General features: G+C 62.2%; 98 protein-coding genes and 2 pseudogenes (2 of these 100 running past the window's edge). 44 read left to right on the top strand and 56 right to left on the bottom strand.

Annotated features, from left to right (window positions below; translation table 11 throughout):
* The 17 genes from AB7M32_RS03950 to tssA all read right to left on the bottom strand — a co-directional run.
* Positions 1–92, bottom strand: partial view of a DUF6124 family protein gene (locus tag AB7M32_RS03950; RefSeq protein WP_454249130.1) — the 5' portion only. Its footprint begins 268 nt before the window's first position; the window shows 92 of its 360 coding nt (coding positions 1–92); its start codon is at positions 90–92; the stop codon falls past the left edge of the window.
* A 535-nt stretch (positions 93–627) separates the two neighbouring features.
* Positions 628–1293, bottom strand: coding sequence for a hypothetical protein (locus AB7M32_RS03945; RefSeq protein WP_454249129.1), 666 nt, complete (start codon positions 1291–1293; stop codon positions 628–630).
* Entirely contained in the window at positions 1290–5627 is a 4338-nt protein-coding gene (locus AB7M32_RS03940; RefSeq protein WP_454249128.1) for an RHS repeat-associated core domain-containing protein, read from the bottom strand. Before AB7M32_RS03940 ends, AB7M32_RS03945 begins: the two co-directional genes overlap by 4 nt.
* Before the next feature lie 82 nt (positions 5628–5709).
* Positions 5710–5988: a hypothetical protein gene (locus AB7M32_RS03935; protein ID WP_092168349.1), complete on the bottom strand. Its 279-nt coding sequence runs from the start codon at positions 5986–5988 to the stop codon at positions 5710–5712.
* A gap of 1 nt (position 5989) precedes the next feature.
* On the bottom strand, positions 5990–10429 hold the full coding sequence (locus AB7M32_RS03930) for an RHS repeat-associated core domain-containing protein (RefSeq protein ID WP_454249127.1): 4440 nt from the start codon (positions 10427–10429) through the stop codon (positions 5990–5992).
* Positions 10430–10441: 12 nt separating this feature from the next.
* Positions 10442–10876 carry a DcrB-related protein gene (locus AB7M32_RS03925; RefSeq protein ID WP_060740012.1) on the bottom strand — a complete coding sequence of 145 codons (435 nt, stop codon included), beginning with the start codon at positions 10874–10876 and terminating at the stop codon, positions 10442–10444.
* Between the two features lie 18 nt (positions 10877–10894).
* On the bottom strand, positions 10895–12832 hold the full coding sequence (locus tag AB7M32_RS03920; RefSeq protein WP_454249126.1) for a type VI secretion system Vgr family protein: 1938 nt from the start codon (positions 12830–12832) through the stop codon (positions 10895–10897).
* A 157-nt stretch (positions 12833–12989) separates the two neighbouring features.
* Positions 12990–15680: a type VI secretion system ATPase TssH gene (gene tssH / locus AB7M32_RS03915; RefSeq protein WP_454249125.1), complete on the bottom strand. Its 2691-nt coding sequence runs from the start codon at positions 15678–15680 to the stop codon at positions 12990–12992.
* Positions 15673–16722, bottom strand: a complete 1050-nt coding sequence (gene tssG, locus AB7M32_RS03910) for a type VI secretion system baseplate subunit TssG (RefSeq protein WP_092168362.1) — start codon at positions 16720–16722, stop codon at positions 15673–15675. The genes tssH and tssG overlap by 8 nt, the downstream gene beginning before the upstream one ends.
* Positions 16686–18545: a type VI secretion system baseplate subunit TssF gene (tssF, locus tag AB7M32_RS03905; RefSeq protein ID WP_454249124.1), complete on the bottom strand. Its 1860-nt coding sequence runs from the start codon at positions 18543–18545 to the stop codon at positions 16686–16688. The genes tssG and tssF overlap by 37 nt, the downstream gene beginning before the upstream one ends.
* Positions 18542–19054 carry a type VI secretion system baseplate subunit TssE gene (gene tssE, locus AB7M32_RS03900; RefSeq protein WP_058542707.1) on the bottom strand — a complete coding sequence of 171 codons (513 nt, stop codon included), beginning with the start codon at positions 19052–19054 and terminating at the stop codon, positions 18542–18544. Before tssE ends, tssF begins: the two co-directional genes overlap by 4 nt.
* Positions 19048–19497 (bottom strand): hypothetical protein, encoded by a 450-nt coding sequence (locus tag AB7M32_RS03895; protein WP_158455093.1) that lies wholly within the window; start codon positions 19495–19497, stop codon positions 19048–19050. Before AB7M32_RS03895 ends, tssE begins: the two co-directional genes overlap by 7 nt.
* Positions 19494–19952 (bottom strand): T6SS effector amidase Tae4 family protein, encoded by a 459-nt coding sequence (locus AB7M32_RS03890; protein ID WP_092473965.1) that lies wholly within the window; start codon positions 19950–19952, stop codon positions 19494–19496. Before AB7M32_RS03890 ends, AB7M32_RS03895 begins: the two co-directional genes overlap by 4 nt.
* 79 nt (positions 19953–20031) lie before the next feature.
* Complete coding sequence (locus tag AB7M32_RS03885; protein ID WP_025216165.1) at positions 20032–20520, bottom strand: Hcp family type VI secretion system effector; 489 nt, start codon at positions 20518–20520, stop codon at positions 20032–20034.
* A 227-nt stretch (positions 20521–20747) separates the two neighbouring features.
* Positions 20748–22244 carry a type VI secretion system contractile sheath large subunit gene (gene tssC, locus AB7M32_RS03880; RefSeq protein WP_072407496.1) on the bottom strand — a complete coding sequence of 499 codons (1497 nt, stop codon included), beginning with the start codon at positions 22242–22244 and terminating at the stop codon, positions 20748–20750.
* 2 nt (positions 22245–22246) lie between these two features.
* The gene (tssB, locus tag AB7M32_RS03875) at positions 22247–22753 is read right to left on the bottom strand and encodes a type VI secretion system contractile sheath small subunit (protein WP_003177230.1); all 507 of its coding nucleotides are present in this window, start codon (positions 22751–22753) and stop codon (positions 22247–22249) included.
* Positions 22754–22834: 81 nt separating this feature from the next.
* Entirely contained in the window at positions 22835–23878 is a 1044-nt protein-coding gene (gene tssA, locus AB7M32_RS03870) for a type VI secretion system protein TssA (RefSeq protein WP_454249123.1), read from the bottom strand.
* 417 nt (positions 23879–24295) lie between these two features.
* On the opposite strand from tssA, the gene tagH reads away from it, so the two are divergent.
* The 13 genes and pseudogenes from tagH to AB7M32_RS03805 all read left to right on the top strand — a co-directional run bounded on the left by tagH (position 24296) and on the right by AB7M32_RS03805 (position 43456).
* Positions 24296–25792 (top strand): type VI secretion system-associated FHA domain protein TagH, encoded by a 1497-nt coding sequence (tagH, locus tag AB7M32_RS03865; protein WP_454249122.1) that lies wholly within the window; start codon positions 24296–24298, stop codon positions 25790–25792.
* A gap of 68 nt (positions 25793–25860) precedes the next feature.
* On the top strand, positions 25861–26367 hold the full coding sequence (gene tssJ / locus AB7M32_RS03860; protein WP_307572802.1) for a type VI secretion system lipoprotein TssJ: 507 nt from the start codon (positions 25861–25863) through the stop codon (positions 26365–26367).
* 15 nt (positions 26368–26382) lie between these two features.
* Complete coding sequence (gene tssK, locus AB7M32_RS03855; protein ID WP_454249121.1) at positions 26383–27717, top strand: type VI secretion system baseplate subunit TssK; 1335 nt, start codon at positions 26383–26385, stop codon at positions 27715–27717.
* A 6-nt stretch (positions 27718–27723) separates the two neighbouring features.
* Positions 27724–29022 (top strand): DotU family type VI secretion system protein, encoded by a 1299-nt coding sequence (locus AB7M32_RS03850; protein WP_454249120.1) that lies wholly within the window; start codon positions 27724–27726, stop codon positions 29020–29022.
* Positions 29019–32519, top strand: a complete 3501-nt coding sequence (gene tssM, locus AB7M32_RS03845; protein ID WP_454249119.1) for a type VI secretion system membrane subunit TssM — start codon at positions 29019–29021, stop codon at positions 32517–32519. Before AB7M32_RS03850 ends, tssM begins: the two co-directional genes overlap by 4 nt.
* Positions 32516–33170: pseudogene (gene tagF / locus AB7M32_RS03840) on the top strand (type VI secretion system-associated protein TagF). The gene tssM and the pseudogene tagF overlap by 4 nt, the downstream one beginning before the upstream one ends.
* Positions 33171–33902 carry a PP2C family protein-serine/threonine phosphatase gene (locus tag AB7M32_RS03835; RefSeq protein ID WP_003206909.1) on the top strand — a complete coding sequence of 244 codons (732 nt, stop codon included), beginning with the start codon at positions 33171–33173 and terminating at the stop codon, positions 33900–33902.
* Entirely contained in the window at positions 33899–36997 is a 3099-nt protein-coding gene (locus AB7M32_RS03830; protein ID WP_454249118.1) for a protein kinase domain-containing protein, read from the top strand. The genes AB7M32_RS03835 and AB7M32_RS03830 overlap by 4 nt, the downstream gene beginning before the upstream one ends.
* Positions 36997–37713 (top strand): ABC transporter ATP-binding protein, encoded by a 717-nt coding sequence (locus AB7M32_RS03825; protein WP_454252096.1) that lies wholly within the window; start codon positions 36997–36999, stop codon positions 37711–37713. Before AB7M32_RS03830 ends, AB7M32_RS03825 begins: the two co-directional genes overlap by 1 nt.
* Complete coding sequence (locus AB7M32_RS03820; RefSeq protein ID WP_454249117.1) at positions 37713–38909, top strand: ABC transporter permease; 1197 nt, start codon at positions 37713–37715, stop codon at positions 38907–38909. The genes AB7M32_RS03825 and AB7M32_RS03820 overlap by 1 nt, the downstream gene beginning before the upstream one ends.
* Entirely contained in the window at positions 38902–40629 is a 1728-nt protein-coding gene (locus AB7M32_RS03815; RefSeq protein WP_454249116.1) for a formylglycine-generating enzyme family protein, read from the top strand. Before AB7M32_RS03820 ends, AB7M32_RS03815 begins: the two co-directional genes overlap by 8 nt.
* 85 nt (positions 40630–40714) lie before the next feature.
* Positions 40715–41656 (top strand): type VI secretion system-associated lipoprotein TagQ, encoded by a 942-nt coding sequence (gene tagQ / locus AB7M32_RS03810; protein WP_072407473.1) that lies wholly within the window; start codon positions 40715–40717, stop codon positions 41654–41656.
* Positions 41657–42571: 915 nt separating this feature from the next.
* Positions 42572–43456 (top strand): hypothetical protein, encoded by an 885-nt coding sequence (locus tag AB7M32_RS03805; RefSeq protein ID WP_454249115.1) that lies wholly within the window; start codon positions 42572–42574, stop codon positions 43454–43456.
* A 703-nt stretch (positions 43457–44159) separates the two neighbouring features.
* Here the strand turns inward: AB7M32_RS03805 and AB7M32_RS03800 are convergent.
* Positions 44160–44543, bottom strand: coding sequence for a DUF6124 family protein (locus AB7M32_RS03800; RefSeq protein ID WP_454249114.1), 384 nt, complete (start codon positions 44541–44543; stop codon positions 44160–44162).
* 530 nt (positions 44544–45073) lie between these two features.
* On the opposite strand from AB7M32_RS03800, the gene AB7M32_RS03795 reads away from it, so the two are divergent.
* Positions 45074–45457: a helicase gene (locus AB7M32_RS03795; protein ID WP_454249113.1), complete on the top strand. Its 384-nt coding sequence runs from the start codon at positions 45074–45076 to the stop codon at positions 45455–45457.
* A 185-nt stretch (positions 45458–45642) separates the two neighbouring features.
* On the opposite strand, the gene AB7M32_RS03790 is transcribed toward AB7M32_RS03795, so the two are convergent.
* From AB7M32_RS03790 to exbB, 6 genes are all read right to left on the bottom strand, one after another.
* On the bottom strand, positions 45643–47043 hold the full coding sequence (locus AB7M32_RS03790; RefSeq protein ID WP_454249112.1) for an HDOD domain-containing protein: 1401 nt from the start codon (positions 47041–47043) through the stop codon (positions 45643–45645).
* Between the two features lie 79 nt (positions 47044–47122).
* Positions 47123–49198: an ATP-dependent DNA helicase RecG gene (gene recG, locus AB7M32_RS03785; RefSeq protein ID WP_454249111.1), complete on the bottom strand. Its 2076-nt coding sequence runs from the start codon at positions 49196–49198 to the stop codon at positions 47123–47125.
* 9 nt (positions 49199–49207) lie between these two features.
* Positions 49208–50128, bottom strand: a complete 921-nt coding sequence (locus AB7M32_RS03780) for a hydrogen peroxide-inducible genes activator (RefSeq protein ID WP_053126577.1) — start codon at positions 50126–50128, stop codon at positions 49208–49210.
* Positions 50129–50453: 325 nt separating this feature from the next.
* Positions 50454–51212, bottom strand: a complete 759-nt coding sequence (locus AB7M32_RS03775; RefSeq protein WP_454249110.1) for a TonB family protein — start codon at positions 51210–51212, stop codon at positions 50454–50456.
* Positions 51209–51637 (bottom strand): TonB system transport protein ExbD, encoded by a 429-nt coding sequence (exbD, locus tag AB7M32_RS03770; protein WP_060740040.1) that lies wholly within the window; start codon positions 51635–51637, stop codon positions 51209–51211. Before exbD ends, AB7M32_RS03775 begins: the two co-directional genes overlap by 4 nt.
* A 6-nt stretch (positions 51638–51643) precedes the next feature.
* Complete coding sequence (exbB, locus tag AB7M32_RS03765; RefSeq protein WP_454249109.1) at positions 51644–52627, bottom strand: tonB-system energizer ExbB; 984 nt, start codon at positions 52625–52627, stop codon at positions 51644–51646.
* 187 nt (positions 52628–52814) lie between these two features.
* On the opposite strand from exbB, the gene AB7M32_RS03760 reads away from it, so the two are divergent.
* Positions 52815–53672 (top strand): SDR family oxidoreductase, encoded by an 858-nt coding sequence (locus AB7M32_RS03760; protein ID WP_072406089.1) that lies wholly within the window; start codon positions 52815–52817, stop codon positions 53670–53672.
* A gap of 122 nt (positions 53673–53794) precedes the next feature.
* Here the strand turns inward: AB7M32_RS03760 and AB7M32_RS03755 are convergent, their stop codons facing one another.
* From AB7M32_RS03755 to AB7M32_RS03730, 6 genes are all read right to left on the bottom strand, one after another.
* Positions 53795–54535, bottom strand: coding sequence for a hypothetical protein (locus AB7M32_RS03755; RefSeq protein WP_072406087.1), 741 nt, complete (start codon positions 54533–54535; stop codon positions 53795–53797).
* 55 nt (positions 54536–54590) lie between these two features.
* Positions 54591–54971 carry a RidA family protein gene (locus AB7M32_RS03750; RefSeq protein ID WP_003229509.1) on the bottom strand — a complete coding sequence of 127 codons (381 nt, stop codon included), beginning with the start codon at positions 54969–54971 and terminating at the stop codon, positions 54591–54593.
* Positions 54972–55006: 35 nt separating this feature from the next.
* Positions 55007–57112 carry a bifunctional GTP diphosphokinase/guanosine-3',5'-bis pyrophosphate 3'-pyrophosphohydrolase gene (gene spoT / locus AB7M32_RS03745; protein ID WP_053126562.1) on the bottom strand — a complete coding sequence of 702 codons (2106 nt, stop codon included), beginning with the start codon at positions 57110–57112 and terminating at the stop codon, positions 55007–55009.
* A 60-nt stretch (positions 57113–57172) separates the two neighbouring features.
* Positions 57173–57436, bottom strand: a complete 264-nt coding sequence (gene rpoZ, locus AB7M32_RS03740) for a DNA-directed RNA polymerase subunit omega (protein WP_003177259.1) — start codon at positions 57434–57436, stop codon at positions 57173–57175.
* 167 nt (positions 57437–57603) lie between these two features.
* A complete protein-coding gene (gene gmk / locus AB7M32_RS03735) occupies positions 57604–58224 on the bottom strand; it encodes a guanylate kinase (RefSeq protein ID WP_053126561.1) in 621 nt (206 codons plus the stop codon).
* Between the two features lie 12 nt (positions 58225–58236).
* The gene (locus AB7M32_RS03730) at positions 58237–59100 is read right to left on the bottom strand and encodes a YicC/YloC family endoribonuclease (RefSeq protein WP_072406085.1); all 864 of its coding nucleotides are present in this window, start codon (positions 59098–59100) and stop codon (positions 58237–58239) included.
* 275 nt (positions 59101–59375) lie between these two features.
* Here AB7M32_RS03730 and rph point away from each other — a divergent pair, with 275 nt between their 5' ends.
* Both rph and AB7M32_RS03720 read left to right on the top strand, forming a co-directional pair.
* A complete protein-coding gene (gene rph, locus AB7M32_RS03725) occupies positions 59376–60098 on the top strand; it encodes a ribonuclease PH (protein ID WP_060740056.1) in 723 nt (240 codons plus the stop codon).
* A 34-nt stretch (positions 60099–60132) separates the two neighbouring features.
* Positions 60133–60501, top strand: a complete 369-nt coding sequence (locus tag AB7M32_RS03720; protein WP_060740057.1) for a DUF4870 domain-containing protein — start codon at positions 60133–60135, stop codon at positions 60499–60501.
* 178 nt (positions 60502–60679) lie between these two features.
* Here AB7M32_RS03720 and AB7M32_RS03715 read toward each other — a convergent pair whose 3' ends face one another.
* Positions 60680–61459, bottom strand: a complete 780-nt coding sequence (locus AB7M32_RS03715; protein ID WP_013694557.1) for an exodeoxyribonuclease III — start codon at positions 61457–61459, stop codon at positions 60680–60682.
* A gap of 82 nt (positions 61460–61541) precedes the next feature.
* On the opposite strand from AB7M32_RS03715, the gene pyrE reads away from it, so the two are divergent.
* Entirely contained in the window at positions 61542–62186 is a 645-nt protein-coding gene (pyrE, locus tag AB7M32_RS03710) for an orotate phosphoribosyltransferase (RefSeq protein ID WP_072406083.1), read from the top strand.
* Between the two features lie 171 nt (positions 62187–62357).
* On the opposite strand, the gene argB is transcribed toward pyrE, so the two are convergent.
* The 4 genes and pseudogenes from argB to coaBC all read right to left on the bottom strand — a co-directional run bounded on the left by argB (position 62358) and on the right by coaBC (position 66615).
* Complete coding sequence (gene argB, locus AB7M32_RS03705; RefSeq protein WP_025216133.1) at positions 62358–63263, bottom strand: acetylglutamate kinase; 906 nt, start codon at positions 63261–63263, stop codon at positions 62358–62360.
* 27 nt (positions 63264–63290) lie between these two features.
* Positions 63291–64694 (bottom strand): annotated as a pseudogene (locus AB7M32_RS03700) (phosphomannomutase/phosphoglucomutase); the annotation flags it as partial.
* Between the two features lie 252 nt (positions 64695–64946).
* Entirely contained in the window at positions 64947–65402 is a 456-nt protein-coding gene (gene dut / locus AB7M32_RS03695; protein WP_053126549.1) for a dUTP diphosphatase, read from the bottom strand.
* A 4-nt stretch (positions 65403–65406) separates the two neighbouring features.
* Positions 65407–66615, bottom strand: a complete 1209-nt coding sequence (gene coaBC, locus AB7M32_RS03690; protein WP_003206865.1) for a bifunctional phosphopantothenoylcysteine decarboxylase/phosphopantothenate--cysteine ligase CoaBC — start codon at positions 66613–66615, stop codon at positions 65407–65409.
* A 144-nt stretch (positions 66616–66759) separates the two neighbouring features.
* On the opposite strand from coaBC, the gene radC reads away from it, so the two are divergent.
* Entirely contained in the window at positions 66760–67434 is a 675-nt protein-coding gene (radC, locus tag AB7M32_RS03685) for a RadC family protein (protein WP_454249108.1), read from the top strand.
* A 135-nt stretch (positions 67435–67569) separates the two neighbouring features.
* Here radC and AB7M32_RS03680 read toward each other — a convergent pair whose 3' ends face one another.
* On the bottom strand, positions 67570–69156 hold the full coding sequence (locus AB7M32_RS03680) for an ABC transporter substrate-binding protein (protein ID WP_454249107.1): 1587 nt from the start codon (positions 69154–69156) through the stop codon (positions 67570–67572).
* Positions 69157–69593: 437 nt separating this feature from the next.
* Here AB7M32_RS03680 and rpmB point away from each other — a divergent pair, with 437 nt between their 5' ends.
* Positions 69594–69827, top strand: a complete 234-nt coding sequence (gene rpmB / locus AB7M32_RS03675; protein WP_003177273.1) for a 50S ribosomal protein L28 — start codon at positions 69594–69596, stop codon at positions 69825–69827.
* Between the two features lie 11 nt (positions 69828–69838).
* Positions 69839–69994, top strand: coding sequence for a 50S ribosomal protein L33 (rpmG, locus tag AB7M32_RS03670; RefSeq protein WP_003177274.1), 156 nt, complete (start codon positions 69839–69841; stop codon positions 69992–69994).
* A gap of 75 nt (positions 69995–70069) precedes the next feature.
* On the opposite strand, the gene AB7M32_RS03665 is transcribed toward rpmG, so the two are convergent.
* Together AB7M32_RS03665 and AB7M32_RS03660 are read right to left on the bottom strand one after the other, a co-directional pair.
* Entirely contained in the window at positions 70070–70315 is a 246-nt protein-coding gene (locus AB7M32_RS03665; protein ID WP_454249106.1) for an I78 family peptidase inhibitor, read from the bottom strand.
* A 156-nt stretch (positions 70316–70471) separates the two neighbouring features.
* Complete coding sequence (locus tag AB7M32_RS03660) at positions 70472–70843, bottom strand: cupin domain-containing protein (protein WP_454249105.1); 372 nt, start codon at positions 70841–70843, stop codon at positions 70472–70474.
* 233 nt (positions 70844–71076) lie between these two features.
* On the opposite strand from AB7M32_RS03660, the gene AB7M32_RS03655 reads away from it, so the two are divergent.
* Together AB7M32_RS03655 and AB7M32_RS03650 are read left to right on the top strand one after the other, a co-directional pair.
* Positions 71077–72570 (top strand): aldehyde dehydrogenase, encoded by a 1494-nt coding sequence (locus tag AB7M32_RS03655; RefSeq protein WP_072406074.1) that lies wholly within the window; start codon positions 71077–71079, stop codon positions 72568–72570.
* Between the two features lie 459 nt (positions 72571–73029).
* Positions 73030–74172 (top strand): MFS transporter, encoded by a 1143-nt coding sequence (locus tag AB7M32_RS03650; RefSeq protein WP_072406072.1) that lies wholly within the window; start codon positions 73030–73032, stop codon positions 74170–74172.
* Between the two features lie 37 nt (positions 74173–74209).
* Here the strand turns inward: AB7M32_RS03650 and AB7M32_RS03645 are convergent, their stop codons facing one another.
* Together AB7M32_RS03645 and AB7M32_RS03640 are read right to left on the bottom strand one after the other, a co-directional pair.
* Positions 74210–75775, bottom strand: a complete 1566-nt coding sequence (locus AB7M32_RS03645) for a phospholipase D family protein (RefSeq protein ID WP_454249104.1) — start codon at positions 75773–75775, stop codon at positions 74210–74212.
* A gap of 61 nt (positions 75776–75836) precedes the next feature.
* Positions 75837–77270 (bottom strand): aminotransferase-like domain-containing protein, encoded by a 1434-nt coding sequence (locus AB7M32_RS03640; RefSeq protein ID WP_072406068.1) that lies wholly within the window; start codon positions 77268–77270, stop codon positions 75837–75839.
* 179 nt (positions 77271–77449) lie between these two features.
* On the opposite strand from AB7M32_RS03640, the gene AB7M32_RS03635 reads away from it, so the two are divergent.
* The gene (locus AB7M32_RS03635) at positions 77450–77695 is read left to right on the top strand and encodes a DUF1127 domain-containing protein (protein ID WP_053126531.1); all 246 of its coding nucleotides are present in this window, start codon (positions 77450–77452) and stop codon (positions 77693–77695) included.
* Between the two features lie 116 nt (positions 77696–77811).
* Here AB7M32_RS03635 and AB7M32_RS03630 read toward each other — a convergent pair whose 3' ends face one another.
* On the bottom strand, positions 77812–79125 hold the full coding sequence (locus AB7M32_RS03630) for an NAD(P)/FAD-dependent oxidoreductase (RefSeq protein ID WP_454249103.1): 1314 nt from the start codon (positions 79123–79125) through the stop codon (positions 77812–77814).
* A 145-nt stretch (positions 79126–79270) separates the two neighbouring features.
* On the opposite strand from AB7M32_RS03630, the gene AB7M32_RS03625 reads away from it, so the two are divergent.
* Positions 79271–79624, top strand: coding sequence for a YkgJ family cysteine cluster protein (locus AB7M32_RS03625; RefSeq protein WP_454249102.1), 354 nt, complete (start codon positions 79271–79273; stop codon positions 79622–79624).
* 134 nt (positions 79625–79758) lie between these two features.
* Here the strand turns inward: AB7M32_RS03625 and AB7M32_RS03620 are convergent, their stop codons facing one another.
* Positions 79759–80247 (bottom strand): Lrp/AsnC ligand binding domain-containing protein, encoded by a 489-nt coding sequence (locus tag AB7M32_RS03620; RefSeq protein ID WP_003206849.1) that lies wholly within the window; start codon positions 80245–80247, stop codon positions 79759–79761.
* Between the two features lie 156 nt (positions 80248–80403).
* Here AB7M32_RS03620 and dadA point away from each other — a divergent pair, with 156 nt between their 5' ends.
* The 6 genes from dadA (at position 80404) to AB7M32_RS03590 (ending at position 86542) form a co-directional block, all read left to right on the top strand.
* Positions 80404–81708 (top strand): D-amino acid dehydrogenase, encoded by a 1305-nt coding sequence (gene dadA / locus AB7M32_RS03615; protein ID WP_092204785.1) that lies wholly within the window; start codon positions 80404–80406, stop codon positions 81706–81708.
* A complete protein-coding gene (locus AB7M32_RS03610; protein WP_060740072.1) occupies positions 81680–82033 on the top strand; it encodes a RidA family protein in 354 nt (117 codons plus the stop codon). Before dadA ends, AB7M32_RS03610 begins: the two co-directional genes overlap by 29 nt.
* A gap of 94 nt (positions 82034–82127) precedes the next feature.
* Positions 82128–83201: an alanine racemase gene (alr, locus tag AB7M32_RS03605; protein WP_454249101.1), complete on the top strand. Its 1074-nt coding sequence runs from the start codon at positions 82128–82130 to the stop codon at positions 83199–83201.
* A gap of 128 nt (positions 83202–83329) precedes the next feature.
* Complete coding sequence (locus AB7M32_RS03600; protein ID WP_017135864.1) at positions 83330–83878, top strand: cupin domain-containing protein; 549 nt, start codon at positions 83330–83332, stop codon at positions 83876–83878.
* Between the two features lie 183 nt (positions 83879–84061).
* Entirely contained in the window at positions 84062–84475 is a 414-nt protein-coding gene (locus AB7M32_RS03595; RefSeq protein ID WP_072406052.1) for a c-type cytochrome, read from the top strand.
* A 135-nt stretch (positions 84476–84610) separates the two neighbouring features.
* Entirely contained in the window at positions 84611–86542 is a 1932-nt protein-coding gene (locus tag AB7M32_RS03590) for an acetyl-CoA hydrolase/transferase C-terminal domain-containing protein (protein WP_454249100.1), read from the top strand.
* A gap of 107 nt (positions 86543–86649) precedes the next feature.
* Here AB7M32_RS03590 and AB7M32_RS03585 read toward each other — a convergent pair whose 3' ends face one another.
* On the bottom strand, positions 86650–87222 hold the full coding sequence (locus AB7M32_RS03585) for a xanthine phosphoribosyltransferase (protein ID WP_003206836.1): 573 nt from the start codon (positions 87220–87222) through the stop codon (positions 86650–86652).
* Positions 87223–87280: 58 nt separating this feature from the next.
* Entirely contained in the window at positions 87281–89290 is a 2010-nt protein-coding gene (gene rep, locus AB7M32_RS03580; protein ID WP_025216114.1) for a DNA helicase Rep, read from the bottom strand.
* 271 nt (positions 89291–89561) lie between these two features.
* On the opposite strand from rep, the gene AB7M32_RS03575 reads away from it, so the two are divergent.
* Complete coding sequence (locus tag AB7M32_RS03575) at positions 89562–91235, top strand: putative bifunctional diguanylate cyclase/phosphodiesterase (RefSeq protein WP_454249099.1); 1674 nt, start codon at positions 89562–89564, stop codon at positions 91233–91235.
* 111 nt (positions 91236–91346) lie between these two features.
* Here the strand turns inward: AB7M32_RS03575 and AB7M32_RS03570 are convergent, their stop codons facing one another.
* Complete coding sequence (locus AB7M32_RS03570; protein ID WP_454252095.1) at positions 91347–92741, bottom strand: NorM family multidrug efflux MATE transporter; 1395 nt, start codon at positions 92739–92741, stop codon at positions 91347–91349.
* A 158-nt stretch (positions 92742–92899) separates the two neighbouring features.
* Between AB7M32_RS03570 and AB7M32_RS03565 the strand changes: the two genes are divergently transcribed.
* The 3 genes from AB7M32_RS03565 to AB7M32_RS03555 all read left to right on the top strand — a co-directional run bounded on the left by AB7M32_RS03565 (position 92900) and on the right by AB7M32_RS03555 (position 97640).
* Positions 92900–93820, top strand: a complete 921-nt coding sequence (locus AB7M32_RS03565; protein WP_072406045.1) for a LysR substrate-binding domain-containing protein — start codon at positions 92900–92902, stop codon at positions 93818–93820.
* A gap of 186 nt (positions 93821–94006) precedes the next feature.
* Positions 94007–95983: a methyl-accepting chemotaxis protein gene (locus tag AB7M32_RS03560; protein ID WP_454249098.1), complete on the top strand. Its 1977-nt coding sequence runs from the start codon at positions 94007–94009 to the stop codon at positions 95981–95983.
* 442 nt (positions 95984–96425) lie between these two features.
* Entirely contained in the window at positions 96426–97640 is a 1215-nt protein-coding gene (locus AB7M32_RS03555) for an aldose 1-epimerase family protein (protein WP_454249097.1), read from the top strand.
* A 6-nt stretch (positions 97641–97646) separates the two neighbouring features.
* Here the strand turns inward: AB7M32_RS03555 and AB7M32_RS03550 are convergent, their stop codons facing one another.
* The gene (locus AB7M32_RS03550) at positions 97647–99140 is read right to left on the bottom strand and encodes a YifB family Mg chelatase-like AAA ATPase (RefSeq protein WP_072406038.1); all 1494 of its coding nucleotides are present in this window, start codon (positions 99138–99140) and stop codon (positions 97647–97649) included.
* A 261-nt stretch (positions 99141–99401) separates the two neighbouring features.
* Between AB7M32_RS03550 and AB7M32_RS03545 the strand changes: the two genes are divergently transcribed.
* A complete protein-coding gene (locus AB7M32_RS03545; protein ID WP_454249096.1) occupies positions 99402–100679 on the top strand; it encodes a sensor histidine kinase in 1278 nt (425 codons plus the stop codon).
* 5 nt (positions 100680–100684) lie between these two features.
* Here AB7M32_RS03545 and AB7M32_RS03540 read toward each other — a convergent pair whose 3' ends face one another.
* Positions 100685–100945: an accessory factor UbiK family protein gene (locus AB7M32_RS03540; RefSeq protein ID WP_060740084.1), complete on the bottom strand. Its 261-nt coding sequence runs from the start codon at positions 100943–100945 to the stop codon at positions 100685–100687.
* Between the two features lie 415 nt (positions 100946–101360).
* Here AB7M32_RS03540 and glnK point away from each other — a divergent pair, with 415 nt between their 5' ends.
* From glnK to sutA, 4 genes are all read left to right on the top strand, one after another.
* Positions 101361–101699, top strand: a complete 339-nt coding sequence (gene glnK / locus AB7M32_RS03535) for a P-II family nitrogen regulator (protein ID WP_002555808.1) — start codon at positions 101361–101363, stop codon at positions 101697–101699.
* 33 nt (positions 101700–101732) lie between these two features.
* The gene (locus tag AB7M32_RS03530; protein ID WP_060740085.1) at positions 101733–103067 is read left to right on the top strand and encodes an ammonium transporter; all 1335 of its coding nucleotides are present in this window, start codon (positions 101733–101735) and stop codon (positions 103065–103067) included.
* A gap of 212 nt (positions 103068–103279) precedes the next feature.
* Complete coding sequence (locus AB7M32_RS03525) at positions 103280–103705, top strand: secondary thiamine-phosphate synthase enzyme YjbQ (protein WP_454249095.1); 426 nt, start codon at positions 103280–103282, stop codon at positions 103703–103705.
* 102 nt (positions 103706–103807) lie between these two features.
* Entirely contained in the window at positions 103808–104131 is a 324-nt protein-coding gene (gene sutA / locus AB7M32_RS03520; RefSeq protein WP_072406034.1) for a transcriptional regulator SutA, read from the top strand.
* Positions 104132–104738: 607 nt separating this feature from the next.
* On the opposite strand, the gene AB7M32_RS03515 is transcribed toward sutA, so the two are convergent.
* From AB7M32_RS03515 to lptM, 6 genes are read right to left on the bottom strand one after another with little or no spacing between them, the layout of a single operon-like run.
* On the bottom strand, positions 104739–105443 hold the full coding sequence (locus tag AB7M32_RS03515; protein WP_454249094.1) for an HAD family hydrolase: 705 nt from the start codon (positions 105441–105443) through the stop codon (positions 104739–104741).
* Positions 105440–106339, bottom strand: coding sequence for a tyrosine recombinase XerC (gene xerC, locus AB7M32_RS03510; protein ID WP_060740088.1), 900 nt, complete (start codon positions 106337–106339; stop codon positions 105440–105442). The genes AB7M32_RS03515 and xerC overlap by 4 nt, the downstream gene beginning before the upstream one ends.
* Positions 106340–106341: 2 nt before the next feature.
* Complete coding sequence (locus tag AB7M32_RS03505) at positions 106342–107064, bottom strand: DUF484 family protein (protein ID WP_060740089.1); 723 nt, start codon at positions 107062–107064, stop codon at positions 106342–106344.
* A gap of 13 nt (positions 107065–107077) precedes the next feature.
* A complete protein-coding gene (gene dapF, locus AB7M32_RS03500; RefSeq protein ID WP_454249093.1) occupies positions 107078–107908 on the bottom strand; it encodes a diaminopimelate epimerase in 831 nt (276 codons plus the stop codon).
* Between the two features lie 4 nt (positions 107909–107912).
* Positions 107913–109160 carry a diaminopimelate decarboxylase gene (lysA, locus tag AB7M32_RS03495; protein ID WP_092174851.1) on the bottom strand — a complete coding sequence of 416 codons (1248 nt, stop codon included), beginning with the start codon at positions 109158–109160 and terminating at the stop codon, positions 107913–107915.
* A 9-nt stretch (positions 109161–109169) separates the two neighbouring features.
* On the bottom strand, positions 109170–109340 hold the full coding sequence (lptM, locus tag AB7M32_RS03490; protein WP_072406122.1) for an LPS translocon maturation chaperone LptM: 171 nt from the start codon (positions 109338–109340) through the stop codon (positions 109170–109172).
* A gap of 185 nt (positions 109341–109525) precedes the next feature.
* Here lptM and cyaY point away from each other — a divergent pair, with 185 nt between their 5' ends.
* The 3 genes from cyaY (at position 109526) to rnk (ending at position 110797) form a co-directional block, all read left to right on the top strand.
* A complete protein-coding gene (gene cyaY / locus AB7M32_RS03485; RefSeq protein ID WP_072406120.1) occupies positions 109526–109858 on the top strand; it encodes an iron donor protein CyaY in 333 nt (110 codons plus the stop codon).
* A gap of 4 nt (positions 109859–109862) precedes the next feature.
* Positions 109863–110081: a DUF1289 domain-containing protein gene (locus AB7M32_RS03480; protein WP_454249092.1), complete on the top strand. Its 219-nt coding sequence runs from the start codon at positions 109863–109865 to the stop codon at positions 110079–110081.
* Between the two features lie 305 nt (positions 110082–110386).
* Positions 110387–110797, top strand: a complete 411-nt coding sequence (rnk, locus tag AB7M32_RS03475) for a nucleoside diphosphate kinase regulator (RefSeq protein WP_060740094.1) — start codon at positions 110387–110389, stop codon at positions 110795–110797.
* 13 nt (positions 110798–110810) lie between these two features.
* Here rnk and AB7M32_RS03470 read toward each other — a convergent pair whose 3' ends face one another.
* The 3 genes from AB7M32_RS03470 to AB7M32_RS03460 all read right to left on the bottom strand — a co-directional run bounded on the left by AB7M32_RS03470 (position 110811) and on the right by AB7M32_RS03460 (position 114590).
* On the bottom strand, positions 110811–113651 hold the full coding sequence (locus tag AB7M32_RS03470) for a class I adenylate cyclase (protein ID WP_454249091.1): 2841 nt from the start codon (positions 113649–113651) through the stop codon (positions 110811–110813).
* A gap of 169 nt (positions 113652–113820) precedes the next feature.
* Positions 113821–114069: a TIGR02647 family protein gene (locus tag AB7M32_RS03465; protein WP_060740096.1), complete on the bottom strand. Its 249-nt coding sequence runs from the start codon at positions 114067–114069 to the stop codon at positions 113821–113823.
* Positions 114070–114305: 236 nt separating this feature from the next.
* Positions 114306–114590: a hypothetical protein gene (locus tag AB7M32_RS03460; RefSeq protein WP_025216092.1), complete on the bottom strand. Its 285-nt coding sequence runs from the start codon at positions 114588–114590 to the stop codon at positions 114306–114308.
* Positions 114591–114714: 124 nt separating this feature from the next.
* On the opposite strand from AB7M32_RS03460, the gene AB7M32_RS03455 reads away from it, so the two are divergent.
* Positions 114715–115043, top strand: partial view of a glutathione S-transferase family protein gene (locus AB7M32_RS03455; RefSeq protein WP_454249090.1) — the 5' portion only. The gene runs 331 nt beyond the window's last position; only the first 329 of its 660 coding nucleotides appear in the window; it begins with the start codon at positions 114715–114717; the stop codon falls past the right edge of the window.

The raw sequence follows: 115043 nt of genomic DNA, 5'->3' as shown, positions 1-115043 counted from the left end.
CGCCTTTCTGCTTCGTCTTGTTTCTTCGTTTTGGATTTGGTGGACGCAGAGCTGCGATCTGCTTCGGGGGGATTCGGTGTTGGCTTGAACATGTGCTGATACTCCATGGTTAAGCCGCAACCTCTTCCCTACTAAAAGAAGGGTGGCGGCTGTACGCAGGTTAGTAGACCGGGGAGATCAGCATTGCCGGCGCGCCGAAGCGCCCTGCGCACAGCCACCATCAAGGACAGGTAGAAACCTGTTTGGATGGAGAGCTCGTGCATCTTACTGACACTACCTCGGGCTACTAAACCCGACCACTGATGGGCAGTGGCAGGGAAACGATAGAGGCCAGAGACAAAGCGCACAAGCGGGCGGATTCTGGCGTAGTTGTAGGCAATGGCGCAAGGATTCGTAGCTTGGTGGAAGCGCTGCGGAGGGAGAGTAAACAGGCCTTCGTAATGCCCAGGATTTGGGGCGAGGAAGCGTGCTCTCGCTCAATGGCGCAGCGGTTTTTCTGTAGGAATACGCCTGCCTTTTTGGGGCGGCTTCGCCGCCCAGCGGGAGCAATCTCTGGCCACGGGATCTGTGTTTCGGATCAGGGCCTGTGGTGTTGGCTTGATCGATATTTCGCCCTTTGAACAGCGGTCAAAGTTTGTCCAGGCTAGAAACCGTGGTGGTGTAGAAGGCCACGCCCGACTTGTCGATGACTTTTATTCTGCCGCCTTCTTCCTTGAGGTCTTTGAGGTATGGACCGAACGCTATTTCGTCGGGCGCGGTTCGCAGAATCTCTTTGTCGAGTACCGGTGTGTCTTTCCTCAAGACCTTAAGGTTCATGAGGAAGCAGTCGATGGTTAACTGGCATTCCAGGGCGCAGATATAGTCCGACCCTTTTATTTTTTTCTGCTTGAAGGTCCACTCGTTTTTATAGTGGTTGCCGCGGAACTCATCCATCGCGTTTTTCAGCAGATCGTCGGGCAAGGTGATGTGCGGGCGGCATCTCTCCAGGCCTTCCAGCAACAGTTTTATAAAGAACTCATTGAGCTCGTTTACCGATGTGCATTTTTTATAATGCTCGGTATCCAAGCTGACATTGACGATGAGCGCGCCGCTGGAGTTCACATAGGGCTCATTGACGGCTTGGCGTGTTCCGACAAAGCAGATTTTCTTGAAGTTCGGCGTTTCGAATTTTTCTGCGCTCAGGCGGCGTTCAAGAAAATTGCAAATCGAGCGGCTTTGGTCGCGAAACGGATGAATGATTTCGTCGCTGAATTCGCCCAAGTCGGGGTACAGGTAGATTTCTTTTAAGATCATGGTCTTGAATGCCTCGCTGGGTCTAGTTCCTGCCTGCGTCGATTCGCGTTTCTTCGCTCCCAGTGCTCGATTTTCCAACGAGCACCTGGGCCGGCCGGCACCTTCTTGATGACTCTGGATTCGTAACGTCCCGTGTTACCCGGTTCTTTGTTCCATTTCCTCACCTGGGTCTCGGCGCGAACGGATTTTCCGTTTGTTTTAATCTTGCCGCCACTCACGCCGGTTTTGGCGACTTTACCCGTGCGCGTGTCCACGATCTCGTAACCATGTTGCGGTTTGCGACTGGTTTTGGAGTTGCCGTGGCATGACCAGCCCCAAGGGTCTATCCAGCCGAGCGGGTTGGGGGCGTATTGATAGAGGTTGATTCCGCCCAGCAGTTCGATGGGATCGGGTGTCGTGAATCGCCCAATATCCGGGTCGTAAAAACGAAACGTGTTGTAGTGCAGGCCTGTCTCTCGGTCCAGGTACTGGCCTTGGAAGCGCAGGTTCTGTTCTTCGATGTAGTGAGGCTCACGTATTTCCTCAACGGTGTTGCCCCACACGCGGTAGCGTGCTTGCCAGACGATGTCACCCTTGGCGTCCGAGAGCTGTTCCGGTAACCCGTTCTGATCATTGTGGTAGTAGTGGATGTTTTGTTGAGCGCCGAGGCCATCCACGCGGGCGATTGGCTCGTGGCTGTCGGTGTCGTAGAGGTAAACGCTGCACTGGTTGTTTTTTTGTTCCTGAAGCAGCCGTAAACCGTCCCAGATGAAGTGCGTTTCACCCAGTGGATAACCACGACTGTCATGTTCGGCCTTGGCTGTCCGTCGACCCAGTGGGTCGTAGGTCATCCTCACGACGGTATCTTGAGAACCGTTGTGGTTATGCACCTCGATCAGACGGTGTTCGGCATCGTAGACAAAGCGTTGTATTAGATGCCCACCACTGCGCTTTTCGATCATCCGGCCAAAGGCATCGTAACGATAACGCTTGTCCTGATAGGTCAGTAATTTGTTATGCACCACCAGCCCGGCGCCGGGTTGTGGGCCATCCAGCAAGTTGGCGGCAGCGTCGTAGGCGAAGGTTTCGCTCGGGCCTTGAACGTTGTCCTGGCTGGCGAGAATGCGCCCCGTCGCATCGTAGTGCAGCAGCCGTTGACGGTCACCGCTGGGCGTCTGGTCGAGGCGACTGATCAGATTGTCATTGGGGTCGTAGTTGAATTGTTTCTGTGCCACAGGCGGCAATAACGTCGACTGGTCCGCATGGCGTTGCATGCGCGAACGCACGCGTCCGTCCCGGTCATATTCGCTACGTGTGATGAGTCGCCCTTGAGTACGAAGGACTTCACGGTGCAATCGATCACGCTCGAAATCGCTGATCAACTGTCCGTCAATGTTGAGTTGGTGCAGATGGCCGCTGCCGTAATACAACCGATTGAGTCGACGGCCGTCAGGCAGCTGCGTTTGTATCAGGCTGCCCAGCTCGTCGTAATGATGCCGTAAGCGGCCCACCGAGCTTTGCTCTTCCAGCAGTTGACCGATGGCGTCGTAGGCAAAACTCAGGGTTTGTTGGTTGCCCTGATTGTCGGTAAAGGTGACGGCAATGAGTTGGTCCACGGCATCGTAGGTGTACTCGGTTCGGCCGTCTGCGGTCATTTTTCCAATCAGCCGCCCGGCGGCATCTCGCTCAAGGTGATGAACGATGGGTTCTATTGGGCCGTTGGATACCAGCGCCATCCCCGTGCCAAAAGGGGCCGGGATGTGGGCCTCGCGAATGGCGTTATTCAGCCCGTCGTAGGCATAACGTCGGGCGCTGCCGTCTAGGTCCTGTTGCTCGATCATCCTGTCGCCGGCGTCCCAGGCGAATCGATAGCTTTCTCCGTTTTCGTTGGTTAGTGCCTGGAGACGTCCATAGGCGTCGTAGCTGAATTGAACCGACCTTCCATGGGCATCGATGCGTTGGCGAACTTGTCCGCGACCATCATGCTGATAGACGGTGGTGTGACCGGCCGCATCGATGTAACGAGTCAGTTGACCGCTGGCATCGCGCAGGTACTGCTCGACGCGGCCATCGGGCAATTGGTAACGCAGCAGGCGGCCGCGAGAGTCATGTTCATAGACCGTGCGCTCGCCAAGAGCATCCGTGATGACCTGTAGATAACCGCGGTGGTCATAGCTGAATTTTGTCGAATATCCGGAGCAGTCGATATGTTCAGCCAGCCGCCCCATGGTGTTCCAACGCAAGGTGTTGCGTTTGCCGGTGGGGTCGACAATTTCTATGATCTGACCGTGAGCGTTGTAGCGATAGCGGGTGACGAGGCCCAGAGGGTCTGTTTCGCGAATGCAATTGCCGCGGCGATTGTATTTGTATCGCCAGCTGTTACCGGCGGCGTCGGTTTCTACTAACGGTAACGACCAATGATCGAGCCATAAAACGGACTCGATGCGTCCAAGCGGATCACTGGATTGGCTGAGGTTACCGGCCTCGTCGTAGCTGTATTCATAGCGCCCGCCCTGTGGATCGGTAGCGCTGAGCAACTGGCGCTCATCGTTCCATTCGAACAGCCAGGTCTGGCCGAGGTTGTCGGTGTATTGGGTGATCTGGTGCTGGCTGTTCCACTGCCGGGTGCTGACGCGTTGCAGGCTGTCACTGATGCGGGTGATGCCGGCCTTGAGGTCATAGTCGAACTGGTAGGCGTCGCCTTCGTCGGTCCAGTGGCGGACCACGCGCCATTCCTGGTCGTCGATCAGGGCCCATTCATAGAAGCAGTGCAGGCCGGTGGGCAGCTGATGCTCGACCATCCGTTGCCCGGCGTCGTAGCGAAAGCGCCGTTGCACTTGGCCGCTGGCGTCGCGCACTTCGGCGAGGGTGTTGGCCGCGTCGTAGGCGTAGCTGACTAGCACCTCCCGCGTTTGGTCGGGGTAGAGGCGCTCGATGTGGGTGACGCGTTCGCCTGCGCGGATCAGCTCGAGGTGCACCAGGTCGAAGGTGTCTCGCAGCCGCACCAGGCGTCCGGCGTCGTCGTAGTCGAGGTGGATGCGGTTGTCGTTGCGGTCGCCCAGTTGGCTCAGGCGCAGGTGTGATGGGTTGGCTGGCGAGGGTTCGAACAAACGGTAAAGGCCGTCTTCACTTTCGATCAGCAATTGCCCGTTCACATGGCGGCGCACGGCCAGGCCTTCGCCGGCGCTGAACACCGCGCCGCCCAAGGGGATGGAGCCCATGTCGATGGGCCGGCCCTGTTCGTCGGTGTAGACCAGGGTTTCGCCGCCCTCGGGGTGGGGCTGGATTTCCACCTGCACTTCGTAGGCGACACTCCAGCCGGCGCCGAACAAACTGTCGCGGCGTTCGTCGCGGCTGTTGTAGACGCGCTGCCAGTCAATCGGCAGGATGCCGGGCAAGACGAAATCCAGGTCCTCGTCAGCGCCCAGCACCTTGGCCCCGGTGGCGGCATGCACTGGGTTCGACGAACCCATGGCGGCGTTGGCGGCCGCGTTCGCCGCGCTGCTGGCGGCCATGGACACCGCGCCGCCCACCAGCATGCACGGCAGTTTGCTGAAGAACTTGCCCTTGCCACCCTTGAGCATCAGCAGTGCGGTGACCGCCAGGCCTACGCCCGGCGTCTTGCCGCTGCGGATCTCGCGCACCACCACCGAGCCGCCGCCAATGGTTACGTTGGGCGAGATCAATCCGGCCGACACTACCGTTGCATCGCAGGTGCTGCGGTCGCCGCTGCGCACGGCGGGCTGGCCGTTGATGGTGACCTTCTCCGAACCTTCGGCCATGAACTGCGGTGGCATGGGTGGGTGCTTGGTGCAGATCACCAAGTCTTCCGGTCGGGTCTCCGTGCCGGGGGCGGGCGAGGCGACAGTGGGGCGCCACATCTGCGAGAAGAAATTCCCGGCCATGTCCAGGTAGCTGGTTTCGGCTTCTTCTTCCGGCTCGGGCATTTCCAGTTCGGTGCCGGCCGGCGCGACATGGGAAACAACCGCTCCGGCGGCGCGGGCCGAAGGGATGTTGTTGGTGAAGGTGTCCTTGGAGCCGGTGAGGATGTTGGCCTGCACCGTGGGCGGAAAGAGGGCGTTGCCGATGCCCTCGCATAAATTGCTCAGGCCTTTGTCGGCCCCGGTCTTGCTCATGGCCAGGCCGACGATGGTGCCCACGACCAGGCCCAGGACGAAGCAGCCCAGGCCGCCAGTGACCACGGTGATGCCCGTGGCCGCGACCACGGCGGCGGTCGCCAGGGCAGTGATCGCAATGTTGGCCGCCACCTCCAATACGCCGCCCAGGATGTCGGCCATCATCGAGGTGTGGTTGAGTGCATCGCCCAGGCGGGCGGCCCAGAGCGCGTCAGACATGCACGTTGCTCAGGCGGGTAGGGTGGCTGGGGAGCGTGTGTTCAAGCAGTTGGATGCCTTCCATTGCATCTGTCCTTGTGGGTTAGGGCATGCTCATCAGGGCCATTCTCAGGCGCTTGATCAGTTTCGGGGTCTTGAGGCAATCGGCCGGGCGTTTGTTACCCAGGGCGGGTACGGTCTGTTCCAGCCACCATAAGCCTTCCTTGAGCCCCCTTTTGCCGTAGAGCACCACGGCCATGTCGAGGTTGTCATCCATGGCCTTGGCCAGCGCGCGGGCGTTGTCGTCGAGGTAGTCCTCTTCGTACAACCGCACGAAATGCTGCCAATCGGCATCGCCGACGTATTCGTCTTCCAGTCCCATTTTAAAAACCTGCAAACGAAATCAAGTTGCTGCCGGTCGGGTTTCGCGCCGACGGCGCCAGGATCCCATCATAACCATTCGCCTTGGCCCAGGCGCCGATTTGATGGGTCTGGGTGTATTTGTCGCCGGTAATGCTCTTGAGGGAGACCCCCAATTGTTTGCGCACATCGGCCCGGGTCAGGTCCAGGACGTTGTTGAGCTGCACTTTCTTGCTGACCAGCACCCGTGTGGACAGGTCCACGCCCCAGTGATTGACTTCGCCCATGGCTGTCTTGCGTGAGTTGGCGCCATAGACACCGCCCAGGCCGGGGGCGGTGTAACGGTGCCTGGAGGCGACGTTCCACTTGTGCGCCGTCCAAGTCGTGCTGATCCGCCCCGGTTCTTCAAAGCGATACACCGTTCGGTTGACCTTGCGACCCTTGGGTGGCGTCGAGCATTTCATCAGCCCGAAGGGGTCGATCCAACTCACCGGGTTCGGCGCGTACTGGTAGAGGTTCAGCCCACCGGCTAAGCCGATCGGGTCCGGTGTGGTGAAGCGGCCGATGTCCGGGTCGTAGAAACGCAGGGTGTTGTAGTGCAGCCCGGTTTCGCGGTCCAGGTATTGGCCCTGGAAGCGCAGGTTCTGCTCTTCGATGTAGTACGGTTCGCGCAGCTCTTCGGCGGTGTTGCCCCACACTTGGTAACGGGCTCGCCAGAGTGTGTGGCCGTCGGCTTCCGAGAGCTGTTCGGGCAGGCCGTTGAAGTCGTTGTGGTAGTAGCGGACCTTCTGCTGATCGCCCAGGCCGTCGACCCTCGCCAGGGGTTCATGGCTGTCGTCGGCGTAGATGTAGAGGCTGGTCTGGCTGTCGCGGTGTTCCTGCAAAAGTTGCAGCGCATCCCAGGTGAAACGGGTGCGGCTGAGCAGCGTGGCGTTGCGGTCGTACTCGGCTTTTTCGATGCGTCGACCCAACGGGTCATAGGTCATTTTTACGACCGAGCCGTTATCGTTGCGCACTTCCACCAGGCGTTGTTCAGCATCGTAGCGAAAACGCTGGACGCCACGTCGGGCGCTGCGTTTTTCCACCATGCGACCGAAACCGTCATAGCGGTAGCGCTTGTCCTGATAGGTCAACAAGCGGTTATGCGCGACCTGGCCTGTGCCCAGACCGTCCAGCAGGTTGGCGGCCGGGTCATAGGCGAAGCTCTCACGCTGGCCTTGAAGGTTGTCCTGGCTGGCAAGAATGCGGCCGGTGGCGTCATAGTGCAGTAACTGGCGATGGGACGCTTCGGGCTGGCTGTCGAACCGCTCCACCCGTTGATCGCTGGCGTCATAGCCAAACAGCGATTGCGCCACAGGCTGCAGCAGCGTGGATTGACCCTGTTGCCGCCGCTGGCGGGCCCGCAGGCGGCCACTGCGGTCGTATTCGCTGCGGGTGCTCTGGCGCCCCTGGGTGCGCAACACTTCGCGGTGCAGGCGGTCGCGCTCGAAATCGCTGATGACCTGGCCGTCGAGGTTGATCTGGTGCAGGTGACCGCTGCCGTAGTGCAGGCGGTTCAGCCAACGACCGTCGGGAAGCAGCGTCTGGTTCAGGTTGCCCAGTTCGTCATAGCGATGTTCGAGGTTCCCCGCCCAGCCTTGCTCGACAATCAATTGCCCCAGGGCGTCGTAACGCAAGCCCAGGCTTTGTACTTCACCGGTCTGGCTGGTGAAGGTGATAGCGTTGACCTGGTCGAGCGCGTCATAACGGTACTCGGTGCGCCCGTCTGCGGTGACTTTTGCCACCAGTCGCCCCATCGCATCGCGCTCCAGCTCATGAATGATGGGGGCTTGGGGCGCGAGGTCCAGGTCGGTGCTGCCAGGCACCGCGAGCGCTTCCACGCGGGTGACGTTGTCCAGCGGATCGTAGGCGTAGCGCTTGAGGCTGCCGTCCAGGCTGTGTTGGGCGGTCAAGCGGTCGGCGGCGTCCCAGGCAAACCGGTAGCGCTCACCGTTTTCGTTGGTCAGGGCCAGCAGGCGCCCGTAGTTGTCGTAGCTCAGCTCCACCCGGCGACCGTGGGCGTCGGTGCGCACCTGCAGTTGACCGCTTAGGGTGTGTTGGAAAGTTGTCGTATGCCCGGCCGGATCGCTATAGCTGATCAACTGTCCGCTTGCGTCACGCTGATAGTGCTCGGTGCGCCCGTCCGGCAGTTGCTTGCTCAGCAGTCGACCCTGGTCGTCGTAGCTGAAAAGCGTCCGCTCTCCCAGTGCGTCGGTGCTGCTGAGCAACAGCCCTCGCTCGCAATAGCTCAACCGTGTGGTGTAACCGGAACAATCGGTGTGTTCGCTGAGTTGCCCAAGCGCCGTCCAGCGCATGCGCTTGCTTTTGCCGGTGGCGTCGATGACCTCCACCACTTGGCCGTGGGCGTCGTGGCGATAGCGGGTGACGTGGCCCAGCGGGTCGGTTTCGCGAATGCGATTGCCCCGCGCGTCATAGCGGTACTGCCAGGTATTTCCCGCGGCATCGGTTTCAGCCAGGGGCAGGGCCCAGTGTTCGAGCCACAGGGTTGACTCGCTGCGCCCCAGCGGGTCGCGGGTTTCGCAGAGGTTGCCCGCTTCGTCATAGCTGAACTGATGTTGTCCGCCGTTGGGATCGGTCGCCCCCAGCAACTGGCTTTCGTCGTTCCACTGGAAGGTCCAGGTGCGACCCAGCGCGTCGGTGTTTTCGGTAATCTGATATCGGGTATCCCAGCGACGGGTGCTGATGCGCTGCAAACCGTCGGTGATGCGCGTGGTCCCGGCGGCCAGGTCGTAATCGAAGGTGTAGGCGTCGCCCGCGTCGGTCCAGTGGCGAACCACGCGCCATTCCAGGTTTTCAACCAATGCCCATTCATAAAAACAGCGAAGCCCGGTAGGCAGTTGGTGTTCCACCATTCGCCGCCCGGCATCGTAGGCGTAGCGACGTTTTACCTGGTCGTTGGACTGACGGACCTGCGCCAGATCGCCCTGGCCGTCGTAGCCATAGTGCATCAGCACTTCCCGGCGTCGATCGGCATAGAGGCGGTCGATCCGGCTGACCCGTTGTGGCCAGCGCTCGTCATACGCCAGTGCGATGCGGGTCAGGTCGAAGGTGTCACGCAGTTGCGCCAGGCGTCCGTTATCGTCGTACTCCAGGTGGATACGGTTGTCGTTGCGGTCACCCAGTTGGTTCAGGCGCAGCAGCGCTGCATTGGCTGGCGTGGGTTCGAACAAGCGGTACAGCCCGTCCGCGCTCTCTATCAGCAGCTCGCCGTTGGCATGCCGGCGCACGCTGAGGCCTTCACCGGCACTGAACACGGCACCGCCCAGGGGGATCGAGCCCATGTCGATGCGTCGGCCCTGTTCGTCGCTATAGACCAGGGTTTCGCCGCCGTCTGGATGGGGCAGGATTTCGACGCGCACCTCGTAGGGCACGCTCCAACCGGCACCGAACAATCCGTCGCGGCGTTCGTCGCGGCTGTTGTAGAAGCGTTGCCAGTCGATCGGCAAGATGCCGGGCAGGACGAAGTCCATTTCCTCGACATCGCCCAACACTTTGGCCCCGGTGGCGGCGTGCACGGGGTTCGACGAGCCCATCGCGGCGTTGGCCGCGGCGCCCATCGCGCTACTGACCGCCATCGACGCCGCACCGCCGACCAACATGCAGGGCAGGTTACTGAGGAATTTACCCTTGCCGCCCTTGAGCATCAGCAGCGCCGTGACCGCCAGCCCGACGCCCGGGGTCTTGCCGCTGCGGATCTCGCGCACCACCACCGAACCGCCACCAATGGTCACGTCAGGTGAAATCAGCCCGGCTGATACCACGGTCGCATCGCAGGTGCTGCGGTCGCCACTGCGCACGGCGGGCTGACCGTTGATGGTGACTTTGTCCGAGCCTTCGGCCAGGAACTGTGGCGGCATCGGCGGGTGTTTCATGCAGGTGATCATGTCCAGCGGCTTGGGCACGGCACCGGGCGCGGGCACGGCGACGGTGGGACGCCACATCTGCGAGAAGAAATTCTCGGCCATGTCCAGGTAGCTGGGTTCGGCTTCGGGTGCTTCAAGTTCGGTGCCGGCCGGCGCGACATGGGACTCGATCGCCCCGGCGGCGCGGGCGGCAGGGATGTTGTTGGTCAAGGTGTTGGTGGAGCCGGTGAGGATGTTGGCCTGCACCGTGGGCGGGAAGAGGGCGTTGCCGATGCCCTCGCATAGGTCGCTTAGCCCCTTGTCGGCCCCGGTCTTGCTCATGGCGAGGCCGACCACGGCGCCCACCACCGCGCCGAGCAGGAAGCAACCCAAGCCGCCAGTGGCAACGGTAATGCCCGTGGCCGCGACCACGGCAGCCGTCGCCACTGCGGTGATCGCAATGTTCGCGGCCACTTCCAAGACGCCGCCGAGGATATCGGCCATCATCGAGGTGTGGTTCAGCGCGTCGCCTAGCCGAGCGGCCCAGAGTGCGTCAGACATGCAAGGTGCTCATCAAGCCAGAGCGTCGAACAGCAGCGAACCCTTGATCGTTGCCCAATGCGCCGCTTCGGCATCGCCCAGTTTCTCGGCTTTCACGTAGCTCAGGGCAAGCATTTTGCGGGTGCCGGGCAGCACCAGGGCCAACTGGAACTGGAAGACCTTTTCATTGCCCTTGTTGAACTGGCTGCGCAGTTCGATGGCTTCGACTTCCTGGTTGGCGCCTACGCGCACGGTGGCGCCCGGTTGGCAGCGCAGGTCCTGGACCTGTTTTTCCAGGCGCTTGAGCTGGTCGTCGAGGTTGCTTTGCAGGGTCTCGCCCTCGGCCAGCAAGCTGCGGCTGACGATCAAGGACGTGCCCAGTTCGGGGAACTTGAGGATGTTGATTGTCGCGTCCAGCAATTCGCTGGGCGGCAGCTGAAACTGGAATTCATTGAGGCGGTAAGTCATGGTGCGAAAATCTCGAGGTTAGCCCTTGGGTGCAGGGAACGCGGCTTGGATGTTGGCATCGATGCTGCCCTTGACGCCCTGGCCGTCCGGCGTGGCTCCGGGGCCGCCGCCGTTGTTCAGGTGCAGCACGCCGCCGGTGTTGAACTCGGCATCGCCGCTGGCGTAGAAGCTGATCTGTACGCCGGTCAGGTTGATCTGGCCGCTGGCGTTGAGCTCCAGAATGCTTTCGCCGCATACCAGGCGCAGGTTTTCGCCCACTTCAATCACGTAGCTCTGACTGATGCTGTCGGTCTTGCGCTGGCCCACCGAGAGAATGTCCTCCTGCTTGACGATGCGCAGGCGGTTGTTGCCGATGGTCACTGTTTCGTTGTGGCCGATGCTTTTGTTGCGGTCGTGCCCCACTGAATGGCTTTCATCCACCTCGACCACGATGTCCTGGTTGCGCTCGGCGTGGATGTACAGTTGCTCAGCGCCTTTCTTGTCTTCCATGCGGATTTCGTTGAAATTCGCCGGCGTGCCACCCTTGCTCGAACGGCTTTTCATGCCGCTCTGGGTGGCATTGGCGGGCAAGTCATAGGGCACGGTCTGTTCGGCGTTGTAGACGCGACCGGTGATGATCGGCCGATCCGGGTCGCCCTCGAGGAAGCTCACGATCACTTCCTGGCCGATGCGCGGGATCTGCATCGAGCCCCAGTTTTTCCCGGCCCAGGATTGCGACACGCGGATCCAGCACGAGCTGTTTTCGTTGGATTGGTCGTGACGGTCCCAGTAGAAATGCACCTTCACCCGGCCATACTGGTCGGTCCAGATTTCCTCGCCCTTGGGGCCCACCACCAAGGCGGTTTGCGGGCCTTTGACGATGGGGCGGTGAGTAATCGCCAGCGGGCGATAGCTTTGCTGGGCATCGATGCAGGTCAGGCTGCTTTCGAATTGCGCCGAAGGTGCGCCACCGCTGGTCTCGCCGCTCTCCTGGGAAATGTAATAGCGGGCGCCGACGATCAGGTATTCGCGGTTCTGGTCCTGACGGCTGAAACCCGTGAGGCTGAACAGATGCCCCGAGCCCAGGCCCCGAGCGTTACCCGATAACTCGACCTGTTCGTGCAGGGTCTGCAAGGCCTCGATGCGGGTACGGGCGTAGTGTTCACCGTCGGCGCTTTGCACGTAGGTGCCGGGGTAGTCGTACAGCGGATAGTCACCCGCGGTGTGCGGGCGGGGCATGGCCGAGCGTACGTCGATGCGTGCGCTGGGGCGTTGAAAATCGTAGTCGTTGAGCTCCAGCGAGCCGGGCTGGACTTCCTGGGCCAGGTGCCAGTCGTGGATGTGGTCACGCTCGCGCTGTTGCTCATTCTTCGGGTAGTAGGGCACCGAACCGTAGCCGGGTGCCGTGGTGTGGGCGCCATAGGCATCGGCCAGCACCAGCACATGACGACCCTGCTCATGGCGGAAGAAGTAGTAGATGCCTTCCTGCTCCATCAAGCGGCTGACGAAATCGAAACTGGTCTCGCGATACTGCACGCAGTATTCCCATTCGCGATAGGTTTGGCTCAAGGCGTCTTCGAAATCGGAAAAGCCCAGGTCGCGGAACACCTGCTTGATGATCTGCGGGATGGTGAGGTTCTGGAAAATCCGGCAATCGGAGGTGCGGGTCAGCAGCCAAAACCACGGGCGCAGGGTGGCGTGGTAGCTGGCGAACTGGCCCTGGTCGACGTTCTGGCTGCACCGGGCGACGATGCCATGGAAGTAGCGCTCGCCACCGCCATCGAGCTGCAGGCTCACGCACATGGGCTTGCCGAGCAGTTGGTTGAGGTCGATGGCGTTGTCCAGCGAGTGCAGCTGCAGCTCGTAGTTGAACAGCCGCCCCAGTTCTTCGCCGCCGCTCATGTCCTTGAGCAACAACACCTCGGGTCCCAGGGGGCTGGTGATCTTGGCCAGGCGTGAGGCTTGGTTGAATAACATCGAGTGTCTCATGCAAGTTGTAGTAACTGAAGGGACGCAAACCCCTGTGGGAGCGAGCTTGCTCGCGATGGCGTCGCTACATTCAACAGGGATGCTGAATGTCAGGACCTCATCGCGAGCAAGCTCGCTCCCACAGGGTTATCGCGGTTCCAGCAGGTCAGGCCGCGTCGCTGAAATCGTACTGCAATTCGTTGTCCACCGCGCTGATCCGCACGCCGGCCAAGGCCTTGCCTTCGAGCATGCGGGTCAGGAACTCGCGGCTCATGTCCGGCAGCAGGCTGTTGGTCAGGATGGTGTCGATCATACGCCCGCCGCTTTCGGTTTCGGTGCAACGCGAGACGATCAAATCGATCACCGCGTCGTCGTAGTCGAAGGCCACTTTGTGGGTGCTCTCCACGCGCTTCTTGATGCGGTTGAGTTGCAGGCGGGTGATGGCCTTGAGCATCTCGTCGCTGAGCGGGTAGTACGGGATCGTCACCAGGCGGCCGAGCAGCGCCGGCGGGAAAATCTCCAGCAGCGGCTGGCGCAGGGCCTTGGCGATTTCTTCCGGCTCGGGCACGTTCTGCGGGTCTTTGCAGACCTCGGCGATCAGTTCGGTGCCGGCGTTGGTGGTCAGCAGGATCAAGGTGTTCTTGAAATCGATCACCCGGCCTTCGCCGTCCTCCATCACGCCTTTGTCGAACACCTGGAAGAAGATTTCATGCACGTCGGGGTGAGCTTTTTCCACCTCGTCCAGCAGCACCACGCTGTACGGTTTGCGCCGCACGGCTTCGGTCAGCACGCCGCCTTCGCCGTAGCCGATGTAGCCCGGTGGCGCGCCCTTGAGGGTGGACACGGTGTGGGCTTCCTGGAACTCGCTCATGTTGATGGTGATGACGTTCTGCTCGCCGCCGTACATGGCTTCGGCCAGGGCCAGGGCGGTTTCGGTCTTGCCCACGCCGGAGGTGCCGGCGAGCATGAACACGCCAATCGGCTTGCTCGGGTTGTCGAGGCCGGCGCGGGAGGTCTGGATGCGCTTGGCGATCATCTGCAAGGCATGGTCCTGGCCGATGATGCGTTTTTTCAGGTGCTGGTCGAGGTTGAGCACGGTTTCCAGTTCGTTGCGGGCCATGCGGCCCACCGGGATACCGGTCCAATCGGCGACCACCGAGGCCACGGCCTGGTAATCCACCGTCGGCAGGATCAGCGGGGTTTCGCCTTGCAGGGCGGTCAGGCGCTGTTGCAGGTCCACCAGTTTCTCGCGCAGGGCGTGGCTTTCGTTGTCGGACGCTTCGCTGGCGTCTTCGCTGTCTACCACGCCGACGCGCTCGCGCAGGGTGGCGCGGGTGGCGAGCAGCTCGTCCACCAGGGTTTTCTCCTCGGCCCAGCGGCTTTCCAGCTCGGCCAGGCGCTCGCGTTCGGCGCTCAGCAGGTTTTCACTGTGGGTCTGGCGAGTGCCGATGACCACGCCAATCGCGTGCTCACGGGCGATGATTTGCAGCTCGGTTTCCAGCGCTTCGATGCGCCGACGGCTGTCGTCCACTTCGGCCGGCACGGCGTGCAGGCTGATAGCGACGCGGGCGCAGGCGGTGTCCAGCAGGCTCACGGATTTGTCCGGCAACTGGCGCGCGGGAATGTAGCGGTGGGACAGCTTGACCGAGGCTTCCAGGGCTTCGTCGAGGATCTGCACCTGGTGGTGTTTTTCCATGGTCGAGGCCACGCCGCGCATCATCAGCAGGGCTTTGTCTTCCGACGGCTCGGCCACTTGCACCACTTGGAAACGACGGGTCAGGGCCGGGTCTTTTTCGATGTGTTTCTTGTACTCGGCCCAGGTCGTGGCCGCCACGGTGCGCAAGGTGCCGCGGGCCAGGGCCGGCTTGAGCAGGTTGGCCGCGTCGCCCGTGCCGGCGGCGCCACCGGCACCCACCAGGGTGTGGGCTTCGTCGATGAACAGGATGATCGGCTTGGGCGAGGCCTGGACGTCTTCGATGACCTGGCGCAGGCGCTGTTCGAATTCGCCTTTCATGCTCGCGCCGGCCTGCAGCAGGCCCACGTCGAGGCTGCGCAGTTCCACGTCCTTGAGGGCCGGCGGCACGTCGCCAGCGACGATGCGCAGGGCAAAGCCTTCGACAACGGCGGTCTTGCCCACGCCGGCTTCACCGGTGAGGATCGGGTTGTTCTGCCGGCGGCGCATGAGGATGTCCACCAGTTGGCGGATCTCTTCGTCACGGCCGACGATGGGGTCGAGCTTGCCGCTGCGGGCCTGCTCGGTGAGGTCGACGGTGAAGCGCTTGAGGGCCTCCTGCTTGCCCATGGCGCTGGGGGCCATGGCGCCGCTGGCTTCGCCCGGTACGGCGCCGGCATTGAAGCCGTCGCTGGCGGTCAGGGCGTTTTCCGGCGAGTCGCCGACGTATTCGTCAAACCGCTCGCTCAGGGCTTCGACCTTGACCTTGTCGAACTCCGACGACAGCCCCAGCAACGCGTGGCGCAGGCTCGGCGTCTTGAGGATGCCCAGCACCAGGTAACCGGTGCGCACCTGGCTTTCGCCGAACATCAGGCTGCCGTAGACCCAGCCGCGTTCCACGGCTTCTTCGACGTGGGACGACAGGTCGGTGATCGACGTCGAACCCCGTGGCAGGCGGTCGAGGGCTTCGGTGAGGTCACGGGCCAGGCGCGCCGGCTCGATGTTGAACTGGCGGATGATGCGATGCAGGTCCGAGTCCTGCAGTTGCAGCAACTGGTGAAACCAGTGAGCCAGTTCCACATAAGGGTTACCGCGCAACTTGCAGAACACGGTGGCGGCTTCGATGGCTTTGTAGGCCACGCTGTTGAGTTTGCCGAACAACGCGGCGCGACTGATTTCACCCATGCTCATGGCTCCTTGAGGTCTGTGAGGTGTTGGCCTGTTCGGCGTAATGCCGGGCCAGTATTAAATCGTTGGCATCTGTTTCGGGGCGACCCAGCCAGGTATTGAACCCCAGGCGGAAACGACCATTGAGTTGCAGTGCCGGGACTTCGGGCTGTTCCAGGACCAGGTTCAGGTCCCAGTCCAACTCATGGCCCAGGTATTCGGCGACCCAGGCCACCAGCTCGTTGAACGGTTGGCTGCCGGGCAGCATGCCCATGTAGTCGACGAGCTTGAGTGGCCCCAGGCGAATGCGGAATTTGTGCTGGCGATCCCACACGAAGCGGCCCAGGCAGAAGTCCACGCCCAGTCGGGCGTTGACACCGACGCGGCTGCGTTCGGGCAGTTCCAGCCATTGGCCGACGTATTCTTCGATCTCCACCGGCAGGCCGAAGTACTCGCTGAGAATCGCCTTCAAACCGTCCGGGTAGCGGGTTTGCGCCGACAGGTGGCCGCTGTAGTGCAGCTTCGCCGTGTCGGGGATCAGCCCCTGATTGAGCAGGCTTGGCATGCCCCGGCCGCTGAGTGCCGCCAGGCGCGCCGACCAATAGTCATCGTCCGGGCGGTCATGGCTGACGGTCGGCCGCGCTTCGGCCCAGGCCCGGTAGAAAAGGCTGAGCAGGCGATGGTGAAACACATCGAGGAAGCGCTTGCTGGTGCTGTCGGCGTTGTTGCGCTGGCGTTCGCGTACGTATTCGGTGATGTGCAGCGGCATCGGACCGTTGGGGCCGCCGAGGCCGAAGAAGAATTGCTCCAGGCGCGCCGGCGTACCGTCGCCGCCCGGTTGCACCGAGGCGAGGGTGGCCGGGGCGAAGGTGCAGTCGGCCTGTTGCCCGAGGCGCAACGGATCATCGGCCAGGCGCAGGGAATGGCCCAGGCGCGGCAGCTCGGGGGATTCGCACTCGATGCGCCGCAACGCCTGGAAGAAGTCGTATTCCCAGGGCTCCTGGTGCATCGCCTCCAGGGTACTCACAGGGTCGGACGACGTCCGGGCTTGGCTTTCCATCGCATGATCTCGCCGCGTTCGGTGGTACGGATCACCGTCTCGGTAAAACTGTTGATCGACACGTAGCGTGCCAGGAAGCGCTCGAACACTGCACCGAGCAGGAACACCCCGGTGCCGCGAAACGCGTTTTCATCGAATTCCAGGGTGATCTCCAGGCCCCGACCGAACACGATCGGGCCGGGCATCGGCAAGCGCCGGGTGCAGGCCTTGCTGCTGACTTCCCGCAGGCCTTCGATCTGCAATTGCAGCGCCGCGTCGTTGCTGTCGCCGTACAGGCGCAGCAGTTCTCGCAGGGCGGCGGCGCCTTGGCCTTGTTCGCTCAACGACAAGTAGTTCAGCGACAACTGGCTGATCAGCCGCCAGGCCTTGGCATCGTGGGCATGACTGGCCCGTGGACGACTGGGACCTGCCACGCAACGCACGGCGCCAACCGGCGCACTGTCGGCCAGGGTGAAGTCGGTCTTGCCGTTGCCCACGCTCATGAACAGCGGCAGGTCGCGGTTGGTGCACAACGCCGTCACGCCCAGCTGGCGCAGGTCGTGGCGGTAGGGCGCTTGCTGGCTGTCCACCAGGCTGACGAAGGTTTCGCTGCCAATGTAGGTCGAGCGCGGGCCGTTGCGTCGCTGGTCGCTGGACAGCACGCGCGGTTCGCGGCGGACGGTGTAGTAGGCCAGGTCGCGGCCATAGCGGGACGGATCGCGCACGGCGTAGAACGGCAAGAACGGCTGCTCCGGCCCCGTGCCGTGGCCGGTGAGGCCGTTGAGCGAATGCACTTCGAAATCCATCGGCCGGGTGCGGTCGGCGATCACGTGGTGTTCGTTGACCCGCTCTGACAAGTGAATGCGATCCAGGCGCTTGGGGAACAGGTTGATGGCCGGGGTGCAGAACGGCAGGAATTGCGAAGCGCCGACGCTGCCTTCCAGGCTTGGATCGTGACGGTCGAACAGCACGATCAACTCCAGTTCCTGGCCGTCGCAGCGTTTGACCGCGCGGCTCAACTGGGTGAAGTCGACGAACAGGAAGCGGTGGGGCAGGGCGAAGTATTCCTGCAACAGGCGATAGCCCTGGAAGGCCCGGGACACCACCGGCAGCGCGGCGTCGGCATCGTCGAAGCCGCGTGAGCGCAACGCATCCTGGGGCAGGCGCTCCACCCAGTCGCCGCCGGGCTTGCGGGCGAACACCGCGCAGGCATTGCCCAACAGTTGTTCGTAGAGGCGGAAGGGCTGTTCGTCGGCGCCGCTCAAGTACAGCGGCAGGTTGTCCAGGGCCAGGCTGTTGAACGGCAGTTCGGCACCGGTGCGCAGTGTGATGCGCAGCCCGGCCTTGGCCTTGGGCTCGCTGGCGGCCAGGCGCCCGAGCACCACGGATGGGTTGCCGAAGTATTCAGCCTGGCTGACCTGCAACGGCCACAACGTCACCGCATGGGCGGTGCGGTACTCGCAGCAGGTCTGGGTTTCGCGACCCAGAGCGGCGCGCAGGACGGTATCGCGGGGCAGCGGGAAACCACTGCTCAGCGAGCCTTCGTCCGGGTCGGCCTGCATCTGCACCACGGTCATCGACGGTGTCGGCGCCAGGTAATGGGGGTAGGCGATTTCCAGCAGGTTGTGGGTGAAGGTCGGGTACTCGGCGTCGAGCTTGAGCTGCACCCGCGCCGTCAGGTAGGCGAAGCCTTCCAGCAGGCGCTCGACATACGGGTCGGCGCAGTCCATGCCGGACAACGTCAGCCGACTGGCGATCTTCGGGTATTCCTTGGCGAACTCCGCCGCGCTTTCGCGCACGTGGTGCAGTTCCTGGTTGTACAGCTCCAGCAGGCGCGGGTTCATGAGCGTCTCCGCTGGTCGGCGTTGACCACGCGCACATGGCCGGTTTCCAGGTCCAGGTCGGTCTGCAGCATCAGGCGCAGGGGCACCGGCTGGGCCCAGAGGTCGCCCTCGATTTCGAAACTCAAGGCGTTGTGGTTCATTTCGGCCGTCGCCCGGGCCCGCACCCGCAGGGTGTGGCGCAGGATGCGCGGTTCGAAGGTGGCAATGGCCTGGTGGATCAAGGTTTCCAGGGCCGAGACATCGACGTTCGACGCGCTGTTGCCGGCCAGCGCCGGCAGGCCGAAATTCACCACCGAGGTGCCCGCCGGGGTGTGCAGCGTGGCATCGGCGTCGAGCAATGACGTGGTGTTGAGCAGCCACGCCAGGTCACGCAGCACCGAGGCTTTCAATTGGGTCAGGGACAGCACGCGTTTGTCGGCGCTTTCCTTGGGGTTGGTCGGATCGTCGTCGGTCAACCGGTCCAATAGGGAGGGCTGGAGGCGATCGCGAGTGGCGATTTCGGTTACCAAGTGAAAAGGCCTGTGTAATTCTTCTGGTCACCTGTGCCACCCATGCAGCTGGCGTGGCGAGCGATTATCGAGGGTTCGAGTTGGCCATTGATCAGGCGTATGGCGCGGTACTCGGAGTGACATTGCGGACTGTTCTGAGCCGCGGTCGAGAAATGAAGAACAATGACGATAGGCACCTTGCCAAAGGTCTCGACATGCGATTTGCCTTGTCTGTCTACCGTGAACTGGCAGGGCCATGGCATGTCGAGTGGCATTAGCGTCTGGTCTGGTTTGCGTAGCGCGCAGCGTTGTTGGTCATCGACCAGCGTCAACTGTTGCCCGCCCATCACGACGACTTGATTCACCGCAGCGGTTGAAGTCGCCGATGAGGCTTGCTGCCCGGCACAGGCTGTCAGGCTCGAAAACAGGCAGCCAATCAATACAGCGCAACGAGCCTTGTTCATAAAAGCTCCCAGAACCAGATCGCCCTGGATCGATAGGACGGATCGTCATACCGGCTGGCGGTAAAGCCGCGGTTCCATAGATCGATATGGTCACCGGTGCGACCGTCTAAAGATTCCCCCAGTTGCTGGAAACAGTCCTTGAAGAAGATTAGGCCTCTTTTGTCCATCAGCTTGCGACGCTCTTCTGCGCCACCTCCGAGAATCGTCGGACGACCTAGATGATGCTTCCACAACCAGTTTGCCAGTGATTCAGCGCCCCGCGCATGGCCATGGGCACACTTGGGTTCGGTGTAGGTGGACTTGTTGACCTTGATGGTCAACTCGGTATTGAGTGTGATGCTCATGCGAATCGCGCACTGGTTGGCCCACGGACCATCACAGGGTTTTGCGTCGGGGTAGGTCACCAGCAGATCGGAATAGGCTTTCCACAGATTGATAAACGAAGGCTTGGCCATGACTCACACCGCGCTGTAAAGGATTGGATTCGAGCAAGCACCAAACACCCCCGGCGCGTGGCACCGGGGGTATTTTCGATTACACCTTGACGTTCTGACGGATGTTCCAGCCGAACTTGACCGGGCCGCCTTCCTTGGTGCCGTCGGCTTTCTGTGGCTGGTAGTCCACCAGCACCTTGGCGAAGTTCAGGGTGACGTTTTCAGTCAGGCGATCATCGCCGCCCGAACCGCCGGTGCTCAGGGACGTGACCAGCACTTCTTCCAGGTTGATGATCATGTACTCGACCTGGCTTTCACCGCCGGCCTTGCGCACGGTCAGCTTGACCTTGTCGATGTGCTTGCCGCTGGCGCAGTGCATCATCAGGTTCGGCGAAGCCTTGTCGACGAACTTGGTCAGCGACAGATCCTGGACGTTGACCTTGCCGGCACCACCGCCGCTGCCCACGTGCATGTTGCCGGACTGGGACATGCCCCAGCTCCAGTTCAGGACGTCGATCTCGTCCTTGTGGGCCTTGTCCATGGACTCGCCCTTGATGTCGCCGATCTTGATGAAAATATCAACAGCCATGTTTTCTCCCTGTGTGGTTTCTAACCACATTGTTTGGTTGACGCTGACCTTGCGAAATTACGGGGGCTGAACGGGGGAAGACGATCTCCAGCCTGCTGGAGATCCTCTGTGGGAGCGAGCTTGCTCGCGATGGCGGCGTCCCATCCGACATCAATGCAAGCTGATCCACCGCTATCGCGAGCAAGCTCGCTCCCACAGGGTTACCGGCCACCCGTTTCAGTAAATCCTTACGCGCCCTTGGCCGAAGGCAGTTTCGATACCAGGCGCAGCGACACGGTCAGTCCTTCGAGCTGGTAGTGCGGGCGCAGGTAGAACTTGGAGTTGTAGTACCCCGGGTTGCCTTCGACTTCTTCGACGATCACTTCGGCGGCAGCCAGTGGGTGCTGGGCCTTGGTGGTCTCGGTGGAGTGCGCCGGGTCACCGTCGACGTAGTTGAGGATCCAGTCCTGCAACCAGCGCTGCATCTCGTCCTTCTCTTTGAAGGAACCGATCTTGTCGCGCACGATGCACTTCAGGTAATGGGCGAAACGGCAGGTGGCGAACAGGTACGGCAGGCGCGCGGCCAGGTTGGCGTTGGCGGTGGCGTCCGGGTCGTCGTATTCGGCCGGTTTCTGCAACGACTGGGCGCCGATGAACGCGGCGAAGTCGGTGTTTTTCTTGTGCAGCAGCGGCATGAAACCGTTCTTCGCCAGTTCCGCTTCACGGCGGTCCGAGATGGCGATTTCGGTGGGGCACTTCATGTCCACGCCACCGTCGTCGGTCGGGAACGTGTGGGCTGGCAGGTTTTCCACTTCGCCGCCAGATTCAACGCCACGGATGCGCGAGCACCAGCCGAAGTGTTTGAACGAACGGTTGATGTTCACCGCCATCGCGTAGGCGGCGTTGGCCCAGGTGTACTTGGAGCTGTCGGCGCCGTCGGTGTTTTCTTCGAAGGCGAAGGCTTCCACCGGGTCGGTCTTGGCGCCGTAAGGCAGGCGCGCCAGGAAGCGCGGCATGGTCAGGCCGATGTAGCGCGAGTCTTCCGATTCACGCAGCGAGCGCCAGCCGGCGTATTCCGGGGTGGTGAAGATCTTGGTCAGGTCGCGTGGGTTCGACAGTTCCTGCCACGAGCCCATGCCCATCACGGTCGGCGATGCCGCGGCGATGAACGGGGAGTGCATGGCCGCGCAGACTTTCGACAGCTCGCCCAGCAGCTCGACATCCGGTGGCGACTGGTCGAAGTAGTAGTCGCCCACCAGGCAGCCGTAAGGCTCGCCGCCGAACTGGCCGTATTCTTCTTCGTACATCTTCTTGAAGATCGGGCTCTGGTCCCACGCGGTGCCCTTGAATTTCTTCAGGGTCTTGTGCAGATCGGTTTTGGAGATGTTGAGCACGCGGATCTTGAGCTGCTCATCGGTCTCGGTGTTGTTGACCAGGTAGTGCAGGCCACGCCAGGCGCTTTCCAGTTGCTGGAAGTCGGGGTGGTGGATGACCTGGTTGACCTGGGCGGTGAGCTTGGCGTCGATGGCGGCGATGATCGATTCGATCGACTTGATGGCGTCGTTGGACACCAGGTCGGTCTGCGCCAGGGCCTGCTCGGCCAGGGTGCGTACGGCCGTTTCAACGGCTTCGCGGGCGCGCTCGGTCTTGGGTTTGAATTCTTGCAGCAGCAGGGACGCGAACTCGCTGGTTTCTTGGGTTGCGCCCAGGTTCTGTGCGCCTTCGCGGGCTGTATTGTCAGTCATGATCATTGGTCCTGTGCTGGCTTCGGCGCGCTCGCCAGGGCCTGCAACAGCGCTGGGTCCTTGATCGCCTTCATGATGATTTCTTCGGCGCCGGTCTTGCCGTCCATGTAGGTCAGCAGGTTGGCCAACTGGGTGCGCGCTTCGAGCAGCTTGTTCAGCGAGTCGACCTTGCGGGCAACGGCCGCCGGGCTGAAGTCGTCCATGCTTTCGAACGTCAGGTCCAGGCTCAGGTTGCCTTCGCCGGTCAGTTCGTTAGGCACATGGAACGCCACGCGCGGCTGCATGGCCTTGAGGCGCGAGTCGAAGTTGTCGACGTCGATCTCGAGGAACTTGCGGTCGGCCACCGGGGCCAGAGGCTCGGCGGGCTTGCCGGCGAGGTCGGCCATGACGCCCATGACGAAGGGCAACTGGACCTTTTTCTCGGCGCCGTAGAGCTCGACGTCGTACTCGATCTGCACTCGAGGCGCGCGGTTGCGCGCGATGAATTTCTGAGAACTTTGCTTCGCCACGTTGCTGCTCCTGGTCGCTTGAGCGACGGTGTTGGCGTCATCGGGGGTGCCGGTGACGTGACTGCGTGATCCGCTCGCTTTTTATTCGCTGTCTGGGCCGCGCAGGTTTTCAAATTGACTCATGCCGTCGGGAATCAGGTTGCGCACAATGGCCGCGAAATCGGCGTGCACCAGATTCTTGGCCCGGTTCAACAGCACCGGCAGCGGGCTGGAGGGCTCATGACGGGTGTAGTAAGCGAGAATCCGGTCCAGGCTGCGCAGCACGTCGTCGCGGTTGTTGATGTCGCCGCTGACGGTGCTGGTGCTGTTATTGGTGTTGCGCGGTGAGCTTGTGACATTTGCATGCTCACTGGGCGCTGGGCTGTTGTCGCCGACGGGATCGGCCTGGGCGCTGTCGCCACTCTGCGGGGCGAACTGGCCGAGAATCTGCAGGGCCATCTTCAAAGGTTGCTTCAACGGGCCGAGGTCCACGCCTTGGGCGGAACCGACCTGGTCGCTGACCTGTTGCTCGATGGCTTCGGCGGCGCTGCGGGCTTCGAGCAGGGCGGCGCGGGTGATTTCCAGTTGCTCGGGATCGCTGTCGAGCAAGGCCCCGGCGAGCTGTTCGGCGCCGAGGTTTTCATCCGGGAAACTTTGCAGGCCACTGGCGTTGGCGGCGGCGCGCAGGCTGACGGCACCGAAGGTCCGCGAACGGGTCAGGATGCTTTCGCGCAGCAGGCGGAGGGTGAGATCGGACGTCAGGCCGGCGAGGGCATTGATGCGCACGGTGGGGTCGTTGTCGTCATCGGCGTCCAGGCGCGGATGCAGTTCGGCCCAGTATTGCTTGAGCAGTTCGCTGATCAGCGTCAGCACACGGGCCATGCCCGGCAGGCCTTCGAGGGCCAGGGAGCTTTGCATCAGGAAATGGGTGATGCGCAGGTCTTTGCTGCGCTGCAGCAAGTCCAGGCTCTGCTGCTGGATGCTGCGCCATTCAGGGGGTTCGGCAGGCAGGATCGAATCGCCCATGCTGCGTTCGGGTTGGCCCCGGGAGTCGCGTTCCAGGCGCAGGAAATCCGCGTCATATTCCAGATCTTCACCACACGGCGAAGTCGCGGAAACGGCGGCGAGCAGCAAAGGCACATCCACTTGGATCGATCTCCCTATCACCCGCTTGATAGAAGTCGGGCAGTTCACACGCAAGTTTCGGATGAAACTTCACATGTTCCTTGACGGTAATGGCCCTTTAGATTCTTGATGATCTTAAAGTGCCATCATGTATATTCAAGAAGTTGTGCATTTTTGGTGTAGTACTTATCGCTTGTCAAGGTAAGCTATTTCGCCTGTGTATGCCCTATGTAACAGTTGTGATGCGCTTAACAGCCTGCCCGACCTGCCGGTCGAAGCGGCAACTGACGTGGGGTTTTTGTCACGCAAGCCGGTTATGATCAGCAATCATGCTGGCAAAAAGCCGTTGTTGCGGTTGTTGGCAGGTTGCCGGCGGGTTCGTCAGGGCCAGAACCCTCTCACCCCGCCCGCGCGCGAAGTATTCAGCAAGGAGGCAAGATGCCGCTGTGTTTGACTATCACTAGTTATCACAAAATTACCCCAGGCCAGTGTTCTGAAAAGTCCATGGATCAGGGGGTGATGGCAATTGGCCGTAATTCCGATAATGACTGGGTATTACCGGACCCTGAGCGCCTGGTTTCCGGCAAACATTGCGTTATTCAATACAAGGACGGGCGTTATTATTTGACCGATAACAGCACCAATGGTGTGGAATTGGTCAAGGCCGGCGTTCGCTTGCGCAAGGGCAACAGCGAGCCCCTGCAAGACGGCGAAGTGATCCGCATTGGTGACTATGAAATCCAGGCCCGCGTCGATTTCAACCTGCCGGTCACCGACAGCAACCCGTTCGCCGAATCGCCCAGCAGTTTCGAGGCCTTGATGGGGCAGCAGAGCGCCGCCGCGCATACGCCGTCGCCGATCCAGGTGGCCTCGCCTGCGCATTTCCAGGGCGTGTCGGCCATGGACACCTTGCCGGACCTGTTCGACTTCTTGACCCCGAGCAGTGTCCCGCCGGCCACCCAGCCTGACCATGTCCCGGCCGAGCAACACAATTTCCGCCCGCCGACGCCAATTGCCCGGCCGAGCCCGCCACCCGTGGTCGAGCCGGTTATACCGCCATCTGCCTCGGTGATTCCGGACGACTGGGACCCGTTCAGCGACAAACCTGCACCGGTGGCGGTTGCCCCGCTGCCCGTGGCCCCGCCGTCGGTGCCGCTACCGCCTACGGTTGAGCCGATCGCGACACCTGTTTCGCAGCCTCCGCTCGTCGACATCTTTGCTGAAATCAGTGCACCGCCCCCGGCGCCCGTGCGTGAAGCACCGGTGACCCGCGTCGAGCCCCCGGTCGCACCTCCAGTTGCTCCAGTTGCTCCAGTTGCTCCGGCCGCCCCGGTCGAGGCCGCCCAGCCCGACTTGCTGCAAGCCTTCCTGCGCGGAGCCGGGCTGGACCAGTTGCGCCTGGACAAGGCCCAGGCCGAAGCACAGATGGAAAGCATCGGGCGCAGTTATCGGTTGATGGTCGAAGGCCTGATCGATGTGCTGCGTGCCCGCAGCAGCCTCAAGGGTGAGTTCCGCATCCAGCAGACGATGATCCAGCCGGTGGAAAACAACCCGCTGAAATTCGCCCCCAATGTCGATGAAGCCTTGCTGTTGCTGTTGCGCCACGGCAACCAGGCGTTCATGGCCCCGGACGCGGCGGTGCGTGACAGTTTCGATGACTTGCGGGCCCACCAACTGGCGGTAATGGCCGGTGTGGAAGCGGCCATCAAGCATTTGCTGGGGCGCTTCGAGCCGGCACAACTGGAAGAACGCATGGCCAAGCCAGGCGGGCTTTCGGGTATTTTCAGCGGCTCGCGGCAGGCCCAGTACTGGCAGCAATTCACCGAGCTCTACAGCAACATTTCCCGGGAAGCCCAGGAGGATTTCCAGGACCTGTTCGGTCGCGAGTTCAGTCGCGCCTACGAAGAACACAGCACACGACAGCGACGCCGTTGAGCGGCGCCGTCCTATAACAATATTGATCAGCCAACAACGGATAGCTCAAACGTCATTGAGGACGCAGGATGATTCCCAGGTTTTTACTCGCAGTCGCCACCGCGCTTCTGCTGACGGCGTGCGCCAAGGATGCGGCCAACCCCCAGCCCGAAGAAGCTGAGGCCGACACCGCCGCCGTCGAGTTGCATTTCCATGCCATTGCTGGCCTCAACCCCGGCGCCACCGGCCAGCCGGCCCCGGTCAGGGTGCGCATTTTCGAACTGAAAAATGCCGCGACCTTTGGCCGTTCCGATTATTTCGCCCTGGCCGAGCGGGCCCAGGCCACGCTGGGCGCCGACCTGATCGACCAGGACGAGGTGCTGATCCAGCCCGGCCAGCAACTGAGCCTGCAACGCGATCTCGACCCGGCCACGCGGCACATCGGAATACTGGTGGGCTATCGCGAACTGGACCAGTCGTTGTGGCGCACGGTGATGAATGTCCCGGCGCGCGAATACACCGAATACCAGATCAGCCTCGATGTGCGCGCCGTGCGCAGCGCCGTCGTCGTTCCCCCATCCAGCCCTGCCCAATAAGCAATCGGAGCCCCCATGTCCTGGAACAATCGCGTGGTCTGGTCGGAAGGCATGTTCATTGGAACGCAGCACTTCCAACAGCATGACCGTTACCTGGAAAACCTCATCGACGCACGCAGCCGCCCATTGTCGGCCGGCGCTTGGGGTTTTTCCGAATTGCTGATCGACCAGGGCCTGCTGGCCCAGGGCAAGCTGGCGATCATCTCGGCGCGGGGCCTGTTGCCGGACGGCACGCCCTTCAACATTCCCCAGGATGACCTGGCGCCGACGCCGCTGAACGTCGATGACAACCTGCGCGACGGCCTGGTGTACCTGGCCTTGCCGCTCAAGCGCGCCGGCGCCCGTGACACCGTGGACGAAGGCGAAGACCTCGGCGCCGCGCGTTATGTGAGCCAGGTGTGCGAAGTGCGCGACGACAACGCGCCGTTCGAAAACCGTGCGCCGGTGGCCCTTGGCTCCCGGGCCCTGCGGTTGTTGACCGAACAGGATGGCATCGGCGACTACGCCGCCATCGGTGTGGTGCGCATCAAGGAAAAACGTGCCGACCGTGCCTTGGTGCTCGACGACACCTACATCCCACCACTGTTGGATGTCATGGCCTCCAAACCGCTGGCGGCGTTTCGCAGCGAACTGCTGGGCCTGCTGCATCAACGCGGCGAAGCCTTGGCCGGGCGGGTGGTGGCGTCCGGTGCCGGTGGTGCCTCGGAGATTGCCGACTTCATGCTGCTGCAACTGGTCAACCGCGCCCAGCCGCTGATCCAGCACCTGAGCCAGTTGAGCCCGCTGCACCCCGAGCGTTTCTACAGCGAACTGGTGAGCCTGGCCGGGGAGTTCTCCACGTTCACCGCGTCCGGGCGACGACCGCAGCAATACCCGCCATACCAGCACGATGACCTGGCCCTCAGCTACGCGCCGGTGATGCAGGCCTTGCGCGAAGCCCTGTCGATGCTGATCGACAGCAAGGCGACGCCGATTCCGATTGTCGAGAAAGCCTACGGCATCCACGTGGCGATGCTGGCCGACAAGACCCTGCTCGACAGCGCCAGCTTCATCCTGGTGGTGCGTGCCGATGTGCCGGCCGAAACCCTGCGCAGCCGCTTCGGCCAGCAAAGCAAGGTCGGCTCGGTGGAGCACATCCGCGACCTGGTCAACCTGCAACTGCCGGGCATCGGCCTGCTGCCGTTGCCGGTGGCGCCACGGCAACTGCCGTACCACGCCGGTTCCACCTACTACGAACTCGACCGGGGCAGCGACCACTGGCAGCAGTTGAGCAACTCCGGCGGCTTTGCGTTCCACATCGCCGGCCAGTTCCCAGGGCTGAACCTGGCTTTCTGGGCGATCCGAGGATAAACCGCGATGAGCAACGACGATCGTACCCAGTTCATGCCGACGCCCGGTGGCCGTGGCGCCGATCCATTCCGCCCGGACCCTGGCCGTCCGCAGCCTGCGCCGCTGTCGATGCCGGCCGCGCCGGTCCTGACCGGCAAGGCCGAGGGCCTCAACCCGTTGGAAAGCGCCGCCGGCCCGCTGTTGGCCCTGCTGACGCGCCTGCGCAACACCATCGCCCACCCGGCGCCGGCCAGTTTGCGCGCACAACTGCTGGCCTACCTGCGCCAGTTCGAAGAGCGCGCCGAGGCCGCCGGGGTGGTGCGCAACGATGTGTTGCTGGCCCGCTACGCCTTGTGCACCGCGCTGGACGAAGCGGTATTGAGCACGCCGTGGGGCGGCACCAGTGACTGGGGCAAGCAAAGCCTGTTGATCACCGTGCACAACGAAGCCTGGGGCGGCGAGAAGGTGTTCCAGTTGCTGGAGCATTGCCTGCAAAGCCCCCGCGAGCGCCTGTACCTGCTGGAGCTGTTGTACCTGTGCATGTGCCTGGGTTTCGAGGGGCGCTACCGGGTGATGAACGACGGTCGCAGCCAACTGGAAGCGTTGCGTGAGCGCACCAGTGCGGTGATCCGCAGCGCCCGGGGCGACTACGAGCGCGAGCTGTCGCCGCACTGGCGCGGTGTCACCGTGGCCCGTGATCGACTGGCGCAATTCATGCCGCCGTGGATCGCCGTGGCCATCGGCGCGGCCTTGCTGCTGGCGCTGCTGTTCGGCCTGCGGATGAAACTGGCTTCCGATGCCGAGCCGGTGTTCAAGAACATTCACTTCCTGGGCGAAATCCCGGTGCAGACCATCGACCGCCCCGTGGTGCAGCCCAAAGTAGTCGAGCGCCCCCGTCTGGCAGGCTTTTTGGCCGATGAAATCCGGGCCAACCGGATTGCCGTGGAAGACGCCGTCGACCGCTCGGTGGTGACCATCCGCGGCGACGAACTGTTCGCCTCGGGCAGCGCCAGCATCAAGGACGATTTCCAGCCGCTGATGCTGCGCATCGCCGATGCGGTGCGCAAGGTCAAGGGCCAGGTCCTGGTCACCGGCCACAGCGACAATCGGCCGATCGCCACCCTGCGGTTCCCGTCCAACTGGGCGTTGTCCGAAGCGCGGGCCCAATCGGTGCTGCAAATTCTTTCGGCCAAGACCGGCCAGCCCGAGCGCTTCAGCGCCGAAGGCCGCAGCGACACCGAGCCGTTGGCGTCCAACGCCACCCCAGAGGGGCGTGCGCGCAATCGTCGGGTTGAAATCACAGTATTGGCGGAGGGGGTCGAGTGAAGGCGTTTTTCAGTTTTATGACCCGCTGGGTCATCCCATTGCTGGGGCTGATCGCCCTGAGCCTGATCATCTGGTTCGTCGGCCCGCTGCTCGATTGGCTGGTGCCTGAAGGCCGCCGCTGGGCCTTGATCATCCTGGTGTTCGCGGTGTGGATCGCCTACCGGGTGTTCCGCATCATCCAGGCGCGCCGTCAGGCCGCCGAAGTGATGCGCAGCCTGGCCGCGCAAACCCCGCCCGACCCCACCAGCATCGCCACCGCCGAAGAACTCGAAACCCTGCGCCAGCGCATGGACGAAGCCTTGGCCCTGCTCAAGAAAGCCAAGCTGGGTGGTGACGAGCGTCGTAACCTCTACGAGCTGCCGTGGTACGTGATCATCGGCCCGCCGGGTTCGGGCAAGACCACCGCGCTGGTCAACTCCGGGCTGCATTTCCCACTGGCCGCGCAACTGGGCGCCGGTGCCGTGCGCGGTGTCGGCGGTACGCGCAATTGCGATTGGTGGTTCACCGACCAGGCGGTCCTGCTCGACACTGCCGGGCGCTACACCACCCAGGACAGCGACGCGACCATCGACAAGGCCGCTTGGCTGGGCTTCCTGGGGCTGTTGAAAAAGCAACGGGCCCGACGCCCGATCGACGGTGCGTTCATCGCCATCAGCCTGTCCGACCTGCTGCTGGGCAGCGACGCCGAGCGCGCCGCCCATGCCGCGGCGATTCGCTTGCGGATCCAGGAGCTGTACACCCAGTTGGGCGTGCGCTTCCCGATCTATCTGATGCTGACCAAGCTCGACCTGGTGCCCGGGTTCATGGAGTATTTCGATACCCTGAGCAAGGAAGAGCGCGCCCAGGTCTGGGGCATGACCTTCGCCCTGGACGATGGCAAGAGCAACGACAGTCCGCTGGCACACCTGCAAAGCGAATTCACCGGCCTTGAGCAGCGCCTCAACGACCGTCTGGTGGAGCGCCTGCAACAAGAGCGCGACCCGGCGCGGCGCGACCTGATCTACGGCTTCCCCCAGCAGTTCGGCGCCCTGAAAGATTGCCTGCAAAGCTTCCTCGAAGGCGTGTTCAAACCCAACGCCTTCGAAGAGCGCGTGTTGCTGCGCGGTGTGTATTTCACCAGCGGCACCCAGGAAGGCAGCCCGATCGACCGCCTGATCGGCTCCATGGCCCAGAGCATGAACCTGGACCGCCAGCACCTGGCACGCCAGACCGGCACCGGGCGCAGCTATTTCATCGAAAAACTCTTCACCGCCGTGGCTTTCGCCGAGCGTGGGCTGGTGGGCGTCGACCCGAAAGTCGAGCGTCGGCGCAAGTGGATCGCCCGCGGTGTTCTGGCCTCCACGGTGGTGCTGGTGCTGGTGGTCAGCACATTGTGGTGGGTCAGCTACCGTGCCAACCAGGCCTACATCGCCCAGGTCGATCAGAAGGTCGCGCCATTGGGCCAGACCGTGCAGAACCTCAGCCCGGCGCAACGGGATGTGCTCGCGGTGTTGCCATTGCTCAACGCCGTGAAACACCTGGCCGACGACGCCCCGAGCTGGGCCGAAGGCCTGGGCCTGTACCAGGGCGACATGCTCGAAGCCGAGTCCGGCAGCGTCTACCGCAAGCTGCTGATCGCGGTGTTCGCGCCACGCCTGCTGACGCGTATCGAAGAGCAACTGCACAGCGGCGGCAATTCGGATTTTCTCTACGAAGGCTTGAAGGCCTACCTGATGCTCGCCGACACCGAGCATTACGATGCCGACTTCATCAAGGCCTGGATCGCCCTGGATTGGGACCGCAGCCTGCCGCGGGACTTGCCGGCCGAGCAGCGCCAGGCCCTGGCCGGGCATTTGCAGGCACTGTTCGAGCGACGTCCGCCCCTCGCGCGCCTGGACCAGCGCCTGGTCGAAGACCTGCGTCGCCAGTTGCAGCAATTGCCGGTGGCCCAGCGGGTCTATGACCGGATCAAGCGCCAGAAACTGCCCGAAGGCATCCCGGACTTCCGCATCAACGAAGCCGCCGGGCGTGACGCGGCGCTGGTGTTCAGTCGCAAGAGCGGCAAGCCGCTGGGCGAGCCACTGAGCGGGTTCTTCACCGTCAAGGGCTACCGCCAGGGCTTCTTGCTCACCAGCCTGAGCCAGACCGGCACCCTGGCTGAAGAGCAGTGGGTGCTGGGCCATGAACAGGCCGATCAGCAGAACGCCGCCAGCCTGGCCGCCGATGTGCGTCGCTTGTACTTCCAGGACTACCTGCGCCAATGGGACGCCTTGCTGGCCGACATCGACTTCGTGCCGATCACCAGCGTGGCCCAGGCCGCCGATGTGCTGCGGGTGATTTCCGGCCCGACTTCGCCGCTGAAAAAGCTGCTGGTGGCGGTGGCGAAGGAAACCGACCTGCAACAGGATGAACGCCTGCTGGCCGCCCAAGGTGCGCCGGTGGAAGGCGGCGTGGACAAGCTCAAGGAGCGTTTGGGCAGCTTGCTCGGCCAGGAGCAGGCGACGCCAAACGCGCCGGCGGCGAGCGATGACCCGATCACCGCGCACTTCGCCGAGCTCAACAGCATCGTCAGCAAAAGCGAAGGCGAGCCGGCGGCCATCGACGGTCTGTTGGCCGACATGAACGCTCTGTACGTGCAGGTCAGCGCCATGGTCGGGGCCAGCGGCGACGCCTTGCTTGGCGAAGCCAAGAACCAGGCCACGGCCGCGGCCACGCGGGTCAGCCTCAACGCCGAACGCCAGCCGCCGCTGGTGCAGGGCCTGGTCAAGTCGGTGGTCAACTCCACCACCAACAGCATGATGGGCGGGGTGCGCAACCAACTGAACGCCGCCTGGACCAGCGAAGTGGTGAATATCTATCGCCAGTCCCTGGCCGGGCGCTATCCGATGTCGCCGGGCAGTGCGCGGGACGCGACCCTGGATGATTTCGGTCAGTTCTTCGGGGTTGGCGGGGTGATGGACAACTACTTCCGCAAGTACCTGCAACCCTACGTCGACACCTCGACTCCGACCTGGCGCTGGCAGCCGGGCGCGGCGCAGAAGCTCGGCATCGCCCCCGGGGTGCTGCAGACCTTCCAGCGCGCGGCGACCATCCGCGATGCGTTCTTCCGTTCCGGCGGCACCCAGCCGATGGTGCGCTTCGAACTCAAGCCGGTGGCGATGGACTCGACCATCACTCAGTTCCTGCTCGACCTCGACGGCCAGCAGTTGAGCTACGACCACGGCCCGAGCCGCCCGACCGCCATGCAGTGGCCGAACCCGGGCAGCATCGGCGTGGTACGGATCTCCATCATGCCGCCGTCGTCCAGCGGGCGTTCCGGCATCACCCTGGACGGGCCGTGGGCCTGGTTCCGGCTGCTGGAGCAATCGGACCTGACCGCCGGCAACTCGCCGGATCGCTTCAACCTGCGGTTGCGGGTCGATGGTGCCAGCGCCTCTTACGAGCTGCGGGCCAACAGCGCCTTCAACCCGTTCAAGAGCCGGGTGCTCAGCGGCTTCAGCCTGCCGGAGCGGCTATGAGTACGCCGGGCTTCTACGGAAAGTTGGCCAGCCGCGGGGACTTCGTCAGCCGTGGCTTGCCCCAGGGGTTTATCGGCCCGTGGGATTCGTGGCTGGCGGCGGGTTTGCTCGCCAGCCAGAGCAGCCTCGGCGAGCGCTGGCTGGATGCTTATCTGGTCCAGCCCGCTGTGGCGCTTCATGGTCGCGCCGGGTGTGTGTGGCCCGGACGCCGCCGTCGGGGTGGTGATGCCGAGCATCGATCGGGTCGGCCGTTATTTCCCGCTGACCGTCGCGGTGCTGCTGGAGCCCGACGCTGACCCGGCCTCCGTGGTGGGCGGTGCGGACGAGTGGTTCGAGCGGGTCGAGAACCTGTTGCTGAGCACGTTGAGCGTGGAGGCCAGTTTCGAGGCGTTCAACGAACAGCTGGAAACCCTCGGTAGCCCGATGTACCTGCCGCGCACGCCGAGTAGCCGTTTCGCCAGCCTGCATCGCTTCGATGCCACCGACCCGCAGCGGCGCATGAGCGCGCTGGCCGAGGCGGCTTGCGAAGGCGTGAGCCTGTGGTGGGGCCAGGGATCGGAGCGCATTGCCCCGGGTTTGATGCGCTGCCAGGGATTGCCGGCAGCCGCTGATTTTGCGCAATTTTTGCTCGGCCAAGAAGGTGTTGTGTAGATGCGTCCAAGTGCCGGAAAAGCAATCAAGTCTGCAAGCAAGAGCCATGTCGGGATGGTCCGCCAGGTCAACGAAGACGCCTGCCTGGACCTGCCGGAAAACGGCCTCTGGGTGGTGGCCGACGGCATGGGCGGGCACGCGGCGGGCGATTACGTCAGCAGCCTGATCGTCGACAGCCTGCGCGGCATCGCCGTGGGGCGTTCGCTGGATGAGTACGTCGCGGCGCTGCAAAGCGACCTGCTACGGGTCAACGCCGCCGTGCGGGAAGAAACCGCCAACCGTGGCGTGACCATGATGGGCAGCACCGTGGTGGTACTGGCCGCCCGCGACCTGCGGGGCATGTGCCTGTGGGCCGGTGACAGCCGCCTGTATCGCCTGCGCGACGGCGTGCTCGAAGGCATCTCCCGGGACCACAGCTACGTCCAGGATCTGCAGGACAGCGGCCTGCTCAGCGAAGCCGAGGCGCGGGTGCACCCGCGGGCCAACATCGTCACCCGGGCCATTGGCGTCGAGGCGCAACTGAACCTGGCGCTGACCGAGCTGCTGCTGGTGCCTGGCGACAGCTACCTGTTGTGCAGCGACGGGCTGACCAAGACCGTCGAGGACGATGAGATCCGCGAAGTACTGAGCCACGACGAGCCCGGCGAAATCGCCAGCAGCCTGGTGTCCCTGGGCTTGATGCGCGGCGCGCCGGACAACATCACCGTGGTGGTCGTGAAGGTGCCGTCATGAGCTTGACCCTGAACATTGTCATCCCCGGCTACGACATCGAAGGGCCGATCGGCGAAGGCGCGATGGCCAGCGTGTACCTGGCGACCCAGCGTTCGCTGGAGCGCAAGGTGGCGTTGAAAGTGATGGCGGCAGCCCTGGCCGCCGACCCGACGTTCTGCGAGCGCTTTTTGCGCGAAGGCAAGACCCTGGCGCGCTTGTCGCACCCGCACACCGTCACCATTCATGACATCGGCAATGTCGGTGAGCTGTATTACATGGCGATGGAATACCTGCCCAACGGCACGCTCAAGGAACGCATCGCCGCGGGCCTGACGCCGGAACAGGGCCTGACCTACATTCGCCAGATCGCCTCGGCCCTGGGGTATGCCCACGGCTTGGGCCTGGTCCACCGCGACGTCAAGCCGGCCAACATCCTGTTCCGCGCCGACGGCACGGCGGTGCTCTCGGACTTCGGCATCGCCAAGTCCCTGGATGACCGCACCCAGTTCACCCAGGCCGGCTTTGCCGTCGGTACGCCCAGCTACATGAGCCCGGAACAGGCCCGTGGGCAAGACATCGACGGTCGCGCCGACCTGTACGCCCTGGGCGTGGTGCTTTACGAAATCCTCGTCGGCAAACTGCCGTATACCGGCAACGATGCACTGTCCACGGCCCTGGCCCACCTGACCGAACCGTTGCCGGAGTTGCCGGTGCACCACGGCCGTTACCAGGACGTGTTGCGCAAACTATTGGCGAAGGACCCGGCGGAGCGTTTCCCGGACGCGGCGGCGTTGCTGCGGGCGCTGGATAACCTGCCTGAGGAGTCGGAAGCGACGCTGATCCGGCCGTTGTCGTTGCAACTGCCGACCACGCCGCCGGTGGATGACTTGGCGGGCTTGACGCCCATGTCCATCGACATTCCCAGCGGCCCGGCTTATTCACCACCGCAGCCACAGTCGAAGCCGCAGTCCAAGCCCGTTGCGCCGCCGATAAAACCGACGGCTCAATCTTCGGTGTCGGAGCAACGCAAGGGCCCGGTGTTCGCCCTGGCCGCCGTTGCGGTCGCCGTGGCGCTGGCGTTGGGTGGCGCGGGTTATTGGTGGCTGGCCGGTGACGATGGCAAAGAGGTGAAGACGCCAGTGGCCACGACCACCTCGGTCAAGCCACCGGAAGTGAAGCCGCCGCAGGCCCCGGAAGTGCCCGCGGTCAAACCGCCTGTTGTCCCTGCAGCTCAACCGCCCGTGGCGACCGAGGCCGACGGCGGCCAGCGTCCGCTGTTGATGGCCGGCAAGAAGACCCTGTTCCAGCGTGTGCTCAGCAAGCCGGGGGCGAAACTCGCCGAGGCGCCGGGTGCGGCACCGGGCAAGGCACTGCCGGCGTTTTCGGTGTTGTACGTGTATCAGCGCAAAGACCTCGATGGCAGCGCCTGGGTACGGGTCGGCGCGGCCACCGACGGGCGCAGCGACGGCTGGTTGCCCGCCGCCCAGGTCAGCGACTGGAAGCAGAGCCTGGTGCTCAAATTCACCGAACGTTCCGGCCGTGCGCCAGTGATGTTCCTGCGTCAGCCTGGCGAAGTGGAAAAGCTCCTGGCTAACCCATCGGCCGCCAAGAACGTGTTGCTCAAGGCCCAGCAGAGCCCGCAGGACGACCAGCAAGTGCTGGCCCTTGAACCGGCCGCCAGCGCGGTGCCGCAGAGTCAGTTCTATCTGTTGCCGATCTTCGATTCCCGCGAAAGCCTCGATGAAAACGGCCAGCCGGTGCAGTTGCTGAACGTGGCGTCCATCGACCCAGGCAACACCCCCAAGGCGGCGGGCAACACGCCGATCACCACCGCCAACGCCGACGCGTTCCGCACCGCCGTGGTGCTGGTGGTGGACACCACTGTGTCGATGCAGCCCTACATCGACCAGGTGCGCGACGTGGTCCACGAACTGCAAACCCGCATCGCCGAGCGCGGCGAGTTGGACAGCGTCAGCTTCGGCATGGTGGGTTTCCGCAGCAGCATCAAGAAAACCCCGGGCCTGGAATACGTCGCCAAGACCTTGATCACCCTCGAACAGGGCCGCGACCCGCAGCGCTTCATGGAGCTGGCGCGGCAGGTCAAGGCATCGACGGTGTCGAGCCATTCGTTCAACGAAGATGCGTTCGCCGGGGTCATGGAAGCCGTCGAAGGCATGGACTGGTCCGGCTACGGTGGGCGCTTGATCCTGTTGGTCACCGACGCCGGTGCCCTGCGCAAGAACGACCCATTTGCCGCCACGCAAATGAACGAGGCCGAAGTCCGCCAGGCGGCGCTGGGCAAGCAGATCAAGATCTACGCCTTGCACCTGCTCAGCGACGCGGGCAAGAAAACCCATGCCGGCGCCCAGAGCCAGTACCGCATCCTGACCGCCGACGCCAACCCGCAGATCGGCGACCTGTACATTCCGGTGCCGGGCGCCGACGTGCGCAAGTTCGGCGAGCGGGTGGACGAGATCGGTTCGGTGTTCGCCGACCTGGTACACCAGGTGCGCAGCAACAAACCGCAAGCCGTGCCGCTGTTGAGCGCCGCGCCGAGCCTGGCCGACAAGTCGGCCGCGGTCGGCTACGCGATGCACATGGATTTCCTGGGGCGCAAATCCGCCAGCCAGGCGCCGCAACTGGTCAGCGCCTGGACCGCCGACCGCGACCTGACCAACCCGGCGCTGCCGGCGTTCCAGGTCTGCGTGATGCTGACCAAGCTGCAACTCAACGACCTGCAGCAGTCGCTGAAGCTGATCGTCGACGCGGCCCGCAAGACCCAGAGCTCGCCCAAGGATTTCTTCCAGGAAATCGCCAGCGCCAGTGCCTACATGAGCCGCGACCCGTCGGCCCTGCGCAAAGGCGGCAACCTGGCCGACGGCGGCATTCTCGGCGAGTACCTGGAAGGGCTGCCGTACCGCAGCAAGTCGCTGAACATGACCCAGGACTTGTGGCTGTCCTTGAGCGTGGCCGAGCAGGAAGATTTCATCGACGAGCTGGATTCGAAAATCCGCCTCTACGAAACCTTCCACAACGACCTCGCCAACTGGGTGCGCTTCGGCGACGCCGAGCCGGGTGATGCCTTGTACCGCGTTCCGCTGTCGACGCTGCCGTGATGCTGACCCTGAGCGCAGTGCACAAAAGCCGGGGCGCCGGCAGCCAGCGCTACAGCCTGGTGATTCCACGGCTGCAATTGCGCGGCGGTGAACAACTGGCGGTGGTGGGGCCCAGCGGTTGCGGCAAGAGTACGTTGCTGGACCTGCTGGCGCTGGTATTGGCGCCGGATCAGGCCGGGCAGTTCGACTTCACGCCCGCCGACACGCCGCTGGACATCGCCAAATTGTGGCGTGGGTCGCAACAGGGCACCTTGGCCGAGCTGCGCAGCCGTTACCTGGGTTATGTTCTGCAAACCGGCGGCCTGTTGGGCTTCCTGGATGTGCGCGGCAACATCGCGTTGTCGCGCAAATTGCTGGGCTTGAAGGATGACGCAAGCGTGACGCGCCTGGCTGGGCAGTTGGACATCGCCGATCAACTGGACAAGAAACCGGCGGACTTATCCGTCGGTCAGCGCCAGCGGGTCAGCTGTGCCCGGGCGTTGGCCCATGGGCCGCGCCTGCTGCTGGCCGATGAACCGACTGCCGCCCTCGACCCGCTGAACGCCGAGCGCGTCATGCAGTTGTTGGTGGCCCAGGCTCGCGAACACGGCGTGTGCTGTGTGGTCGCCACCCACGACGAGGCGCTGGCCCGCGCCAGCGGTTTGCAGGTGCGCCGCATCAGTTGCCGTCGCGATGCCGACGGCGGTGTCACCGCCACCCTCGGGGAGGCTTGCTGATGCGCGGCGCGCTGGTGGCTTCCCTGGCCTGGCAGGATTACCGCAACGATGCCTGGCTGTCGGCCTGCTCGGTGCTTGCTCTGGTGGCCGTGGTGGCGCCGCTGCTGGTGCTGTTCGGCCTGAAGTTCGGCCTGGTCAGCAGCCTGACCGAGCGCTTGCAGAACGATCCGGCCACTCGGGAAATCATCCCCTTGGGCGGCGGTCGCTTCAGTGCCGAATTCATCGAACAATTGGGCCAGCGTGGCGACGTGACCTTTGCCTTGCCGCGCACCCGCCAGATCGCCGCCACGGCGGATCTGAGCAGCGAGGCTTCGGCCGTTACGGTCGAGATGATTCCCACCGCGGCCAACGATCCCTTGTTCGAGCATTTGCCGGTGCCTCAAGGCTTGGATCAAGTGGTGCTCAGCCAGACCGCCGCTGAAAAGCTCGGCGCCAAGGCCGGCGATTGGGTGCAGGCCAGTTTCGGCCGGCAGGTGGCCGGTCGCAGCGAGGCGCAGCGCACCCGCGTGCAGGTGCTGCACGTGCTGCCCCTGGAAGCCTTCGCCCGGGACGGCCTGTTTGCACCGCTGGCCTTGCTGGAGGCCGCCGAAGATTACCGCGACGGCCGTGCCGTGCCCGCGTTCGGCTGGCCGGGCGATGCGGTGAGTGTGGCCGGGCAACGGGTCTACCCGGCGTTTCGTTTGTATGCCCGCAGCCTCGGCGACGTCGAGCCGCTGCGTCAGTATTTCGCCGGGCAGAACCTGCTGGTCTCGACCCAGGCCCAGACCATCGCACAAGTGCAATCGCTGAGCCGCAATCTGTCGATCGTGTTCTGGATCATCGCCGGGTTGGCCTTGACCGGCGCGTTCGCGGCGATCTTTGCCGGCGCCCTGGCGGCGGTCGAGCGTAAGCGTCGGGAGCTGTCGGTATTGCGTCTGCTGGGGGTGTCCACCGCGGCGCTGCTGTTGTTCGTGGTGCTGCAGGCGCTCTACAGCGCCACGTTTGCGGCCCTGCTGAGTGTCGGCCTGTATGGCCTGGCGCAGTCGGGCCTGAATTATTTATTTGCACAGATGCCCGGCGAATACGCCAGCCATCTGTTGGTGCGTCACTACACTTTGGCCCTGGTGGCCGTGCTCGGCGTCAGCGCCGTCGCGGCGGCTTGTGGCGGCTGGCGGGTGGCGCGCATCCAGGCGTGTGAAGGAATTCGCGATGTATAAGTTATTGGGCGCCGCCGTGGCGCTGAGCCTGGCCAGCATGGTCTGGGCAGATGAAGGCACAGACAAGCTGGACAATCCCAAGCCATTGCCCGACGACGTCAGCCTGCCGCTGCCGTGCGAAGGCCAGATGGTGTTCCGCTACGTCTACATCCTCGCCCAGGGCACTCTGGACGACCGCGAGATCAGCCTCGGTTACCCGTTCAGCGAAGGCGAGGCGGGTTACCAACAGTCGTTCATTTCCGGTTACCGGCGCGACTTCATCAACGGCCAGTTCACCCTCAAGGACCTGCCCACGGACTGGAACAAGACCATCACGCCGTTGATGCCCAAGACCGACGCCAAGACGCCGCTCAAGCCGATGCTGTACTTCATCGGCAAGTACGAGGTCACGGCCCGCCAATACGCCCAGGTCATGGCCCAGGCGCAATCGCTGGCCAGTGGCGAAGCGGCGCCGGCCTGCGAAACCCTGCAAGCCGATTTGCCCCAAGGCGTGGCGGGGCGTTTGCCCAAGGTGAAACTGTCGAAGTTCGAGGCCGAGCGCTTCTCTGCGGTATACAGTGCCTGGTTGATGAAATACCACAAGGACCTGCTGCCGGTGAGCGGTCGCGGCACCTCCGCCGAAGACGGCGGGTTGGGTTTCGTACGCTTGCCGACGGAAGTCGAATGGGAATTCGCCGCCCGCGGCGGCCAAGCCGTCAGCCGTCAGGATCTGGAAGGGCGGCTGTTTCCGCGGCGCTTGGAAGGCAGTGAAAGCGACGGGCCGCTGGCCGATTGGGCGGTGTTCAACCAGGTCGCCGGTGGCACCGGCCAGGCGGCGCGGCTGATGCCCATCGGCACCAAGCTGGCGAACCCCATCGGTCTGTTCGATGTGGTGGGCAATGCTGCCGAGATGGTTCAGGAATCCTTCCAGTTGGTGCATGCCGGTCGCCGCCAGGGCGCCTATGGCGGCTTCGTGGTCAAGGGCGGCAACTACCTGGAAGGCGAGGGCACGTTGTTCACCGGGATGCGTCGCGAGTACCCGCTGTTCGCCGCCGACGGTACCGAGCAGAGCAACGAAACCACCGGCTTCCGCGTGGCTGTCGGGGCGTTGTCGGCGCCGCGTTCGCGCTACAAGGAGTTGTTCGCCCAATGGCAGAAAGAGGGCCGCCTCGCGTCGCTGACCGACGCCATCGATGACGCTGACGACCCGACCAAACGCCTGGACAGCATCATCGCCGCCAGCGTGGATCCGCGCCTGCAAGCCGAACTGGGCCTGGTCAACGAAGAGCTCAAGCGCAACGTCTCGCTCATCGCCCAGCAGCGCGAGGAAGCGGCGGGCAACCTGATCCAGTCGTCGGCCCTGGTGGCCGAGACCGTCAACAACTACAACATTCGCCTGACCAATCTGCAGAACAGCCGGCAAGCCGCGCTGGATGCCAAGGATGAGGCCAGCGCGCAACTGTTCGCCACGGCCATCGACAACGGCCGCAGCGCGCTGGATGGCGCGGTGGCAATCTACATCGACAACCTGGCCACCGGCACGCGCTACACCGATGCCGTGATCCAGGCACAGTTCCAGCGCATCAAGGAAGAATTGGAGCGCAAACCGGTACTGGGCAAGAGCCTGGTGGCGCGTGCAACGTTATTCGTTCGTCATGTCGGGGATTATCGTCAGCAAAAACGAGCCGACCCGGCGACGATATTGAAGGAATTGCTCGCATCGAACGCTCAGCGGTCTTGAGCGTTCGTTGTCAGCGAGCTTGGAAGGGACTCAGGCGGCGATAGCGCCGCGCTGAGCTGGTCAACACTTAAACGAGAACACAACTATGCTTTTCTCCCGTAAACCATTTGCTTCGGTTTCCAAGCGTCACTTGCTGATGGTCGCTGTCGGCTTCAGCACCGTACTGACCGGCTGCGCCACGTCGCCGACCTCCAAGGTCGCCTCGAGCACCAAGGTCGAGTACTACCCGAACTGCTACGAGCCGGTGCAGCACCTGCGCTCCACCGAAGGCAACATGACCAAGTCGGTCGTCACCGGTGCCGCTGTCGGCGCTGTCGGTGGTGCACTGTTGGGCGCCCTGACTGCCGACAAGGAAGACCGTGGTCGCAACGCCGCCATCGGTGCCGCGGGCGGTGCATTGGCCGGTGGTGCCGCCGGTTACTACACCGAGCGCCAGAAGCAGATCGCCGATGACAACCAGCGCATCGCCTCCTACGCTGCCGACGTCAACAAAAGCGTCTCCGACATCGACCGCAGCACCGCTTACGCGAAGACTTCGCAGCAGTGCTACCAGAATGCGTTCAGCAAACTGGTTGCCGACCGCAAGGCCAAGACCGTCAACGACACCGAAGGCCGCAAGCGCCTGGCGGAAATCGTCGCTGGCCTGAAAGAGTCGAACGACCTGATCGTCGCGGTCAATGGCAAAGCCTCCGAAGACCTGAACAACTACACCCAGGCCTACGAGAAAGACCTGCAGCAAGTGGGTGTGCAGCGTACTGACGTGGTGACTGTGGCCACTGCTGATACCACACCGGTCGTGGCTCAGACCACCAACAAGAAAAAGAACAAGAACGTACAACCGGCCAAGAAGAAAGACCTGCCGACCGTGCCGAAAGAAGCGGTGACCACCGAGAAAACCCTGCTGACCGCCAAGGCCAAGCAGGATGAAAGCAAGCAGGTTGCCAGCGCCGGTACCACCCAGGTCAACAGCATGTGCAAGAACCCGGACCTGGGCGACTGGGCACCGGTTCCTTGCCCGAATGTTTGATTGAGTGAGGGCTGCTGATCGTTGGTCAGCAGCCAAAACCTGTGGGAGCGAGCTTGCTCGCGATAGCGTCCGTTCAGTTGGCATCCATGTCGATTGACCCGCCGCCATCGCGAGCAAGCTCGCTCCCACAGTTGTTTTGTGTTGCCGGTGATATCTGCGACACATCCAATCCCCTGTGGGAGCGGGCTTGCCCGCGAAGGCGGCCTTATCTCTTTCGGTTGTACCCCGATCCAATTGTGGGAGCGAGCTTGCTCGCGATGGCGGCCTTATCTCTTTCGGTTGTACCCCGATCCAATTGTGGGAGCGAGCTTGCTCGCGATGGCGGCCTGACAGCCGGCCAGGATGTTGTTGACTGAGTACATATCCATTGCTGCGGTAACGGCGGCTTATGGTTCCGCTCTTACAGCGGGTCACTTTTGGCAAACGCCCCAAAAGTAACCAAAAGGTCTTTGCCCCACCACTCGGCACCTCGCCTAGGCTCGGTGTGCCCTCACTCCGGCATTGCTCCGTGGGCCGCCGCGAAGGGCCATCCATGGCCCAGCGCGGCTACCTCGGCATCCATGCCGAGGTGCCCACTGCGCAATGCCTACGTTCGGCCTGCGTGGTCAACGGGGCCCCCAGATCAAAAGCCCGCCGAGGCGGCCTTATAGCCGACCTGTCTCCCCGGCCATACCCCAATCCCATTGTGGGAGCGAGCTTGCCCGCGATGGTGGTGGCCCAGTTTGCATCATTTGCCGACCGCCCGAGCCACTCCACTTTGGCATGATGCGCCGCTATCTCTGCTCCTCATCTCGATGCGCTTGGTACATACCATTTGTCCGGACTGTCAGCTCTGACAGTGGATAACTTTCTCCTTGAGTTTCAGGGTGCATGTGTGCCGTCCTGACACGGCGACTATTAAAAAGGTGAATGGATATGCAAAGGCATACGGCTGTAATCGTGTCGACTCAAACTATGTTCGCGATCGATAACATGACTTCAGGGTCTTACATCTCCCTAACTCCGCCCCTTTATGGAAAAGTCGAGCGTCCAGGGCAAGATGCTGTATATGATGTTATTCATGGTATTGGTGCGGGTAGCATAGGTGGAAGATTCTTCACGAATGTGGTCACCAATAATTATGGGATGGACTCTGGATATAATGCCCAGTCGCTGTCGCTATCGATGAAGACTGACACAATAGAGTATTCATTTCTGTTGACTAAAATCGGCAACCAAATAACTTGCGAGTCGCTGGCGAACGGAACGCTGGATCTAGCTAGTGTTCTTTATGAAGACATCGTGGGGGCGGTCTATTTGAGAGCAAGGTCCGCGCCCGATGATGACAAGGCTAAGACCATGCCTGTAGCGAAGGATGATGTCTATTCCATGGTCGAGTTTGGAAACTACGGCAGGGGATTGACTATCACGGAAAGTTCCAAATCTCTGTCCAAAACAATTCCCGATACCGAGATGTTTTCCCTGTTGCAAAATGTCGACCTGTATATTTCAGGTCCGCTCTATCAGTTGATCAATGGTGATCTAGTCAGGGTTGAGAGTCGGAGGCTGGAGGGGCAAGGTAAGTGGGGTGGCTTTTTCGCACTTTCAGGGGATAGAAATGAACTTTATCCCGATGGCACAACAGAGTTGATTGTCAATGACGGCTTCTCGGAAGGACGGGCTGTTATTGAATTCAAGCATGACTCCGTGAAAAAACTAGTCACCATAACGATCAACTCTCATACGAGTAAAGTGTGCGATATCAGAGATTTGACCGAAGTGGGGTATCCATTTCCAAATACGCTTTGCTTTGCTCTGTAATCCGTACGATGGGTCGCAATTTCTCCTGTGGAAAACAAGCTTGCAAAGGCTATACCCCGTGGAGAGGGAGCTTGCTCCCGCTCGGCTGCGCAGCAGTCGCAAAACCGGGCCCTGCGGTCCGCCTGGAGAAACGCAGGGGCCTGCTTCGCAGGCCAGCGGGAGCAAGCTCCCTCGCCACGTTGGGTTTGTGTGGAGCCGAAATTGGAGCTCGACCAAAGTCCCTGTGGAGGTGTACATATCCGTTGCTGCGGTAACGGCGGCTGGCGGTTACGCCCTTACGGCGTGTCACTTTTGGCAAACGCCCGGAATGCCGGCCCAGCCAAAAGTAACCAAAAGGTCTTTGCCCCACCACTCGGCACCTCGCCTAGGCTCGGTGTGCCCTCACTCCGGCATTGCTCCGTGGGCCCGCCGCGAAGGGCCATCCGTGGCCCAGCGCGGCTATCCCGGCATCCATGCCGGGATGCCCACTGCGCAATACCTGCGTTCGGCCAGCGTGGTCAACGGGGCCCCCAGATCAAAAGCCCGCCGAGGCGGCCTTATAGCCGACCTGGCTCTTTGGCCGTCCCCCCGATCCAATTGTGGGAGCGGGCTTGCCCGCGAAGGCGGCCTTATAGCCAGCCTATCTCTTGCGGTTGTACCCGATCCAATTGTGGGAGCGAGCCTGCTCGCGATGGCGTCGGCTCAGCCTGCATCAATGTAAGCGTTATCCCTTGGCATCAGGCGCCGCGATCTCCCTGGTTTCCAGATGATCCAACGCCCGCTCGACCAACAACTGCACCCCATCGGCCATGCGGCTGATTGCCAGGGCGATGCTGCGGCGTGAGTCATCCACATCGTCAGCCAGGTCGGCGGCGATGGTGCTGATGGACAGCAGATCTTCGGAGGCGTTGGCGAGCAGGGTTTCGGTGTCGATGTGGGGAGCGACGATGAAGAGTTGGCTTTTGTCGATTTCGGGTGGGTCAGAGGGTTTGGGTTTGAGGTAGTAATCGAGGGCGCGGGTGGCGGCGTCTTCGAGTTTTTTTTCTTCTTGCGCTTCGACGCGGGATCTGTGGCCGTTTTGCGGAGGATTCGGAGTTGCTTTGAACATGATGAAACTTCCTGGCAGTGGAGCTGGCACCCTCCGATTGCACGTCGGAAAATGGGTGGCAGCTGTACGTAGGTGTGCAAGACCGGTCCAGGAACCCGGCAGACCCGAAGGTCTCCCACGCGCAGCCGCCATAACAGTCGGCGAGCATAGAAAAATGCTCGGCGAATAGCCATAACGAATGCGTTCCTAGTTCGGACTTGCACGTCCGTGTCACCGTTTTTAGCGATGACGAACAAAGGTTAGCGGTGCCCCAGAGCCCTGCCTAGTTCACGAACAGCCCGGCGTGTTGAAGGAAATGTCCGAGGGTTGGTCAGGGGAAAGGGATCAAAAGATTGCAGCCTTCGGCAGCTCCTACAGAAACCGATGTAGGAGCTGCCGAAGGCCGCGATCTTTTGATTTTAGGTTTTGTGACTTGGCGGTCATCGTTCGCGAAAACCAGCTTATCTTCCGACAAAACGATCCAATGATGGTGTTGTGCCGAAGAATCGCTAAACTGCCAGCCATTCATCTTTCTTCACGAGGCTGTGCCCATGAAATTTCGTTTTCTGCTGTGGATGCTGGGGTTGTTGATGGGCAAGGCCAGCCGGACCAATCCGGCGTTCCAGCAGCAGTTGGGTGACAAGGAGCTGGTGTTCCAGCTGCAGACCCTGGACGGCAAGGTCGCCCGGCATTTCACCGTGAAGAACCAGCGCATCACCAGCCAGTCCGGCGTTTATCCAACCCCGGCCTTCGCCATCGCCTTCAAGGACGCCGCCTATGGCTTCGCCACAATGCAGGCCAAGAACAAGCAGTTGGCGTTCATGACAGGGATCCAGGACAAGTCGATCCAGATCAAGGGCAACCCGGCGCTGGTGATCTGGTTTCAGGGGCTGACCAAGTACTTGAAGCCGAAGAAGGCGAAAGCGAAGATCTGAGGCGCTGCGGATACTTGTGGCGAGGGGATTTATCCCCGCTGGACTGCGCAGCAGGCCCAAAAAGGTTGACTGTGTTTAGCCTGCATGACTGGGGAGGTTGGTTTTAGGGCCGCTTCGCAGCCCAGCGGGGATAAATCCCCTCGCCACAAGAGCTTCACTCACTTGCACAAGGCAGGTGAATCTATTCAGCCATGGCTGAACTGCGAAGCCAGTTCCCGCAGCAGCACTTCGGCTTCAAGCACTTTACTGACCACATCGTTGGCCTTTTCCCGAGTCAGGCCCACGCGTTCGAGCAGGGCGTCCGGGATGTCTTCATCCGGGCCGGTGCCGATGCCCCGGGCGCGCAGCAGGCGTACGGCCAGGCACACCAGGTTCGGGTAGGCGGCGTATTCGCCGTCGTAATGCGGGTCGTGCTGGAAGCGCAGGGCGGTGGCCAGTTCGTCGGGCATGTCCCAGTAGCGCATCAGCCATGAGCCGATCTGTTCGCGACTGATGCCCAGCAGGTGCTGTTCCACGTAGCTGTGGCACAGGTGCGGGTTGACCTCCAGGTGTCGGCAGATCAGCGAGAAGTGCGGTGGGAACACGTGGGCCAGCAGCAGGTAGCCGAAGTTGTGCAGCAGGCCGGACAGGTAGGTCAGGCCACCCTCGGGCCGCTGCGCGCGCGGCATGGCGCGGGTCAGGCCTTCGATGACGGCGGCGGTGTAGATCGACTGGTGCCAGTACGGCGTGGTGTGTTGCGGGTGGTCCTTAGGCAGGCTCAAGGTCTTGCCCAGGGCCAGGCCCAGTGCCAGGTTGATCACCAGGTCGAAGCCCAGTACCCGCACGATGGCGTCTTCCACTGAACGAATCTTGCCCGGCGACGCGTAGTAGGGCGAGGCGGCCCAGCTCACCACTTGCGCGGCCAGGGCCGGGTCGGTTTCCACCACGCCGGTGATGTCGTCGATGGTGGCGTCGGGGTCGACCCGCAGCTTGATGATTTTTTGCGCGGTTTCAGCCAGCGGCGGGATCTCGATGGTTTCTTCCAGCCGTTGCTGGATACGCCGGGCGGTGAACGCCTGCACAGCCTGGGTGATTTCCGCGCGGTCGTCGTGGGGGCGGTCCAGGTTGGGGGTGATGTTGCTCACGGCTTCGCCGAACGTCGCGGCGCTGGCCTTGGTGAGCATGGTCTTGAACGCTTCGCTGGTCACTTCCAGCAGCAGCCCCGGCTCGCCGGAGTTGATCAGCAGCTTCGGTTCGCGCAGCAGGCTTTCTTCATACAGGCACGGCGAGCTGGTCAGCGCCGGCAGGCCGGGCAGCAGGCTCAGGCTGTGTTTGCCGAGCATGCGCTCCAGGCGTTCGGTCGGCACTGCCGTGAGCTTGCGGCCGGTGAGTTCGGCCAGGCGATTGAGATCCAGCAGCTGGCTTTGCGGAAACAGCACCATGAGCGCGCCAACGGCATCGTGCAGCAACACCGCCTGCACTTTGCGGGCGGGGTTCAGGCCGGGTCGTTCGAGTACTTCGTCATAGCCGATGCCCAATTTCTCGAGCAACAGCCGAATAACAGACGGAGCGTGCGGGGCTTCGGGGACGAGGGCAGCTTCTGTCATGGTCTGTATCCGTTTTCCTACAAGTTGGTCAGTATAACCAGCTTGTCCTGCACGCGGGTCTGGAAAACTGAGCGCGTGCTCACACTTGGCCGTATTGCTGCCCATGACGCAGCCAGCGATCCAGCAGCGGGCTGACGTGGTCGGGCCAGCGTTCCAGCAGAGCCTGGGCGGCGTCGCGTACGGCGGGGAGCAGATCGGCGTCGCGCATCAGGTCGGCTACCTTGAATTGAAGCAGACCGGTCTGGCGTGTGCCGAGCATTTCACCGGGGCCGCGCAATTCGAGGTCTTTTTCGGCGATGACGAAACCGTCGTTGGTTTCGCGCATGATCCCCAGCCGTTGGCGGCCGATCTGCGACAGCGGCGGGTGATAGAGCAAGACGCAATGGCTGGCGGCGCTGCCCCGGCCCACTCGGCCGCGCAGCTGGTGCAACTGCGCCAGGCCCAGGCGCTCGGGGTTTTCGATGATCATCAGGCTGGCATTGGGCACGTCTACGCCCACCTCGATCACGGTGGTGGCAACCAGCAGTTGCAGGGCGCCGGCCTTGAATTCAGCCATCACCGCGGCTTTCTCGGCGGGCTTCATGCGACCGTGGATCAACCCGACCTTCAACTCGGCGAGGGCGGCGGTGAGGTCCTCGAAGGTGGTTTCGGCTGCCTGGCAGGTCAGTTCTTCCGACTCTTCGATCAACGTACACACCCAATAGGCCTGCCGACCCTCGGCACAGGCGCTGCGCACGCGTTCGATCACTTCCACCCGTCGGGTATCGGTGACCAGCACGGTATTGACCGGCGTGCGGCCGGGAGGCAGTTCGTCGAGGATCGAGGTGTCGAGGTCGGCGTAGGCGCTCATCGCCAGAGTCCGCGGGATCGGCGTGGCGGTCATGATCAATTGATGAGGGCACATCCGCCCACCGACGCCTTTCTGCCGCAGGGCCAGGCGTTGTTGCACGCCGAAGCGGTGCTGTTCGTCGATGATCACCAGGGCCAGGTTCTTGAACTGCACTTCGTCCTGGAACAGCGCATGGGTGCCGACCACCATCGGTGCGCCCTCGGCGATCTGCGCCAGGGCGGCGGTGCGGTTCTTGCCCTTGAGCTTGCCGGCCAGCCAAGCGACTTCGATGCCCAGCGGTTCGAGCCAGCGCTGGAAGGTGATGAAGTGTTGTTCGGCGAGGATTTCGGTGGGCGCCATCAACGCCACCTGGTAACCCGCCTCCAACGCCTGCAGCGCGGCGAGGGCGGCGACCACGGTCTTGCCGGCGCCCACATCGCCCTGGATCAGCCGCAGCATTGGCTCGGGCTGGCTCAGGTCGTAGGCGATTTCGTTGCCGACCCGCTGCTGGGCGCCTGTGGGGGTGAAGCCGAGGTTGGCCAGATAACGGGCCGGCAGGTCCCTGGCCTTGGGCATGGCCGGGGCGCGCAGGGAACGCAGGCTCTCGCGCAGGCGTTGCTGGGACAGTTGATGGGTCAGCAGCTCTTCGAACGCCAGGCGATGCTGGGCCCAGTGATGGCCGAGGGCGAGTTCGTCCACGTCGGCGTCGGCGGGTGGATGATGCAGGTAGCGGATCGCGTCGGCCAGCGGCGCCAAATGGTAATCCCGGGCCAGTTCCGTGGGTAGCCAGTCGGGCAGGCTGCTGGGGCCGAGCAACGTCAGGGTTTGCTGGCAGAGCTGGCGCAGGCGTTGCTGGGTCAGGCCTTCGGTGAGCGGATAGACCGGGGTCAGGGTTTCATCCACGGGTGGCGGTTCGTCGCCGGTAATGCTGCGGTATTCCGGGTGGTAGATTTCCAGCCCCGACGCCCCGGGCCTCGCCTCACCGTAGCAGCGCACGCGGGTGCCACGCTTGAGGCCTTCCTTTTGCGCATTGCTGAAGTGATAAAAGCGCAGGCTGAGCCCGCCAGTGCCGTCCTGCAGGCGCACCACCAGGCTGCGACGACGGCCCATGACCACGTCGGCGCCGCTGACGGTGCCTTCGATCACCGCGTCCTGTCCCGGACGCAGATGGCCGATCGGTACGACGCGGGTGCGGTCCTGGTAGCGCAACGGCAGGTGGAACAGCAGGTCCTGGAGGGTTTCCAGGCCGACCTTGGCCAATTTCTCGGCCATGGCTTCACCGACACCCTTGAGTGTCGTGACCGGCACCTTCGACAGCTCAGTCATGACCGCGGCTTACTTGCCAGCGGGCGGCTTGGCCACGGAGCACAGGCGGATCGAGTCGGCGAGGATTTCGATGGCCTTGGGCCGCGGGAAACTGGCGCGCCAGGCGATGGCGACGGTACGGAACGGCACGGGCGGCGTCAGCGGACGGACTTCGATCACGCCGGGGGAGTAATGGTGGCTGTCCACCGCCGACAGCGGCAGGATCGAGATGCCCAGGCCGGATGCGACCATGTGGCGAATGGTTTCCAGGGAGCTGGATTCCACCGTGGTGTGCTTGGCCCCTTCGCTGCCCTTGGTCAGGGTCGGACAGGCTTCGAGCACCTGGTCGCGGAAGCAATGGCCTTCGCCGAGCAGCAGCAGGCTCTTGTCGTTGAGCAGGGCCGCGTCGATGGTTTTTTTCTGGGTCCAGGGGTGCTCAGCCGGCATCAGGACGTAGAAGGGCTCGTCGTAGAGCGGCAGGGTCAGGACGTCGGCTTCGTTGAACGGCAGGGCGATGATGATCGCATCCAACTCGCCGTTGCGCAGCTTGTCGCGCAGCACATGGGTGAAGTTTTCTTCGATGTACAACGGCATCTGCGGGGCGACCCGGTGCAGTTGCGGAATCAGATGCGGGAACAGGTATGGGCCGACGGTGTAGATCGCGCCGACCTTCAGCGGGGCGGTCAGTTGGTTCTTGCCGGCCTGGGCCAGTTCGCGAATGCCTTGGGCCTGCTCCAGGACTTTTTGGGCCTGGGCGACGATGCCTTCGCCCACGGGGGTCAGGCGCACGGCGCTTTTGCTGCGCTCGAAAATCAGCACACCGAGTTCGTCTTCAAGTTTTTTCACGCCCACCGACAGCGTCGGCTGGCTGACGTGGCAGCGCTCGGCCGCATGGCCGAAATGCTGCTCTTGGGCGAGGGTCACGATGTAGCGTAATTCTGTGAGGGTCATGGCGAGCGTCCGTGAAGTTGCGAGCCAAGCATACCGGCTGCAATCGATAGACGCACGTTATCAGACTGGGGGCGCGGTGGGACACTGTCGAATGTCTGTGTGGCGAGGGGATTTATCTGTGGCGAGGGGATTTATCCCCGTTGGGCTGCGCAGCAGCCCCAAAAACACGACTGTCGTCGGGAAGTCAGGAAGATGAGGTCATCTATTTTTAGGGGCGCTACGCGCCCCAGCGGGGATAAATCCCCTCGCCACAGATAAAGCCCCTACCCGAATAAATCCCCACAAAAATAAGAAGCCCCTGTTACAGGGGCTTGCAAATTTGCGATCAACGCCGGCGCTTGTCGATGGAATACACAAACGGTGCCGTCAGTTCGATGGTGCCGTTGGTCAGCAGCTCCGCCGGTGGCTTGGGCAGCGGTTGGGCGCGGCGGATCATTTCCAGGGTGGCCCGGTCCAGCAACTCCGTGCCGGAACTGCCCACCAATTCGAAGGACAGCACGTTGCCGTCGGCATCCACCACGAAACGCAAGCGGTTGGTGCCTTCCTTGTTCATTTGCTGTGCCCTGGGCGGGTACTTCTTGTACTTGCCCAAGTGCGCCAGCAGCGTGCCCTGCCAATTGGCCTTGGCGGCCGTTTGCGCAGGTGACGGGCCGGGCGCCGGTTGCGCGGATTTCTCGGTCGGTGCCTGGGTCGGCTGAGTGTCGCTCGGTTTCTGCTCCGACGGCTGTTCCTTCGGCGGCTCCGGCTTTTTCTCGACCACGGGCTTGGGTTTGGGCGGTTGAGGCTTGGGCTTGGGCTTGACCGGCTTGGGCACGGCGATTTCCGGCTTCGGCGCTTCGGCAAGCTTGGGCAGCGGCAGCTCTTCGACTGGCTCGGGCGGTTGCGGCGGTGTGACGACTTTTGGCGGTGCCGGCGGTGGCGGGGCTGGCACTGGCGCCAGTTCGACCATCATCGCCTGGGGTGGCAATTCGATGGGCGCGCGCGAGGTCCAGTTCAGCGCCAGGGCGATGGCGAGCGCATGCACGGCCAATACCACCACCAGGCTACCGCTGTAACGCGTCAGCTTTTGGCGCGTCGTGATCATTTCTTGGGCGCCGTCTCGAGTCCGACCAGACCGACCTTCAGGTAGCCGGCGCTTCGCAGGGCGTCCATCACGCTCATCAGGTCGCCGTAGTCCACGCCTTTATCGGCCTGGAAGAAGATCGTCGTGTCTTTCTTGCCCTGGGTCTTGGCGTCGAGGGTCGCGCCGAGGGTGTCGGCCTTGACCTCGTCCTCACCCAGAAACAGGCGCTGGTCGGCCTTGACGCTGAGGAACACTGGTTTTTCCGGCCGCGGCGAAGGCTTGGCCGTCGACGCCGGCAGGTCGACCTTGATGTCCACGGTTGCCAGCGGGGCGGCCACCATGAAGATGATCAACAGCACCAGCATCACGTCGATGAACGGCGTGACGTTGATTTCGTGGTTCTCGGCCAGATCGTCGTCTGCGCCTTCTTTCAAATGCAGGCCCATGGCCGATTACCCCACTTTCACCATGTGCGGTTGCGAGCCACGCTCGGGCGGCAGGTGATCAAGGTCACGGCTGACCAGCAGCAGGACTTGCGCCGAAGCGTCGGAGACCTGGGCCTTGTAGCCGGCAATGGAGCGGGCGAAGACGTTGTAGATCACCACGGCTGGAATGGCCGCGACCAGGCCCAGTGCCGTTGCCAGCAGGGCTTCGGCGATGCCCGGAGCGACAACGGCGAGGTTGGTGGTCTGGGTCTTGGCGATGCCGATGAAGCTGTTCATGATGCCCCACACGGTGCCGAACAGGCCGACGAACGGCGCGGTGGAACCGATGGTGGCGAGCACGCCGGTGCCGCTGCTCATGTTGCGACCGCAGGCGGCAACCAGGCGCTCCAGGCGGAAACTCACGCGTTCCTTGATGCCTTCTTTCTCGCGGCTGTTGGCCGACAGGCGCATCTCTTCGAGTGCGTCATGCACCAGCAGGTTGGCAAGGGTGCCTTCCTTCGCGGCGGTGGCGCTGGCTTCCTTGAGGGTGGCGGCTTTTTTCAGGGCGGCGATTTCACCGCGCAAGCGACGCTTGGCCCCCAGCAGCTCGAAGCCTTTGGCGATCCAGATGGTCCAGGTGATGATCGAGGCGATGGCCAGGCCGATCATCACGATTTTCACGATGATGTCGGCGTTCTTATACATGCCCCAGGGCGACAGGTCGTGGGCCATGCCCAGGGTATTGTCGGCTTCGAGCATTTCAGGCACCTGGGCCTCGACGGCTTGGGCCGGATCGGTGGCGACTGGCGTCGCAACGGGAGCGGCCGGGTCAACAGGCGCCTGGGCCGCTGCAGGTGCGGCGGCCGGCGTCGTGGCAGGGGACGTGGCGGGCGTCTGTGCATCAGCGAGCGCGGCGGCAGGTGCCAGCAGCAGGCTGAACAGCAGGGCGGCTACCGTGCTCCAGGCACGAGGTCGGTTGGTTGGCGAAGCGGGGGATAGAGAGCGTTTCATGCTGGCCGGACCTGAGAAAAAAGAAGGTTGATGTTCTTCCAGGCCTCGTGGGGCCGAGAACAAAAGTGGCAGGCATTATTGCAAGTAATTCTTGTTAACAAAAGTAATACAGTAACTTTTTTTCTTGCACTGCTAGCCGCTCGTCCCTCTCGGAGGCTAGTCTGCGGCTTTGCCAGAGGAGTTCTTGATGTCCGCGCCTTCTGTTTTGATCGCCGGCTGCGGTGATATCGGCGGCCGCCTGGCTCGTCAGTTATTGGCCGCACATTGGCAGGTCCATGGCCTGCGGCGTACGGTTTCGAGCCTGCCGGCCGGCGTCATCGGGGTGGCGGGGGATCTGTTCAGCGAGCAGTGCCCTGCCGATTGGCCCACCGGTTCGTTGGATTACTTGGTGTACAGCGCTGCGGCCACTGACCATGACGAAGCGGGCTATCGCACGGCTTATGTCGAAGGGCTGCAGCATGTGTTGAGCTGGTTGCAGCAGCACGGACAGCGGCCCAAGCGCCTGCTGTTTGTGTCCAGCAGCAGTGTGTATGGGCAGCAAGCGGGGGAATGGGTCGATGAAACCTCACCCACCGTGGCCGGTGGTTACTCCGGCCGGCTGATGCTCGAAGCCGAACAAGTGGCCCTGGACAGTGGCATTCCCGCCAGCCGCGTGCGCTTGACCGGCATCTACGGCCCGGGTCGCGAGTGGCTGCTAAGCCAGGTGCGCCAGGGCTACAGCGTGGTGGAGGATCCGCCCCTGTATGCCAACCGCATCCATGCCGACGACGCGGCGGGCCTGCTGGCCTTTCTGCTGGAAGCCGATCGCCAGGGCAAGCCCTTGGAAGACTGCTACATCGGCGTCGACGACACGCCTGCCGCGCTGGCCGACGTGGTGGGCTGGTTGCGCGACTACCTGGGTGTCACCCAATGGGCCGAAAACGCCAGCGTCCGCCGCGCCGGCAGCAAACGCTGCAGCAACGCCCGGGCCAAGGCCCTGGGCTGGTCGCCGCGTTATCCGAGTTTTCGCGAGGGGTATGCGGCGATTCTGGAAGGGCGCTGCTGACTTCCAATCGCCTCAAAACACCTGTGGGAGCGAGCTTCCTCGCGATGAAGCCCTAACAGTCAACATCAAGGTTGGCTGTTACACCGCTATCGCGAGCAAGCTCGCTCCCACAGGGTGTTGTGCTATTGCTTTTCCAGCAGCCACTGCCGAGCACCCGGCGTGAACGAAGGCATTTCATCGGCCAATGCCGCATTCACGGTCTGGAAAATCTCCAGCTTCTTGCCGTCACGGGCAAAGATCCAGGTGTTGCCCTGGCCGTTCTGTTGCAGCCAGATGTTGTCGTTGCCGCCGCTCATCGAGGCGCAGTCGCCTGCCAGGCACAGGGCGTAACGGTCGGCGCCCGGCAGGCCGCTGACCTGGCCGTCGGGTTGGAATTGCACGGTGGCGCCCTGGCCGGGGCCGCTGGCGATGTTCCAGGTGCCGCCCAGGTAGGCGGCATACAGCGCGCGTTCGAAGCTGGCGCCGATAGGCGCGCCCTCCGGTACCTGAACTTTCGCACGGTCGAACACCTGCTGCGGCTCGTTCTCGGTGGCGGCCTGGCTCAACTGGTCGCCGTCGCGCTTGAGCTCGCTGGCGGAGCTGCCATAGAAGTCGACTTTCCAGGTGCCGTCTTCTTCGCCCAGCAACTTGCCTTCGACGTTTTCAAAACCGTTGGTATAGCGCGCCTGGCCGGCTCGGGTGTTGATGTCCCATTCCAGGTTCGGGCCATAGCCTTGCAGCGCTTCGCGCAGCGGGCCGCCTTTGGCGGCAGCGTCGATGGCCGCCTGGTTGATCCAGGTGCCGCTGATGTCACGGTCGGCAGGGTCGCTGGCGCAACCGCCCAGAAAAAGGGCGAGCAGCGAGAAAGCAAGCGCTTTGCGCATGGTGGAATCCTTTCAAGACGAAAACGGCGCAGCGGGGGAGGCTGCGCCGACCTTATTACTCGATGACCAGAATGGCATCCATCTCAACCTGCGAGCCCTTTGGCAGGGCTGCCACGCCAATGGCGGCGCGGGCAGGGTAAGGCTGGTCGAAGTACTTGCCCATGATCTCGTTGACCTTGGCGAAGTGGCTCAGGTCGGTGAGGAAGATGTTCAGCTTGACGATGTCCTTGAAGGAACCACCGGCGGCCTCGGCCACGGCCTTGAGGTTTTCGAACACCTGCACGGTCTGGGCTTCGAAGCCTTCCACCAGCTCCATGGTCTTCGGGTCCAGCGGGATCTGGCCCGACATGTACACGGTGTTGCCGGCCTTGATCGCCTGGGAATAGGTGCCGATGGCGGCTGGGGCCTTGTCGCTGGTGATAACGGTCTTGGTCATTGATGACTCCTTGTAAGGAATGGGCTATTGAGGCGCTATGCGCGCATGCGGGTGATGCGGATAACGCCGGTCAGGGCGCGCAGTTTCTTGATCACGCGGGCCAGGTGCACACGGTCGTGCACGCTGACCACCAATTGGACGACGCTGATGCGGCCATCGCGCTCGTCCATGCTGATTTTTTCGATATTGCCGTCGGCGGCGTTGACGCTGCTGGCCAGCAGCGCGATCAGGCCGCGCTGGTGCTCCAGTTCGACCCGCAGCTCGACGTTGAATTCGCCGGTGACATCCTTGGCCCAGGAGAGCTGGATGCATTTTTCCGGGTTGTGGCGGATTTCGCTGATGTTACGGCAGTTGTCCAGGTGCACCACCATCCCCTTGCCGGCGGACAGGTGGCCGACAATCGGGTCGCCCGGGATCGGCGTGCAGCACTTGGCATAGCTGAGCACCAGGCCTTCGGTGCCGCGAATCGCCAGCGGTCCTTCGGGGCTTGGCAGTTGTTCGCCTTCGCCGAGCAGGCGGCGGGCGACGACATAGGCCATGCGATTGCCCAGGCCGATGTCTTCGAGCAGGTCCTCGATCAATTCGAGGCGGTATTCGTGGAGCATCACCTGCACGCGCTCGCCCGGGATCTTGTCCAGGGAGCTGTCGAAGCCGTTCAGGACCTTGTTCAGCAGGCGTTCGCCGAGGCTGATGGATTCGGAGCGGCGTTGCAGTTTCAAGGCATGCCGGATGTGCGTACGGGCCTTGCCGGTGACCACGAAGTTGAGCCATGCCGGGTTGGGCCGTGCGCCGGGGGCGCTGACGATTTCCACCGTGGAGCCGCTTTGCAGCGGCTCGGACAACGGTGCCAGGCGACGGTTGATCCGACACGCGATGCAGCTGTTGCCGACGTCGGTGTGCACCGCGTAGGCAAAGTCCACGGCCGTGGAGCCTTTGGGCAGCTCCATGATCCGGCCTTTGGGGGTGAAGACATAGACCTCGTCCGGGAACAGGTCGATCTTCACGCTCTCGATGAATTCCAGGGAATTACCAGCGCGCTGCTGCATTTCCAGCACACCCTTGACCCACTGCCGGGCGCGGGCATGGGTGCTCTTGGGTTGTTCATCACCGCTGGATTTGTAGAGCCAATGGGCGGCGATGCCGTTGTTGGCCATCTCTTCCATTTCGCGGGTGCGGATCTGGATTTCGATCGGGACGCCGTGCATGCCGAACAACGTGGTGTGCAGCGACTGGTAGCCGTTGGCCTTGGGGATCGCGATGTAATCCTTGAAGCGCCCTGGCAACGGTTTGTACAAATTATGTACAGCACCCAGCACGCGATAGCAGGTGTCGACCTTGTCGACGATGATCCGGAACGCGTAGACGTCCATGATCTCGTTGAAGGCCCGACGCTTGCCGCGCATTTTCTTGTAGATGCCGTAGAGGTGTTTCTGCCGCCCGCTGACTTCGCCTTCGATGCCGTCGATGGCCAGGCAGTGGCTCAGGGACTCTTCGATCTTGTTGACGATTTCCTTGCGGTTGCCCCGGGCGCGCTTGACGGCCTGGTTGATCCGCGCCGAACGCATCGGGTGCATGGCCTTGAAGCCGAGGTCTTCGAACTCGATGCGGATCGCGTGCATGCCCAGGCGATTGGCGATGGGGGCGTAGATTTCCAGGGTTTCCTTGGCGATGCGCCGGCGTTTTTCGCCGGACAGCACTTCCAGGGTGCGCATGTTGTGCAGGCGGTCGGCGAGCTTGACCAGGATCACGCGGATGTCGCGGGCCATGGCCATGGCCATTTTCTGGAAGTTCTCGGCCTGGGCCTCGGCCTTGGTCTCGAAGTTCATCTGGGTCAGCTTGCTGACGCCGTCGACCAGTTCGGCCACGGTTTCGCCGAACTGCGCTTGCAGCGCTTCCTTGGCAATGCCGGTGTCTTCGATCACGTCATGCAGCATCGCCGCCATCAGGCTCTGATGGTCCATGTGCATGTCGGCAAGAATATTCGCCACGGCAAGCGGGTGCGTGACGTACGCCTCGCCGCTGCGGCGGCGTTGGCCGTCGTGGGCTTGTTCGGCGTAGAAATAGGCTCGGCGGACCAGATTGACCTGGTCCGTGCCGAGGTAGGCCGATAAGCGATCGGCGAGGGCGTCTATGCTCGGCATGATGATGACTCCTGCCGTTTGCTGTGACCCCGCGCCGTGCTACGTCGACCAGGCATAGGCTTAGACCGCCTCGTTGGACTCGTCCTCGAACGCTGCGAACAGCGGTTCGTCCTCGACGATTTCAGCGTTGGCGATGAACTCGTAGCTCATCAGGCCCTCGGCGATTTCACGCAGCGCTACCACGGTAGGCTTGTCGTTTTCCCACTGGACCAATGGCTCTTTGCCGCCGGTGGCCAGTTGACGGGCACGCTTGGTAGAGAGCATGACCAGCTCAAAGCGGTTTTCCACGTGTTCTAGGCAGTCTTCAACGGTTACGCGGGCCATGGTATTCCTCGGAGCGAATGCAATATGCGCGCTGCCCGGTTGGGCGAGCGGACTCGACAGTTTAAAAAAACACCAGCGTTTAGGGAAGCGCTGATTTTTTAACCAAACCCCTCGGCGCGCTGCGAGTACCAATGTAAAGCCGTCGCAGCGGTTTTGGGAAGGGCTGTTCAGCCCAGCAGTTCGGCCAATAATTTACCGAAACGTTGCTGCTGGCGTTTCTGCTGCAGCTGGCTGGCGCGGAAAATCGCCTTGAGATCGTCCAGCGCGTGGGCGAAATCGTCATTGATGATCAGGTAATCGTAGTCGACGTAGTGGCTCATTTCGCTGACCGCTTCACGCATCCGGCCTTCGATGATTTCGTCGCTGTCCTGGCCACGGTTGGTCAGGCGCTGGCGCAACGCCTGCTGGCTCGGTGGCAGGATGAAGATCGAACGGGCCTGGGGCATCAGCTTGCGCACCTGCTCGGCGCCTTGCCAGTCGATTTCCAGGATCAGGTCATGGCCTTCGTCGAGGGTCTGCTGCAGATAGCTTTGCGAGGTGCCGTAGAGGTTGCCGAAGACTTCGGCGCGCTCCAGGAAATCGCCGTGTTCGGCCATCTTCACGAATTCTTCGCGGTCGACGAAGTGATAGTTCACGCCGTTAACTTCGCCCGGGCGCATGGCACGGGTGGTGTGCGAGACCGAGACGCGGATCTGCGGCTCGGCGTCGATCAGGGCCTTGACCAGGCTGGTCTTGCCAGCGCCCGAGGGCGCGGAAATGATGTAGAGAGTGCCGGTGCTGTGGGTCATGTCGGGTTAGCCTTACTCAATGTTCTGCACTTGTTCGCGCATTTGTTCGATCAACACCTTGAGGTTGACCGCCGCCTGGGTGCTGCGCGGGTCGAAGGCTTTGGAGCCCAGTGTATTGGCTTCGCGGTTGAGCTCCTGCATCAGGAAGTCCAGGCGGCGACCGGCCGCACCGCCGGACTTGAGCACCCGGCGGACTTCGATGATGTGGGTGCTCAGGCGATCCAGTTCTTCGGCCACGTCGCTCTTTTGCGCGAGCATGACCATTTCCTGTTCCAGCCGCTGCGGGTCCAGCTCGGCCTTCATGTCGGCGAAGCGGTCGAGGACTTTCTGGCGCTGGGTGGCAAGCATTTGCGGGACCAGCTCACGCAGGGTGCTGACGTCTTCTTCGATGGAGGTCAGGCGCTCGTTGATCAGCCGGGCCAGCTCCGCGCCTTCACGCTCGCGACCGGCCTTGAGTTCTTGCAAGCCTTGGTTGAACAGCGCCAGCGCCTCGGCGTTCAGTGCTTGCGGGTCGCTCGCGTCACCCACCAGCACGCCGGGCCAGGCCAGGACTTCCAGCGGGTTCAGGGCGGCGGGGTTCTTGATCAGGCTGGCGACGGTTTCGGCGGCGGCGACCAATTGCGCGGCGCGCTCGCGGTCCACTTGCAGGGCTTTGCCGGTGTTTTCTTCGGTGAAACGCAGGGTGCATTCCAGCTTGCCCCGGGACAGGCCCTGGCGCAGGGCTTCGCGCACGCCGCCTTCCAGGTCGCGGAAGGACTCGGGCAGGCGCAGGTGCGGCTCCAGGTAACGGCTGTTGACCGAGCGCAGTTCCCAGCTCAGCGTGCCTTGGGCCCCGGCTTTTTCGACGCGGGCGAAGGCGGTCATGCTGTGCACCATGGAGGTTCCTCGCAATGCAGGCCGGCACGACGGTGGTCGTGGGCCTGGGATCTGTAGATAAAAGCCCGAGGGCAGCAAAGGCGCAGGATTGTAGCGCAGTGGGGCGCAAGCGCCCAAACAGCTCCGGTAACAAAGCGCCGCAGCCCGTCGGCCGGGGCTTTGAGGGTGCTCACCCGTGCCAGCTTTTTAGCGCTGCGCGACGTTTTAACTGCCCTCTGACGGTTCACGGCTCTATAATGCCAGGCAGTTTTCCGTCCTTTGTACAGGTGTTCCCTATGAAACGTCCAAGTGGTCGCGCTGCCGATCAGCTTCGCTCGATCCGCATTACCCGCAACTACACCAAACACGCCGAGGGATCTGTACTGGTCGAGTTCGGTGATACCAAGGTCATCTGCACCGTCAGCGTCGAAAACGGCGTGCCACGGTTCCTCAAGGGCCAGGGCCAGGGCTGGCTGACCGCCGAATACGGCATGCTGCCGCGTGCCACCGGCGAGCGGAACCAGCGTGAGGCCAGCCGTGGCAAGCAGGGCGGTCGTACCCTGGAAATCCAACGGCTGATCGGCCGTTCGCTGCGCGCTGCGCTGGACATGTCCAAGCTGGGCGACGTGACGCTGTATGTCGATTGCGACGTGATCCAGGCCGATGGCGGCACCCGTACGGCCTCCATCACCGGGGCCATGGTTGCGCTGGTCGATGCCTTGAAAGTGATCAAGAAGCGCGGCGGCCTCAAGGGCGGCGACCCGCTCAAGCAAATGATCGCCGCTGTGTCCGTGGGCATGTACCAAGGCGAGCCGGTGCTGGACCTGGACTACCTCGAAGACTCCGCCGCCGAGACCGACCTGAACGTGGTCATGACCAGCGCCGGCGGTTTCATCGAAGTCCAGGGTACCGCCGAAGGCGCGCCGTTCCAGCCGGAAGATTTGAACGCTATGCTGGAGTTGGCGAAGAAAGGCATGAACGAGATCTTCGAATTGCAAAAGGCCGCGTTGGCCGACTGATCGATTCCCGCTTCAAGACAACAAGGAGAGCGTCATGAGTGATGAGCAAATCCTGCTGCCCCAGCCGAGCAAAGAGGCGCGTCAATGGGCGATGTTTTGTCACCTGTCCGCCTTGTTGGGGATCTGGATTCCGTTTGGCACGCTGATCGGGCCGTTGGTGCTTTGGCAGCTCAAGCGTGAATCCGACCCGTTCATCGATGCCCAGGGCAAGGAAGCGCTGAACTTCCAGATCACCGTGGCGATTGCTTCGGCCATCTGTCTGCTGCTGATGATCGTGGTGATTGGCTTCTTCCTGTTCGGCCTGGTGGCCATTGGTGCACTGGTGCTGACCATCATTGGCGGCGTGAAGGCGAATGAAGGGCAGCCGTATCGGTATCCATTTACCTGGCGGTTGGTCAAATAACGATCAGCTAGCGCCTTTCCCTGTGGGAGCGAGCTTGCTCGCGATGGCGATGTGTCATTCGGCATTGATGTTGACTGATTCACCGCCATCGCGAGCAAGCTCGCTCCCACAGTTGATTTTCAGTGGCCACAAAAAAACCGACATCTCTGTCGGTTTTTTTGTGGCTGCGAAACGACACTCAGATCGTCAGCGTCCAGTCGTAATCCACGATCAACGGCGCATGCTGCGAGAACCGTGGCTGGCGCGGCAGGCGGGCGCTGCGTACGAAGCGGCGCAGGCCGGGCGTCAGTAGCTGATAATCAAAACGCCAGCCGAGGTTGAGCATCTCGGCCTGTTCATTGTCTGGCCACCAACTGTACTGATCGCCCTCACGGCTGACTTCGCGCAGGGCATCGACATAACCCATGTTGCCAATGATCTCGTCCATCCAGGCCCGTTCCGGCGCCAGGAAACCTGGGGATTGTTGGCTGTCGCGCCAGTTCTTGATATCCAGCTTCTGTTGCGCCACGTACAGCGAGCCACAATAAATGTACTCGCGACGTTTGCGTCGCTGTTTATCCAGATAACGGGCGAAGTCGTCCATTAACTTGAATTTCTGATTCAAATCTTCATCGCCGTTCTGCCCCGAAGGGAGCAGTAAGGTCGCGATGCTGACCTTGTCGAAATCGGCTTGCAGGTAGCGCCCGTAGCGGTCCGCCGTCTCGAAACCGAGACCGTTGATGACAGCCTTCGGTTGCAGCCGCGAGTACAAAGCCACGCCACCCTGGGCGGGGACTTCGGCATCGCAGGCATAAAGGAAGTAACCATCCAGTTGGAAGGCTGCATCGTCCAGTTCAAAGGCGGAGGCGCGGGTGTCCTGCAGGCAGATGACGTCGGCATTCTGTGCTTGCAGCCAACTGAGCAAACCACGCTCCACTGCAGCCTGAATACCATTGACGTTCACACTGATGATCCGCATAAATGGCCCCAAAAATCACGTGCGTGTATGATACACGGCGTGTACCTATTTAGCTAAATCCGTGGTATTTGGGGCTTTTTTCATGCAGGCGTATCAGCGCGATTTCATTCGTTTTGCCATCGATCGCGGCGTTTTGCGCTTCGGTGAGTTCACCCTCAAGTCCGGTCGCACCAGCCCGTACTTCTTCAATGCGGGCCTGTTCAACAGCGGAACCGCCCTGGCGCAGTTGGGGCGGTTCTACGCGGCAGCCATCGTCGAGAGCGGCATTCCGTTCGACGTGCTGTTCGGCCCGGCCTACAAAGGCATCCCGCTGGCCGCCACCACTGCGGTCGCCTTGGCCGAGCACCACGACCGCGACCTGCCCTGGTGCTTCAACCGCAAGGAAGCCAAGGCCCACGGCGAAGGCGGCAGCCTGGTCGGCGCGCCGCTGACCGGCGATGTATTGATCATCGACGACGTGATCACCGCCGGCACCGCCATTCGCGAAGTGATGCAGATCATCGCTTCCCAGGAAGGCGCCAAGGCAGCCGGCGTGCTGATCGCCCTGAACCGTCAGGAGCGCGGCAACGGTGAGTTGTCGGCGATCCAGGAAGTGGAGCGCGACTTTGGCATTCCGGTGATCAGCATCGTGTCGCTGAACCAGGTGCTGGAGTTTTTGGCCGACGACCCGCAGCTCAAGCAGCATTTGCCGGCGGTTGAGGCTTATCGCGCGCAGTTTGGTGTCTAAAAGGCTTGCGCCAAGCCTTGTGGGAGCGAGCTTGCTCGCGATAGCGGCTTATCATTCAGCATTCTATTGACTGACCCACCGCTATCGCGAGCAAGCTCGCTCCCACAGTCGTCAGACAAAAAAAGACCCCGCTCAACCAAGTTGAGCGGGGTCTTTTTTTACCGGTATCGCTTAAGGACGCTTGCGATTACTGATCAACGTACCCACACCCGTATCGGTGAAGATCTCCAGCAGAATCGCGTTCGGTACCCGGCCGTCGATGATCAGCGAGCTGCCGACGCCGCCCTGTACCGCTTCCAGCGCGCAACGAATCTTCGGCAGCATGCCGCCGTAGATGGTGCCATCGGCGATCAGGTCGTCGACCTGCTGGGTCGACAACCCGGTCAGGACCTTGCCGGTCTTGTCCATCAGGCCGGCGATGTTGGTCAGCAGCATCAGCTTTTCAGCTTTCAGTGCTTCGGCCACCTTGCCGGCCACCAAGTCGGCGTTGATGTTGTACGACTCGCCGTTGGCGCCCACGCCGATGGGCGCGATCACCGGGATGAAGTCGCCCTTGACCAGCAGGTTCAGCAGGTCGGTGTTGATGCCGACCACTTCGCCCACGTGACCAATGTCGATGATTTCCGGCTGGGTCATCTCCGGCGTCTGACGGGTGACGGTGAGTTTCTTCGCCCGGATCAGCTCGGCGTCCTTGCCCGTCAGGCCAATGGCGCTGCCGCCATGGCGGTTGATCAGGTTGACGATGTCCTTGTTGACCTGGCCGCCGAGGACCATTTCCACCACATCCATGGTCTGCGCGTCAGTCACGCGCATACCATCGATGAAGTGACTCTCGATCGACAGGCGCTTGAGCAGATCGCCGATTTGCGGGCCGCCGCCGTGGACCACCACCGGGTTGATGCCCACGGCCTTCATCAGCACGATGTCGCGGGCGAAGCCGGTTTTCAGCTCCTCGCTTTCCATCGCGTTGCCGCCGTATTTGATCACCAGGGTCTTGCCGACGTAGCGTCGGATATAAGGCAACGCTTCGGACAGGACCTTGGCGGTGTTGGCGGCGGCTTCGCGTTCGAGGGTCATTCAGGGCTCCGGTAGTGCTTCAAAAAATCAAAACGGTAGTTGGAGATCAGGTGCAACACGTTTGAGTTGGGTGTGGAACACGTCCTTGATGCGCTGCAGTTCGGCCTCGTTGTCGGCCTCGAAACGCAGCACCAGCACCGGCGTGGTATTGGACGCGCGGACCAGGCCCCAGCCTTGTGGGTAGTCGACCCGTACACCGTCGATGGTGGTCAGTTCGGCGCCTTCGCCCCACTGGGCGTCGTGCAGTGCATCAATGATGCTGAATTTGCTCTCTTCGGTCACATGGATATTGATTTCCGGCGTAGAAATATCGTTCGGGAAGGTTGCGAACAGTTCTTCGGCCGTGGATTTTTCCTTGCTGAGGATCTCCAGCAGGCGCGCGGCGCTGTAGATACCGTCGTCGAAACCGAACCAGCGCTCCTTGAAGAAGATGTGGCCACTCATTTCACCGGCCAGCAGGGCGCCGCTCTGTTTCATTTTCTTCTTGATCAACGAATGACCGGTTTTCCACATCAGCGGGCGACCGCCATATTCCTTGATCAGCGGGACCAGGCGACGGGTGCACTTAACGTCGAAGATGATTTCGGCATTCGGATTGCGCGCCACCACGTCACGAGCGAACAGCATCAACAGGCGGTCCGGGAATACCACGCTGCCGGTATTGGTTACCACGCCCACGCGGTCGCCGTCGCCGTCGAAGGCCAGGCCCAGGTCGGCGTTGGTTTCCTTTACCTTGGCGATCAGGTCTTGCAGGTTTTCCAGTTTGCCCGGGTCCGGGTGGTGGTTGGGGAAGTTGCCGTCCACGTCGCAGAACAGTGAGATGACTTCGCAGTTCAGGGCTTCGATCAGTTGCGGAGCGATCACGCCGGCCGCGCCGTTGCCGCAGTCGACCACCACTTTCAGGCGTCGGGCGAGCTTCACGTCCTTGACGATCTCGTCGTTGTAGCGCTCGAGGATGTCAACCTTGGTCACGCTGCCCTGGCCGCTGCTCAGGTCGTTGGTCTTGAGGCGGGTGTGCAGGGCCTGGATCTGCTCGTTGGCGAGGGTGTCGCCAGCGATGACGATCTTGAAGCCGTTGTAGTTCGACGGGTTGTGGCTGCCGGTGAGCATGACCCCGGACTTGCCGGCCAGCACGTTGGCGGCGTAGTACAGCGCGGGCGTTGGCACCAGGCCCACGTCACTGACGTGGCAGCCGCTGTCGGCAACGCCTTTGATCAATTGTTCGACCAGCTCGGGGCCCGACAAGCGGCCGTCGCGACCGACGCACACGTTCGGTTCACCCTGGGCCAGGCTTTGGGAGCCAATGGCGCGACCGATCCAGTAGGCGGTTTCGGCGGTGAGGGTTTCCGGTACCACACCACGGATGTCGTAGGCGCGGAAGATGCTATCAGGGAAGATCGGGGCGATTGCGGCTGGGGTGTTCATGGGCGGGGCGCTCTATCAGGAAAGTGACTGGACAGGCCGACACTGGGCGTCGGCAGGCTCAAGCTGAAGGGTATGACGGCGTTTTTGACAGAGAGTTCGTGGTGGGAAATTGCCATGAGACAGCGTTACCCCGGTCTTCCTCGCCTAATACATTGATTCCGGATGGGAAACCTAGCAGAAAGCCATTGCGCATTTTTTGTCCTGAAACAGAAGCTTAATAAACGGGCCGGGCAGGACGCCCGGCCTGGAACCCCACGGTCAATGGCTACCGGAATGCCCGAAACCACCGGCGCCGCGCTGGCTCTCGTCGAATTCCTCGACCAGTTCGAAGTGGGCCTGGACCACCGGCACCAGTACCAACTGAGCGATGCGCTCGCCCACGGCAATGTTGAAAGCCGTTTGGCCGCGGTTCCAGCACGACACCATCAATTCGCCCTGGTAGTCGGAATCGATCAGGCCCACCAGGTTGCCCAGCACGATGCCGTGCTTGTGGCCCAAGCCCGAGCGCGGCAGGATCAGCGCGGCCAGTCCCGGGTCGCCGATATACACCGACAGACCGGTAGGAATCAGCAGGGTCTGGCCTGGTTCCAGAATCGTGTCCTGCTTGAGCATCGCCCGCAGGTCGAGGCCGGCGGAGCCCGGTGTGGCGTATTGCGGCAGCGGGAATTCGCTACCGATGCGTGGGTCGAGGATCTTGGCTTGTAGGGCGTGCATGACATTAAACCTGGTTCAGACGTTCGGCGATAAAAGTGATCAGCTGACGGGCAATCTTGCTCTTGCTGGTCTGGGCGAAAAGCGTGGCGTGCAACTGGCGGTCGATCACGCTGCAGGCGTTTTCTTCGCTGTTGAAGCCGATGCTCGGATTGGCGACGTCGTTGGCGACGATCAAGTCCAGATTCTTGTCCTTGAGTTTGCGCGCGGCGTAATCGAGCAGGTGTTCGGTCTCGGCGGCGAAGCCGACACTGAACGGACGGTCGGGGCGGGTGGCGATGCTGGCCAGGATGTCGGGGTTGCGCACCATTTGCAGTAGCAGGCCGTCACCGCTTGTAGGGTCTTTCTTCAATTTTTGCGGGGCAACGACTTCGGGGCGGTAGTCCGCTACCGCCGCCGAGGCGATGAATAGGTCGCAGGGGATGGCGGCTTCGCAGGCCGCGAGCATGTCCCGGGCGCTAACCACGTCGATGCGGGTGACCCGATCCGGGGTCGGCAGGTGCACGGGGCCGGTGATCAGCGTCACCCGGGCGCCAGCCTCCACTGCCGCTTCGGCCAGGGCGAAACCCATTTTCCCGGAGCTGTGGTTGGTGATGTAGCGCACCGGGTCGATGTTTTCCTGGGTCGGCCCGGCGGTGATCAGCACGTGCTTGCCTGTCAGGGCCTGACGCTGGAAGCAGTCGGCGGCGCACTGGGCCAAGTCCGTGGCTTCGAGCATGCGCCCCATGCCGACATCGCCGCAGGCCTGGCTGCCGGAGGCTGGGCCGAAGACTTTCAGGGCGCGGCTTTCCAGCAATTGCAGGTTGGCCTGGGTGGCCGGGTCGCGCCACATGGCCTGGTTCATGGCGGGTGCGACGGCGACCACGGCGTCGGTGGCGAGCACCAGGGTGGTCAACAGGTCGTCGGCAATGCCTTGGGCCAGGCGGGCGATCAGGTCAGCCGTGGCCGGGGCGATCAGCACCAGGTCGGCCCACTTGGCCAGTTCGATATGGCCCATGGCGGCTTCGGCCGCCGGGTCGAGCAAGTCCAGGTGGACCGGGTGTCCGGACAGGGCTTGCATGGTCAGCGGGGTAATGAACTCGCTGCCGCCACGGGTCATGACGACCCGTACTTCCGCGCCCTGGTCGATGAGTCGGCGAACCAGCTCGGCGCTCTTGTAGGCGGCAATGCCGCCGCCGACGCCCAGAACGATGCGTTTCCGATACAGCCGCTGCATAGGCCTGCCTTTCGATTTCAGTGGTCAGTGCAAGGCGAACCCCTTGGCAGCAGTTGCCAGGGTGCAAATCGCCTGCAAAAAAGATGGGCTACGATATCACAGCGACCGCTACGGAACAGCGGCGCCCACAATCAGGGAGATGCCATGAGTATTCGCGATTGGCCTGCGGCCGAGCGGCCGCGGGAGAGGTTACTGGCGCTGGGGGCGGGGAGTCTTTCGGACGCCGAGCTGCTGGCGATTTTTTTACGCACCGGCGTGTCCGGCAAAAGCGCGGTGGATCTGGCGCGACAACTGTTGATTCAATTTGGCAGCCTGCGCGCGCTGCTTGAAGCGGATCAGATCACATTCAGTAATCACGTGGGGCTCGGGCCGGCGAAGTTCGCCCAACTGCAGGCGGCTCAGGAAATGAGTCGGCGGCATTTGGCTGAGCGGGCGCGGGAAAAGACCATGCTGGAAAGCCCGTTCGCGGTTCGTGAATACCTGAAGTCGATGTTGCGTCATGAACCCCACGAGGTGTTCGGTTGCCTGTTTCTCAACTCCAAGCATCAGGTACTGACCTTCGAGGCGCTGTTCCGCGGTTCTATCGACAGCGCCAGTGTCCATCCCCGGCAGGTGGTCAAGCGCGCGCTGGCCCACAACGCCGCTGCGTTGATCCTGTGCCACAACCATCCCTCCGGCAACACCGAGCCCAGCCAGGCCGACCGGGTGCTCACCGAGCGGCTCCAGGAGGCCCTGGAGCTGATCGACGTGCGGGTGCTCGACCATTTCATTGTTGGCGATGGGGAGCCGCTGTCGATGGCGGAGTATGGGTGGATGTAGGCGCGATCTGACGATACGAGGCCTTTTGTGGGAGCGAGCTTGCTCGCGATAGCGGTTGGTCAGTCAACATCGATGTTATCTGACTCGCCGCCATCGCGAGCAAGCTCGCTCCCACAGGGTTTGCTGTGGCCGGGGTTACTTGAGGCTGACCTTGGAGTAATCCTGCCGCCCAAACGGACTCACCGCATAACCCTGCACATCCTTGCGGGTCAGTGCGAAGGCGGTGGGGTGCGCCAGGGGTAGCCACAGCGCCTGCTGCTGGATCTGGGCCTGCGCCTGCTCGTAGAGCTTGGCACGCACGCCTTGTTCGCTGGTGGTTTTGCCGGCGCTGATCAGTTTGTCCAGGTCCGGGTTGCAGTAGCGGGCGAAGTTGGTGCCGGACTTGAGCGCCGCGCAGGAAAACTGCGGTGTGAGGAAGTTGTCCGGGTCGCCGTTGTCGCCGGCCCAGCCCATGAACAGCAGGTCATGTTCGCCGGCCTTGGCGCGGCGGATCAGTTCGCCCCATTCGATCACGCGGATTTCCGCCTGGATGCCGATCTGCGCCAGGTCGGATTGCAGTAGCTGTGCGCCAACGCTGGGGTTGGGGTTGAGCAGGCTGCCGGAAGGGCGGGTCCAGATGGTGGTCTGGAAGCCTTCCTTCAAGCCGGCCTTGGCCAGCAGATCGCGGGCCTTCGCCGGGTCGTGGGCGTAGCCGGGCAGGCTTTTGGCGTAGCTCCAGGTGTTGGGCGGGTAGGGGCCGTTGGCGGCTTCGGCGGTGCCTTCGAAGACGGTCTTGAGGTAGCTGGCTTTGTCGAAGGCCAGATTGATGGCTTGTCGCACCTCTGGCTTGTCCAGTGGTGGATGCTGGCTGTTGATCGCCACGAACGCGGTCATGAAGGCCTCGGTCTGGGCCACGCTCAAGGTCGATTCCTGGCGGGCGGCCTGCACGTCCAGCGGCTTGGGCGACAGGGCGATCTGGCATTCGTTGCGGCGCAGTTTCTGCAGGCGCACATTGGCATCCGGCGTGATGGCGAAGACCAGCGGGTCCACTTTGGGCTTGCCACCGAAATAGGCGTCGTTGGCCTTGTAGCGGATCGAGGCGTCCTTCTGGAACCGGCTGAAGATGAACGGGCCGGTGCCGATCGGCTGGTTGTTGAGTTTTTCCGGCGTGCCGGCCTGCATCAGTTGATCGGCGTATTCGGCCGAATAGATGGAGGCAAAGCCCATGCTCAACGTTGCCAGGAAGGTCGAGTCGGCGTGATCGAGGGTGAAACGCACGGTCAGCGGGTCCAGGGCGTCGATTTTCTTGATCAGCGCCGGCAACTGCATGGACTGGGCGTGGGGAAAGCCGCTTTGCGCAACCTTGTGCCATGGGTTCGCCGGGTCGAGCATGCGCTCGAAGCTGAACTTCACGTCCTCGGCGGTCAGGTCGCGGCGCGGCGTGAAGTAATCGGTGTGATGGAATTTGATCTGTGGCCGCAGCTTGAACACGTAGGTCAGGCCATCGGTAGAGACTTCCCAGCGCTCGGCCAGGCTGGGGACCACTTTGCCGCTGGCGGTATCGAAATCCACCAAGCGGTTCATCAGCACGTCGGCGGAGGCGTTGGTGGTGGTCAGGGAGTTGTACTGGACGACATCGAACCCTTCCGGGCTGGCTTCGGTACAGACGCTCAGGGCGGCGGCCCAGGCCGGCGGGGTGATCAGCAGAGGGGCGAGCAACAACGGTAGGGCAGCGAGGCGCATGGTCGGTTTCCTGTGCAAGTCGAAGGCCCATCTGCGAGTGCAGTCTGGAAAAGGCCTACCCTAGTGGGCTCGCTGCCAAATGACTATCCCCTTTTTGCATTTTCCGGCACTCTGCGGCGACGGTATGGGTGGCCGAAACCTGGCGCACGTGAAAAAAACCTGTATGCAGCGACGAGCGGTCAGGGGCCGTGCCAGCCTCTGCCCCAGCCGTCCGGGGCGGTGAGCCGAGGTTTCTCCAGAAAGACAAATCACATCGACTGTTGTTGCTCTGTGGTCTTTCTGGTATAAAGCAGCGCTCTTTTCTAGGGGCCCGGTTCCTTCACTGTAGGTGTAGCCGGTAAGACCCTTAAAGAAACGCGGCGCCTGGCGCCAAATGACTGAGAGATTAAGCGGCCAACCCATGCCGGGTTGGGCATGTGGTTTTAGAGGGCTGAGGCATGTCGAGAGTCTGTCAAGTTACCGGTAAGGGTCCGGTGACTGGGAATAACATTTCCCACGCAAACAACAAAACCCGTCGTCGTTTCCTGCCGAACCTGCAGCATCACCGCTTCTGGGTTGAAGAAGAGAAACGTTTTGTGCGTCTGCGCGTATCTGCCAAGGGCATGCGTATCATCGACAAGCGTGGCATCAGTGTCGTGCTGGCCGAACTTCGTCGCGATGGCAAGGTTTAAGGGAGCTAATCATGCGTGAATTGATTCGTTTGATCTCGAGCGCCGGTACTGGTCACTTCTACACTACCGACAAGAACAAGCGTACTACCCCGGACAAAATCGAGATCAAGAAATATGATCCGGTTGTTCGCAAGCACGTGATCTACAAGGAAGGCAAAATCAAGTAATTGATTTTTCCCTCTTACGAAAAAGGCCCGTATCGCGAGATACGGGCCTTTTTTGTTGCGTTTGGGGTTTGTGGATCAACCGCATTTAATGCCGACGATAATCCCGTCGGCATCAGTTACAAGATTGATGCGTCGCGGGCTCAGATCGTAGGTTATAGGGTGCCTTGGGCCTGCGGGGCGAACCTGGGCCCCGTTAGCCAGGGCGCGAACCTCTTCACGCAGCTCGGGGGTATATTTTTGGCCAATGGTGTACTGGGCGATAGCGATATCGCACTGATCGTGGGGCATCGGCACGACAACGGTGTCGTTTTGATTAGGCATTTTTAGCTTCCTTGCTGAGATTTAAAAAGTTAAGGCACTCACTGGTCGAGTTGGTCGCGCATCCAGCGCGTCCCCTGCGACGATAATTTGTGCGTGCCTGCGACAGGTTTTAATCGTCACCGCGGCCATTGACCAATGATTAAGTGTCACTGTCTTTTACGGTTTGGCTGTGGCCCCCTCAAACACCACATAGATCTTGCGGCACGGTTCCAGCACTTCCCAGGTGCCCTTGAACCCGGCCGGAATCACGAAGCGGTCGCCGGCCCGCAGGGTCTTGGCATTGCCATCGTTGTCCCGCAGCACGGAAACGCCCTGGACGATCTCGCAGTATTCATGCTCGGTGTAATTGACGGTCCATTGGCCGACCGCGCCTTCCCATACGCCCGCGTTCATTTGCCCACAGGGGCTGCTGTAGTGGTTGAACACCGTTTGCTCGGGATCGCCCTTGAACACCTTGGCCGGGTCCGGGCGATAACGTTCGGCGGTGGTATTGGTCTGGCTGAAGTCGACGATGTCCTGAATGCTCATGCGGTTGATCCCCAGTGATCGCTTGGAAGGCCTCGAGTCTATGTTTATTAAAACGAACATCGCAAGGCCGTTTGCCACTGTTGTGTCAAATATATTGAAACATGACCAGCCGCTGGTTTAGGGTGGCGGGTGCCCTATGCCGAAACAGCGTCGAAAACACGCTGGCCGGGCAGAATTCTTTTGAGCGCTGCGCATTGCGCGGCGTTCGTACTCAATAAGAGGAGGACACACGCATGACCACCCTGACTCGTACCGATTGGGAGCAACGCGCCCGCGACCTGAAGATCGAAGGCCGCGCCTTCATCAACGGTGAGTACACCGATGCGGTGTCCGGCGAAACGTTCGAATGCCTCAGCCCTGTCGATGGCCGCCTGCTGGGCAAGATCGCCAGCTGCGACGTGGCCGACGCCCAGCGTGCCGTCGAAAATGCCCGCGCCACCTTCAACTCCGGCGTCTGGTCGCGCCTGGCGCCAAGCAAGCGCAAAACCACCATGATCCGTTTCGCCGGCTTGCTCAAGCAGCATGCCGAAGAACTGGCGCTGCTTGAAACCCTGGACATGGGCAAGCCGATCAGTGATTCGCTGAACATCGACGTGCCCGGCGCGGCCCAGGCCTTGAGCTGGAGCGGTGAAGCCATCGACAAGCTCTACGACGAAGTGGCGGCCACCCCGCACGATCAACTGGGCTTGGTGACCCGCGAGCCGGTGGGTGTCGTGGGGGCAATCGTGCCCTGGAATTTCCCGTTGATGATGGCCTGCTGGAAGCTCGGCCCGGCGCTGTCCACCGGTAACTCGGTGGTGCTCAAGCCGTCGGAAAAATCCCCGCTGACCGCCATCCGTATCGCTGCGCTGGCGATCGAGGCCGGCATTCCGAAAGGCGTGCTGAACGTGTTGCCAGGCTACGGCCACACCGTCGGCAAGGCCCTGGCCCTGCATATGGACGTCGATACGCTGGTGTTCACCGGCTCCACCAAGATCGCCAAGCAACTGATGATCTATTCCGGCGAATCCAACATGAAGCGCATCTGGCTGGAAGCTGGCGGCAAGAGCCCGAACATCGTGTTCGCCGATGCCCCGGACCTGCAAGCCGCCGCCGAATCCGCTGCCAGCGCCATCGCCTTCAACCAGGGCGAAGTCTGCACCGCCGGCTCGCGGCTGTTGGTGGAGCGCTCCATCAAGGACACCTTCCTGCCGCTGGTGATCGAAGCCCTCAAGGGCTGGAAGCCGGGCAATCCCCTGGACCCGGCTACCAACGTCGGCGCCCTGGTCGATACCCAGCAGATGAACACCGTGCTGTCCTACATCGAGGCTGGCCATAGCGACGGCGCCAAACTGGTGGCCGGTGGCAAGCGCATCCTTGAGGAAACCGGCGGCACGTACGTCGAGCCGACGATTTTCGACGGTGTGAGCAACGCCATGAAAATCGCCCAGGAAGAGATCTTCGGCCCGGTGTTGTCGGTCATCGCCTTCGACACCGCCGAGCAGGCCATCGAGATCGCCAACGACACGCCGTATGGCTTGGCCGCAGCGGTATGGACCAAGGACATCTCCAAGGCTCACCTGACCGCCAAGGCCCTGCGTGCCGGCAGCGTATGGGTCAACCAGTACGACGGCGGTGACATGACCGCACCGTTCGGTGGCTTCAAGCAGTCGGGCAACGGTCGCGACAAGTCGCTGCATGCGTTCGACAAATACACCGAGCTGAAGTCGACCTGGATCAAGCTCTGACAGTGATGGCCCCCGACTCTGTCCGGGGCGTCATGCAGCGCTGATTCCCAATGTGGGAGCGAGCTTGCTCGCGATAGCGGTACGACAGTCGACGACGTTGTTGAATGTTACGCCGCCATCGCGAGCAAGCTCGCTCCCACATTGTTCGAGGATGGGCGGGAGATTGGCGGCCAACGCAAATCCCCTGTGGGAGCGAGCTTGCTCGCGATAGCGGTACGACAGTCGACGACGTTGTTGAATGTTACGCCGCCATCGCGAGCAAGCTCGCTCCCACATTGTTCGAGGATGGGCGGGAGATTGGCGGCCAACGCAAATCCCCTGTGGGAGCGAGCTTGCTCGCGAAAGCGGCATGACAGTCGACGACGTTGCTGAATGTTACGCCGCCATCGCGAGCGAGCCCGCTCCCACAGTGTTTTGGGTGATGGTTGGGATTGATAACCCCTCCACAGGAGTGTGGAAATGCGTTGGGCAACCTATTTCGCCGTGCTGGCGTCTGTCCTGAGCGTCGGCCTGGCCTTGGGCGTGAGCATGCCATTGGTGTCGCTGCGCCTGGAGGGCTGGGGGTATGGTTCGTTCGCCATTGGTGTGATGGCGGCCATGCCGGCCGTGGGGGTGTTGCTCGGGGCCAAGGTGTCGAGCCGGCTGGCGGCGCGGTTCGGCACGGCGGCGTTGATGCGCCTGTGCCTGTGGGGCGGAGCGGTGTCCATCGGGTTGCTGGCGCTGCTGCCCAGCTATCCGGTCTGGTTGCTGCTGCGCCTGATGATTGGCGTGGTCCTGACCTTGGTGTTCATTCTGGGTGAAAGCTGGATCAACCAACTGGTCATTGAAAAATGGCGTGGACGGTTGGTGGCGCTGTACGGCAGCAGCTACGCCCTGAGCCAGTTGTCCGGCCCGTTGTTGCTGGGCGCGCTGGGAACCGATCATGACTACGGGTTCTGGGTGGGCGTCGGCCTGCTGTTGGTCGCCCCCTTGCTGTTGCTGGGCCGTAGCGGTGCGCCGAGCAGCGAGGCCGGCAGCGTCACGTTCGGCGATTTATGGACGTTTTGCCGTGGCTTGCCGGCGATTGCCTGGGCGGTCTCGTTGTTCGCTGCGTTCGAGGCGATGATCCTTACGTTGTTGCCGGTGTATTGCCTGCGCCAGGGTTTCACGGCCGACATTGCACTGGCGATGGTCAGTACCGTGGTGGTTGGTGATGCCTTGCTGCAGTTGCCCATCGGCGCCCTGGCTGATCGTGTGTCCCGCCGGGCCCTGTTGACGGGGTGCGCGGTGGCGTTGATGTTATCGAGCCTGGCGGTTCCGCTGTTGATCGATACCCTGTTGATCTGGCCGTTGTGGGTGCTGTTCGGCGCCAGCGCGGGCGGTTTGTTCACGTTGTCGCTGATCCTGATCGGCGAGCGTTACCGCGACGATGCGCTGGTGCGGGCCAATGCCCATGTCGCGCAGCTGTGGGGGCTCGGTTGCCTGATTGGCCCACTGGTGGCGGGGGCGGGCAGCCAATGGGTCAGCGGACATGCGCTGCCGTTGTTCATGGCGGCCGGGGCGTTCGGGCTGGTGATCCTGCTGTTGCGCCAAGGGGCGTTCGGGGCAACCCAAACGGCCTGAGAACACCCAAATCTCTTGTCACAAAAGCGGGCTGCCTCTAAAGCATCTGTTCCAGTCCGATGGTCGTGGCGAACCAGGCATTGAACCGGCGCCACCAACTGCCTGGTTCGCGGTCCAGGTCGTGGGTCTGGCCGTTGTCTTCGGTGGTCCATACAAGCGTTCCATCTTCCAGCCTGGCCTGATAACTCAAGGCCGGTGCCATGCCTTGCAAGGCCAGTTCACGCACCTGGCCGGCGAGCTCCGCGCTGTCCACCAGCACGCCGACTTCGGTGTTCCACAGCACTGAGCGCGGGTCGAAATTGAACGAGCCGATGAAGGATTTCTGCCGGTCGAAGATGATCGCCTTGCTGTGCAGGCTGGAATCCGATTCGCCGTAGGATTTGCTGTAGAACAGGTGCGGGCTGCCGCCGGTATCGCCCGGCTGTCGTCGCAGTTCGAACAGGCGCACGCCATGTTGCAGCAGGGCCTTGCGGTACGGTGCATAGCCGCCGTGCACGGCGGGCACGTCGGTCGCTTCCAGGGAGTTGGTCAGCAGGCTCACCGACACGCCGGCGTCGGCGCGACTGGTCAAGTACACCAAGCCTGGCTGGCCGGGGACGAAGTAGGCGGAAATCATGATCAGTTCTTTGCTGACGCCCGTCAGCTCGGGAGCCAGTTGGGTAGTCAGCAATAGCTGAGGGTCCGGTTCGTCCTTGGCCAGCACTTTGCTGGGCGCGTCCCACAGCGCCTGGTTCCAGGCCCAGATCAACTGGTCTCGCCAGGTGTCCAGGCGCGGTTGGGTCTTGTAGGCGGTCAACTGCTGGTAGAGCGCGTGGTTTTCCTTGTGGGTCTGCTCCAGGGACTCTTGCAGGCGCAGGCGGCTGTTGGCCAGGTCCTTGGGCGTGGGGCGATGGGACAGGAACTGTTCGATGGGTTTGCTCAGGGCGCTGTTCCAGTACTGGTCGAAGCTGTGGCCCAATTGTTCGGCCACCGGACCGACACTGAGCAGGTCGATATCGGTGAAGTTCAGGTTGGGTTCGGCGTCGAAGTACTCATCGCCCAGGTTGCGACCGCCGACGATGGCCATGCTGTTGTCCGCCAGCCACAGCTTGTTGTGCATCCGGCGGTGTTGCAACGACAGGTTGAACAGGCGTCCGAGGCTGCGAGTCACGCCGGTGGCGCGTCCCAGGTGCAGCGGATTGAACAGGCGGATCTGGATTTGCGGATGGGCGGCGAGGGTGGCGATGATCTGATCCTGGCCATCGCTGGTGGTGTCGTCCAGCAGGATCCGCACGCGCACGCCCCGGTCGGCGGCCTTGAGCAGTTCATCCACCAGCATCCGCGTGCTGATGCCGTCATGCACGATGTAGTACTGCAAATCCAGGCTGCCTTGGGCATGGCGAATCAGCTCGGCCCGGGCGGTAAAGGCCTCGGTGCTGTCCGACAGCAGCCGAAAGCCCGAGCGTCCTTCATGGGCGGCGGCCTGGGCCTGGACCGAGCGGCCGAACGAGGATTCGGTGGCCGGCAGGGCCTGGGAGGGCTCGCGGGTGATATCAAGACCGGCGCAGCCGCTCAGCAGCGAGGCGACGAGCAGTAGCGCAGGCAGGATCGGTCTGGATCTCACGTAGGATCGTTCCGCTTGTTCACGTTGATCGGCTGTTGGGTGCTGCTTCCCTGGATAAAGTTCAGACGACGTCGCGCTGGGTTTCGTTCAACAGCGCGATAGCGGCGGCTCCGACCTTGCGCACGGCCTCTTCGATCTGGGCCGTTGGCTTGGCAGCGTAGTTCATCCGCAGGCAGTTGCGGTACTTGCCCGATGCCGAAAAAATACTGCCGACGGCGACCTGCACGCCCTGGTCCAACAGCGCCCGATTGAGTTTCAGCGTGTCGAAGCCGTCGGGCAATTCGATCCACAGCATGAAACTGCCCCGTGGGCGACTGGCACGGGTGCCCGTTGGAAAATAGCGGCTGACCCAGTCGATCATCACGTCGCGATTGCGCTGGTATTGCGTACGCATCCGCCGCAAATGGGGTTCGAAATGCCCGCCCTTGAGAAATTCGGCTATGGCGATCTGCGGCTGTGGCGCGGTAGAACCGGTGCTGATGTATTTCATGTGCAGCACCCGCTCCAGATACCGGCCTGGCGCGACCCAGCCGATGCGCAGGCCAGGCGCCAGGGTCTTGGAAAACGAACTGCAGAGCAGGACGCGGCCGTCTTCATCGAAGGACTTGATGGTGCGTGGGCGGGGGTATGTGTAGGCCAATTCCCCATACACATCATCTTCGATGATTGCCACGTCGAAGCGCTGTGCCAGGTTCAGCAGCGCACGTTTATTGGCGTCGGGCATGATGTAGCCCAGCGGGTTGTTGCAGCTGGGGGTCAACTGTATGGCCTTGATGGGCCATTGCTCCAGGGCCAGCTCCAGTGCATCCAGGCTGATGCCGGTGAGCGGGTCGGTGGGGATTTCCAAGGCCTTCATGCCCAGGCCCTTGAGGGTTTGCATGGCCCCGTGAAAGCTGGGTGAATCCACTGCGACGATATCGCCTTGTTCGCAGGTGGCGCGGATGCTGACCGACAGGGCTTCATGACAGCCAGTGGTGACGATCAGGTCGTTGGGGCCCAGTTGGCAACCGGAGTCCAACGACAGTCGGGCGATCTGTTCACGCAGCGCGAGGTTGCCGTAGATGTTGTCGTAATACAGGCCGGGCATGTCTTGCCGGCGGCTGATCTGCGCCAGGCTGCGCAGCAGCGGTTTCATGGTCGGCGAGTTGATGTCCGGCATGCCGCGTCCCAGTTGCACCACATCCGGACGCGGTACGGCGCGTATCAGCTCCAGCACCTGGTCCCACTGGGAAATATCCACGGGGCGCTGGGCCGGACGGCCTACGACCGGCAGGTCCGGCAATTCGCGACCCACGGGTACGAAGTAACCGGACTTGGGTCTCGGCATCGCCAGCCCACTGTCCTCCAGCACGCGATAGGCCTGCTGCACCGTACTCAAGCTGACCCCATGTTCCGTGCTCAATGCCCGCACAGATGGCAGCCGGTCGCCGGGGCGGTAGAAGCCCTGTTCGATGCGGGTGCCGAGCAGTTCGGCGAGGTTCACGTAGAGGGTCATGGTGCGCTCCCGATGAGATGAACAACTGCAACCGATACAGTTGGATTGAAAAATGACGATTCAGTGGCGGAAATACCGAATCTGTATGCTTATAAAAGAAACGGGTTGAATCTGTATTGCTTTTGGCCGTCCGCGCATCATGAAACCTCTGGCTACCCAAGTAAACAGGAGCGATCAAAATGAACGGCTTGAGCGATGTGCGGCTGACGTTACACAGTCAGGAACTGGCGGCAGGGCAGGAGAAGGGGCTGCGCAGCGCGACATTGCGCAATGCGCCGTCCGGCCTGAGCCGCTGGGCCCTGTTCTGGCATCGTCTGCATACACGCAAGGCCTTGTTGGAACTTACACCCGAACAGTTGCGTGACGTCGGGCTGAGTCGGGAGCAGGCGCGGGAGGAGGGACTCAAACCGTTCTGGCGGCTTTGAAGCAATAGGAACCCGGTGGCGAGGGAGCTTGCTCCCGCTGGGCTGCGTAGCAGACCTTCTTTTTGCGGTTGCTGCGCAACCGAGCGGGAGCAAGCTCCCTCGCCACGGATCCAGGACTAAACCAACTCTTTCAACCGATGCCACAACATCCCCAGCGCCAACAGCGGCGAGCGCAAATGCTTGCCTCCCGGGAAGGTCATGTGCGGGACCTGGGCGAACAGATCGAAACCCCCGCTCTGCTGGCCGCTGATGGCTTCGGCCAACAGTTTCCCGGCCAGGTGCGTGGCATTTACGCCATGGCCGGAATAGGCCTGGGCGTAATACACATTGGGTTGATCCTTGAGCCGGCCGATCTGCGGCAAACGGTTGGCACCAATGCCAATCATCCCGCCCCATTGATAATCGATTTTCACATCCGCCAGTTGCGGGAACACCTTGAGCATTTTCGGACGCATGTAGGCGCCAATGTCCTGCGGGTCGCGGCCGGAATAGTGACAAGCCCCGCCGAACAGCAAGCGGCGATCCGCCGAAAGCCGGTAGTAATCCAGTGCTACCCGTTGATCGCAGACGGCCATGTTCTGCGGCAGCAGCGCCTGGGCCTGGGCCTGGCTCAAGGGTTCGGTGGCGATGATGTAGCTGCCGGCCGGCAGGACTTTGCCGCCGAGTTGCGGATTGAGTCCATTGAGGTAGGCATTGCAGCCCAGCACCAGCGTCTTGGCACGGACCGAGCCCTGCTGGGTGTGCACGTTCACTTCAGGGCCGTAGTCGATGCGCGTGACCGCCGATTGTTCGAACAGCCGGACCCCCAATTGCTGCGCCGCGGCGGCTTCGCCCAGGGCCAGGTTCAATGGATGCAAATGGCCCGAGCCCATGTCGATCAAGCCGCCGACGTAGCGATCCGAACCCACGACGCTGTGCATTTCGTCGGCTTGCAACAGTCGGATCGGGTGGCGATAACCCAGGCTGCGCAATTCTTCGGCGTCTTCGGCGAAACCTTCCAGGTCGCTGGGTTTGTTAGCGAGGTCGCAGTAGCCCCAGGTAAGGTCGCAGGGTATTTGAAAACGCTCGACGCGCTGTCGGACGATTTCCACGGCCTCAAGACCCATGAGTTTCATCTGGCGCACGCCGTCGGTTCCGATGATCGGCGCGAACTGGTCGAGGCCATGACCGACGCCACGAATCAATTGACCGCCGTTGCGCCCGCTGGCTCCCCAGCCGATCCGGTGCGCCTCCACCAGCACCACGCTCATGCCGCGTTCGGCCAGTTCGATCGCCGTGTTCAACCCGGAGAACCCGCCGCCGACAACGCAGACATCCGCCCGCAACTCACCCTGCAGCAGCGGATGGTCCGGTTGCGGCAGGCTGCTGGCGGCGTAATAGGAGGCGGCGTGCGCGTGGTTCGGGACAGGTTGCTGAACACGGGCGTTCATGTGCGTAATCCTGATTTTTGTGTTTGAGAAATTTTACGGAGCATAAGCCGGGGATTCCTTCCTGGGCAACATCGGTCGGTTGGCGCTGTCTGGCACGCGGTCTTTAAGGCAGAATCCCGGTTTATCCCTCTCGGTAACCGCCTCGATGAGCTGCAACAGTCAAAAAATCCGCACGCTACGCCAGCAGATTCCCTCGTTCGAGTGCGTACCGGGCTGCCATGACTGCTGCGGTCCGGTCACCACCTCGCCCGAGGAAATGGCCCGCTTGCCCCGCAAGACCCGAGCCGAACAGGACGCGGCCATGGAAGCCTTGAACTGCGTGCACTTGGGGCCCGACGGTTGCACCGTATACGACGAGCGGCCGCTGATCTGCCGGCTGTTCGGCACCACGGCGACCTTGCCGTGTCCCAATGGCCGGCGTCCGGTAGAGCTGATTCATCCGCGGGTCGAGAAACAGATTCACGAGTACATGGCCAGCACCCGGCAGGTGTTGGTCTAGCCGCCAGGGAGACCGAGTGGCGGCCTTCGCGAGCAAGCTCGCTCCCACAATGGATCTATATTCGTTCGCAAGAAGTATTCACCACCCACCTGTGTGGGAGCGAGCTTGCTCGCGAAAGCGGTCCGGAGCCAGGTTCAATCCGGAATCGGCAGGTTCAAGCTCTCCTTCACTTCTTCCATCACGATGTAGCTCTTGGATTCGCGCACGTGGGGCAGCTTGAGCAGGATGTCCCCCAGCAGCTTGCGGTACGAAGCCATCTCGGAAATCCGTGCTTTCACCAGATAGTCGAAATCCCCTGACACCAGATGACATTCCAGCACGTGAGGCAGTTTCAGCACGGCGCGTCGGAACTCTTCGAAGGTGTCGCCGGATTTGTAGTCGAGGCTGATCTCGACAAACACCAGCAGGCTGCCCTTCAAGTGCTGCGGGTTGAGCCGGGCGTTGTAGCCCATGATGATGCCCTCGCGCTCCAGGCGCCGGACCCGCTCGGTACAGGGTGTGGTGGACAGGCCGACCTTTTCCCCCAGCTCGGTGAAGGAGATCCGTCCGTCCGCCTGGAGAATGCGCAGGATATTGCGGTCGATCTTGTCCAGCTCGCGTTTGGTCTGGGTGTTGGTACGCACAGGTGATGCGCCTCCATGAAAAGGGGTTTTGCCGAGAATTCTCGCCAAATATAGGTGTTTATATAGTGAAAAGCACTGGCTGATCTTTTTTACACTGCGCCCATCAAAGCTATATACAACAAACGTCAGCGGTTCATCCGCGATGAGGGCATCAACATGCGCGTTCTGGTCTTGGGTAGCGGCGTCATCGGTACCGTCAGTGCTTATTATCTGGCTCGTGCCGGGTTTGAAGTGGTGGTGGTCGACCGTCAGCCAGCACCTGCCATGGAAACCAGTTTCGCCAACGCCGGCCAAGTGTCGCCGGGTTATGCCTCGCCATGGGCCGCGCCGGGCGTGCCGCTCAAGGCCATCAAGTGGCTGCTGCAACGGCATGCGCCACTGGCGATCAAGGCCACTGCCGACATTGATCAATACCTGTGGATGGCACAGATGCTGCGCAACTGTACCGCCAGCCGCTATGCCATCAACAAGGAACGCATGGTGCGCCTGTCCGAGTACAGCCGTGACTGCCTCGACGAGCTGCGCGCCGAAACCGGCATTGCCTACGAAGGCCGTAGCCTGGGGACTACACAGTTGTTCCGCACCCAGGCGCAGCTCGATGGCGCGGCAAAAGACATCGCCGTGTTGAAAGAGTCCGGTGTCCCGTTCGAAGTGCTCGACCGCGAAGGCATCGCCCGGGTCGAACCGGCACTGGCCAATGTCACCGACATCCTGGCCGGTGCCTTGCGCCTGCCTAACGACCAGACCGGCGACTGTCAGATGTTTACCACGCGCCTGGCAGAGATGGCGGTGAAATTGGGTGTGCAATTCCGCTTTGGCCAGGATATTCAGCGCCTGGACTTCGCTGGCGACCGCATCAACGGTGTCTGGATCGACGGCAAGCTCGAAACCGCCGACCGCTATGTGCTCGCCCTGGGCAGCTATTCGCCACAATTGCTCAAGCCCCTCGGAATCCGTGCGCCGGTGTATCCGCTCAAGGGTTACTCCCTGACCGTGCCGATCACCAACCCGGCGATGGCCCCGACCTCGACCATTCTCGACGAAACCTACAAGGTCGCGATCACCCGCTTCGACAATCGCATCCGGGTGGGCGGCATGGCGGAGATCGCCGGTTTTGACCTGTCCCTCAACCCGCGTCGGCGTGAAACCCTGGAGATGATCGTCAACGACCTTTATCCTCAGGGCGGCGATCTGGCCCAGGCGAGTTTCTGGACCGGCTTGCGTCCGACCACCCCGGACGGCACGCCCATCGTCGGTGCCACGCCCTTCAAGAATCTGTTCCTGAACACCGGCCACGGTACCCTCGGATGGACCATGGCCTGTGGTTCCGGTCGCCTGTTGGCAGACCTGATGGCGAAGAAAAAGCCGCAAATCAGCGCCGAAGGCCTCGATATTTCCCGTTATGGCAGCAAACCCCAGGAGTCTGCAAAACATGTCAATCCAGCGCCAGCTCACCAATGACCGCATGAGCCAGGTTGTCGTGCACAACGGCACCGTTTACCTGGCCGGGCAGGTCGGCGACGACATGAACGCCGGTATTGAACAGCAGACCCGCGAATGCCTGGCCAATATCGAGCGTTTGCTGGAGTTGTCGGGGACTGACAAGACGCGGCTGTTATCGGTGACGATCTACCTGAAGGACATCGAGGCCCACTTCGCAGGCATGAACGCCGTCTGGGATAAGTGGTTGCCCAAAGGTGTCGCCCCGGCCCGGGCCACGGTGGAGGCCAAACTGTGTGAACCGCAGATCCTGGTGGAGCTGTCCGTCGTGGCTGCGCTGCCTTAATACCGGCCCAAACGATCCCTCTCCCGGCGCTGGGTGGTCTACCCTGCCAGCCCGCGCCGGTTTTTTATTCATGACCGCCTAGAAGCCTGCCGCCATGCGTCCTGCCCGTGCCCTGATCGATCTCCAAGCCCTGCGTCACAACTACCAATTGGCCCGCGAAGTCACGGGGGCCAAGGCCCTTGCGGTGATCAAGGCCGACGCCTACGGGCACGGTGCGGTGCGTTGCGCCGAGGCGCTGCAGGAGACGGCGGACGGGTTCGCCGTGGCCTGCATCGAAGAAGCCCTGGAGCTACGGGCCGGTGGGATCCGTGGGCCGATTCTGCTGCTGGAAGGGTTTTTCGAAGCCGATGAGTTGCCCTTGATCGTCGAGCATGATTTCTGGTGCGTGGTGCATTCGTTATGGCAGCTCGAAGCGATTGAAAAAGCCCCGCTGAGCCAGCCGATCACGGTCTGGCTCAAGCTCGATTCTGGCATGCACCGGGTCGGCCTGCATCCGACGGATTACCAGGCGGCCTACCGTCGCCTGCTCGCCAGCGGCAAAGTGGCGAAGATTGTCCTGATGAGCCACTTCGCCCGCGCCGATGAACTGCACGATCCCAGCAGCACCGAGCAACTGGCCGTGTTCGAGGCGGCCCGTCAGGGGCTGGCGGCAGAGGTCAGCCTGCGCAACTCCCCAGCGGTGCTGGGCTGGCCGCAGATGCCGAGCGACTGGGTGCGGCCGGGCATCATGCTCTACGGCGCGACCCCCTTCGACGAACCCAACACTGTCGCCTCGCGCCTGCAGCCGGTGATGACCCTGGAATCGAAGATCATCTGTGTGCGTGAATTGCCCGCCGGTGAGCCGGTGGGCTACGGTGCTCGCTTCGTGACCACGCAACCGACTCGGGTCGGGGTGGTCGCCATGGGCTATGCCGACGGCTACCCGCGCCAGGCGCCTAACGGCACCCCGGTGCTGGTGAATGGGCAGCATAGTCAACTGGTCGGGCGGGTGTCGATGGACATGTTGTGTGTCGACTTGACCCATGTCCCCCAGGCCGGGCTCGGCTCGACCGTGGAGTTGTGGGGCAAGAACATCCTCGCCAGCGACGTCGCCAAGGCTGCAGACACGATTCCTTACCAGATTTTCTGCAACCTGCGCCGGGTGCCACGGCTCTATTCCGGGGGCTGAGACGAAGCGCCACCTACCGAAAGTCGCTTCACCGCACAGGATTCGGGTCAAAGTGTTGTAAATACTGAACGCTGTCGCCATGATAACGCTCACTTTCCTCACAACCTGATTCCCTGGAGGCTCCAGCATTGGACGTCGGTGAACGACTGCAATCCATTCGTAAACTCAAAGGCCTTTCCCAGCGTGAACTCGCCAAGCGCGCGGGCGTCACTAACAGCACTATTTCGATGATCGAGAAGAACAGCGTCAGCCCCTCGATCAGCTCGCTGCGTAAGGTCCTTGGCGGGATTCCCATGTCCATGGTCGAGTTTTTCTCCGAAGAGATCCTTCAGGAGAAACCGACCCAGATCGTCTACAAAGCCAACGAACTGATCGACATCTCCGATGGTGCCGTGACCATGAAGCTGGTGGGCCGGGCACATCCGAGCCGGGCGATTGCCTTCCTCAACGAGATCTATCCGCCGGGTGCCGATACCGGCGAAGAGATGCTCACCCATGAGGGCGAGGAGACCGGGATCCTGGTGGAAGGGCGGCTGGAATTGGTGGTCGGCCTCGAAACCTTCGTGCTCGAGGCTGGCGACAGCTACTATTTCGAAAGCACCAAGCCCCACCGTTTCCGTAATCCGTTCGACGTGCCGGCGCGACTGATCAGCGCAGCCACACCGGCCAATTTCTAGACCAAGAGGCGCCAGGCCCGCGTGGCAAAGGCGCCCACCTGTTGGGCTGTCATGACAAACAAGACCCTTGCGACTTTGGGGTTGTTTCAGAGTGACAGGCTTACCGCTATACTTGCGCCCGCCTGCAAACCGTGGCCGCAGGCGTGACTAGCCACCATTGAGGGTGTACGCGTGAACCTAATTATGAAAATGCTGGCTGCACCAGCAACCGTATTGGCCCTATGGGCTGCGACCGCTCAAGCGGCGCCGAACGATGAAATCGCCAAGCGCCTTGAACCCGTCGGCCAGGTCTGCGTCCAGGGCAAGGAATGCAAGGGTATGGAAGTCGTGGCCTCGGCCGGCGGCGCCGGCGGTGCCAAGGCGCCGAAAGACGTAATTGCAAAGCATTGCAACGCTTGCCACGGCACCGGCCTGCTGGGCGCGCCGAAAATCGGTGACAAGGCGGCCTGGAAAGAACGCGCCGATCACCAGGGCGGTCTCGACGGCATCCTGGCCAAGGCCATCACCGGCGTCAACGCCATGCCACCAAAAGGCACCTGCGCCGATTGCTCGGATGACGACCTCAAGGGTGCCATCAAAGAGATGTCTGGTCTTTAATACGCCGGCATCCTTCACAAAAAAGCCGCTTACGAGCGGCTTTTTTGCGCCTGGGTTTTTTCAGGACTGTTCATCGCAACCAAGACCCGGCAAGCTCGGTCCAACCCACATTCATGGAATGTCCAGGAGGGTCCGATGGTGCAGTTGTGTTCAATCGAACAGGCGGTGGATGACGTGCTCGAGCGCCTGCCCGCGCATATTCACCTCGGCATGCCCCTGGGGCTGGGCAAGCCCAATCTGTTCGCCAACGCGTTGTACCGGCGCATCGCACAGCTGCCCGAGCGACAGCTGACGATCTACACTGCCCTGAGCCTGGGCCGGCCCAACCTGGGCGATGGTTTGCAGAAGCGCTTCCTCGAACCCTTTGTCGAACGGGTCTTCGGCGACTATCCCGAGCTGGATTACCTGGTCGACCTGCACCAAGACAGTCTGCCGGCCAACATCCGCGTCCAGCAGTTCTTCATGCAGCCCGGCAGCCTGTTGCACAGTGCATCCGCTCAACAGAGTTACGTCAGCAGCAACTACAGCCATGCGGCCCGGGACATCAACGCCGCCGGCTTGAACCTGGTGGCGCAACTGGTGGCGAGCGCCCCGGAACACCCGGACCGTCTGAGCCTGAGCTGCAACCCGGACATCACTCTCGACCTGCTGCCGATGATCGCCAAGCGTCGGGCGGCGGGGGAGACCATTCTCATGGTCGGCCAGGTGCACAACGATTTGCCCTACATGCCGGGGGATGCGGAAGTCGGCATCGACGCTTTCGACCTGTTGATCGACGAGAAGGACAGTCACACGCTGTTTTCAACGCCGAACATGCCGGTGGGTTTCCAGGATCATCTGATTGGTATACATGCCAGTACCCTGGTGCGCGACGGCGGGACGCTACAGATCGGCATCGGCGCCATGGGCGATGCATTGACCGCGGCGTTGCTGGCACGTCAGGCCGATAACGCCGGTTACCAGGCGTTGCTGGCAGACCTGAACCTTAGCCAGTGGGCGCAACTGATCGAGCGCGAGGGCGGGGTCGAGCCGTTTGCCAAAGGGCTGTACGGTTGCAGTGAAATGTTCGTCAACGGTTTGCTGGTGCTGGCCGAGGCCGGGATCATCCGGCGCAAGGTCTACCCCGACGAGCCGACCCAGGAACGGGCCAACGCCGGGACGCTCGACGAGGCGGCACAACCCGACGGCATCTGCATACACGGCGGATTTTTCCTCGGCCCGCGCAGTTTTTACGAGCGCCTGCGCGAGTTGCCGCAGAGCCGTCTTCTCGAATTCAACATGACGCGCATCAGTTACATCAACGAGCTGTACGGCCAGGAGCCGCTCAAGCGCCTGCAGCGCCTGGATGCGCGTTTCATCAACACGGTCTTCACCATGACCCTGATGGGGGCCGGGGTGGCCGATCAGTTGGAAGACGGGCGGGTGCTCAGCGGCGTGGGCGGGCAATACAACTTCGTTGCCCAGGGCCATGCGCTGGAGGGCGGGCGCTCGATCCTGCTGCTGCGCAGTTGGCGCGAGGCCGGGGGCGAGATCAGCTCGAACATCGTCTGGGAGTACGGCCATTGCACGATTCCCCGGCATCTGCGCGACATTGTGGTGACCGAATACGGCATCGCCGACCTGCGCGGCAAGACCGACGCCGCGGTGATCGAGGCGTTGCTGAACATCAGCGACTCACGCTTCCAGCCCGGGCTGATCGAGCAGGCGCAAAAGGCCGGCAAGTTGCCGAAGGATTTCCGCCTCGATCCACGGTTCGCCGACAACACGTCGGAGCGGTTGCAGGCGATCCAGGCTCGGCATCCGAATCTGTTTCCCGAATACCCGCTGGGGTGTGATTTCGATGGGGTCGAGCGGGATCTGTTGCGGGCGCTGAACTGGCTCAAAAGCAAGTTCAAGCTCACCGAGATCCTGGAACTGGGCAAAGCCGCGCTGGATGCGCCAGAGCCCTGGGAATTTGCCGGGCATCTGGAGCGGATGCAACTGACCAGTCCTGAAGGGCTGAAGGAAGAGTTGTTCCAGCGGTTGTTGCTGGCTGGTCTCAAGGCCACTGCACAACAATCAACCTGAAACCCCTGTGGGAGCGAGCTTGCTCGCGATGGCGATCTGTCAGACACCTTTTATGTGACAGATACACCGCTATCGCGAGCAAGCTCGCTCCCACAGGGGGCACTGGGTCAGTCGATGAAGGTCACGACCCCACCCGCCAGCGACTTCACTCGGGCCAGGGATTCAACGCGATAACCCTGGGCATCCAGTTCCGCTCGGCCACCCTGGAACGACTTCTCGATCACGATCCCCAGGCCTGCCACCGTGGCGCCGGCCTGCTTGATGATGGAAATCAGCGCCTGGGAGGCTTTGCCGTTGGCCAGGAAGTCATCGATGATCAGCACCCGATCACTGCTGGTCAGGTGACGTGGGCTGATGGCGACGGTGCTTTCGGTTTTCTTGGTAAACGAATACACGGTGGCCGACAGCAAGTTTTCCGTCAGGGTCAGGGATTGTTGCTTGCGGGCGAAGATCACCGGTACGCCAAGGTTCAGCCCGGTCATGATCGCCGGGGCAATGCCCGAGGCTTCGATGGTGACGATCTTGGTGATGCCCGAATCCTTGAACAGCGCGGCGAATTCGTCGCCGATCAGCTTCATCAATTGCGGGTCGATCTGGTGGTTCAGGAAAGCGTCGACTTTCAGGACCTGATCGGAAAGCACGATGCCTTGTTCACGAATTTTCTGGTGCAGGGCTTCCATGAAGCCTCCTCTGATGACGCCTTCAGCGCCTGAAGTCGTTGAAAAAAAGTAGTCGATTCTAGCGCTTTAGCATCGCGCGTATATCCGCCAGGGCACTGTTGCCGCGAACGACTTTGACTTCCGTCGGCGTGTCGTCGTTACCTTCCCAGGCCAGGTCGTCCGGCGGCAACTCATCGAGAAAGCGGCTGGGGGCGCAGTCGATCACTTCGCCGTACTGCTTGCGCTTGGCGGCGAAGGTAAAGGCCAGCGTCTGACGGGCCCGGGTAATGCCGACGTAGGCCAGGCGCCGTTCTTCCTCGATGGTGTCGGCCTCGATGCTGGAGCGGTGCGGCAGGATTTCTTCTTCCATGCCCATGATGAACACGTAGGGAAACTCCAGACCCTTGGAGGCATGAAGGGTCATCATCTGCACGCCTTCGGCACCGTCTTCCTCTTCCTGCTGACGCTCGAGCATGTCCCGCAAGACGAGTTTGCCGATGGCGTCCTCGACCGTCATGTCGCCGTCTTCGTCCTTTTCCAGGGTGTTCTTCAACGCCTCGATCAGGAACCAGACGTTGCCCATGCGGTAGTCGGCGGCCTTGTCGCTGGAGCTATTGGTGCGCAGCCAGTTCTCGTAGTCGATGTCCATGACCATGCTGCGCAGCGCCGAGATCGGATCTTCCCCGGCGCACTGTTCGCGGACCTTGTCCATGAAGCGCTTGAAGCGCGCCAGGCGATCGGTGAAGCGGCTGTCCAGATGTTCGCCCAGGCCGATTTCATCAGTGGCGGCGTACATCGAGATCTTGCGCTCGGTGGCGTAGTTGCCGAGTTTTTCCAGAGTGGTCGAACCGATTTCCCGACGTGGGACATTGATCACCCGCAGGAAGGCGTTGTCGTCGTCCGGGTTCACGATCAGGCGGAAGTAGGCCATCAGGTCCTTCACCTCCTGGCGCCCGAAGAAGCTGTTGCCCCCCGACAGGCGATAGGGGATCTGGTGATGCTGCAATTTCAGCTCGATCAGCTTGGCCTGGTAGTTGCCGCGGTACAGGATCGCAAAGTCACTGTATGGCCGGTCGGTGCGCAGGTGCAGGCTGAGGATTTCCATGGCCACGCGCTCGGCTTCGGCGTCTTCATTGCGGCAACGGATCACGCGGATCTCGTCGCCGTGGCCCATCTCGCTCCACAGTTGTTTTTCGAACTCGTGGGGGTTGTTGGAAATCAGCACGTTGGCGCAGCGCAGGATGCGGCTGGTGGAGCGATAGTTCTGCTCCAGCATCACCACTTTGAGCGACGGGTAGTCGTCCTTGAGCAGCATCAGGTTTTCCGGCCGCGCGCCGCGCCAGGCGTAGATCGACTGGTCGTCATCGCCCACCACGGTGAACTGGTTGCGTTTGCCGATCAGCAGCTTCACCAGCAGATACTGGCTGGCGTTGGTGTCCTGGTATTCGTCCACCAGCAGGTAGCGGACCTTGTTCTGCCATTTTTCGAGAATGTCGGCGTGGTCCTGGAACAGCTTGACCGGCAGCAGGATCAGGTCGTCGAAGTCCACCGCATTGAACGCCTTGAGGGTGCGCTGATAGTGGGTGTAGACGATGGCGGCAGTCTGTTCCTTGGGGTTGCGGGCGTTCTCCAGGGCTTCGGCGGGCAGGATCAGGTCGTTTTTCCAGGAACCGATCATGTTCTTGATCTCGTCCACGCCGTCGTCGCCCGAGTACTCCTTCTGCATGATGTCGGTCATCAAGGCCTTGACGTCGGTCTCGTCGAAAATCGAGAAGCCCGGTTTGTAGCCCAGCCGCGCGTGCTCCTTGCGGATGATGTTCAGGCCCAGGTTGTGAAAGGTGCAGACCGTCAGGCCGCGGCCTTCGCCGGCGCGCAACAGCCCGCCGACCCGCTCTTTCATCTCTCGGGCGGCCTTGTTGGTGAACGTCATGGCGACGATGTATTGGGCGCGGATGCCGCAGTTCTGGATCAGGTGCGCGATCTTGCGGGTGATTACGCTGGTCTTGCCGGAGCCTGCACCGGCGAGCACCAAAAGAGGGCCGCCGACATAGTTCACGGCTTCTTGCTGCCGGGGATTGAGTCGGGACATGACAGAGTCAGGGAGTCGTTTGCGAAATGGGCCGGCATTTTAACAGGCTCTGAGAATTGTGCTGCTCTGTCCGACTTGTGACGCACGCAGGATTGTCATTTGCCGCTTCCGCCACTTTCACGCAGGATGTGGAACCAATTGGGTCCCGCGCAGCATTTGGAGCGGGAAAACCACCGAAAGCGCGTGTTTGAGAACCGTTGGCATTGGTCATTGCCCATCGGCAGGTCATAATGCCCGGCGCCTACCACCTTGCAGAGTCTAGGGAGTCAGCTTGTCAACGCCTGTCGAACCCTTGCGTTTGCTGTTATTGGCCCAAGAGCCAGAGTGGTCAGCGATACTGCGCGAGTGCCTGGTGCCCATGGGGCCCTCGGTCGTGTTGATCAGCGCCCCGAGCTGGGAGTCCGTCAGCAGCCTGTTCGAAGACAATCGCAACGCGGTGTTGCTGACCGTTGCGGCGTTGCAACCGGCGCCGGGCCGTTGCAGCCTGCCGACCATCCTGTTGCTCGAACACGAGCCGGCGGTTGCCCCCGACGGCGCCAGCGACTGGTTGGTACGTGACGTCCTCGACAGCGCGACCCTGCGTCGTTGCCTGCGCCATGTGCGCGAGCGCGGCGTGCTGGAAAACACTCTGCAGCGCCTCGCCGAGCAGGATCCATTGACAGGCATCGCCAATCGCCAGGGTTTCCAGACATTGCTGGCGGCGCGCCTGGCGGAAAACGACGGCCGAGGCTTGGCCCTCGGTCACCTGGACCTGGACAACTTTCGCCACGCCAACGACGCCCTCGGTCACCAGGCCGGCGACCGCTTGATCCTGCAAGTGGTGTCGCGGCTCAAGGGTTCGCTCGAAGCCGGCGATCAATTGGCGCGGCTGGGCAGTGATGAATTTGCCTTGCTGATCGACACCCGCCGCGCACCGCAGCGGGCCGAGTGGATGGCCGAGCGTATTACCGAAGCCTTGGCCGAACCCTATTGGGTGGACGGCGAAAGCCTGCTGATCGGTTGCAGCCTGGGCGTCGCCCATGCTCGCGCCCAGGCCGGCGCCGATCCGCTGATGTGGCATGCCCACATCGCCATGCAGCAGGCCAAGAGCACCCAGGGCTGCACCTTTCATATCTTCAACGAGCGCATCAATCGCAATGCCCGCAGCCTTGCCGACCTGGAAAGCGAACTGCGCCGGGCACTGCGCCGCGACGAACTGGAGTTGCATTACCAGCCGCGGCTGGACCTCGATGGCGGCCACATCGTCGGCCTCGAAGCTCTGGTGCGTTGGCGCCATGGCGAACGCGGCTTGCTGCCACCGAGTGAGTTCGTGCCGTTGGCCGAACAGAGCGGCCTGATCGTGCCGTTGGGCTACTGGGTGATTTCCCGGGCCCTACGGGACATGCAGGCCCTGCGCGAACGGGGGCTGGCGCCGTTGCACATGGCGGTCAACCTGTCGTTCCGGCAGTTCCAGGACAGCCAGTTGCTGCCGACCTTGAGTCGACTGATTGCCGAGCGGGGTGTCGAGGCGCAATGGCTGGAGTTCGAACTCACCGAAACCGCCGTCATGCGCCGCAGCGAACTGGTCAAGCAGACCATGGATGCCCTGGGCCGCCTGGGTGTGCGCTTCTCCCTGGACGACTTCGGCACCGGGTTCTCCTCGTTCGTGCACCTCAACAGCCTGCCGATCGCCTTGCTCAAGATCGACAAGAGCTTCGTCGGCGGCATGGAGCAGCGCGAGGAGAACCGCAAACTGGTGCACGCCATGATCAACCTGGCCCACAACCTCAACCTGGAGGTGGTGGCCGAAGGTGTGGAAACCCAGGAACAACTGGACCTGCTACGCGGTTTCGGTTGCGACCAGGTGCAGGGCTTCCTGATCAGCAAGCCGTTGCCGTTGCCGGAATTGGTCGAGTACTTGACGTTCGAGGGTGATCAGCAGTTCACACACGACGTCGTGGTCTGACACAAACCCTTGTGGGAGCGAGCTTGCTCGCGATAGCGGCGTGTCAGTCAAAATCGATGTGACAGACCTATCGCGATCGCGAGCAAGCTCGCTCCCACAAAGGGATGGATTTCACTTGGCCTGAATGGCTTCGAAACCGGGCTGTCCGGCCTCACTGCGAATCATCCGCTTCATCTTCCATTCAAACGCCAGGGTCAGGCTTACGGCCGCGCAGGCCAACCCCAGGGCCAGGCCCCACCAGACACCGGTCGGTCCCCAGTTCAGGTGGAACGCCATCCACCATGCCGACGGTGCGCCGATCAGCCAATAGCACCCCAGGCCCACCAGGAAGGTGGTCTTGGCGTCCTTGAGCCCGCGAATGCAACCCATGGCGATGGTTTGCGTGCCGTCGAACAGCTCGAACCACGCCGCCACCGCCAACAGGCTCACGGCCAGGTTGATCACGTCGCGGAACGCCGGGTCATCGTGGTCCAGGAACAAGCCGATCAATTGATGGGGCAACAACCAGAACACCATGGCGAACGCCAGCATCGCGGCCGCGCCAAAGCCAATGCCGACTCGACCGGCCAGGCGCGCCATCAACAGCTGTCCGGCGCCGTAGTGCTGGCCGATGCGCATGGTGATGGCGTAGGACATTCCGGCCGGCACCATGAACGCCACCGAGACGATTTGCAGGGCGATCTGGTGGGCCGCCAACGGCGTGCTGCCCATGGTGCCCATGCACAGCGCGGCGAACGCGAACAGCCCGACTTCCACCGCGTAGGTGCCACCGATCGGCAGGCCCAGGCGCCACAGCTCCTTGAGGTATTGGCGATTGGGCCGCGCCAGCCCAGCCAGCAGCGGATAGGCACGGTAGGCCGGGTGCCGATGGATGTGCCAGGCCAGTGCCAGGGCCATGCAGTTGGCGACAATGGCCGTGACCAGGCCGATGCCCATCAAGCCGAGTTTTGGCAGGCCGAACATGCCGGTGATGAGCGCGTAGTTGAGCAGGAAGTTGGCCACCGTGCCGCCGAGGCTGATCACCATGACCGGCGTGGCCCGGCCGATGGCGCTGGTGAAGCCGCGCAGGGCCATGAAGCTCAGGTAGCCGGGCAGGGCGAACGGCAGCGCCAGCAGGAACTGTCCGGCGGACAACACGTTGGTTTCGGTCTGGCCGAACATCAGCAGCACGGGCTTGAGATTCCACAGCAGCAACCCGGCCATCAGCGCCATCAACCAGGCCAGCCAAAGCCCGGCCTGGGTCAGCCGGGTGGCGCCTTCGACATCGCCCGCACCCTGGCGGATCGCGACCAGGGTGCCCACCGCGGCGATCACGCCGATGCAGAAGATCGACACGAACGAATAGGTGGCCGCCCCGAGCCCGCCTCCGGCGAGGGCTTCGGGGCTCAGGCGCGCCATCATCACGGTGTCGGTGAGCACCATCAGCATGTGCGCCAACTGCGAGGCAATCAACGGCCCCGCCAGCCGCAGGATGGCCCAGAGTTCGGTACGCACCGGATGCCGCATGATCATCACGCTCCATGTTCAAACAAGGCAGTAAAGCGACGATTCTCGGCGCTCTCGGCGGATTGCACAAAAGGATAAAAAAGATCGCTGGCATGATTAAAACTCATGCTGGATGGGTTTCTGGTAGGGTTTGCAGACCACGCCATGGAGCTTTTGCGATGTCCCGTCGTCTTCCTCCTCTTTATGCGTTGCGGGCATTCGAAGCCGCGGCGCGCTACAGCTCGTTCACCCGGGCCGCCGAAGAGCTGTCGATCACCCAGAGTGCCGTCAGCCGGCACATTCGCACGCTGGAAGATCACTTTGCCTGCCGACTGTTCCAGCGCAGCGGCCGCAACCTGCAGTTGACCGAGGCGGCGCGGTTGCTGCTGCCGGGCGTGCGCGAGGGTTTCATGGCGCTGGAGCGGGCCTGCCACACCTTGCATGGCGAAGACGGCATCCTGCGCATGAAAGCGCCATCCACGCTGACCATGCGTTGGTTATTGGCGCGCCTGAGTCGCTTCCGGCATCTGCAGCCTGGCAACGAGGTGCAACTGACCAGTGCCTGGATGGACATCGATTCGGTGGACTTCAACGTCGAGCCCTTCGATTGCGCCGTATTGCTGGGCAACGGGCATTTTCCGGCGGACTGGGAGACCAGTTTGCTGTTCCCCGAGGAATTGATCCCGGTGGGCGCGCCGAACCTGTTGAACGATCAGCCCTGGGATGTGGCGCGGCTGGCCAGTGCTGAACTGCTGCATCCGACGCCGGATCGCCGGGACTGGCGCAACTGGCTGCACCGCATGGGCCTGTCCGACAAGGTCTCGCTCAAGGGTGGGCAGGTGTTCGATACCCTGGAGCTGGGCATGATTGCGGCGGCGCGTGGCTATGGGGTCTCCATGGGCGATCTGCTGATGGTGGCCGAGGACGTCGCCCAAGGGCGCCTGAGCCTGCCATGGCCGACGGCTGTTGCCAGCGGTGAACACTATTACCTGGTCTGGCCGAAAACCCGGCCGGGAGGTGAACGTTTGCGCCGGCTCAGCGACTTCCTCCAAGGCGAGGTCAAGGCCATGCAACTGCCCGATGTACAACGTCTGAGCTGAAACGTTGCAGTGTCCATGCTAGCCACTTGGCATTAATCCTTCCACACCGCTCAAGTATTCGGCATCGCTGCCGAATCCGTGAACATGGAACCCTCGTTCAGAAAGGGCTAAACCACCTTATCCTTGAATAAAATGCCGAGCGTGCGACGTGATCAGGATGATCCAGTCTCTCGGCCAGGAGCCGTCATGTCTCAACCTCGTGCCCGAATCGCCTCACAGCTGGGCCTTGCCCTTGCCGTGATACTGGCGATCGTGATCTCCGGCAGTACCGTCTTCGCCCTGCGTTCGCTGGACACCGCCAACCTCGCCACTCGTGAAGAGCATTTGGCCAGCGAAGCGCGCCTCATGGCCGATCAGCTCAATACGTTCCATGGCACCTTGCGCGAGAGCACCCAGCGCTTGGCCGGTTTGTTCGAAAAGCGCTTCAGCGCGGGCCTGAGCGTGCATCCGGACCAGCCGGTGACGGTGGCGGGCGTACAAACCCCAGGCTTGAGCCTGGGTAGCGAAGTGTTGAACAACAACTTCAAGGAAGTGGACGACTTCAAAGCGATGACCGCCGGGGTCGCCACGGTATTCGTGCGCAGCGGCGACGATTTCATCCGCGTCAGTACCTCCGTCAGCAAACAGGACGGTACACGGGCCATCGGCACCGTGCTCGACCGCGCCGGCCCCGCCTATGGTCCGGTGATCAGCGGGCAGAGCTACATTGGTCGGGCCCTGCTTTTCGGGCGTTTCTACATGTCGCAGTACACGCCTGTGCGCGACAGCAGCGGCAAGATCATTGCCGTGTTGTACGTAGGCTTCGATTACACCGATGCGCAGAACGCGCAGTTCGAAAATCTCAAGCGCTTCCGCATCGGCCAGACCGGCTCCCTGGCGCTGCTGGACGAACAAAACAAATGGCTCGTGCCCCCCGCCGGCGTGCAGGCGCTGGACAACGCTACCACGGCCATCACCGGCTTGATCAAAAAGCCGGGCAAGGGCGCGTTCTGGGCCGATACCGCCGAAGATTTCTACAGCGTTGCCGTGCCGTTCGAGGGCGGGCCGTGGGCGGTGGTGGCGAGCATGCCGAAAACCGAGATCCGCGCCGTGACCTGGAGCGTCGGCATTCAACTGGCCATTGGCAGCCTGCTGGCGATGCTGTTGGCGGTCGGTTCGGCAATGTGGTTGTTGCGTAGCAAACTGGCGCCGCTGGGGGATCTGGTGCGCCAGGCCGAAGCGTTGGGCGCCGGCGACCTGAGCGTGCGCCTGAGCGTGTCGAGCCATGACGAAATCGGTCAGTTGGCCCGTGCCTTCAACCAGATGAGCGAGGCCCTGTCGACCATGGTCGAGCACATCCGCAAGGCCTCTCAGGAGGTCAACAGCCGCGCCCAGGCCCTGTCCGGGTTGTCCAGCGGGGCGTACGAAGGCATGGAGCAGCAATCCGGCGAAATCACCAGCATGGCCGGCGCGGTGGAAGAGTTCAGTGCGACCTCCTTGAACATTGCCGACAACATGGGCAACACCGAGCGCCTGGCCCAGGAAAACGCCCAGCAAACCCGCATTGGCCGGACCTCGATGGATGAAGCGTCGTCGTCCCTGGAGCAAATCGCCGGCGCGCTGAACAGCACGGCCACGGTCATCAATACCCTGGGCCAGCGTTCCCAGGAAATCGGCGGTATCGTGGGGGTCATCACCTCGATTGCCGAGCAGACCAACCTGCTGGCCTTGAACGCGGCCATCGAAGCTGCCCGCGCCGGCGAGCAGGGCCGTGGTTTCGCCGTGGTGGCCGATGAGGTCCGCAGCCTGGCGTCCCGCACCCGCCAGGCCACTGACGAAATATCGAGCATGATCAACAGTATCCAGCAGGAAACCGGCAATGCCATCAGCACGATGGAACAGGGCAACCTGTTGATGCAGGAAGGCCTGTCGCGCAACGCCAATGTGGCCGCGGCCCTGGCGCGAATCGACGAGCAGAGCCGTTCGGCTGGCCAGCAATTCGCGGCGATCACCACTGCCACCCAGGAACAAAGCAGCACCGCGACCCTGCTTAGCAGCAACCTGCAAAGCATCGCCATGGCCAACAGTGAGCAGCGCCAGGTAGTCTCGAATCTGGCGGTCACCGCCAAGGAACTGGAGAAACTGGCCCAGGACCTGCGCCAAGAGGTTGATCGGTTCCGCTGAAGCCTCCTGTCACAAGCCCGCTCCCAGAGATTTCCGGTGGGAGCGGGCTTGCTCCCACCGTTTGATTCTGGTGAATACGAAATCTCGGGCCACCATCGATTCCCCATGGGAGCGAGCTTGCTCGCGATGACGGCTGCCCAGCCAACATCATTTCAATCTGACCCACCGCCATCGCGAGCAAGCTTGCTCCCACCGTTTGATTCTGGTGAATACGAAACCCGGGCCACCATCGATCCCCTGTGGGAGCGAGCTTGCTCGCGATGACGGTTGCCCAGCCAACATCGTTTCAATTTGACCCCCCGCCATCGCGAGCAAGCTCGCTCCCACAAAACGCTGCCGATCATATAGTCGTGATTTTTTAAGGGTATTGCTGTTTTTAAGCTTGCTGAAACGTTTCTTCAAGTCTATAAAAACCGCACAACTCCAATAAAAGGTCGCGTCCATGACTTCGCTCAAACTCCTCATTACCCTTGGCGCCTTGGGCGCTGCCTCCCAGGCGATGGCTTGGGATTACGTCCTGCTGGATACCGGTAAAGCCGCCCAACCCTGGCAAATCACCAGCCAGCAGCTCGGCGTGAAAACCGACAAACCTTTCTCCGTGACGATGCGTACCCTGCACGGTGGTCGGCAAGAGGGCGTCAGCATCGTTGATATAGACAACGGCACCCTGAAGCTTTCAGTCGTCCCGACCCGTGGCATGAATGTGCTGCAGGCGTCGGTCGGGAATGTGCGCATGGGTTGGGATTCGCCGGTCAAGGAAGTGGTCAATCCGGCGTTCATCGAGCTCAACGGTCGCGGTGGGTTGGGTTGGCTTGAAGGTTTCAATGAATTGGTGACTCGCTGTGGCTACGAATGGGTCGGCCATCCCGGCATGGACAATGGCGAGCTGCTGACCCTGCATGGTCGCGCCGCCAATATTCCGGCCAACAAAGTCACCTTGCACATCGATGAAAAACCACCCTACGCCATCACTCTGCGGGGCGAGTTGAAGGAGCAGGCGTTCAAGAAGGTCGATTTTTCGGTGCAGACCGAACTGGTCACTGAGCCCGGCAGCGTGACGTTCGCCCTCAGCGACACACTGACCAACAACGGCGATTACCCGAAAGAATACCAAGCGCTCTACCACAGCAATTTCAGCACGCCTTTCCTGGAGCAGGGCGCTCGTTTCGCGGCACCGGTCAAGCAAGTCTCGCCGTTCAACGACAAGGCCAAGGGTGACTTGCCGGATTGGCAAACCTACCGAGCCCCGACCAAGGATTACGACGAAACCGTCTATAACGTCGTGCCCTACGCTGACACCAAGGGCGACACCCTCACCGTGCTGCACAACAAGGCCGGTAGCCTCGGTGTGTCGGTAGGCTTCAACACCAGCACGCTGCCCGTGTTCTCCCTGTGGAAAAACACCGATACCCAAGGCCAGGGCTACGTGACCGGGTTGGAACCTGGCACCAGTTTTTCCTATAACCGCCGGTATCAGCGGCCACTGGGCCTGGTGCCCACGATCGGGCCGAAAGAGCACAAGCAATTCCAGATTCACTACAGCCTGTTGGCAGACAAGGGCGCAGTGGATAAGGCGCTCAAGCGCATCGATGCGATCCAGAACGGTCAAAAAACCGAGGTCCGGGAAACACCGTTGGTAGACCTGAGCAAACCGTGAAGCGGTTCAAGCCGTAGCCGGCCGATATTGCAACGCTTCGGCCAGGTGTTCGCGGCGAATGTTTCCCGCTTGCTCCAGGTCCGCCAGTGTCCGGGCGACCTTGAGCAAGCGGTGGGCGGCGCGCAGCGACAGGGTCAGCCGTTCGCAGGCGGTTTCCAGCCAGGTTTCATCGGTTGTGGATAACTTGCAATGCCGGCGCAACCCCGGTAGATCGAGGAAGGCGTTGGCGCAGCCCTGGCGGCGGTGCTGGCGTTCCCGAGCTTCGGCTACGCGCTCGGCGACCGTGGCCGTATCATCCCCGGCTTCGAGCCTGGGGTTCAATGCCGTGGCTTCCCGGGCGACGGTCAGGTGCAGGTCGATACGGTCCAGCAGCGGGCCGGAGAGCTTGTTGCGGTAGCGCTGCACCATCTCTGGTGTACAGGCACAGCGGCCGCTGGGCTCGCCAAGATAGCCGCAGGGGCAGGGGTTCATCGCCGCCACAAGCTGGAAGCGGGCAGGGAAGCGCACTCGATCCCGGGCGCGAGAAACCACGATGTGGCCGGACTCCAGCGGTTCTCTCAAGACCTCCAGCACCTTGCGGTCGAACTCCGGCAGTTCATCCAGAAACAGCACGCCATGATGGGCGAGGGTAATCTCCCCTGGCTGCGGTTTCGACCCGCCACCCACCAGCGCCGGACCGGAAGCCGAGTGATGCGGCTGGCGGAACGGGCGTTGCGGCCAGTGGCTCAACGGTACACAACTGGCCACCGACTGGATGGCCGCGACCTCCAGGGCTTCGCTCTCGGCCAGTGGCGGCAACAGCCCTGGCAAGCGGCTCGCCAGCAGGGTCTTGCCGGTACCCGGTGGCCCGCTGAACAACAGGTTATGAGCCCCCGCAGCAGCAATCAGCAATGCTCGTTTGGCCCCGGCCTGGCCTTGTACTTCATTCAGGTCGGGGTAGGGCTTGCTGGCCGAAAGTAGCCCATTGGAGACGAACGGCTCGACCGGCGTGTGGCCGTTGAAATGCGCCACCGCTTCGAGCAGATGATCCACGGCGATCACCTTCAGTCCCGAGGCCAGGCAGGCTTCCTCGGCGTTGGCCCGTGGCACCACCAGCATGCGCCCGGCCTTGCGCGCCGCCAGCGCCGCAGGCAATACGCCACGCACCGGACGCACCGCGCCGGACAAGGCCAGTTCACCAAGGCATTCCACGTCGTCCAGCGTCAGGGTCGGCACCTGCACGCTGGCCGACAGGATCCCCAAGGCGATGGCCAGGTCGAAGCGGCCGCCGTCTTTTGGCAGGTCCGCTGGCGCCAGGTTCAAGGTGATGCGCCGCGCCGGAAAATTCAGCCCCGAGTTGATGATCGCGCTGCGCACCCGATCCTTGCTTTCCTTCACCGCCGCCTCCGGCAGGCCAACCATCGTCAGCGACGGCAAACCATTGGCCAGGTGGACTTCAACGGTAACGGCAGGAGCCTCGACCCCCACTTGGGCGCGGCTGTGGACAATGGCAAGCGACATGAATCGTTCCTTGAGTGAATGGGGGGTCGCGTCCTGCGACTTTTGAAGGGTAGTCGTGGGGATGAACTTGGGCGCAGCAATTGAGGGGAGAAAATTTGGCAGGATGTTTCGACAGCCAGTGACGGCTGAGGGGCGGCAAGGGCGATACGGTTCAGCGGCTGCCATCCTTCACCCGTCCAAGCGAAATGCCTGGGACCGGCCTAGACTTCGATTTGCCCAGTTGGCACTTGGCGGCATCAACGGCACAGGGAGGAAGTGGCCATGAACGATCTGCTGGCTCTGTTAACCGACAAGCGCTTCATGCCCCATGGGCACTGCTACATGTGGCGGCCGGATTTGCTGTGGACCAATGTCATCGCCGATGGTTTGATCACCCTGTCCTACGTCACCATTCCCTTCACGCTCCTGTACTTTATCCACAAGCGCAAGGACGTGCCGTTCGACTGGATGCTGGCGGCCTTTGGCGTATTTATCCTGGCCTGCGGGACCAGCCACGTGATGGAAATCCTGACCATTTGGCAGCCTTATTACTGGTTGTCGGCGCTGGTCAAGGTGATCACCGCGATAGCTTCGGTGATTACCGCCATCCTGCTGGTCCGGCTGGTGCCGGCGGCTCTGAAGATCCCCAGCCCGCAACAATTGGCCAAGGTCAACGAAGAGTTGCGCGAGGCGCAGGCCGAACTGGTGACCACTGCGCGCCGGGCCGGCATGGCGGAGATCGCCACCAATGTGCTGCACAACGTGGGCAATGTGCTCAATAGCGTCAATGTCTCAGCCCAGGTCCTCTACGAGAAGGTGCACACCTCCAAGGGGCCCGGGGTGGCCAAGGTCGTCCAGTTGATGAAGGAGCATCCTGACGACCTCGGGGACTTCATCAGCAGCGATCCGAAAGGGCGCGCCCTACCGGACTATCTCGACAAGCTGGCCGACGCGCTGGCCGTCGAGCAGCAGGGCATGATTGCCGAGTTGGCGCAGTTGACCCGCCGAATCGACCACATCAAGGAAATCGTCGCCACCCAGCAATCCTATGCCGGCAATGCCAGCGTCCTGGAGCCGGGCTCGCTGCGAGAGTTGGTCGAGGATGTCGTGCGCATTTGCGATGTGTCCCTGGCCCGCCACCACATCACGCTGATCAAGGAATTCAGCGATATCCCGCAAATGCCACTGGACAAGCACCGAGTGCTGCAGATCCTGGTCAATCTGATCAACAACGCCAAGCAGGCGCTGGACGCGGGTGTGAACCGGCCGCCGCAGATCATCCTGCGCCTGAAGGTCGTTGACGAGGGGCGCGTGCGGGTCGAGGTCGAGGACAACGGCGAGGGGATTGCGCAGGACAATCTTGCACGGGTGTTCGAGCACGGCTTCACCACGCGTGTCGACGGTCACGGCTTTGGTTTGCACAGCTGCATTCTGGCGGCGCACGAAATGGGTGGCGATCTGACCGTGCAGAGCGCGGGGCCGGGCAAGGGCGCGCTCTTTATCCTGGAACTGCCGCTCGCGCTTGTGCAAGGCGCATCGCAGCGGGCCGCGAGTGGTTGAGTCGCCTATTCCTGGGCCGGAGCCAACCGCGCTTCCAGCTCAGCGACCTTGGCCTCCAGGCTTTCGAGCCGCGCCCGGGTCCGGGCCAGCACGACCATCTGGCTGTCGAATTCTTCCCGGCTTACCAGGTCCAGCTTGCTGAAGCCGCTTTGCAGCAGGGCCTTGAACTGGCTTTCGATTTCGCTTTTGGGCAGCGGCGTGTCGCCACTCAAAATACGGGAGGCGTGGCCGCTCAGGGCGTCGAGGAGGTCTTTGGGCGCAAGCATGTGCAGGTGTCCTGGAAACAATGGCGGGCAGTGTACCACGCAGTGTCTATAGTCAATTCGCAAGCCAGGGATGCACGCTTTTCGCGCATGCGGCCGGGCGCCGCTGCACTGTTGTTGTGCGTATCGCTGCAGTTAGTGGTGCGGTGCACGTCGAACCGGTAGCCAAGGGGCTGAAATCAGAGGGTTTGGGCACAGATGGCAAGGTTTCTGCTTAGAGGCTGATGACCCATGCACTGATGCAGTCGCTGTGACGAATGCAGTGCAGCAGGCGGAACGGGGAGTTTCGTCAGGATCGGTTAACTGGCACCTGTCGGGCAACTTGGGCCGACGACGCGTTACAAAGCCAGGCACTGCGCTTAGACTTGAGTCGGGTTTGTTTTCCTGGGGCAAGTCCACCAATTCGGGAGAAAGTTTCATGAAGCTAGTCACTGCCATCATCAAGCCGTTCAAGTTGGACGACGTGCGCGAGTCGTTGTCCGAGATCGGCGTGCAGGGCATTACCGTTACTGAGGTCAAAGGCTTCGGTCGGCAGAAGGGTCACACCGAGCTGTATCGCGGCGCGGAATATGTGGTCGATTTCCTGCCCAAGGTGAAGATCGATGTCGCCATTGACGACAAGGATCTGGACCGGGTGATCGAGGCAATCACCAAGGCCGCCAACACCGGCAAGATCGGTGACGGAAAGATCTTTGTGGTCAATCTGGAACAGGCTATCCGCATCCGTACCGGCGAAACCGATACCGACGCTATCTAAGCCGCCAAACCCAACGCCCCAGGAGAAAACAATATGACTCTGCGTAAATTCGCAGGGCTAGGAGCCCTGTTGTCCTTCGCAATGCCTGGCCTGGCCATGGCAGAAGAAGCGGCAGCCCCCGTCCTGAACTCCGGCGACACCGCCTGGATGCTCACGGCCACGATTCTTGTACTGTTCATGACCATTCCAGGCCTGGCACTGTTCTACGGTGGCATGGTCCGTTCGAAGAACATTCTTTCCGTGATGATGCAGTGCTTTGCCATTACCGGTCTGATCAGCATCCTGTGGGTCATCTATGGCTACAGCATCGCGTTCGACACCACCGGCATGGAGCAGGGCGTCGTCAACTTCAACTCCTTCATTGGCGGTTTTGGCAAAGCGTTCCTGGCGGGCGTCACGCCAGCCAGCCTGACCGGCCCGGCGGCGCTGTTCCCTGAAGCGGTGTTCATCACCTTCCAGATGACCTTCGCCATCATTACCCCGGCCCTGATCGTTGGTGCATTTGCCGAGCGGATGAAGTTCTCCGCCATGCTGATCTTCATGGGCGTGTGGTTCACCCTGGTGTATGCACCGATTGCGCACATGGTCTGGTCCGGCAACGGCGGCCTGATGTGGGACTGGGGCGTGCTGGACTTCGCTGGCGGCACCGTGGTGCACATCAACGCCGGTATCGCCGGTCTGGTGGCGTGCCTGGTATTGGGCAAGCGCAAAGGCTTCCCGACCACGCCAATGGCACCGCATAACCTGGGTTACACCCTGATGGGCGCGGCCATGCTGTGGGTCGGCTGGTTCGGCTTCAACGCCGGTTCCGCTGTCGCCGCCAACGGCACTGCCGGCATGGCGATGCTGGTGACCCAGATCGCTACCGCTGCGGCGGCGCTGGGCTGGATGTTTGCCGAGTGGATCACCCATGGCAAGCCAAGCGCGCTGGGCATTGCCTCGGGCGTGGTGGCCGGCCTGGTTGCAATCACCCCGGCTGCCGGCACCGTGGGCCCGATGGGCGCCCTGGTCATCGGCTTGGCGGCGGGCGTGGTGTGCTTCTTCTGCGCCACTACCCTCAAGCGCAAGCTCGGTTATGACGACTCCCTGGATGCCTTCGGCGTACATGGCATCGGCGGTATTCTCGGCGCGATCCTGACCGGTGTGTTCGCCGCACCGGCCCTGGGTGGCTTCGGCACCGTGACCGATATCGGCGCGCAAGTGTGGATTCAATTCAAGGGCGTGGGTTTCACGGTGGTCTACACCGCGATCGTCACCTTCATCATCCTCAAGGTCCTGGACGCCGTCATGGGTCTGCGTGTCACCGAGGAAGAAGAAGCTGTGGGCCTGGATCTGGCCCAGCACAACGAGCGTGGCTACAACCTGTAAGCACACGCAACAAAAAATGCCCGGTTCGCCGGGCATTTTTTTGCCTGGAATTTGTCATTGCTCAAAAGGTGGAGCAGTTTTTCCGACGCCTTTTGTTGTGGATGCGACATGGGTTTTTATACCGCCAAAGGCTTACATCGAAGCAGGAATATTAGGGCCTTTGTTTTTTCCCAGAGCGCGCTAGAATGCGCGCCGAACGTGCGGAGATCTGTATGTGGCAACAGACGCTGATAACCCTGCGGGCAAGGCCCCGGGGCTTTCATCTGGTGACAGACGAGTTGCTGGCCGGCCTGCCTGAACTCCAGGCATGTCGTGTCGGTCTGTTGCATCTGTGGCTGCAGCATACCTCGGCCTCGTTGACCATCAACGAGAACGCCGATCCGGCGGTACGTCGAGACTTCGAACGATTTTTCAATCGGCTGATCCCACAAGGAACCGCCGGTTATGAGCACAACGACGAAGGCTTGGACGACCTCCCGGCGCACTTCAAGGCCAGTGTGCTCGGTTGTCAGCTCAGCCTGCCGGTGACGGCGGGACAGCTGGCATTGGGAACCTGGCAAGGTGTTTATCTGGGCGAGCACCGTGATCACGGCGGTGCTCGTAAAGTCCTTGCCACCTTGTACGGTGAAGGGGCATAACCGCTGATTGCCAGCGGATGTTGAATTTTTTCCGGCAGCCTTCGAACAGATGGCGAAGCTGGGCTATAACTAATCTGCTTTTCGCAAGTCATGAGGTAGAACATGAGCGACGATGATCTGGAAAACGACGACCTCGAAGTAGGCGACGAAGACGAGACCGAAGAAGGCCTTGAAGTGGCGGCTGAAGACGTTGCCGAAGACGATGGCGCCGACGTTCCGGCACCTACCGCCAAGGGCAAGGCCAAGGCTGCGGTGTCGGTCGATGAATTGCCGAGCGTAGAGGCCAAGAACAAGGAGCGTGATGCGCTCGCCAAAGCCATGGAGGAGTTCCTGGCTAGAGGCGGTAAGGTGCAGGAAGTGGAAGCCAACGTGGTCGCTGATCCGCCCAAGAAGCCTGACAACAAGTATGGCAGCCGCCCTATCTGAGTATCGGCTTCTTGCTTGCTGAAAAAGCCCGCCGTCGCTGCGGGCTTTTTCATGGGCGCGATTCTATTCCGGGCCAGGCGCAGTCCCTGTGGCAGCGAGCTTGCTCACGATAGCGGTGGGTCTGTTGGCATTGATGTTGGCTGTGCCGCCGTCATCGCGAGCAAGCTCGCTCCCACAGGGTTCTTTGTCGGGCGGGGAGTTGCGGGACACAGCCGCTCCAGGGTGGAAGCGAGCTTGCTCGCGATAGCGGTGGGTCTGTTGGCATTGATGTTGGGTGTGCCGCCGTCATCGCGAGCAAGCTCGCTCCCACAGGGTTCTTTGTCGGGCGGGGAATTGCGGGACACAGCCGCTCCAGGGTGGGAGCGAGCTTGCTCACGATAGCGGTGGGTCTGTTGGCATTGATGTTGGGTGTGCCGCCGTCATCGCGAGCAAGCTCGCTCCCACAGGGTTCTTTGTCGGGCGGGGAATTGCGGGACACACCCGCTCCAGGGTGGGAGCGAGCTTGCTCGCGATAGCGGTGGGTCTGTTGGCATTGATGATGGCTGTGCCGCCGTCATCGCGAGCAAGCTCGCTCCCACAGAGGGCTTTGGCGGCTGTGAAGCAGGGTTCAGGGTTGGCTATGCCACCCAGCCAGTAGCCCCGGCAGTTCGGTCAGGCTGCGAATCTCCGCATCCGGTGCGTGATCGGCATCCCAGGCCTTGCCTGCCGGGTTGAACCACACCGCGCGCAGCCCGGCCTGTTGGGCGCCGGCGATGTCGTCGCCCGGGTGATCGCCAATGTGCACGGCGGTCTGTGCCGTGGCGCCGCCGCGCTGCAGGGCTTCGTGGAACAACCGGGCGTCAGGCTTGGCGATGCCGATGTCTTCGGCGCACAAGGCGAACTTGAAGTAGTCCGCGAGCCCCAGGCGTCGCACGTCGGCGTTGCCATTGGTGACCACGCCGAGGGCGAAATGATTGGCCAGGATTTCCAGGGTGGGCTGTACCTCGGGAAAAATTTCCAACTGATGACGGGCGTGCAGGAACGTCTCGAAGGCCTGGTCCGCCAGTTCAGAGGCGTGCCACTGGTCGTAGCCGGCTTCCTGCAAGGCACGGAACAGCACTCGCCGGCGCAACGCACTGATGCGATGCTTGAGGTTGGGTTCTTCGCGCAACACTTGCTCACGAATCGAAAAAAGATGCTCCACCGGCAGCCCGCCCAGGTTCGGTGCGTTGTCGGTCAGCCATTGGCGGAGTATGGCTTCGGCGCTGGCGATCACCGGGGCGGTGTCCCACAGGGTGTCGTCCAGGTCGAAAGTGATGAGTTCGATGGTCATGATTCGTCGCCCTTGATGCGTTTGGCCCTGGGGTGGGCACTGTCATAGACCGTCGCCAGGTGCTGGAAGTCCAGGTGGGTGTAGATCTGTGTCGTCTTGATGTCCGAGTGGCCCAGCAGCTCTTGAACGGCGCGCAGGTCCTGGGAGGACTCCAGCAAATGGCTGGCGAAGGAGTGCCTGAGCATGTGTGGGTGCAGGTTCTGCCCCAACTCGCGTTCGCCAGCGGCCTTGACCCGCAATTGAATTGCCCGCGGGCCGAGGCGCCGCCCGCGTTGGCTGACGAACACCGCGTCGTCGGCGGGGTTGGCCAGGGCCCGCAGGGGCAACCACAGTTCCAGGGCTTCACGGGCCTTGCGGCCGACGGGCAGCAGGCGGGTCTTGCTGCCCTTGCCGAGCACCTGGACCATGCCGTCGGCCAGGTCCAGTTGATCCAGGTTAAGCCCCGTCAGCTCTGAAAGCCGCAGGCCGGAAGAATAGAACAGCTCGAGAATCGCCTGGTCGCGCCGGGCCAGGAAGTCATCTTCGACGGCGCCTTCAAGCAATTGCAGGGCGCGGTCGGTATCGAGGGTCTTGGGCAGCCGGCGTTCGCCCTTGGGCGGTGCCAGGCCGGTGGCCGGATCGTGATCGCACAGGCCTTCGCGATTGAGGTAGTGATACAGGCCACGCACCGCCGACAACAGGCGCGCCAGGCTGCGGGAGGACTGTCCCTGTTGGTGCAGGCGGGCGATCAGGCTGCGCAAGCGCTGGATGTCCAGGGCCGACCAACTGCCGATGTTCTGCTTCTGGCACCAGCCCAGCACTTTTTCCAGATCACGGCGATAGGCCAACAACGTGTGGGGCGACACCTGACGCTCACTGCGCAGGTGTTCGCAGTAGGCGTCCAGTTGCCGCTCCATCATCAGCGTACCGAGCGCAGCGAACCGGCGACTCTTGGCAGCACCCGGCCGGTGACTTCGGCGATGTAGCTCAAGAACAGCGTGCCCACCGAACTCTTGTAGTGCTGCGGATCGCGACTGGCGATGGCCAGCACGCCGTGCACGCCCTGGTGGGCGATGGCGACGACGGCGGTGGAGCCGATCTGCTTGCGCTGTTCTTCTCCGAACAGGAAGTCCAACTCATGTTCGCGCAGGCTGCCGCTGACGCTTTTGTTTTCCGTGAGCAGGCCGCCGATGGCCGTCTGCGCTTCGGCGTGGGTCACCCAGCGGCCTACCGGCATGGCGTTGTCGCCAAACAGGATCAGGCTGACAAAGGGCACCTGGAAATCCTGGCGCAGGCTGTCTTCGACGCTCATGACCAGGTCTTCGAGGGTGCTGGCGTCCATCAGGGCCAGGATCAGTCGACGGGTCTTGTCGAAGAGCCGGTCGTTGTCCCGGGCCACGTCCATCAGGTGCGAAAGACGATGGCGCATTTCGATGTTGCGCTCGCGCAGGATTTTCATCTGGTGCTCCACCAGCGACACGGTGTCGCCGCGTCGGTGGGGGATGCGCATCGTCGCAAGCAGTTCTTCATGCTCGACGAAAAAGTCCGGATGAGCCTCCAGGTAAGCGGTCACGGCCGCGACTTCTGGAAGGCTGGGCGATTCGTCGGGCTGTGGGGCTGGAACCTGTGGCTGATCGGTCATGGGTTTGGCTCACTCAAAGACGAACTTGTCCTTCGTATACGCGCACTGCCGGGCCGGTCATCATCACCGGTTGGCCAGGGCCTGCCCATTCGATGGACAAGCGCCCGCCGGGCAGGTCGATCAACAATGGCGAATCCATCCACCCCTGGCTGATCGCAGCGACGGCAGCGGCACAGGCGCCGGTACCGCAGGCCTGGGTTTCCCCGGCACCGCGTTCCCAGACACGCAATTGTGCGCGGTGACGGTCGATGACTTGCAGGAAACCGACATTCACCCGCGCAGGGAAGCGCGGATGGTGTTCGATTTTCGGCCCCAGCTCATGCACCGGGGCACTGTTGATATCGGCCACTTGCAGCACGGCATGGGGGTTGCCCATGGAGACTGCCGCCAGTTCCACCGTGGTGCCGTCGACTTCCACCTGATAGCTCAAGGCCTGGGCCGGCGCTTCGAATGGAATGTCCGCCGGTACCAGGCGTGGAGCGCCCATGTTGACGCCGATCTGGCCGTCGCTGCGCACATCCAGTTCGATGATGCCGCCCTTGGTCTCGACGCGGATCTGCCGCTTGGCGGTCAGGCGCTTGTCTAGCACGAAGCGGGCGAAGCAGCGCGCGCCGTTGCCGCATTGCTCCACTTCCGAGCCGTCGGCGTTGAAGATCCGATAACGGAAATCCACGTCCGGGTTGTTGGGCGCCTCGACGATCAGCAACTGATCGAAGCCGATACCGGTGTGCCGGTCTCCCCATTGCTTGGCATGCTTGGGCAGGATATGCGCGTGCTGGCTGACCAGGTCGAGGACCATGAAGTCATTGCCCAGGCCGTGCATCTTGGTAAAACGCAGCAGCATGGTTTTACTCCGGCAGCAGGCTTTCGCCGGCAAACAACTCGGCTACCGTCTCGCGGCGACGCACTTCGAATGCCTGATCACCGTCCACCAGCACCTCGGCGCAACGGCCGCGGGTGTTGTAGTTGGAACTCATGACAAACCCGTAGGCACCGGCCGAATGCACGGCCAGCAAGTCGCCTTCTTCCAGCGCCAGCTCCCGACCCTTGGCCAGGAAGTCACCGGTTTCGCAGATCGGCCCGACGATGTCGTAGGGGCGGGCCGCGGTGTCGCGAGGGCGCACGGCGGTGACGTCCATCCACGCCTGGTACAGCGCCGGGCGGATCAGATCGTTCATCGCCGCATCAACGATGGCGAAATCCTTGTGCTCGGTGTGCTTGAGGTATTCGACCTGGGTCAGCAGCACGCCGGCATTGGCCACGATATAGCGGCCGGGCTCGAACATCAGCGCCAGGTCACGGCCTTCGAGGCGCTCGCGCACCGTCTTGATGTAGTCGGCCACCAGCGGCGGCTCTTCATCGCGATAGCGCACGCCGACACCGCCACCCAGGTCGATGTGGCGCAGGTAGATGCCGCAGTCGCCGAGGCGGTCGACCAGCGCCAGCAAGCGGTCGAGGGCATCGATGAACGGTTCGAGGGTGGTCAGTTGCGAGCCGATGTGGCAATCGACGCCCAGCACTTCCAGGTTCGGCAGTTGGGCGGCGCGTACGTACACGTCCTCGGCGTCGGCAATGGCGATGCCGAACTTGTTTTCCTTCAGACCGGTGGAAATGTACGGGTGGGTGCCAGCGTCGACGTCCGGGTTCACGCGCAAGGAAACCGGCGCGCGAACGCCCAGCTCGGCGGCGACAACCTGCAGGCGCTCCAGCTCATCGGTGGATTCGATGTTGAAGCAGTGCACGCCGACTTCCAGGGCACGGCGCATGTCTTCGCGGGTCTTGCCGACGCCGGAGAACACGATCTTGTCGGCGCTGCCGCCGGCGGCCAGCACACGCTCGAGCTCGCCACCGGAGACGATGTCGAAACCGGCACCCAGGCGCGCCAGGACATTGAGCACACCCAGGTTGGAGTTGGCCTTGACGGCGAAACACACCAGGTGCGGCATGCCGTCGAGAGCATCGGCGAACGTCCGATACTGGGCTTCAATGTGGGCACGGGAATAGACATAGGTCGGCGTGCCGAAACGTTCGGCGATCGCGGACAGGGCAACTCCTTCCGCGAACAGCTCCCCGCCACGGTAGTTAAAAGCGTCCATGGCGTTCCCTTAGTAAGTGGTGTGGGTGTCGTGCGAGTGTGTCTTGGATTGCGACGACTTGGCCTGTTCTTCAGGGGACTTGCTGTCATCAGGCAGGTACAGCGGACCTTTTTGACCACAGGCTGTCACGAGGCAGGCAACCGCGACGAGCGCAGCAAGGGAAGAGATCAGGCGCTTCATGGCGAAATCCTTGAAAATGCATTAATTGCGCCGGAGTATACCGGCCACCCGTCAGCTTGCCTATGCAACGGGGCGCCCGTCCGGCGGCACTGTTGTCGTTGATCGGTATATCCTTTGCAATCGCCGGGCGGCGTCCGTATCTTGCGGCGCTTGAGCATGAGCAGACATTTTCGAGGTTGCCGCAAATGAGTTTGACTGAAGCCCGTTTCCACGATCTGGTCGATGCGACCCAGCAAACGCTGGAGGATGTGTTCGATGACAGTGGCCTGGACATTGACCTGGAAATCTCCGCCGGTGTACTCACCGTCAAGTTCGAAAACGGCAGCCAACTGATCTTCAGTCGCCAGGAGCCGTTGCGGCAGCTGTGGCTGGCGGCGGTCTCCGGTGGCTTTCATTTCGACTACGACGAGGAAAGCGAGCGCTGGATGTGCGACAAGAGCGAAGAGCAACTGGGCGAGATGCTCGAGCGCATCGTCAAGCAGCAGGCGGGCGCGGAGCTCGAGTTCGAAGGCCTGTGACGGCGTGAGCCAGACCGCCCCGCCACGGCCCCCCAAGCCGCTCTACAGCAACGTCAGCCCCGCCGTGCCGTCGCCGTGCACCAGCGTGTGCAAGCTGGATGAACAGAAGGTCTGCCTTGGCTGTTTCCGCCATGTGGAAGATATCCGCGAATGGCGCTCGGCCGATGATGAGCGCCGGCGGGTTATCTGTGCCGAGGCGGCTAAGCGCAAATCTCTGAGGTAACCATTGGCCTTGGAAGCTTTTGTGGCGAGGGAGCTTGCTCCCGCTCGGCTGCGCAGCAGTCGCAAGATATTGGGGGCGCTTCGCAACCCAGCGGGAGCAAGCTCCCTCGCCACAAGGGTTCGGCGTCTCACATTCGTTTGTTCGTGAGCGACCCATTGGTACGGCTAGACCCCGCCCGTCTTGTTTATTTATTGAGCTGTGATAGTGTCCGGTTACGCCTCAATCCATCGAGGCCCGTGAAAACCCCGCCTTTCTGTGGCGGGGTTTTGCTTTTTTTGTGCAGAAGAAAGGAGTCTGCCTGGATCATGACCGCACCTTCCATCACCCTTACCCGCCTGGACGTACAGCGTCTGGAACGCCTGATCGACAGTCTTGATGAAACGCTGCCAGGCGTGATTGCGTTGCAAACCGAACTGGATCGCGCCGAGAACGTGGTGGGCCACGAAGAAGTGCCTGCCGATGTCGTGACCATGAACTCGCGTGTGCACTGCCGCGAAGAAAGCAGCGGCAAGGACTATCACCTGACGTTGGTATATCCGCAGGACGCCAATGCCGACGAAGGCCGGATCTCGATCCTGGCGCCGGTGGGCAGTGCCTTGCTGGGCCTGAAGGTCGGCCAGCACATCGACTGGCCGGCCCCGGGCGGCAAGACGTTGAAACTGACCTTGCTGGACGTCGAATACCAGCCCGAAGCAGGCGGCGATTTCCACCTCTGAGTGCCCGGGTGCTTCAGACCAGAGCCAGCGCCTCGTTCAGGGCGCGTTCCAGGTCGGCCTTGTAGCGCAGGTACAAATTGCTTGAGCAGGCCCCGTCGCCCACCAGCCCCGAGAGGTCCAGGTCGGTGATGTAGCAGCGGTAGCGCTGGGCTTCGCGGCGCTGTTCGACGATCTCCCTGGCGACCACGCGGAACAGTTGGTCGCCATGTTCCAGTTCGGAAAATTCCTGCTGATCGCAGTACAGGGTGACGTGCACCTGCCCGTGCGCCGCTTTGCCGATGATCGCCTGCACGTCATAGAACGGCTTATTGACCGGTGTCTGCGGGGCTTGCCGCGCTTCGATCCGGCGCGCCCGGCCACCTGAAGGCAGCAACTGGTAGTACAGGGTTTCCAGGGTCAGCGGCTGGGCGGCGTCCAGCGGCAGCAGGGCGTCGCGACGGTACAGCACCGATTGCAGAAAGCGCTGCAGCGGCACCAGCAGGCTTTGCTCGTCGTGATAGGGCACGTGTTGTTGCCACAGAGCGTTGAATTCATCGAGCACGTACAGATCGGCTTCGTCCTCGTTGGTGCGGTAGAACACCTGGATGCACTCGGGCTGGCCCATGGGCAGGATCAGCGCCAGGTCGTGGTCTTCCAGGGCCATCGGGTCCAAGTGCAAGGGGCTGTAGGCCGTCAGTTCCTCGCCCAGATAATCCATCAGCGCCGACAAGCTGCCCAGGGCCACGTGATTGACCTGGCCGGGCACCAGTTCCAGCACGTGGTAATGCTGCTGGACCTGAAGCAGGTAGCGGTGATTGAGCCTGCTCAACAGCAGGGTCTGCGCCGTTTCGATGACTTCCTCGACACGCCGTGCAATGAATTGGGCGCGGTTGTGGCAGAAGCAGCGCACCTGCAGGCGCGGTTGGCGCTGGGTGACGGGCAGGTCGTTGAGGTAGTCGCGCAGGCAGTCGAGCAGGGCGTGCTCGCCGTCGAAGCGGTTGACCAGCACTTCGTTCCAGCTGTTGAGCGTAACCTGGTCGAGGGTCAGTACCAGGTTTTCCCGGACCCCGGCATAGCTCAGGGAGTCGGTACGCTCGGTGGTCATCAGGATATTCAGGTCGCGATGGTGCTTGAGCGGATCGACGCCGACGTTCACCAGGATCAGCACTTCGCTGGGCACGCTGGCGCGCAGCAACTGCGCTTCATCCACCGTGACCAGGGGCAGGGCGATGGACTGTTGCAGGCTGCCCAGCAGGTTGAACAGTTCGAACTCGCTCAGGTCACTGTCACCTGGGTGCAGCGCCAGGCGCGTGCTGCTGTCGATCACGCCGTTGCGATGGCACCAGGTCAACAGCTCCAGCAACTCGCGGCAACGCTTGATCGGCGCGAAGTTCTCCCACTCCAGGGCGTTGAGGCTGCCGTTGTACAGGCCCCACTGGTTCTGCCCCGGTTCCTTCTTGTTGGGTGACTGGACCAGCGTCAGGGTGTCTTCGGCCAAGTCCGGCGCGATACCGGGGTTGATGAACTCGACCTTGTCGGCCTTGCGCTCGAAGGCGGCATACAAGCGCCGGCCAAGCACGTTGAGATCGCGCTTGTTGATCAGGCTGACGGTTTTCTCGGTGCGGGCGAACTGGGTCAGGAAGCGGTAGCTGTGGGTGAGTTCATTGACCAGTGCGCGGCGCTCGTGGCTGACCTGGCGGACTTTCCACTGGCTGCGGCTGTCCAGCAATGCCAGTTGACGCTGGTCCCAGCCCCATTCCCGGGCCAGTCGCTCAAGCAGTACCCGTTGCCAGCCACTGCTGCGCGCCTGGCCGGTGAGTTTGCGATTGACCTTCAGGTACAGCGCGCGACGGATCAACTCCAGACGTTCGGGTTCGCCACGGGCATGGAGGTATTCCTCGATGCGGCGGTAGACCAGCATGTACGGGTCCAGCTCTTCCAGGTCCAGGCGATTGGCGAACACGGCCTGTTTGAAGCGCAGGCTCAGGCAGCGCACATTCGGGTGTTCGCTGGCATAGACCTCGGTCAGCAGCAGCTTGAGCACGGACTTGTAGGGCGATTCGATACCCTTGAACAGCTGCCAGAGCCCGGCGCCGACGAATTCGCCCGGCGGAATGTAGGCCAGGTGTCCCAGGTCCAGGGTTTCATCCGCGCGAATGAAGCGCTTGGACATCAGCGTATGGGTGTACTGCTCGTAGTTCTCTTCTTCATAGACCGGCACCAGCCACCAGATCGGCGTGCGCCCGGCCAGCCAGATCGCGGTGCGGTAAAACTCGTCCAGCAGCAGGTAATGCTGGGTGGTACCGCAATCGTCGGAACTGAGCTGGTTGTCCCGCTCGCCCCGCACGAAACGCTCCGGGTCGATCAGGAAAAAGTGGGCTTCGGCGCCCTGGGTCGCGGCCCAGATCTCCAGCAACTGGCATTTTTTGCGCAGCTCGGCCAGTTCATCGTCGCTCAGGCCAGGCCCGTGGCACACCCACACGTCCATGTCGCTCTGGTCGGCCTGGGCCAGGGTACCGAGGCTGCCCATCAGGAACAGGCCAAGGATCGGCCGCGGCGGATTGCTGCCGTGCCGGGGTTTGTAGGAAAACGAACGGGTCAGCCGCTGGGCTTCGGCGAGGACGTTGGCGTCAGGCTCGTAGTTCGACAGCCCGGCGGGCGTGCTGCCGGAGACGTAGCCGGGCAGCAGCGGATGGTTGACGTGGAAAAACAGCGGCAGCAGCGTCAGTACGCCTTGCTGGCGGGGGGACAGGCCTTCAAGGGCGCGCTCCAGCCGCACGGTGTTGAGCTTGAGAAAGCGTGCGCGCAACTGGCTCAGCACCTTGCGGTCGATTCCCTCGTCCAGATCGGGGCGTATTTCGTGATTGCGGGTCATGTCTGCTCAAACCGGCTTGCGGCGTCGAACGTGGGGTGATGGCAGGTTAGCGCCCGGTCTTGGGAATACTTAAGCTGAAAACAGGATTTTTGATGCCGGTTTCTTTACGCCGGGCGCCAGTGCGCCTGCGGAAATCCCGTAGAGGAGATTTCCGTGGGCGGCAGGGGGGTCAGGCGGCTTCTTGTTGAACGCTGAGTATCGTCAGGACGGTTTGGACATTTTGGGCGGCATCCCGTCCCAGGCTCGTCAGGTAACCACCATCGGGCTGGGTGATCAGGTCTTTCTCGTACAGGCGTTGGGCAGCGGCAATTGCTTTAGGGGCGGCGGTCTGATGAATTTTCAGGCCTTCCTGGGAACTGTCCAGGTTGAAGAGTGCAAGGATTTCCAGTTCGGCAACCAGCTCAGGGGTAAGCGACATAAGGACTCCAGACTTTCTAGGAATTTGGTCGACAGCTTCACTAAGGTGAGCGCACTCGGCCGAGCTGTCCAGTGTCAGTGTCATGGTTTTTTTGTTTTGGGGGCAAGAGAAGCCATTTGTCGTGGCGAGGGAGCTTGCTCCCGTTCGGCTGCGCAGCAGTCGTTAAGCTATTGGGGCCGCTTCGCGCCCCAGCGGGAGCAAACTCCCTCGCCACAGAAGCAACTTTGCCTGCCGGTTTATTTCTTTTCCGGCGGCAACTCGGGAAGGGCGCGCAGCGCCGTTTCGTACCATTGGGTGTCGAACGGGCGGTCTTCTTCGAGAATGGCGTCGATCTCATACGCCAGTACATGAGCCATGAGGTTGAGGATTTCTTCGCGCTCGTAACCGACCAGGGTCAGCTTGTTGAAGGTGGCCTTGGCTGCTGGCGGGTTGTCGCTTTCGATCTGGTTTTCGATGGCTTCGATCAACGTGTTCTCGACGAATTCTTCTTCGTCATTGTCGATATCGGTTGGCTCGCTCATGACCGGCTCCTGTAGGAAAGGTCGCCAGTTTACCTGCATTCAGCGGCGTGATGCGCCTGGCAAGAAATGCCTCGACGGTCTATAACGCAAGGCTGCCAACCCCGCACGGCCTGGAGGCTTTGTAATGCTCAAGCTTTATGGTTTCTCTGTCAGTAATTATTACAACATGGTCAAGCTGGCACTGTTGGAGAAGGGCGTGCCCTTCGAAGAAGTGCAGTTCTTTGGCAACCAGACCCCGGAAGCCCTGGCAATCAGCCCGCGCGGCAAGGTGCCGGTGTTGAAGACCGAGCAGGGTTTTATCAACGAGACCAGCGTCATCCTCGAATACATCGAGCAAACCCAACCGGGTAAAGCCCTGCTGCCGACCGACCCGTTCGAGCGCGCCCAGGTGTTGGCCTTGTGCCGGGAAATCGAGCTGTACATCGAGTTGCCGGGGCGGGCCTGCTATGGCGA

The sequence above is a fragment of the Pseudomonas sp. R151218B TE3479 genome, assembly GCF_053629195.1.
The sequence above is the reverse complement of the archived record's forward strand: the minus strand, read 5'-3'. Positions and strand labels throughout refer to the sequence as shown.

Coding starts and splice junctions, on each gene's coding strand:
- AB7M32_RS03825 (WP_454252096.1), top strand. CDS start 36,997: ATGCTGACCCTGAGCGCAGTGCACAAAAGCCGGGGCGCCGGCAGCCAG.
- rpmB (WP_003177273.1), top strand. CDS start 69,594: ATGTCGAGAGTCTGTCAAGTTACCGGTAAGGGTCCGGTGACTGGGAAT.
- AB7M32_RS03820 (WP_454249117.1), top strand. CDS start 37,713: ATGCGCGGCGCGCTGGTGGCTTCCCTGGCCTGGCAGGATTACCGCAAC.
- AB7M32_RS03545 (WP_454249096.1), top strand. CDS start 99,402: ATGAACGATCTGCTGGCTCTGTTAACCGACAAGCGCTTCATGCCCCAT.
- AB7M32_RS03460 (WP_025216092.1), bottom strand. CDS start 114,590: ATGAGCGAGCCAACCGATATCGACAATGACGAAGAAGAATTCGTCGAG.
- AB7M32_RS03920 (WP_454249126.1), bottom strand. CDS start 12,832: ATGTTATTCAACCAAGCCTCACGCCTGGCCAAGATCACCAGCCCCCTG.
- AB7M32_RS03465 (WP_060740096.1), bottom strand. CDS start 114,069: ATGTCGCTTACCCCTGAGCTGGTTGCCGAACTGGAAATCCTTGCACTC.
- AB7M32_RS03515 (WP_454249094.1), bottom strand. CDS start 105,443: ATGACCATCGAACTCATCACTTTCGACCTGGACGACACCCTGTGGGAC.
- rph (WP_060740056.1), top strand. CDS start 59,376: ATGAAACGTCCAAGTGGTCGCGCTGCCGATCAGCTTCGCTCGATCCGC.
- AB7M32_RS03650 (WP_072406072.1), top strand. CDS start 73,030: ATGCGTTGGGCAACCTATTTCGCCGTGCTGGCGTCTGTCCTGAGCGTC.
- dapF (WP_454249093.1), bottom strand. CDS start 107,908: ATGCTGCTGCGTTTTACCAAGATGCACGGCCTGGGCAATGACTTCATG.
- AB7M32_RS03560 (WP_454249098.1), top strand. CDS start 94,007: ATGTCTCAACCTCGTGCCCGAATCGCCTCACAGCTGGGCCTTGCCCTT.
- pyrE (WP_072406083.1), top strand. CDS start 61,542: ATGCAGGCGTATCAGCGCGATTTCATTCGTTTTGCCATCGATCGCGGC.
- radC (WP_454249108.1), top strand. CDS start 66,760: ATGAGTATTCGCGATTGGCCTGCGGCCGAGCGGCCGCGGGAGAGGTTA.
- AB7M32_RS03590 (WP_454249100.1), top strand. CDS start 84,611: ATGGTGCAGTTGTGTTCAATCGAACAGGCGGTGGATGACGTGCTCGAG.
- AB7M32_RS03885 (WP_025216165.1), bottom strand. CDS start 20,520: ATGGCTGTTGATATTTTCATCAAGATCGGCGACATCAAGGGCGAGTCC.
- AB7M32_RS03780 (WP_053126577.1), bottom strand. CDS start 50,128: ATGACCCTCACAGAATTACGCTACATCGTGACCCTCGCCCAAGAGCAG.
- tssK (WP_454249121.1), top strand. CDS start 26,383: ATGTCCTGGAACAATCGCGTGGTCTGGTCGGAAGGCATGTTCATTGGA.
- exbB (WP_454249109.1), bottom strand. CDS start 52,627: ATGAAACGCTCTCTATCCCCCGCTTCGCCAACCAACCGACCTCGTGCC.
- AB7M32_RS03565 (WP_072406045.1), top strand. CDS start 92,900: ATGTCCCGTCGTCTTCCTCCTCTTTATGCGTTGCGGGCATTCGAAGCC.
- AB7M32_RS03830 (WP_454249118.1), top strand. CDS start 33,899: ATGAGCTTGACCCTGAACATTGTCATCCCCGGCTACGACATCGAAGGG.
- lysA (WP_092174851.1), bottom strand. CDS start 109,160: ATGGACGCTTTTAACTACCGTGGCGGGGAGCTGTTCGCGGAAGGAGTT.
- AB7M32_RS03470 (WP_454249091.1), bottom strand. CDS start 113,651: ATGACCCGCAATCACGAAATACGCCCCGATCTGGACGAGGGAATCGAC.
- AB7M32_RS03720 (WP_060740057.1), top strand. CDS start 60,133: ATGAGTGATGAGCAAATCCTGCTGCCCCAGCCGAGCAAAGAGGCGCGT.
- AB7M32_RS03550 (WP_072406038.1), bottom strand. CDS start 99,140: ATGTCGCTTGCCATTGTCCACAGCCGCGCCCAAGTGGGGGTCGAGGCT.
- AB7M32_RS03680 (WP_454249107.1), bottom strand. CDS start 69,156: ATGCGCCTCGCTGCCCTACCGTTGTTGCTCGCCCCTCTGCTGATCACC.
- AB7M32_RS03730 (WP_072406085.1), bottom strand. CDS start 59,100: ATGGTGCACAGCATGACCGCCTTCGCCCGCGTCGAAAAAGCCGGGGCC.
- tssG (WP_092168362.1), bottom strand. CDS start 16,722: ATGGAAAGCCAAGCCCGGACGTCGTCCGACCCTGTGAGTACCCTGGAG.
- tssJ (WP_307572802.1), top strand. CDS start 25,861: ATGATTCCCAGGTTTTTACTCGCAGTCGCCACCGCGCTTCTGCTGACG.
- AB7M32_RS03815 (WP_454249116.1), top strand. CDS start 38,902: ATGTATAAGTTATTGGGCGCCGCCGTGGCGCTGAGCCTGGCCAGCATG.
- AB7M32_RS03755 (WP_072406087.1), bottom strand. CDS start 54,535: ATGCGCAAAGCGCTTGCTTTCTCGCTGCTCGCCCTTTTTCTGGGCGGT.
- AB7M32_RS03805 (WP_454249115.1), top strand. CDS start 42,572: ATGCAAAGGCATACGGCTGTAATCGTGTCGACTCAAACTATGTTCGCG.
- AB7M32_RS03935 (WP_092168349.1), bottom strand. CDS start 5,988: ATGGGACTGGAAGACGAATACGTCGGCGATGCCGATTGGCAGCATTTC.
- AB7M32_RS03530 (WP_060740085.1), top strand. CDS start 101,733: ATGACTCTGCGTAAATTCGCAGGGCTAGGAGCCCTGTTGTCCTTCGCA.
- AB7M32_RS03945 (WP_454249129.1), bottom strand. CDS start 1,293: ATGATCTTAAAAGAAATCTACCTGTACCCCGACTTGGGCGAATTCAGC.
- AB7M32_RS03640 (WP_072406068.1), bottom strand. CDS start 77,270: ATGACCCTCTACGTGAACCTCGCCGAACTGCTCGGCACCCGCATCGAA.
- AB7M32_RS03665 (WP_454249106.1), bottom strand. CDS start 70,315: ATGCCTAATCAAAACGACACCGTTGTCGTGCCGATGCCCCACGATCAG.
- AB7M32_RS03525 (WP_454249095.1), top strand. CDS start 103,280: ATGTGGCAACAGACGCTGATAACCCTGCGGGCAAGGCCCCGGGGCTTT.
- recG (WP_454249111.1), bottom strand. CDS start 49,198: ATGACTGAGCTGTCGAAGGTGCCGGTCACGACACTCAAGGGTGTCGGT.
- AB7M32_RS03940 (WP_454249128.1), bottom strand. CDS start 5,627: ATGTCTGACGCGCTCTGGGCCGCCCGCCTGGGCGATGCACTCAACCAC.
- xerC (WP_060740088.1), bottom strand. CDS start 106,339: ATGGAGCGGCAACTGGACGCCTACTGCGAACACCTGCGCAGTGAGCGT.
- AB7M32_RS03890 (WP_092473965.1), bottom strand. CDS start 19,952: ATGGCCAAGCCTTCGTTTATCAATCTGTGGAAAGCCTATTCCGATCTG.
- tssH (WP_454249125.1), bottom strand. CDS start 15,680: ATGGGTGAAATCAGTCGCGCCGCGTTGTTCGGCAAACTCAACAGCGTG.
- AB7M32_RS03610 (WP_060740072.1), top strand. CDS start 81,680: ATGTCAATCCAGCGCCAGCTCACCAATGACCGCATGAGCCAGGTTGTC.
- tagH (WP_454249122.1), top strand. CDS start 24,296: ATGCCGCTGTGTTTGACTATCACTAGTTATCACAAAATTACCCCAGGC.
- exbD (WP_060740040.1), bottom strand. CDS start 51,637: ATGGGCCTGCATTTGAAAGAAGGCGCAGACGACGATCTGGCCGAGAAC.
- AB7M32_RS03585 (WP_003206836.1), bottom strand. CDS start 87,222: ATGGAAGCCCTGCACCAGAAAATTCGTGAACAAGGCATCGTGCTTTCC.
- cyaY (WP_072406120.1), top strand. CDS start 109,526: ATGAGTTTGACTGAAGCCCGTTTCCACGATCTGGTCGATGCGACCCAG.
- AB7M32_RS03750 (WP_003229509.1), bottom strand. CDS start 54,971: ATGACCAAGACCGTTATCACCAGCGACAAGGCCCCAGCCGCCATCGGC.
- rpoZ (WP_003177259.1), bottom strand. CDS start 57,436: ATGGCCCGCGTAACCGTTGAAGACTGCCTAGAACACGTGGAAAACCGC.
- AB7M32_RS03635 (WP_053126531.1), top strand. CDS start 77,450: ATGAACGGCTTGAGCGATGTGCGGCTGACGTTACACAGTCAGGAACTG.
- AB7M32_RS03760 (WP_072406089.1), top strand. CDS start 52,815: ATGTCCGCGCCTTCTGTTTTGATCGCCGGCTGCGGTGATATCGGCGGC.
- lptM (WP_072406122.1), bottom strand. CDS start 109,340: ATGAAGCGCCTGATCTCTTCCCTTGCTGCGCTCGTCGCGGTTGCCTGC.
- AB7M32_RS03505 (WP_060740089.1), bottom strand. CDS start 107,064: ATGACCGATCAGCCACAGGTTCCAGCCCCACAGCCCGACGAATCGCCC.
- AB7M32_RS03800 (WP_454249114.1), bottom strand. CDS start 44,543: ATGTTCAAAGCAACTCCGAATCCTCCGCAAAACGGCCACAGATCCCGC.
- tssC (WP_072407496.1), bottom strand. CDS start 22,244: ATGACTGACAATACAGCCCGCGAAGGCGCACAGAACCTGGGCGCAACC.
- AB7M32_RS03930 (WP_454249127.1), bottom strand. CDS start 10,429: ATGTCTGACGCACTCTGGGCCGCTCGGCTAGGCGACGCGCTGAACCAC.
- AB7M32_RS03660 (WP_454249105.1), bottom strand. CDS start 70,843: ATGAGCATTCAGGACATCGTCGACTTCAGCCAGACCAATACCACCGCC.
- AB7M32_RS03715 (WP_013694557.1), bottom strand. CDS start 61,459: ATGCGGATCATCAGTGTGAACGTCAATGGTATTCAGGCTGCAGTGGAG.
- AB7M32_RS03555 (WP_454249097.1), top strand. CDS start 96,426: ATGACTTCGCTCAAACTCCTCATTACCCTTGGCGCCTTGGGCGCTGCC.
- glnK (WP_002555808.1), top strand. CDS start 101,361: ATGAAGCTAGTCACTGCCATCATCAAGCCGTTCAAGTTGGACGACGTG.
- AB7M32_RS03925 (WP_060740012.1), bottom strand. CDS start 10,876: ATGACTTACCGCCTCAATGAATTCCAGTTTCAGCTGCCGCCCAGCGAA.
- AB7M32_RS03540 (WP_060740084.1), bottom strand. CDS start 100,945: ATGCTTGCGCCCAAAGACCTCCTCGACGCCCTGAGCGGCCACGCCTCC.
- AB7M32_RS03595 (WP_072406052.1), top strand. CDS start 84,062: ATGAAAATGCTGGCTGCACCAGCAACCGTATTGGCCCTATGGGCTGCG.
- dadA (WP_092204785.1), top strand. CDS start 80,404: ATGCGCGTTCTGGTCTTGGGTAGCGGCGTCATCGGTACCGTCAGTGCT.
- AB7M32_RS03630 (WP_454249103.1), bottom strand. CDS start 79,125: ATGAACGCCCGTGTTCAGCAACCTGTCCCGAACCACGCGCACGCCGCC.
- alr (WP_454249101.1), top strand. CDS start 82,128: ATGCGTCCTGCCCGTGCCCTGATCGATCTCCAAGCCCTGCGTCACAAC.
- AB7M32_RS03775 (WP_454249110.1), bottom strand. CDS start 51,212: ATGATCACGACGCGCCAAAAGCTGACGCGTTACAGCGGTAGCCTGGTG.
- tagQ (WP_072407473.1), top strand. CDS start 40,715: ATGCTTTTCTCCCGTAAACCATTTGCTTCGGTTTCCAAGCGTCACTTG.
- spoT (WP_053126562.1), bottom strand. CDS start 57,112: ATGCCGAGCATAGACGCCCTCGCCGATCGCTTATCGGCCTACCTCGGC.
- AB7M32_RS03795 (WP_454249113.1), top strand. CDS start 45,074: ATGAAATTTCGTTTTCTGCTGTGGATGCTGGGGTTGTTGATGGGCAAG.
- rep (WP_025216114.1), bottom strand. CDS start 89,290: ATGTCCCGACTCAATCCCCGGCAGCAAGAAGCCGTGAACTATGTCGGC.
- rpmG (WP_003177274.1), top strand. CDS start 69,839: ATGCGTGAATTGATTCGTTTGATCTCGAGCGCCGGTACTGGTCACTTC.
- AB7M32_RS03895 (WP_158455093.1), bottom strand. CDS start 19,497: ATGAACAAGGCTCGTTGCGCTGTATTGATTGGCTGCCTGTTTTCGAGC.
- coaBC (WP_003206865.1), bottom strand. CDS start 66,615: ATGCAGCGGCTGTATCGGAAACGCATCGTTCTGGGCGTCGGCGGCGGC.
- sutA (WP_072406034.1), top strand. CDS start 103,808: ATGAGCGACGATGATCTGGAAAACGACGACCTCGAAGTAGGCGACGAA.
- tssF (WP_454249124.1), bottom strand. CDS start 18,545: ATGAACCCGCGCCTGCTGGAGCTGTACAACCAGGAACTGCACCACGTG.
- AB7M32_RS03790 (WP_454249112.1), bottom strand. CDS start 47,043: ATGACAGAAGCTGCCCTCGTCCCCGAAGCCCCGCACGCTCCGTCTGTT.
- gmk (WP_053126561.1), bottom strand. CDS start 58,224: ATGACCCACAGCACCGGCACTCTCTACATCATTTCCGCGCCCTCGGGC.
- AB7M32_RS03655 (WP_072406074.1), top strand. CDS start 71,077: ATGACCACCCTGACTCGTACCGATTGGGAGCAACGCGCCCGCGACCTG.
- AB7M32_RS03625 (WP_454249102.1), top strand. CDS start 79,271: ATGAGCTGCAACAGTCAAAAAATCCGCACGCTACGCCAGCAGATTCCC.
- dut (WP_053126549.1), bottom strand. CDS start 65,402: ATGCACGCCCTACAAGCCAAGATCCTCGACCCACGCATCGGTAGCGAA.
- AB7M32_RS03570 (WP_454252095.1), bottom strand. CDS start 92,741: ATGCGGCATCCGGTGCGTACCGAACTCTGGGCCATCCTGCGGCTGGCG.
- rnk (WP_060740094.1), top strand. CDS start 110,387: ATGACCGCACCTTCCATCACCCTTACCCGCCTGGACGTACAGCGTCTG.
- AB7M32_RS03850 (WP_454249120.1), top strand. CDS start 27,724: ATGAGCAACGACGATCGTACCCAGTTCATGCCGACGCCCGGTGGCCGT.
- AB7M32_RS03835 (WP_003206909.1), top strand. CDS start 33,171: ATGCGTCCAAGTGCCGGAAAAGCAATCAAGTCTGCAAGCAAGAGCCAT.
- argB (WP_025216133.1), bottom strand. CDS start 63,263: ATGACCCTCGAACGCGAAGCCGCCGCCAACACCGCCAAGGTCCTGTCC.